This window comes from Kluyvera sp. STS39-E, assembly GCF_040932435.1.
Taxonomy (GTDB): Bacteria; Pseudomonadota; Gammaproteobacteria; order Enterobacterales; family Enterobacteriaceae; genus Kluyvera.
This window is the reverse complement of the sequence record NZ_JBFQGA010000002.1, coordinates 173,015-288,357: the sequence shown is the minus strand read 5'-3', so window position 1 is coordinate 288,357 and position 115,343 is coordinate 173,015. Positions and strand designations below refer to the sequence as shown.

Below are 115,343 nucleotides of genomic sequence, written 5' to 3'. Positions count from 1 at the left end.
AACGGTCAGGAGTTTGGACAGGGTCGTATGACGCTGACTGAAATCGTGGCGAAAGTGGATACCGGTGCTGAAAAACGTGCGGCGGAAGAGCTGAATCAGCGCGATGCTTACGATGTGCTGATTGTCGGCTCTGGCCCGTCGGGCGCTGCTGCGGCAGTCTATTCTGCACGTAAAGGCATCCGCACTGGCCTGATGGGCGAACGCTTCGGCGGTCAGGTGCTGGATACCGTGGATATTGAAAACTACATCTCTGTGCCGAAAACAGAAGGCCAGAAGCTCGCGGGTGCTTTAAAAGCGCACGTCAGTGAATACAACGTGGATGTGATTGATTCTCAGAGCGCAGCAAAACTGGTGCCAGCAGCGGTAGAAGGCGGCCTGCATCAGATTGAAACGGCCTCTGGCGCAGTGTTGAAAGCGCGTAGCGTCATCATCTCCACCGGTGCGAAGTGGCGAAACATGAACGTGCCGGGCGAAGATCAGTATCGCACCAAAGGCGTGACCTACTGCCCACACTGCGACGGCCCGCTGTTTAAAGGCAAACGTGTGGCGGTAATTGGTGGCGGGAACTCTGGTGTGGAAGCGGCGATTGATCTGGCGGGCGTAGTCGAACACGTTACGCTCCTCGAGTTTGCGCCGGAAATGAAAGCGGATCAGGTTCTGCAAGATAAAGTCCGCAGCCTGAAAAATGTCGACATCATCCTTAACGCACAGACCACGGAAGTGCTGGGCGATGGCACAAAAGTCACCGGCCTGCAGTATCGTGACCGCGTGAGTGGCGATGTGCATCATGTGGAATTGGCGGGTATTTTCGTACAGATTGGTCTGCTGCCAAACACCACATGGCTGGAAGGCGCGATCGAGCGTAACCGCATGGGCGAAATCATTATTGATGCGAAATGCGAGACCAACGTGAAGGGCGTGTTCGCGGCTGGCGATTGCACCACCGTGCCTTACAAACAAATTATTATCGCCGCGGGCGAAGGTGCGAAGGCGTCGTTGAGCGCATTCGATTATCTGATTCGCACCAAAACAGCATAAAAAAGAAGACAATACCTGCAATGTCAAAGGCCACCGAAAGGTGGCCTTTTTTTTGGTTTAAGCAAACGTATTTAGCGCACAACGAGTACCGGGATATGGGCGTGGCGGATAACGCTGGACGCATTTGACCCCAGTAGGTGTGTAGTGATTGACGGATTGCGTGAACCAATCACCACCATATCGGCGTTCAACTCTTCAGCCAGTTCGTTAACCGCATCGCGTACGTTACCCATACGGACATGAAGTTTGATACGCGAAGGATCGATACTAAAGTGGCTGTACATGGTTTGCAGGCGGGTTTCTGCTTCCTGCTGTAGGTGTTCTTCGAAGCGACGTAGGTCAGAGGCAAAACGGCTCATCGTGTAGCTGGCTGACGCCGGCAGCACGTGCAGTAAATGGATAATACCCTCCTGCTGGGCCATAAACTCCGCGTGACGAATAGCTTTGTCACTTAATTCCATCTCAAAAACATCAACTGGCATAATGATTGTTTTGTACATAGGCTCCTCCTTGTCTTTGTAGAACAATCAAATCACATAATCGATTTCGAATATGTCATTGAGTTCGCAAATTAGTTTAGTGAGAAGGGAGAAGTTGTAAAGTTTCGTTAGGCGCAAACAAAAAGAGGATGCTGGGCATCCTCTTAATTATTCGCATTGGGGATTAGCGGTTGTATTCACCAGCGGCTTCCGGCTGGTAGAGCAGCTCGAGCACTTCTAAGTGGGTCGATGCGCCGCCCGGTAATTCCCAGTGGATGGTGCTACCGGTACGCAGGCCAAGCAGAGCTGCGCCAACCGGAGCCATTACGGAAAGCTGGCTGCTGCTGTCCGTCATGTTCGCAGGGAAGACCAGCGTACGCACGCGTTCTTCGCCAGTGGTGAGATCGCGGAATTTGACCTGGCTATTCATACTCACAACATCGTGCGGCATGTCCTCTGGGGCACACATCTGGGCACGATCCAGTTCGTCGTTTAGCGCGTTCGCCACCGGTGAATTTGCATAAGCAGGTTGCTCAAGCAGGCGGTCGATACGCTCGGCATCGAACTCATTAATAATGATGGCAGGTCTGGTCATTATTTACTCCATGTCATTTCTATTATCCAAAAGAAAACCCTCACCGCCAGCGGCAAGGGTTCATCTCTCCCCATCATACTGATCCCGGTGTCAGGTTTGAAGTGATGCAGCGCACATTCAGCAATGGCAATCCCTCTGTCGTGTGAATTTTGTGCGAAATTCATCGACTACGCTCGATTTTATCAACACGATGGGATGGGCCCCCGCGTGATGCAGGGGCGTGGATCAGTAACCGATTTTGTCCAGAATAAACTGTTTACCACAGTTACCTGGATGCGGCTGCGGGAGCAGCGATTCAGCGGAAAGTGGGTCGTTAATACGGGCAGATTTGATGGCAATTTGCATTTCCGTCAGATAGGCCGGATTGCCGTTGCAGGTTAGCTTAAAGGCTTTGACGTTCTGTTTTCCGTAGGCGCGAGCCACCGCATCGTCGAAGCTGGCGCGATCCACGGTCTTGCCGTAGTTAGCTGCGAGGAATTGGCCAACTGCACTCTGTTTTACTTCGCCATTCAGACGCACCATGGTGCTGAAATAAGCATCTGGGTCAAAACCAAAGCAGACGCCGTGTTTGGCGTATTCGTAACGCTCAAGGCAGGATCTTCCGCCGCTGCCTGGCATCACCTGATTGAGTTTATTGGCAACTTCCAGCGATAAACCTGTCTCTTCGGCGGCGCATTTTCTGCTCGCTTTCGCTTCCGGCATATTGGGAATGGGCCGCGTTGCACAGCCAAAGCGCATCCAACGGTTATTGTCTACACCGCGAGAGGCGATAGAGCTGGGTAAACTCGGCCAGAGGCCGTGAACCGTAAGATAGTCGGCCCTGTTGGCCGCTTCAATAGGATGCTGGCATTCGAGGGGTTCCTTACGATTTCTATCATGCTGGCTTTGGCAAAAACCGGTTTGCCATGAAAGCGCCAGAACATAGCGGTCGAAGTCACCATATTGTGTAGGGGTGAGAGGGGCGGCATGAAGGCTGCCGGCGCAGAGCAATAGCGCACACCCTGACACAATATTCTTCCTGAGCATATTCCTGACTCCACGTTTTCATTATTTAAGGGCGTAGCTTAATAATAAAATAAGGCGCCATGAGGCGCCTTATTTATTTGAGGGGTGAATGCTTACGATGCAGCGCCAGGGACCAGAATTTCCGTGGCAATAATGACCACAATCAGACCGACAATAACTGGCACTGAGGTACGTTTAACCACCTCAAACGGGGATATTTTTGCCATCCCTGCGACGGCAACCACCACACCGGAAACTGGAGAGATGGTACGACCAAGGTTGGAAGCCTGCAGCATTGGGATCGAAAGATAGGCTGGGTTAATACCTGAGGAGTGAGCCAGTTTAGGGATCATCTCAACGAAGGCATAGAACGGCGCATTCCCGGAGCCTGTGGTCATGGCTGCCAGCATGGTTAGTATGACCAGCACCAGCATCAGAATAATACTGGCGGAACCGAACGAGGTGGCAATCGAGATCAGGCTATTGATAAAACCAATGGTGCTAAGGCCCTGGGCAAATACGCCCGCCGCAACCAGCAGCATGACGACGCCGGCGAAGGCATCAGCCATCCCGCGATAGGCGACTTCCAAACCGGCAAAAACGTTTTGCGTATTAAAGCCACGGCAGAATTCCAGAATTGCCGCCAGCAGCATGCAGATAACCAGAATAGCGATAATATGCAGTTCTGGGCCCCACTTACCGTCAAAAATAAGCACGCCGATGATAGGTGTAAACGGCAGGATGGCGTAGAAGCTTGGCGCGGTGGTGGTAATTTCATTCACATCCAACATTTCTGGAGAAATATTTTCTTTCTTGTCCAGATAGCGTTGCCAGAAGAAATGGGCGATGGCCATGGCAATAATAGCAACGATAGAAATCGGCAGCGTGGTTTTGAATGCAAAATCAATTAACGGCATTTCAGCGGCTTTTGCAGCTAGAACCACGTCACCGGATGTTGGTGACAGAATAATCGCGGCAGGCGAGGCGCAAATTGCAGCCGCGGCACCGCGGCTGATGCCAACGTTAACCATTACCGGGAAGAGCGTTGCCATCAGCAGTACGCCAAGGCCGGTCGCGGAAGAGACGGCCAGTGACATCAGGCAGGCTACGAAGTAGGCGGCAATCATCAAAAGGTACGGCGAGTTAATAAAGCGCAGTGGCTTAGAAGCCAGCTTCACGACCATATCGTTGGCGCCGATATGCGTCATGTAGGCCGCGAAACCGCATAGCATCATAATCATCATGCCGAGATCGCCACCGCGGCTCATCAGCAAGATCTTGATATATTCGATGATATCGGTGGCAGAGTAACCGGTACTGGTTTCACTGCTTGGTAAAATCTTATGTCCCATTAATGCGCTGGCAATCAGCAACAGTAGGCCACCAACGAAAAGGACTCCCGTCGCGGAATATCCTTTGATGATGTAGCGGGCCACGCCCACAATAACCACAACACCAATCAGGAGTTCAAAGAACGTTAACATTATTAACACCTATCGCCCAGTTGTAAAATTGACGCAGACCTGCATCAAAGTAAGGGGTGGAATGTGCCGAAAAAAGCGGCAGAATTAGCTGATGAAAATCAAAAAATAGCCGAATTAAAGCGAATGATATTTCAATTTACACGATGCACTCACAAAGCTGAACATTGGCATCGTTTCGAGTATAGCGCAGTGCTGGAATAATAAACAACCAAGGTAAATAGAATGTTATTTTTTCTATAAGAACTCGCCAAAAACAGCACCGCTCTGGGCGGTGTTTTTTTTACGGTGAAGGCTTCATATTTAGAGGGTTTTTGGGCGAAATCTCATCGGCAGGGCACTCTTGTATGACGATGACTCGATAGCAAGTTAATTATTTATGGAGTGGGCTGAAAATGCTTTTATTTAAATAATAGGCGTCAGTGATTGTTATTTAATGATGAGTTCTTGGTTTATTATAAAATATAACCTTACGATATGTGCGTAAGGAGTATATCGTGATTGCCAAGCTTTCTGATTCAAAGCATTAATGATATAAATAAACCGTTATTTTACGTTAACCGCTTGCCTGACTTGACGGCTCATCTAAGAATATTCTAATTTATAATTGCAGGAGAGGGAAAAGAGAGAACATCGATACCGTTAAGGTGCGATTAAGTTTACTCTTGTTAGACTATTCTTATTAGATGATTAATTGGCAAGAGTATCGTGTTAAAACTAAATAGATTTTCTGCGTTGTTGGTTGCTGCTGCCGGGGTGTCAGGGGCGGTCCAGCCGGCCTATGCCTCTTTTACTCAGACGGTTAAAGAGGGCTACAACACCCTAAGTAGCAACGTCGCGCAAACGTGGGAAGCACCGCAAAACTATGATTTGTACATTCCTGCCATTACTTGGCATGCGCGTTTTGCTTACGATAAAGATAAAACCGATCGCTACAATGAACGCCCATGGGGTGCAGGCTTCGGGGTATCGCGCTGGGACGACAAAGGAAATTGGCACGGCATCTATCTGATGGCTTTTAAGGATTCCTACAATAAATGGGAGCCTATTGGCGGCTATGGTTGGGAAGCAACCTGGAGACCGCTGCCGGATGATAATTTCCACTGGGGACTGGGATACACCGTCGGGGTGACCGCGCGTGATAACTGGAATTACATTCCTGTTCCGGTCTTGCTGCCGATGGCATCAATCGGCTATGGCCCGGTAACGTTCCAGATGACATACATTCCAGGTACCTACAATAACGGTAATGTGTACTTCGCTTGGGCACGTATTCAGTTTTAAAAAGGGTGCTTGTAGCTAGGTTTGCGATAAAGTCAACCTGCGAATAAAAGTTAGCGACATTTATCACTTTTTAACAAACTTAGGCTGGACAAAACGCACCACAATTGTTGTACTGTTAACTGACACAGATTAGTGTCGTTTTTTCATATAAAGGTAATTTTGATGTCTAAGATTAAAGGTAACGTTAAGTGGTTTAATGAGTCCAAAGGATTCGGTTTCATTACTCCGGAAGATGGTAGCAAAGATGTATTCGTACATTTCTCTGCAATCCAGACCAACGGTTTCAAAACTCTGGCTGAAGGTCAGCGTGTAGAGTTCGAAATCACTAACGGTGCCAAAGGCCCTTCTGCTGCTAACGTAACCGCTCTGTAAGCGACAATAGCAGTCAGAATTCAAAACCCGCTTAATCGCGGGTTTTTTTTATTCTTTTTTAGCGACTGGCGCTGAACAACCAGAAGGCGATTGCCGTCATAGCGAATGACCCCAGAAGGTTCACGGCGATGTTCAGCAGTGCCCAGCTGACTTTCCCCTCTTGCAGCAAAAAGACCACTTCAGCCGAAAAGGTAGAGAAGGTTGTCAGTCCACCGCAAAAACCGGTGGTGATAAGCAGTTTCCAGAGCGGATCAATCTGCGGCAGTCGGTTAAACCACGCTAAGCCCGCACCAATGATAAAAGCACCAATTAGGTTTGCCGTAAGCGTGCCCAGCGGCAGAATTTGGTGCATGGGATTGAACCTCATACTCAGCAAGTAGCGAGCCACGCTGCCGGTACCCCCACCGATAAAAACGGCTAATAAAAGTTGCATCATGCGTATTTCCTGCCATTTTTGAGTCATGCCCTGAGTGTAGCGTCAAAGGGCCAACTTAACGATATGCTTCATTATTCATAGTGTTGATATATTAGCAAAAATCTGGAGGGGACGATGCGGGTTGCAGCAGGGCAGTTCGGGGTGACGCCACAGTGGCAAGTAAATGCGCAGACCTGCGTGAGTTTGATGCAATCAGCCGTCGAGCAGGGCGCTTCGCTACTAGTATTGCCAGAAGCGCTACTGGCACGTAGTGATGGCGACCCGGACCTGTCGGTTAAATCGGCGCAGCCGCTGGATGGCGGTTTTATGCAGTTGCTCAAAGCGCAGAGCCGACGCGACACGCTGACTACGATATTGACCATTCATACGCCTTCCAGTGAGGGGCGAGCCAACAATACGCTGGTGGTCCTGCGCGCCGGTGAGGTGATTGCCCACTACCACAAGCTGCATCTGTATGATGCTTTCTCTATTCAAGAGTCTAAGCACGTCGATGCGGGGCGGGAATTGCCGCCGTTGATTGAGGTAGCGGGTTTTCAGATTGGACTGATGACGTGTTATGACCTGCGATTTCCCGATATGGCTTTGGCTCTGGCATTGCAGGGGGCAGAGGTATTGGCGCTTCCGGCCGCTTGGGTTCGTGGCCCGCTGAAAGAACATCACTGGTCTACGTTATTGGCCGCGCGAGCGCTGGATACAACCTGCTATTTGGTGGCGAGCGGAGAGTGCGGGAGTCGTAACATCGGGCAAAGCAGGATTGTTGATCCCCTTGGTGTGACTTTGGGGGGAGCAACTCAACTGCCGCATTTGGTTGTCTGTGATATTCAGCGCGAACATCTTTTAACCGTTCGGCAGCAGTTACCGGTGCTACAGAACCGACGCTTTGCGCTACCGCAATTAACGTGACGTTTTTTTAAACAACGCTTGATTCACCTTGTTACAGATTGCTATTGTGTGCACGCGCCAGATGACCGTTAATAAAGGGCAGTGATGTGGCGCATTTTGCAGCCTGTTTTTGAGAAGAAGGTATCTATGGGTGAGATTAGTATTACCAAACTGCTGGTAGTGGCAGCACTGATTGTTCTGGTGTTTGGTACCAAAAAATTACGGACTTTGGGTGGAGATTTGGGTTCAGCGATCAAAGGCTTTAAGAAAGCGATGAATGACGATGAAACCAGCGCGCAGAAAAGCGTAGACGAAACTCCGGCCGAGAAGCTCTCTCATAAAGAGTAAGCAGGGCAGCGTTTAATGTCAGGTGCGCAATGCGCGCATCTTACACGCCGGAGTCACTTCCGGCAGAAAGGGCTACAGCGTGATCACGTTGTAGCCTTTTTTCATGGCAAATGGATTGCTAATGATGTTTCATTGCAACAATTTGTGTCGCATTAAGCAAAAAAAAGCCGCTGTCATGAAGAGAGCGGCTTTTTTTATTTCTGCACCAATCTTACTTCACTTCCATGCCTTTAGCCTGGAGATCCGCATGGTAGGACGAACGAACGAATGGGCCGCAGGCTGCATGGGTAAAGCCCATTGCCATGGCTTCCTCTTTCATCTCTTCAAATTCGTCCGGGCTAACATAACGTTGAACCGGCAGGTGATGACGACTTGGCTGCAAATACTGCCCCAGTGTCAGCATGGTGACACCGTGGCTACGCAGGTCGCGCATAACTTCAATGATTTCGGCATTGGTTTCACCCAGACCTACCATCAGACCTGATTTAGTCGGGATATCCGGATGTGCTTCTTTAAAACGCTCCAGCAGTTTCAGCGACCAATTGTAGTCAGCGCCCGGACGTACGTTACGGTATACACGCGGCACGTTTTCCAAGTTGTGGTTGAAAACGTCTGGTGGCGTAGCGGTCAGAATTTCGAGCGCGCGATCCATACGACCACGGAAGTCTGGTACCAGCGTTTCAATCTTGATGGTTGGGCTTTTCTCACGAATCGCGCTGATGCAATCCGCAAAATGCTGTGCACCGCCATCGCGCAGATCGTCGCGATCCACCGAGGTAATCACGACATAGCGCAGCGCCATGTCGGCAATGGTCTGGGCAAGTTTCTGTGGTTCGTTCGCATCCGGCGCAATTGGGCGGCCGTGGGCAACGTCACAGAACGGGCAACGGCGGGTACAGATAGCGCCCAAAATCATAAAGGTCGCGGTGCCGTGGTTAAAGCATTCGGCCAAGTTAGGACAGGATGCTTCTTCACAAACCGAGTGCAGACCATTTTTACGCATGGCCGCTTTAATGCCCTGGATACGGGAGGAGTCTGCCGGAAGTTTAATTTTCATCCATTCCGGTTTTCGCAACAGCGCTTCACGCTCCGTAACGACGTTTTTTACCGGGATAAGGGCCATTTTATCGGCGTCACGGTACTTAACACCGCGTTCCATCACAATGGGTTTACTCATAGCATGCGTCTTCCAGTTCCGAGTATCGAGGGAAAGCTTTTCAATTCAAGGTATTGTTGTATTTATCAACTATTTTTGAATTAATTGCAGGCAGTATACCATTGAAACGGGGTATAAAGCAGCCTAACTGACCGTCAAATTGTAAAATAGTTGTTGAATAATGCTTTTTCGCAAGCCGATGGTGCCTCAGAGTGGATGATGCTCAGAATGCCTCATGAATGACGTTGATAATGTTTTGCATTACCGGGTCACGCAGGCTGAGTTTGTTGTAATGCAATGAAAAATCGACCTGTTCTTGTTGTAGCGGGGCAAAGTCCAGCGCGCGCAGTGGCCAGCACTGTTTGAAGATATGGTAAAAGCGAAGCGGCATAATGCCGATCAGATCGCTTGAAGCGATCAGTGACGCGATAGTGAATAGATTGTAACTACTTACGCTGACCTGACGGTCTGGCAGCATATCGCGAATACGCTTGTATAGGTCATTCTGCCCGGCGCCGTCCATCGTCAACAGCGTATGCTCATATTGCATCAGCGCATCGACAGAAGGTTTCTCACCGTTGACCGGGTGGTCATTGCGACAAACCAGCACCAACTTATCGCTAAACAGCGGATGACGTCCCAGAGTGCGAGGATTGTTGTGTTCGTGGTTATCAATAATTAAGTCGGTCTGGAACTGGCTAAGCTGCGCATTGGCATCGGTAACGGCAACATTACGCAGCAGCACCTGCGGGTACGCCTTTTTGACAACCTGATAAATGACCGGCATCACGATGGCGCCTACCGATGCGGCAGTGCCTATCGTTATCACCCGCTGCTTGTCGTAGCTTCCGTTAAGATCTAATGCCCCAAGGATCGATTCAAGTCCTTGGCTAATGTATTCATGAAGGTGGGTGGCATAGGCTGTTGGCGTGACGCCTTGGCCTTTACGAATAAACAGCGGGTCGGGAAACAACACTCTGAGCTTCTGGATCGATTGGCTGATAGCTGATGGCGTGAGGTTAAGGATTTTAGCGGCATTAACGATGCCTTTATGCACGTAAACTGCTTCAAATATGGTCAATAGATTAAGATCTATATTACGCAGGGTACGGAATATCTGCGGCGTATCATTATCGACATTCAGATTTTTTTTATTCTCGGGCTTATCGTTAGAATCCACACTACTCACTCCATATTCATTCATACCATGAATGATAGTTGATGATTTCATTATCATTATTATTCTGGCGGGATGAAATTCGCAAGATGTAAAAAACAATTTTTCTAGATTACTCAATGCATTAGTCGAGCTAATGTATTCACAGTATCTATGTAATAAAGACCTTTTATTTCATGCTAATGAGATCCAAGTACAAATTTAGTGTAGAAGCGTATAGAAAAAGCACAAATTTTTGCGTTATTACAAATTACCGTGATGAACTTGGCGAGATGGCCCAATAAATATTAGGCCAAAATATATAATATATTATTCGGAGAGGTATTGATGAGGGGGATTGTTTAGCAGTGCTAAAAATTGGGATACCAGAATTGTGGATATATTATCTGGTTTTGCATCGGCAGCCCAGTTTGAGACCTGATCCATCTCCATACCCGCATAACCACACGGATTGATGCGCAAAAACGGTGAGAGATCCATAGCGATATTCAACGCTAGGCCGTGAAATGAGCAGCCTTTACGGATACGTAGCCCCAGAGAGCAAATTTTCTTTTCTCCCACGTAGACACCCGGCGCGTCGGCGCGAGGATGGGCCTCGATACCCAATTGTGCCAGCGTATTCACCACGGTTTGTTCTAGCAGGGTGACCAGTTCGCGAACGCCAAGTTTGCGGCGTCTAAGATTGAGCAGGACATACATCACCTGCTGACCTGGACCGTGATAGGTGACCTGTCCGCCTCTGTCGCTTTGGATTACCGGGATATCACCTGCAACCAGCACGTGCTCGGCTTTACCCGCTTGTCCTTGGGTAAAGACCGGGAGATGCTCCACCAGCCAGATTTCATCAAGCGTGGTTTCATCGCGATTATCAGTAAAGTCGTGCATTGCCTGTGAGACAGGCTCGTAGGGTTGCAGACCCAATTGACGGATGAGAAGGGTATTAACGTCCAAAACAGCGTCTCCGCAGGGAGGAAATGATGGGGGCAGAGTATATCACAGCGGGAGGGGAGGAGGCGTTACCCGGCAGTGCCGGGTAACGGCGGTGCAATTACAGCACCATACGAACGATTTCAATATTGCCTAACTCTTCGTACAGCGTCTCAACCTGCTCAATGTGAGTAGCATTGATGGTAATGGACACCGAGTGGTAATTGCCTTTGCTGCTTGGCTTTATCTGCGGAGAGTAGTCACCTGGCGCATGGCGCTGTACCACTTCAACCACCAGGTCAACCAGCTCAGGTTTCGCCAGACCCATTACTTTGTAAGTAAATGGTGTAGGGAATTCAAGCAGTTCGTTCAGTTTGGTTTTCATGTCAGCTCCAGTGTTAAAAAAGAACAACTCCCGCATCTAAGGCGGGAGTTGTTTTGCTATGCATATTATATGGGGATGGAAATCACACTTTCAAGTGGGTGATTTTTAACCAAACCAGTGGTGGAACATTAATTTAATGTAATCAATGATATTGCCGAAGAAGTTACCTTCAGGGATCTCTTGCAGTACCACCAGTGGGCGCTGATCGATAACTTTGCCATCAAGCTGGAAGTTAATGGTACCCACAACTTGGTTTTTCTGCAGAGGCGCGTGCAGTTCGCTATTGTTCAGCACGTAGCTGGCCTTCAGGTCTTTCATGCGGCCGCGTGGGATGGTCAGGTAAACGTCTTTATCCACACCGAGGGATGCACGGTCGGTATCGCCAAACCAAGCTGGCTCAGACGCAAACTCTTTGCCGGCTTTAATTGGGTTAACGGTTTCAAAGAAACGGAAGCCCCAGGTCAGCAGTTTTTTGCTCTCGGTTTCGCGGCCTTTATAGGTGCGACCACCCATCACAGCAGAAACTAGGCGCATCTGGCCTTCGGTTGCGGAGGCAACCAAGTTATAGCCGGCTTTATCGGTATGGCCAGTTTTAATGCCGTCAACGTTCAGGCTGTTGTCCCACAGCAGACCGTTACGGTTCATCTGGCGAATACCGTTAAAGGTGAACTCTTTTTCTTTGTAGATGGTGTACTCATTCGGTACGTCGCGGATTAGCGCCTGACCGATAAGCGCCATATCGCGCGCAGAGCTGTACTGCCCATCAGCATCCAGGCCGTGAACGGTCTGGAAGTGGGTATTTTTCAGGCCCAACTGGGTTACGTAATTGTTCATCAGGCCCACGAAGGAGTCCTGGCTACCGGCTACGTAATCGGCCATCGCAACGCAGGCATCGTTGCCTGACTGCAGGTTAATCCCGCGGATCAGCTGTGATACTGGAACCTGCATCCCTGGTTTTAAGAACATCAGGGAAGAGCCTTTGAACACCGGGTTACCGGTTGCCCAAGCATCGTTACCAATGGTGACCAGATCGGATTCTTTAAATTTACCCGCTCTCATCGCCTGACCAATGACGTAACTGGTCATCATTTTGGTCAGACTCGCCGGATCGCGACGAGAATCTGCGTTCTGTTCTGCCAACACCTTGCCGGAGTTGTAATCAATAAGAATGTAGGATTCCGCGTCAATCTGCGGAACGCCTGGGATCATTGTTTTAATGTTCAGGTCTTCGGCGTGGGCAGCGGAAGTCAGGGCTGCTACTGAAAGCACCGGAATGAGTAATCGTGCGAGGAAAGAGATCTTCATGGTCAGAACAACGACGTCCGTGATGGAGTTAAAAAAGTGCCTTACTATAACAAATGCCCTTCAGACAGGCATCCGACATCGCATATGACTTTGTTAATAACTTTTACATTTGCGAAAATTCGGACGCCTCTTAGCATTCTAGTTGGCGCGTGTAATAAACGATTGCAGCTGTGCTTCGCTCTGCAAACGCTGCTGTATTGTGCCGGCCTCGCTTTTGCTGGCAAACGGACCAAGCTGAATACGCCAGACCGCGCCATTTTGTGTTACACGGCCCGGAACGGAGAACTGTTGACTTAGGCGCTGCTGATACTGCTGGGCGCGCGTTTGGTCGCTGACAGCGCCAACCTGAACGACGTAATCACCGGTCGCGGCAGCAGCGGTTGCGGTGGGTGCGGAAACGGCCGCCGCTGGCGTTGCGCTTACCGGTGCTGCCACCGGCGCGGCAGTTTGGGCTGGAGCCGCTACTGCCGGGGCGGTTTCTTCCAACACGCCGCTATTGAGCGGGGTTGGGGCGCCGAGGAAGCCACCACTTTTCACCGGTGCACCTTCGCCAGCGTTAGCGGAGGCCAGCGTATCATTACTGATAGCGCGTACGTCACCCTGCAGTGCAGCAGCCTGTGGCGCGGAGGATACGCTCCCCATGCCGCCACTTAGGTCAGGACGGTCAGGCAGTGCGTAAGTCTGCTTAGCCACGGTCGTACAAGCCATGCCGGGACCGGAAAGTGAACCATCCTGGGCGACAATAATCGGATCGATACGAACTTTGGTATTGTTCGAGTTATTGAGGCGGTCCGCTGCGGCGCGTGAAAGCGAGATCACGCGATCGTTACCGTATGGGCCGCGATCGTTGATGCGAACCACGATCATCCGGCCGTTAGCCAAGTTCGTGATACGTGCATAGCTAGGAATTGGCAGCGTCGGGTGGGCTGCGGTAAGTTGATTCGGATCGAATGCTTCGCCGCTGGCCGTCAGGTTGCTACCCGGTTCAGCATCATAAATTGCTGCAAATCCGGCTTGGCTGAATCTGGACGGGTCCTGCACGATTTTGTATTTCTTACCGTCGCGTTCATAGTCCTGATTGGCGGTGGCATTCAGGGGTTCAAAGCGCGGATCGGCCCCGCTGATTTCTACTACCGGGCCATTACATACCGCAGGTTGTGGCGCGGAAACGGTTTGTTGCTGAACATCATCACTCGAACAAGCCGCCAGCAGCCCTGCCGCTATGCAGATCCCAAGCCATTGCTTACGCATTGAGCACCTCTTAGACGCTTTTTGACAACATTTTTCTGTGGGTATGTATCGACATGACGATACCAAACCCGGCCATCAGTACAATCAGGGCAGACCCCCCGTAGCTGACCAGCGGTAGCGGAACGCCTACCACCGGCAAGATGCCACTTACCATACCAATATTTACGAAGACATAAACGAACAAAATCAGCATCAAACCACCGGCCATTACTCGGCCAAAGGTGGTTTGCGCCTGGGCGGCAATCCACAGGCCGCGCATAATCAGCAGGACATAGAGCGCCAGCAGAATCAAAATACCGATAAGCCCCAGCTCTTCGGCGAGTACCGCAAAGATAAAGTCGGTGTGGCGTTCAGGTAAAAATTCCAACTGAGACTGGGTCCCGTGAAGCCAACCTTTTCCGCGCAGACCGCCGGAACCGATGGCGATTTTGGACTGAATAATATGGTAACCCGCGCCCAGTGGGTCTGATTCCGGGTCGAGCAGCATCATCACACGTTGGCGCTGATAATCGTGCATCAGGAAGAACCACAAAATCGGGATAAATGCCGCAACCAGCAGGACGGCAACCAAAATCAAGCGCCAGCTCAGACCCGCAAGGAACAGCACGAACAACCCTGAGAGGGCAACAAGAATCGAAGTCCCAAGGTCGGGCTGCGCGGCGACCAGCAGGGTCGGCATGAAAATCAGCACCAGCGCGATAGCGGTGTTTTTCAGCGATGGCGGGCAGACATCGCGGTTGATAAAGCGCGCCACCATCAGCGGAACGGCAATCTTAGCAATCTCAGACGGCTGGAAGCGGACAAAACCGAGATCGAGCCAGCGCTGTGCGCCTTTTGAGATTGCACCAAAGGCGTCAACCGCCACCAAGAGAATAATACAGATGATGTACAGCCACGGCGCCCAGCCTTCGTACACGCGCGGCGGGATTTGTGCCATCACCACCATAATCACCAGCCCCATGGCGATCTGGCCGATTTTGCGCTCCGTCATCCCCATATCCTGGCCGCTGGCGCTCCAGATAACCAGCGCGCTGTAGGTTAGCAGCGCCAACAGGATCAGCAGCATGGTGGGATCGATATGGATTTTATTCCAGAACGATCGTTTGTTCGGATTATCCGTCATAATTATTGGTCCTCCGCAGCGGTGGCCGCTGGGGTTTCTGCTGGCAAGTCGGTGTTGTTGTCGCCCAGCATGATGTGGTCAAGGATCTGACGCATGATGGTACCCACCGCCGGGCCTGCGCCGCCGTTCTCTAAGATAATAGCGACGGCAACCTGTGGGTCGTTGTACGGCGCAAAGGCGGTCATCAGTTTATGGTCACGCAAACGCTCGGCAATACGATGGGCGTTATACGTTTCGTTGGCTTTCAGGCCAAAGACCTGTGCAGTACCGGACTTGGCTGCGATTTTATACGGTGCGCTGGCGAAGTATTTATGCGCCGTACCGTTGCCACGGTTGGCAACGCCGTACATCCCGTCTTTCGCAATTTCCCAGAAGCCAGAGTGAATGTCGCCAATCGGTGGCTCCTGTGGCTGCGCCCAAGGTACTTTTTTCCCTTCTTCCACGGTGCTTGCCAGCAGGTGAGGGGTTTTAATCACGCCATCGTTAATCAGGATCATCAGCGCTTTGCTCATCTGGATTGGCGTTGCCGTCCAGTAACCCTGGCCGATACCGACCGGAATGGTGTCGCCCTGATACCACGGCTTTTTAAAGCGTTTGAGCTTCCAATCACGGGTTGGCATGTTGCCTGAGCGTTCTTCTGAAAGGTCGATGCCGGTGTAGTCACCGTAACCGAACTTAGTCATCCATTCGGATAGACGGTCGATCCCCATGTCGTAGGCGACCTGGTAGAAGAAGGTATCCGCGGATTCTTCCAGCGCTTTGGTGACATTCAGGTGGCCGTGGCCCCATTTTTTCCAGTCACGATAGCGTTTTTCAGAACCCGGAAGCTGCCACCAACCTGGGTCAAACAGGCTGGTATTGCGGTTGATGACACCCGCGCTCATCGCGGAAACGGCAACGTAAGGTTTCACCGTCGATGCCGGTGGGTAGACCCCCTGCGTGGCACGGTTAACCAGCGGCGTGTTCGGGTCGTTTAGCAGGCCGCTATAGTCTTTGCTGGAGATGCCATCAACAAACAGGTTCGGGTCGTAGCTTGGCATGGAGACCAGCGCCAGGATGCTGCCATTACGTGGATCGGTGACCACCACAGCGGCGCGACTTCCTGCCAGCAGCGTTTCCACATATTGCTGTAGTTTAAGATCCAGCGTCAGATAAATATCGTGCCCGGCCTGCGGCGGCACTTCTTTGAGTTGACGGATGACGCGGCCACGGTTGTTGACTTCAACCTCTTCATAACCGGTCTGTCCATGCAGCATATCTTCGTAGTAACGCTCGATGCCGAGCTTACCGATATCGTGGGTGGCGGCATAGTTGGCAAGCTTGCCATCTTTGTCCAGTCTGTCGACGTCTTTATCGTTAATTTTTGATACGTAGCCGATAACGTGGGTCAGGGCAGAGCCGTAGGGATAGAAGCGGCGTTTATAGCCTTTAACTTCAACGCCCGGGAAGCGGTACTGGTTAACGGCAAAGCGCGCCACCTGAACTTCCGTGAGGTTGGTTTTTAGGGCAATCGAGGTGAAGCGATGCGAGCGAGCGCGCTCTTTTTTAAAGGCGGCGATATCGTCGTCAGACAGATCGACGACGTTGCGCAGACCGTCAATGGTCTGCTGCACGCTGTCGACTTTTTCGGGCATGATTTCCAGCTGGTAGATGGTGCGATTAAGCGCCAGCGGGGTGCCGTTGCGATCGTAAATAATGCCGCGGCTAGGCGCGATAGGCACCAATTTAATGCGGTTTTCGTTTGAACGCGTCTGGTAGTCGGTAAAACGGACGATCTGCAAATTGTAAAGGTTGGCAATTAGCACGCCGGTCAGCAGCAAAATTCCCAAAAAAGCGACCACCGCCCGGCGCACAAAGAGCGCGGACTCTGCCGTATAGTCGCGAAAAGAATTCTGTAATTTCATTCGCTGCTTAATCTACCTAGGTCTCATTACTCGCGGTGGTAAGGATGGTTGGTGGTAATACTCCACGCCCGATACAGGCTTTCGGCGACCAGCACGCGCACAAGCGGGTGCGGCAGCGTCAATGTGGAAAGCGACCAACTTTGTTCGGCTGCGGCCTTGCATGCCGGAGAAAGACCTTCAGGACCGCCAATCAGCAAGCTGACGTCACGACCATCCTGCTTCCAGCGTTCCAGCTCTCGAGCAAGTTGCGGCGTATCCCAAGGTTTTCCAGGAATATCCAGCGTGACAATACGGTTTTTTCCTGCGGCGGCGAGCATCATCTCGCCTTCTTTATCCAGAATACGTTTGATATCCGCATTCTTGCCGCGCTTACCAGCAGGAATTTCTACCAGTTCGAACGGCATATCTTTCGGAAAACGACGAAGGTATTCGGTAAAACCGGTTTGTACCCAATCCGGCATTTTGGTGCCGACGGCGACCAACTGCAGCTTCACAACTTAACTCCAGAGCTTTTCCAGTTCATACAGGCGACGGCTCTCTTCCTGCATAACGTGGACGATAACATCACCGAGATCGACGACGATCCAGTCAGCTACGTTTTCGCCTTCAACGCCCATCGGCAGCAGACCGGCAGCGCGAGATTCCTGTACCACATGATCGGCAATAGACATAACGTGGCGGCTGGAAGTACCGGTGCAGATAACCATGCAGTCGGTGATGCTGGATTTACCGTGAACATCGATGGTGACGATATCCTGACCTTTCAAATCATCAATTTTGTCGACAACAAAATCCTGGAGTTCTTTACCCTGCAAGTGTTCCCCCTGGGGTGTGAAGATAAACAATATAAAATAGCCCGACAGTATACCCGAACAAAACTGAATGTCGGGACAAAAAAACACCTAGCGGCGTTCTGGCGGGCTATCATCCCATTCCTTAATGCCGATTGCATCGCCATTTTTGTAAAACAATCTCTGTCTACAAGTGCTGGAGGGGGATGTTTCAGGCAGCGGAGAATAACAGTCTATTTATGTGTGTCAATGGCTTGGCGGATCTCAGGTGCAGAAATCGGTTTTATCCCTCGTTTGGCGACCAAATAGCTCTGCTATTGAGCACTCTCAGCGTGGTGAACTGTTCGCTGATATCAATAACGCTCCACGCACCTTGGTCGATACGAAAATGCCACATGCTGGCGGTTGGCATGCCTAACAGCAGAGCGGTCAGCAGGCTCAGCACGCCCTGATGGCTGACGATAAGTAGGTTCTTATCGTGATAACCGGCAAGCTCATCGACGAAGTTTTTTACGCGCTGGGAAAAGTCAGGGAAGCTCTCACCGTTGGTTGGCGCTGCATGCTGCCAGTCGGCGCACCAAGCATCATAGTTTGCTTTATCTTCAACCTGAAGGTCGCGATGGTGACGCATTTCCCAGTCACCGAAAAACATCTCGTTTAATGGTGAATGCTCGCTAAGGGGGATTTTCCTGTCGCCGAGAAGCAAACGAGCGGTATGCTGAGTCCGTTCGAGTTCGCTGCACAGCACGCGATCAAAGGGCACCTCGCTTAGCATTTCGCCAAGACGATATGCCTGCTGCTGGCCTTTATCCGTGAGTGGGGTGGGGGCGTGGCCGCTATACAGTCCGGCAACGTTAGCTTCGGTTTCGCCATGACGCACAAACCAGAGTTTCATGGTGCTTCCCCCTTGATATTGCGCTATGCGCCGTGGTGGTACAGCCCTTGCTGCATGATGTAGGTTAGAACCGCATCCGGCATCATCTCTGCGCACGATTCATTACGCTGCAAGCGTTCACGAATTAGCGTTGCCGAGACATCGAACCAAGGAGTTTCTGCAAGATAGATTTTGCCTGCAGGTTGATTATGCAAATCTTCAATATTGCTGGTGAGATGGCGGTCTAACCATTGCTGGTGAACTTCCTGCTCCATCGTGAGTGGATAACCCGGGCGACGAGTAACCAGAAGATGGGCATTATCGAGAATTGTCTCGTAGCGATGCCAGCTTGGAAATGTCAGCAGCGAATCCTGGCCGATGATAAAGGCCAGCGGCTTGTCGGCGCCCTGTTCTTGACGCCATTGTTGCAGAGTATCTGCCGTGAAGGAGGGGGTATCGCGGCGAAGTTCACGCTCGTCCAAAACAAACAGCGGCTTATCGGCAATCGCCAGCTCAACCATCAGCTTGCGCTGCTCGCTGGTGGCCTCCGGCTGCGGACGATGCGGCGGCACGTTGTTGGGCATGATGATAACCCGGGAGAGGCCAATTTGATTGGCCAAAATCTCCACCGGCTTCAGGTGACCATAATGGATGGGATCGAACGTCCCGCCGAAAAGCGCCTGTAGTTTTTCCATATCATCCATCGATAAAAACGTCGGCTAGCGCTTTATGACAAAGCAGTAGCGACAAACTTTCCAGTTCAGCCCAGATGGACTGACCGTAATCCTGTTTTAACGTTAACTCGGCGTGGCTCAATAAGGTCACCGCTTGACGTAGTTGCGGGACACTCAGACGATTGACGGCCTCACCGACCATCGCTCGGCGATTCTGCCAGACGCGATGTTTATCAAACAGGGTACGCAGCGGGGTATGCGCACTTTGGCGTTTCAACGTCACCAGCAGCAGCAGCTCGCGTTGTACCGTCCGCAGCAAAATGACCGGCTCACTGCCTTCAAGCCTCAGTTGCTGCAGGATATGCAGCGCACGTTTGCTTTTACCAGCCAGCAGCGCATCGACCCAGTGGAAAGGGGTGAAGTGTGCGGCATCGTTGACTGCCTGCTCAACGCGCGGCAGCGTGAGCTTCCCGTCTGGCCACAGCAGTGATAAACGCTCTAGCGCTTGCGCCAATGCCAGCAGGTTACCTTCATAGCAATAGCAAAGTAGCTGACTGGCGGCGTCATCTAACTGAAGATTGTGCTGTTTGGCTCGATTGGCTAACCAACGTGGTAGCTGGGCGGGCTCTGGCGTTTGACAACTTATCTGCACTGCACGAGCAGCGAGCGAGGTTAGCCATGCAGCGTTCTCCTGAGCTTTGGTCAGCTTGTTACCGCGCACGATAAGCAGGAGATCGTCATGGAGCAGGCTTACCAGCGTAGCCAGCTGTTCGTTGATAGCCGCGTTGGGGCCATTTTCCGGCAGAATTAAAAGCAGCGTTTGCCGGCTGGCAAACAGGCTCATCGCCTGGCAAAGCGAAAATAGCTCATTCCAGTCGGTGCTGGCATCAAGCGTAAAGGTGTGATGCTCGATAAAGCCCGCGCTGACGGCGGCATGCCGAATCGCGTCTTGGCTTTCTTGAAGGAAAAGGGGGTCATTACCGAGCAGGAGATACGCCGCGCGCAGCCCTTCAGAGAGCTGTGCGCGGAGTTGTTCTGGGTACAACCGAATCATCAGTTACCCAGAGTCGTTGATACACGAGAGCCGGTATTCGGCTTAGCGGCCGAGGTTTCTGCACTCTCTTTGACATCAGCGATGTGTACGCTTGGCAGCTTACGAATCAGCTGCTCTGCGGCCTTCTGGTACATTTCTTGGACAATCAGGCTCTGTTCGTTATCTTTTGCCAACGCCTGTTGAGGGTTGTCAAAGAATGAACGATACACTTTGGTCGAGATCGGGAAGATATCTTGACCTGGGATCAGCACCGTTGCATCGGCCGTCAGGACCATTTGGTATTCTGCCGTTTGACCGTTCTGGAATACAGAAGCGGTATCTTGCGCAATACTCACTCTCCCTAGGCGTAGCGAAGGAACATCCTGACGCAACGTGCTCTGATCAAGCACGGTAATGTCATTGCTTCGCAGCTGCTCGCGTACCGCCCGGCTGAATGGACCGTTTGGATCGCTGCTTTGCAGGATCAATGTTTTCATTTCGTCCGGCACCTGCGTGGTACTACGCAGATGCCAGCCGCATCCGGCGGTGGCCAGCACCGCCAAAGATATCAACAATGTTGTCAGAAATCGCACGCTTCCTCCCGCGCTTAGCCAACGACCAGGTTAAGCAGCTTGCCCGGTACGTAGATGACTTTACGTATGGTCACGCCCTCAAGGTATTTTGCAACCAGGTGTTCCTGGCCTGCACGTTCACGTACTTGCTCTTCAGTCGCATCAACCGCAACGGTGATTTTACCGCGAACTTTACCGTTAACCTGAACGACGACCAGCGTAGTGTTTTCCACCATCGCTTTTTCGTCGGCAACAGGCCACGGCGCGTTGTCGATATCGCCTTCACCGCCCAGTTCTTGCCACAGAGTAAAGCAGGCATGTGGGGTGAACGGGTTGAGCATACGCACGACGGACAGCAATGCTTCTTGCATCAGCGCGCGATCCTGCTCGCCTTCCTGAGGTGCTTTCGCCAGCTTATTCATCAGCTCCATCACTGCCGCGATAGCGGTGTTGAACGTCTGACGACGACCGATATCATCGGTGACTTTGGCGATAGTTTTGTGAACGTCGCGACGCAGCGCCTGCTGGTCTTCGCTCAGTGCATCGACATTCAGCGCGGCAACTGGGCCACGTGCGGTGTGTTCGTAGGCCAGTCTCCAAACACGTTTCAGGAAGCGGTTTGCCCCTTCCACGCCGGATTCCTGCCATTCCAGAGTCATGTCTGCTGGGGAGGCGAACATCATAAACAGACGCACGGTATCCGCGCCGTAGCGCTCAACCATTACCTGCGGGTCGATACCGTTGTTTTTCGACTTGGACATTTTGCTCATGCCGGTATACACCAGTTCATGACCTTCAGCGTCCTTCGCCTTCACGATACGACCTTTTTCGTCGCGCTCAACGATGGCATCAACAGGAGAAATCCAGTTACGCTCACCGTTTACACCTACGTAGTAGAAGGCATCTGCCAGCACCATGCCCTGACACAGCAGCTGCTTAGCGGGTTCATCAGAGTTAACGAGGCCTGCGTCGCGCATCAGTTTGTGGAAGAAGCGGAAGTACAGCAGGTGCATGATGGCGTGTTCGATACCGCCAATGTAGATATCAACCGGCAGCCAGTAGTTGGCCGCTTTCGAATCCAGCATACCTTCCTGATACTGCGGGCAGGTGTAGCGCGCATAGTACCAAGACGATTCCATAAAGGTATCGAAGGTGTCCGTTTCACGCAGGGCAGGCATGCCGTTAACGGTGGTTTTTGCCCACTCAGGATCGGCTTTAATCGGGCTTGTGATCCCGTCCATGACCACGTCTTCCGGCAGAATAACCGGCAGTTGATCTTCTGGCGTTGGCAGCACGGTGCCATCTTCCAGGGTGACCATTGGGATTGGCGCACCCCAGTAACGCTGACGGGATACACCCCAGTCGCGCAGACGGTAGTTCACTTTACGTTCGCCCACGCCCATTGCGGCCAGTTTGTCCGCGATGGCGTTGAAGCCGTCTTCGAAGCTCAGACCGTCAAATTCGCCGGAGTTGAACAGGGTGCCTTTTTCGGTCAGCGCTTGTTCGGAGATGTCTGGTTCTGAACCATCGGCGGCCAGAATAACGGGCTTAATGTTCAGGCCGTATTTGGTGGCAAATTCGTAGTCGCGCTGGTCGTGACCCGGAACGGCCATCACCGCACCCGTGCCGTATTCCATCAGCACGAAGTTCGCCGCCCATACCGGAATCGCTTCGCCCGTCAGCGGGTGAATCGCTTTAAAACCGGTATCGATGCCTTTTTTCTCCATGGTGGCCATATCGGCTTCGGCCACTTTGGTGTTGCGGCATTCATCGATGAACGCAGCCAGCTCTGGGTTATTTGCAGCAGCTTGCTGTGCCAGCGGGTGACCCGCAGCAACGGCCAGATAGGTGCAACCCATGAAGGTGTCTGGACGAGTAGTATAAACGGTCAGTTTGTCCGCGTAGTCGCCTACGTTGAAGGAGATTTCCACGCCTTCGGAACGGCCGATCCAGTTGCGCTGCATCGTTTTAACGGTGTCAGGCCAGTGGTCAAGATTATCCAAGTCACGCAGCAGTTCGTCAGCGTAAGCAGTGATCTTAATGAACCACTGCGGGATCTCTTTACGCTCAACTTTGGTGTCGCAGCGCCAGCAGCAGCCGTCGATAACCTGTTCGTTGGCCAACACGGTCTGGTCGTTCGGGCACCAGTTCACCGCAGAGGTTTTCTTATACACCAGGCCTTTTTTATACAGCTCGGTGAAGAATTTCTGTTCCCAACGGTAATATTCCGGGGTGCAGGTCGCCAGCTCACGGCTCCAGTCGTAGCCGAAGCCCAGCATTTTGAGCTGGTTTTTCATGTACGCGATGTTGTCGTACGTCCATGGCGCCGGCGCGGTGTTGTTTTTAACCGCCGCACCTTCAGCCGGCAGGCCGAACGCATCCCAGCCGATTGGCTGCAGAACGTTTTTGCCCAACATGCGCTGGTAGCGAGCAATCACATCGCCGATGGTGTAGTTACGGACGTGGCCCATGTGTAGTCGACCAGAAGGATAGGGAAGCATCGACAGGCAGTAATACTTCTCTTTGCTCTCGTCTTCAGTAACTTCAAATGTGCGCTTCTCGTCCCAGTGTTGCTGGACTCTTGATTCTATCTCTTCCGGGCGGTATTGCTCTTGCATGGCAGCCAGTGATCCTGTTTTCAATGCAGCTACAAACGTAGCCAATAGACGTGGTTTTCCAGATCCGCATAGCATAGCCCAAACAGCCCCGTCAAAACAGCCTTTCGCACGTTATGGCGGCGAAAAGCTGATGCCGTAATTTGTGAACTCTGTGGCACACATGGCAGAGCGAAAAGGAAATAACGGCTACTATTAGAATAGGTTAACCGGCTGGGAGAGGAAACAATGAACAAGGTTGCTCAAATTTACCGTGAACTGGTCGGTACGCTGACCGAACGCCTACGCAACGGAGAACGCGATATTGATGCGCTGGTGGCACAGGCGCGGGCTAAAGTGGCGCAAACCAGCGAGTTAACGCGCACAGAAATCGATGAGCTTATTCGCGCGGTGCGTCGCGATTTAGAAGAGTTCGCCATGAGTTATGGCGAAAGCCAAGAAGATGAATCGGACAGCGTCTTCTTGCGGGTGATTAAAGAGAGTATCTGGCAGGAATTGGCGGATATTACCGATAAAACGCAGCTCGAATGGCGCGAGGTGTTCCAAGACCTTAGCCATCACGGCGTGTACCACAGCGGTGAAGTTGTTGGGTTGGGAAATCTGGTGTGCGAGAAATGTCACTACCATCTGGCAGTGTATACGCCAGACATTCTGCCGCGCTGTCCGAAATGTGGGCATGACCAGTTCCAGCGCCGGCCGTTCGAACCGTAGTCGGCAGCGCCGGATGGCGAGGCGTTGCTTTTTATCAGGTCTACACGTTTTGCGTTTGATGTAGACCGGATAAGCGCTAGCGCCATCCGGCGTAACTTAGGCGTAAAATTCCAGCCGTGCTGCCAGCAGGTCAACAAACCCTTGGCGGTCGATGTCCACCATCACTTCGGCGTTGGGCTTATTCCCTGTCAGGCTGTAATAATCCACCACCGTCATTCCTTGCGTGTATTTCCCCTGCGTTTCTACGCCGACCCAGCGCTCAACGGTCGTGAACAATTCTGGCTTCAGCAGCCACGCGATAGTGCACGGGTCGTGCAGAGGCGCGCCGACGAATCCCCATTTCTCGTCTTTGTGATATTCCATAAAGAAATCGAGCAGTTCGGCAACGATGGTGGAAATTGGGTTGCCAATTGCGCGGAAGCGCTCGATATCGCTGGCGTGAATCTGGGCCTTATGGGTGACGTCCAATCCTGCCATCACCACTGGAATGCCTGACTGGAAGACAATTTCCGCCGCCTCGGGGTCTACGTAGATATTGAACTCGGCGGCAGGCGTCCAGTTGCCGAGCGTCATTGCGCCCCCCATTATCACAATTCGCGAGATTTTCGCGTGCAGTTCCGGGTGGCTATTGAGCAGCAGTGCGACGTTGGTCTGTGGGCCGGTAGAAACGATAGTGACCGATTCACGGCTTTCGCGCAGAGTTTTTGCCATTAGTTCAACGGCGGTGCAGTTTTGCGGGGCAAAGGCGGGCTCCGGTAGCGCCGGGCCATCTAAGCCGCTTTCACCGTGTACGTTATCGGCGATAATGAGCTCACGCATTAGCGGCTTCACTGCGCCGCCTGCTACCGGAATATCCGGGCGCTGGAGCAACGTGAGCATGCGCAGCACGTTGCGTAGGGTTTTCTCCGGCGTTTGGTTGCCGGCGGAAGAGGTGATGGCTTTCACCTCAAGCTCAGGGGAGGCGAGGGCGAGGACGATAGCTATCGCGTCATCATGACCCGGGTCGCAATCAAGAATAATTGGCTGTGCCATAGCGGTTCCTTATCGGCGTTATTTTGTGACAAGGGTAAGGCTTAGAGGTGGAATGGACGAGAATAGATATGTCAAAGCGTGATGAGACGCGCACTCTGCTGAGTGCGCGTAGGATTGATTAGTGCAGAATTTTGGCGAGGAAATCTTTGGCACGATCGGATTTTGGATTGGCGAAGAAGGCCTCTTTTTCGGCATCTTCGACGATCTTACCTTCATCCATAAAGATCACCCGGTTAGCCACTTTACGCGCAAAGCCCATTTCGTGGGTCACCACCATCATCGTCATCCCTTCGTTAGCCAGTTCAACCATCACGTCCAGCACTTCGTTGATCATCTCTGGATCGAGTGCGGACGTCGGTTCATCAAACAGCATGGCCACCGGATCCATACACAGCGCACGAGCGATTGCCACGCGCTGCTGTTGGCCGCCGGAAAGCTGGGCGGGGAATTTATTGGCGTGAGCAGAAAGACCTACGCGCTCGAGCAGCTTTAAGCCCTTGTCGCGGGCGGCCGCTTTATCGCGCTTGAGCACTTTAACCTGCGCCAGCGTCAAATTTTCGATAATCGACAGGTGCGGGAACAGTTCAAAATGTTGGAACACCATGCCAACGTGCGAACGCAGGTTGGCGAGGTTGGTTTTCTTATCGTTGACTTTGGTACCGTTAACCTCGATTTCGCCTTGCTGCACCGGCTCTAGGCCATTGACGGTTTTGATCAGGGTCGACTTCCCGGAGCCGGACGGCCCGCACACCACCACCACTTCGCCTTTTTTCACGCTAGTGGAACAGTCGGTCAGCACCTGAAATTGGCCATACCATTTAGAAACATTTTTCAGGGTAATCATTATACGGTCCTTTTCTTCAAGTAGCTGACCAGCAGCGAGGCACTCAAGCTAATTACAAAATAGACAAAACCGGCAAACAGGATCATTTCTACCTGCGTACCATCACGCTCGCCAATGGTTGAGGCGGTGCGGAAGAAGTCGGCAAGACTCAAAACGTACACCAGCGAGGTATCTTGGAACAAGACAATCCCCTGGGTGAGCAGCAAAGGCACCATGGCCCGGAAAGCCTGCGGCAGAATGATAAGCTTCATCGACTGCCAATGGGTCATCCCCAGCGCTAACGCGGCGCTTGACTGTCCGCGAGAGATGCTTTGAATACCGGCACGAATAATCTCCGAGTAGTAGGCGGCTTCAAACATGGAAAACGCGACCATGGCTGAGATGAGGCGAATATCGTTTTTCGGCGATAGCCCCAGCACGTTTTGTAGGAAACCTGGCACAATCAGATAAAACCACAGCAGCACCATCACCAGCGGTACGGAACGGAAGACGTTTACGTAGGCTTTGGCAAACCAAGCTACGGGCTTAAATGTGGACAGGCGCATCACCGCCAGAATGGTGCCCCAGACGATGCCGATGATAATGGCTGTCACGGTAATTTTGAGCGTGATAACCAGACCTGCCAGCAGGTAGGGCATCGACGGGACAATGGAACTCCAGTCAAATTCGTACATTATTTACCCCCCAGATTGCCGGGCAGGCGGATTTTGCGTTCTACCAATGCCATCACCAACATAATCACCGCGTTAATCAATACATAGGCGAGGGTGATCGCCGTAAAGGATTCCCAAGCGTGCGCCGAGTAATCCAGCAGTTTGCCCGCTTGAGCGGCCATATCCACGAGACCAATGGTTGATGCGATGGCCGAGTTTTTCACTAGGTTCATCATCTCAGAGGTCATTGGTGGCACGATAACGCGATAGGCGTTTGGCAGCAGAACGTAACGATAGGCTTGCGGCAGGGTCAGCCCCATCGCTAGCGCGGCATTTTTCTGCCCGCGAGGCAGCGATTGAATTGCTGCACGCACCTGTTCGCATACGCGAGCGGCGGTGAACAAGCCCAAACAAATCATCGAAGAGAGGAAGAACTGAATGTTGGGATCCAGTTCGGACTTAAACCACATACCGATATCTTCCGGCAGCAGCTCTGGCACCACTAGGTACCAAGTAAAGAACTGCACGATCAGCGGGACGTTACGGAACAGCTCGACGTACAGTGTGCCTAGGGTTGATAAAAAGCGGTTAGGGACGGTACGCAAAATACCGAATAGCGATCCCACCAGAAAAGCGATTATCCAGGCGGTAATGGATAGGGCGACGGTGACCTGAAAGCCGCTCCAGAGCCAGCCGAGATAGGTGGTGTTGCCGAATGGGGCCTGTTGTAAAAAGATACCCCAGTTCCAGTCTATGGACATAAATGTACTCCAGAAAAAAAAAGGGTAGCAGGACTCCTGCTACCCTCGAAGATTGTAGAACAGCGTTTTGCGGTATTCAGGCCAGGTGGGGAACGACCACCTGACTTATAGTCTGTCCGTGCTGAGCGACAATCGAGAGGGCAGATTATTCCGCCCTGTTTTTTTAATTAGTTAAGTGCTTTGTCATTTGGCGTTTTGAACAGCGTTTTCATCTCTTCAGACAGCTCGAAGTTCATGTTCAGGTTTTTCGGTGGAATTGGGTTTTTGAACCATTTATCAAACCACTTGGTCGCTTCACCTGAGGTCTGCGCCTGAGCGATGGTGTCATCCATCAGCTTTTTAAAGTCTGGGTCGTTTTTACGCAGCATACAGCCGTAGGCTTCTTGAGATTGCGGCTTGCCGACGATCTCCCAGTTGTCCGGCTTCTTGGCTTTCGCACGTTCACCCGCCAGCAGAGCATCATCCATCATAAAGGCGACGGCACGACCACTTTCCAGCGTACGGAAGGAGTCCCCGTGGTCTTTAGCGCTGATGATGCGCATATTCATTTTTTGTTCGTCATTGAGCTTGTGCAGCAGAATTTCAGAGGTGGTGCCAGAGGTCACGACTACCGCTTTGTCTTTCAGATCGGCGAAATCTTTAATCGCGCCGCCTTTTTTAGCCAGCAGACGGGTGCCGACGACAAAAATGGTGTCAGAGAACGCGGCTTGTTTCTGGCGCTCAACGTTGTTGGTGGTAGAACCACATTCGAAATCAAAGGTGCCGTTTTGCAGCAGCGGAATGCGGTTCTGTGAAGTGATAGGAATCAGCTTCACTTCCAGTTTCGGGTTGTTGAGCTTTTTCTTGATAGCGTCAACGATGGCGTTGGAGTAGTCCTGTGAGTAACCGACCACTTTTTGCTCGTTGTCATAATAGGAGAACGGTACGGAAGACTCGCGGTGACCGACAACGATCACGCCGTTTTTGGCAATTTTATCCAGAGTCGATTGCTGCTGTGCGGCATCGGCTGCTGGCTTCGCATCTTCCGCATGCGCCAGACCTGCGGTGACACCCATGACCAGCATGGCGGCGGCCAGTTTACGTAATTGCATTTCCAACTCCTTTATCCTCTGCATCGGTAATGATGCATTGATACCCATTGTGAATGTCGTGTTGTTATAGGCTGCACTTTTAAATAGCAGCGTTATGTGTGTTTGTTAGCATTTAGTTTGGCTTAATGTAAAGATTTTGCTGCCATATTGTTTATTTTTGCGAACTGCGCCGCACCGCATTGAGGCAAAAAATACCGTTTGCACGATTATGGTGCTACCGATGTCTTTTGATGGTGCAACTGAGTTGCGCTATTCCGCGTCTTGATAATATTAAGCAAGTGGCGTGCCAGAGTGGGCTTTTGGCGGGAGAGGGCGAGTAGGAAAGATCTCGTAGGCCTGATAAGCAAAGCGCCATCAGGCACGATAAGCATAACTGCCGGATGGCGGCGTACCGCCTTTTCCGGCCTACAGGTAGATGATTAGCGGCGTCGTTGACGCAGGCTCATCACCAGCGCGCCAAAGCCAAACAGCAGAGTTATCAGCCACAAGGACCAGTCACCGGTGCGCGCATACGGCGTTAATCCCGTGGTTGGCGTCACCTTCGCGGTCAGCACTTGGCGGGTAAACTGCGGGATCATTGCCTGAACTTCACCGCGCGGGCCAATCACGGCGGTAATGCCGTTGTTGGTGCTACGCAGCAGCGGACGAGCCAGCTCCAGCGCACGCATACGTGCCATCTGGAAATGCTGCCACGGGCCGATGGATTTGCCAAACCAAGCATCGTTAGAAATGGTCAGCAGGAAGTTGGTATCCGGACGGAAGTTGTCGCGCACCTGTTGGCCGAGAATAATCTCGTAGCAGATAGCGGCGGTCAGCTTCAGATTATGCGCTTGTAGCTGCGGCTGAACGTACGGCCCACGGCTAAAGGACGACATCGGCAGATCGAAGAATGGCGCCAGCGGACGGAGAATCGACTCTAGCGGCACAAACTCGCCAAACGGCACCAGATGGTTTTTGTTATAGCGGTTTGCGGACTCGTAACTGTACGGACTGTCTTTGCCCAGCGTGATTATCGTGTTGTAGGTGTCGTAGCGATTCTGCTTGTTCAGGCGCGCATCGACGATACCGGTAATCAGCGTGCTGTCTTTTGCCCGTAGTAAATCATCCATCATGCTGAGGAAACGCTGTTGATTTATTTCTAGGTCTGGAATCGCTGATTCAGGCCAGATAATCAGCTGCGATTTGCCCATCACCTTTTCGGTCTCGTCGAGGTAGATCCTCAGCGTGTTCAGCAGTTCATTTTCGTTCCACTTCATAGCCTGAGGAATATCACCCTGCACCATCGAAACTTGGGTGGTTTTGTCCGTCTGCAGCGTGTACCACTGGATGTAGCGCAGCGGGAAGGGCAGAGCGAATAGCACTACGCCAACCGCCAGCGGACGCCAGTTGCGGGTGACCAGTGCCAGCGCCAACAGGCCGCTTACCGCCATCAGCAGGAAGTTAATGGCCCCAACGCCCATTACCGGCGCCAGCCCTTTTAACGGGCCGTCAATTTGGCTATAGCCGAACTGCAACCACGGGAAACCGGTCAGCACCCAGCCGCGTAGGAACTCGGTGAGTTGCCAGACGACAGGAGCGGCAATTGCCACGCGCATCCAGTCGGTTTTCGGCCACAGGCGTGACAAAATTCCCGCGAACAGACCGGTATACAGCGACAGGTAAGCCGCAAGGAGGACAACGAGGAAAACGTTAACTGGACCCGGCATACCGCCAAACTGCGCGATGCTGACGTAAACCCAGTTGATGCCGGTGCCGAAAAGCCCAAAGCCCCAGGCATAGCCGATAGCGGCAGCCTGCACCGGACGACGGTTTAGCGTCAGAGCCTGCAGGCCTAACAGCGAGATGATCGCTGCAGGCCAAAAGTCATAGGGAGAAAAAGCCAGCGTTCCGCTGGCTCCGAAAAGTAGCGCCAGCAGCAGACGAATGCGCTGGCGTTCAAGCAATGAGGCAAATGCCATGAAAATTATTCATCCAGTTTCGGTTGTGGGGAATCGTCTGGGATTTTAACGTGAACCTGAATAATACGACGGCTATCCGCCATGGCTACCTTAAACTGGTAACCATCGATGTCGATGGTCTCACCGCGAGCCGGCAGATGGCCAAAGGCCTGCATCACCAGACCGCCGATAGTATCGACTTCTTCATCACTGAAGTGGGTGCTAAACGCGTCGTTGAAGTCTTCAATAGACGCCAGCGCACGTACCGTCCAGGTGTGACGACTGAGCTGACGGAAGTCGATATCGTCCTCTTCGTCATACTCGTCTTCAATTTCCCCAACAATCAGTTCGAGAATATCTTCAATCGTCACCAGACCCGAGACGCCGCCAAACTCATCGATAACGATGGCCATATGGTAGCGCTGGGAGCGGAACTCCTTGAGCATCCGGTCAACCCGTTTGCTTTCCGGCACGACAACCGCGGTGCGTAACACTTTATCCATGCTAAAAGCTTCGGAATCGCTGCGCATAAACGGCAGCAGGTCCTTAGCCATGAGGATCCCTTCAATGTGATCCTTGTCTTCGCTGATAACCGGGAAACGCGAGTGGGCGGACTCAATGATGACATCGAGACATTCGTCCAAGGTCTGGTTGCGTTTCAGGGTGATCATCTGAGAGCGGGGGATCATGATGTCGCGGACGCGCTGGTCGGCGATATCCATTACCCCTTCGAGCATGTCGCGCGTATCTTCATCGATAAGCTCGTTCTGCCCGGAATCACGGATCAGCGCCAAGAGGTCGTCACGGTTTTTTGGTTCACCGTGAAAGAGCTGGCTGAGTAAGAGGGAGAAGAATCCCTTTTTGCTGTTTACTGTGTCACTACTGTGTGAATTGTCGTCGCTCATGGCGTCGTTTGGGTTCTCATATTGGATTAATTGTCGCTCGTCGCGCGTAAATTCAGCGCCGGACGGCATGTAAAAGAATCGGGCCGAAGCCCGACGTTTTATTCTTTCTCGGAAATGTACGGATCCTCATAGCCTAGAGCAAGCATTATCTCTGTCTCGAGGCTTTCCATCTCTTCCGCTTCTTCATCTTCGATATGGTCATAGCCCAGCAAATGCAGGCTGCCGTGGACAACCATATGCGCCCAGTGGGCGTCCAGCGACACGCCCTGCTCTTTGGCTTCCCGCTCAACGACCTGGCGGCAGATAATCAGATCGCCCAGCAGCGGCAGTTCCATTCCCGGTGGCGCTTCGAAAGGGAAGGAGAGGACGTTAGTCGGTTTATCCATCCCACGATAGGTCAGGTTGAGCTCGTGGCTTTCTGCCGTATCGACCAGACGAATCGTCACTTCTGACTCTTCCTGGAACTGTGGAACCACGGCATCAAGCCACTTCTGGAACTGACTTTCTTCTGGCAGACCGGTGTTGTCTTCACAGGCCAACTGGAGATCGAGGATCACCTGACTCATTTCTGCTCCTGCGCCTGAGCTTCGCGTTTACGTTCTGCGGCCTGCTCGGCTTTACGTTTTTGATCGGCTTCTTCCCATGCTTCATAGGCGTTGACGATACGGGCAACCACCGGGTGGCGCACGACGTCTTCGCTGTGGAAGAAGTTAAAGCTAATTTCATCGACTTCAGCCAGCACTTCAATGGCGTGGCGAAGGCCGGACTTGGTGCTACGCGGCAGGTCAATCTGGGTGATGTCGCCGGTGATGACCGCTTTCGAGTTAAATCCAATACGCGTCAGGAACATCTTCATCTGTTCGATAGTGGTGTTCTGGCTTTCATCGAGAATAATAAAGGCATCGTTGAGCGTACGGCCGCGCATGTAGGCCAGCGGCGCGACTTCAATGACATTGCGCTCAATCAGTTTCTCTACCTTCTCAAAACCGAGCATCTCGAACAGCGCGTCATACAAAGGGCGCAGATACGGGTCCACCTTCTGACTCAGATCGCCCGGCAGGAAGCCCAGTTTTTCACCGGCTTCGACCGCAGGGCGGGTCAGCAGGATACGGCGAATTTCCTGACGTTCCAGCGCATCTACCGCAGCAGCCACAGCCAGATACGTTTTACCGGTCCCCGCGGGGCCCACGCCGAAGGTGATATCGTGGTCAAGAATATGGGCGATGTACTGCGCTTGGTTCGGCGTACGTGGCTTGATAACACCGCGCTTGGTTTTGATATTGATGGCTTTGCCGTAATCAGGCACGCTTTCTGCGCTTTGTTCCAGCACACGTGCTTCTTTGATGGCCAAATGGATTTGTTCAGGCTCAATGTCCTGAATCTGGCCGCGCATTGGTGCCGTATCAACATACAGGCTGCGCAAAATATCGGCAGCGGCGGTCACGCAGATAGCGCGTCCCGTCAGTTTGAAATGGTTATCGCGGCGGTTGATTTCGATGCCCAGTCGTCGCTCCAGCTGTTTGATATTGTCATCAAACGGGCCACACAGGCTCAGCAGACGGGCATTGTCGACTGGCTCCAGGGTAATTTCGCGAGTGTCTATGTTCAAACTGTTCCTCTTATGCGTGAGTTGCCGGAAGACAAGCAGTTACCGGCTGATAAAGGAATTATTCACGCCGTTGTAAAAAGGCGCAAGCATTGCAACAAATATGGGGATAGCAGGAGGAAATACAAGGCCCGCCGGAGAAGACGGGCCATGATGATTAAGGCTGATAAATTCCGACGCCAGAATCGCTTTCTTTGCGGGTACGCGCAATAACCGACTCTGGGGATTCGACGGTACGCAGCCCCATCTCTTCTTCGGTTCGTACCAGTTTGCCGCGCAGCGAGTTGGTATAAACGTCAAGAATTTCAACGTCAACGAACTTACCGACTAAATCCGGGGTGCCTTCAAAGTTCACCACGCGGTTATTTTCGGTACGCCCGGTCAGTTCCATGATGCTCTTGCGAGAAGTCCCTTCCACTAGGATGCGCTGGACGGTGCCGAGCATACGACGACTCCAAGCCATCGCCTGCTGGTTGAGACGTTCCTGCAGAATATACAGACGCTGCTTTTTATCCGCTTCCGGCACGTCGTCAATCATATCGGCAGCCGGTGTGCCAGGACGCGCGGAGAAGACAAAGCTGTAGCTCACGTCCATATTGACGTCGGCAATCAGCTTCATCGTCTGCTCGAAATCTTGGTCGGTTTCACCAGGGAAGCCGACGATAAAGTCGGAGCTAATCTGGATATCCGGGCGCGCTTTGAGCAGCTTGCGGATAGTCGATTTGTATTCCAGCGCGGTGTGGGTGCGGCCCATCATCGTCAGAACCCGGTCGGAACCGCTCTGGATTGGCAGGTGCAGGAAGCTCACCAGCTCCGGTGTATCGCGATAAACATCGATAATATCGTCGGTAAACTCAATAGGGTGGCTGGTGGTGAAACGCACGCGGTCAATACCGTCAATAGCGGCGACTAGGCGCAGCAGTTCGGCGAACGAACCCGTGGTACCGTCGTAGTTTTCACCGCGCCAAGCGTTAACGTTTTGCCCCAGCAGGTTGACTTCACGTACGCCCTGAGCTGCCAGTTGCGCGATTTCAAACAAGATATCGTCGCACGGACGGCTAACTTCTTCACCGCGGGTGTACGGGACAACACAGTAAGTGCAGTACTTGTTACAGCCTTCCATGATGGAGACAAAAGCCGTTGGGCCGTCAGCACGGGGTTCCGGTAGGCGATCGAATTTCTCGATTTCCGGGAAGCTCACGTCGACTACCGGGCGGCGGTTATTGCGCACCGCATCAATCATCTCCGGCAGACGGTGCAGAGTCTGTGGGCCAAAAACGATATCCACATAGTGCGCACGCTGGCGGATCAGTTTTCCTTCTTGGGAGGCAACACAGCCGCCAACGCCAATAATGATCTTTGGATTTTTTGCTTTAAGTAATTTCCAGCGACCTAACAGGTGGAAGACTTTTTCCTGGGCTTTCTCACGGATTGAGCAAGTATTCAGCAGCAGCACATCGGCTTCTGCTGCGTTTTCAGTCAGTTGATACCCATGCGTAGCATCCAGCAGATCGGCCATCTTTGATGAATCGTACTCGTTCATCTGACAGCCCCAGGTTTTTATATGGAGTTTTTTTGTCATCGACATGCTCTTGCTTAATTATGAATAGCCAACATTGCAGGGCGCGTATTGTAATGCTTTGGCGAGGTTGTGACCAGAGTGACGGTTATTAGCCTCAAGTCCGAAAAAGTCCGGTAAACTGGAATAATTCAGGCTTAAGGATAATAGATGATGACAATTCTTCATGCGGATGTTGCCGTCGTTGGCGGCGGAATGGTTGGCGGGGCGCTGGCGTTGGGGCTGGCGCAACATGGTTTTACGGTTGTGGTGTTGGAAAAAAACGCGCCACCGGCCTTTGAGTCCTTGGCGCCCCCCGATGTGCGGATCTCGGCAATCAGCGCGTCTTCCGTCTCCTTATTGAAAAGCCTTGGCGTCTGGGACGCCGTGCTCGCGATGCGGGCTCATCCGTGGCGCAGTCTGGAAACCTGGGAGTGGCAGAATGCGCACGTGGTGTTTGATGCCAGCGAACTGAAACTGCCCAACTTGGGCTATATGGTTGAAAATAACGTGCTGCAACTGGCGCTTTGGCAGGCGCTGGAGGCGCATCCGCAGGTGGTACTTCGCCACGGAATCTCTCTAGAAAAAATGCACTCAGCAGGCGAAGGCCAAATTTTACGCTTGGCTGATGCTAGCGAAATTCATGCGAAGCTGGTGGTAGGTGCGGATGGCGCAACGTCACAGGTTCGTCAGCAGGCCGGCATCGGTATTCACGGCTGGCAATATCCGCAGTCTTGTATGCTCATCACCGTCAAGTCCGAAAACGAACCCGGTGACAGCACCTGGCAGCAGTTTTCACCAACCGGCCCGCGAGCTTTTTTACCGCTGTTCGACAACTGGGCCTCACTGGTGTGGTATGACACACCGGCGCGAATTCGCCAATTGCAGTCGCTTTCAATGCCTCAGCTGCAGCGCGAGATTGCCGCCCATTTCCCGGAACGTTTAGGCCAGGTCACGCCAGTGGCGGCCGGGGCATTCCCGTTGACACGCCGCCATGCGCAGCAGTATGTGCAACCGGGGCTGGTGCTGGTCGGCGACGCCGCGCACACCATTCATCCGCTGGCCGGGCAGGGCGTCAATTTAGGCTATCGTGACGTTGATGCGCTGCTGGATGTCTTAGCAAGTGCGCGCAGCGTGGGAGAAAACTGGGCAAGCCTGCCTGTGCTGCAACGCTATCAGGCGCGTCGCCGGATGGATAACTTAGCCATGCAAAGCGGCATGGATCTTTTCTATGCTGGATTCAGTAACGATTTGGCACCATTACGTGTGCTGCGTAACATCGGGCTGATGGCGGCACAGCGTGCCGGTGTGTTGAAACGTCAAGCGTTGAAGTACGCGCTGGGGCTGTAGTTCATCTATTGCCGGGTAACGCCGGTTTCATTGTCGTTTGCCCGATTAGCCTAGCGTTATCGGGCAAACAATACAGTCAGGACAAAAACAAAAAAGCTCGCCGAAGCGAGCTTTTGAAAATGGCTGGGGTACGAGGATTCGAACCTCGGAATGCTGGTATCAGAAACCAGAGCCTTACCGCTTGGCGATACCCCAACGGGTTGCGTTCACTAAAGCAAACGACTTTTGAAATTGGCTGGGGTACGAGGATTCGAACCTCGGAATGCTGGTATCAGAAACCAGAGCCTTACCGCTTGGCGATACCCCAACAATTCTTTTTGAATTTACCGATTAACTCGATAATTTCTAAATTTGGTGGCTACGACGGGATTCGAACCTGTGACCCCATCATTATGAGTGATGTGCTCTAACCAACTGAGCTACGTAGCCGATACTACTGTTTTTTCTTCGATGGCTGGGGTACCTGGATTCGAACCAGGGAATGCCGGTATCAAAAACCGGTGCCTTACCGCTTGGCGATACCCCAATACCGTCGCGGTAATCCGCAAATATCGAAGAAAAAATGGCTGGGGTACCTGGATTCGAACCAGGGAATGCCGGTATCAAAAACCGGTGCCTTACCGCTTGGCGATACCCCATCCGTGCAACGCTGGGTGAATGGTGCGGGAGACGAGACTTGAACTCGTACACCTTGCGGCGCCAGAACCTAAATCTGGTGCGTCTACCAATTTCGCCACTCCCGCAAAAAAAGATGGTGGCTACGACGGGATTCGAACCTGTGACCCCATCATTATGAGTGATGTGCTCTAACCAACTGAGCTACGTAGCCATCTTTTTTTTCGCGCTACCTTATCGGCGTTGCGGGGCGCATTATGCGTATTGAGCCCAATACCGTCAACACCTTTTTCAATGAAATTCACTGGAATGTGACTGTTTGGTTAGGTTGCGAACAGCATGGTGCAATAATCGGCAATTATTGGTTATTTACCGTTATTCAGAGCACAAGTAACACCCTGAATCAAAGCAGGGTTATCGGGTGAGTACGCTGACGATGGAAACCACCGGGCCACCGACTGTACGCTTTAATGCACCAAAAGCCAGCGTTTTCAACAAATGGCCGGCGCCAACGCGTAGGGTGTTCTCTATATAGCTTTTATCTTTCTGGCTGCTGAGCCACTGTGCTTGTTCTAACTGTGTGAGCAGTCCACTGGCTGAAACGCGCGCGGGATCGAAAGTGATAGCGACCGATCCGGCATAGAGACGATGGACGATTTCATTAATTCCATCACGGCCACGCAGTGTTTCAATAAGACGTGAAACGTCCTGCGGATTGCGCTGGATCCAGCTGGAACGAATACGAATGCGATTGGGGGTCTGGTGCAGGTAAGGAGTCATAGCCGCCTCATTTTACTTATGTAGTAATAATGAGAGTAATTTATATTTGCATTACACCCATGTCCAGCGCTCACCGCACGCAGCGCAAAAAAGAATCGCGCGCTGGCCTTTGATACATCGCAAAAGAAGGTCGATTAGCGCTGTCTGACGCTCTACATCTGTGATTTCATTAATATCACCAATAAATATCTGGGTATTAATGATATGCCTGCCGAATCCTTTGGCGATTTACTGACGCTGCGCCGTTTTGTTGAAGTGGCGCATCACATACCTGGGCGTTTACGCCTGCGTTTCTCTAATAAGCTCATCGCCAGCCTCAGCCTCAGCCACGGCAAGCTCAAGCAGCTTGATGCTTACTGTCACCCTGAAGGGTACCTCCGGCGTTATCAGATCAATAGCGACAGCGGCTCCATCGTCCTTGAATACGATGCCGCAGCCATTGCCCCACAGATTTTAAACCAGCTGTTTGGCAATGATGGCGAACAGGCGCAGCGCGCGCTGGAACAACTCGCCGTGATTCTTGACCCCTCTCACTAGATAAAAAGGACAATCCACCATGAGCACTAACGACACTAACGCACAGCAGATGCCGCCGGCAGGCTACTACCCACCATACGGCTACCCATGGTATCCGTACCCGCCGATGCCGCAGGGTATGGCATGGCCGCAGAACGGTCAGATGCCCGCTCAACCGCAGGTTCCGCCACAGCCTCAGATGCAGATGCCACCGCAAATGGCGATGGGTTTCCCGCCGATGGGCTTCCCGCAGGGCGGCGTGCCTCCTCAGTTTGCCCAACCTCATCACCAGCATCATCATCATGCCGCCGCTCAGGGCGTGGACTGGAGCCAGTACGCACAGCACGTAGTTGACGGCGCGATGGGTGAACAGGCAGGGCTGCTGAAAAATATCATCAGTACCGTCGGTATGGACGATAAAGAATTCTGGAAAGGTGCGATGGTCGGTGCTGCCGTCACGCTGCTGCTGACCAATGATTCCGTACGCGGCATGCTGATGCAGACGCTGGCAGGAGCAGGCGACATGCTGAAGGCCGGTTCCAGCAAAGTAAAAGATGGCGTGAAAAACGGCTCTGAAGCGATTAAAGAAACCGCCACCTCTAGCGCGGCTATCTTCCGTGACACTGTGAAGGCCGGAAAAGACGGTTTCCAAGAGTCCGTAGAGCGCCATCGCCAGCCAGCAGCCATGCCGTTTGACGATGAGGAAGTCGCGGATGAACAACAATCGTGACAGAAACAGCCGGGTCAGTCGCGCCGCAGTAGCCGGTGCACTGGTCGGGGGAAGCACTGCCTGTCTGCGTGAATGGCAGCGCTATCAGCAGAGCGAACAAACGCTCAATGAAGCCGCCTGTACGGTGATGAAGGAAACGGCAAAGGCCAGCCTTATCAGCGGCACGGTGATGGCAATTGCGGACGCCAATAAGGGACGTCCGCTCGAATCAGTATTGACCATCATCGGGGTTGGCGCCGCTTCTCTTTATCTTATGGACGCGTTAGCTAAGCGAGGAAAGAATGAATCAGCCTGAGTACCTATACAACCCCTATACCGGCATGTGGCAGCCGAATCCGGCTGCGATGCCGGTTCAAGCGCCTGCGGCAGCCAACGGTCGTAATCATCTGATCACCGGTCTGGTTGCCGGAGCTGCGATCGCCTATTTGCTCAGCAACCACAATGTACAGCAGGGGATCAGCAACACCGCAACCAAAGCGTGGGGCACCGTGCGCGGTGAAATGGAAGAGCTGAAGGAGCGTGTGGCCGATCTGCAGGCCGAAGTCGATTACTACCGCAGCCAGAATAAGGATGATATCGCGTGAGTGGTGTCGGCGAACGTGTGGTTATCGTTCACCAGATCCCCGGACGTGTGCGCCTGCGGATAGCCGTGCTGGCGGATTATCCCGATGCCGCGGGATGGCTGAAACAGCAGATCTTGACCTTCCCCGGCGTCAGCGGTGTACGTATCCGTCCTTCTGCGCGCAGCGTGGTGATTCAGTGGGATCGTGCTCGTACCGTGGTGACGGATATTGTGGCAGCGGTAGAAGCACTGGATTGGCAAACGGCGAACGATATTGAATTTGAAACCGAGTACTGCGGCGGTGACAACCTGCTCAATCTTGCCGGCTTGGCGCTGACGCAGATACTGCCGCCTCGCTGGGCGCGACTGCCTGCGGCGTTGCTGACGGCACCGACCATTGTGGAAGGGGCGCATACGCTGAGCCAAGGTCAGCTCAAGGTTGAAGTGCTGGATGCACTTGCACTGAGTCTGTCGATGCTGCGCGGTGACAGCCGTACCGCCATGTTGACTCAGTCGCTGCTGACGCTTGGCGAATATATGGAGCAGGAAACTAGCCGTCACTCCGACGCCCTGCTGGCCGATCTGATGCAGCCTCGCGAGCATCCTGTGTGGGTTGAACGCGACGGTAACAGCGTTGAGATCAACAGCAGCGAGCTGGTGGCGGGTGACGTCATGCTGCTGGGGCCGGGCGATAATATTCCGGCAGACGGTACGGTGCTGCGCGGCGTGGCGCAGGTAAACCAAGCTTCGATGACCGGAGAAAGCGTGCCGGTGCGCCGTGAGGCGGGATCTTGGGTATATGCAGGTACGCAAATCCAGGATGGGAACGTCGCGATTACCGCCGAGCAGGTGGGGGAATCTTCTTCTACCGCGCATATCCGCCGCTTTATTCGCGATTCGTTAACCCAGCGCAGCGAAACCCAACAGGTGACGCAACAAATGGCCGACCGCCGGGTCGCCATTACCCTTGGCGTGGGCGCAGCGGTATTTGCCATGACTCGTAGCTGGGAGCGACTGGCATCGGTATTCCTCGTCGACTATTCCTGCGCGCTAAAACTCAGTACACCGATTGCCTTTAAGTCAATCATGTATCGGGCAGCGCAAAACGGGCTGCTGCTCAAAGGCGGCAGGGCGATTGAAAAACTGGCCGATGTCGACACCGTGGTGTTTGATAAAACCGGTACGCTCACCCACGACGAGATGCAGGTTACGGATGTCATCAGCTTCAACGACCAATTGGTTCAGGCCAAACGGCTGCTGGCCATTGCCGCTTCGGTGGAAGAGCACAGCAACCATCCGCTGGCGCACGCGGTGGTAGCAGCCGCAGAGCACCATGAACTGCCGCATATCCCACACGGTGAGGTGGAATATGTGATTGCTCATGGTCTGCTTTGCGCGCTGGAAGATCATCAAATGGTGATTGGCAGCCGCCACTTCCTTGATTGTCACTACGATATTGATTTCTCGCCGTACGAAGAGGAGATCGGTGAACTGGAGGCAAAAGGACGGCATCTGCTATTCATCGGTTTTGATGACCAACTGGTGGGGATGATCGGTCTTCAGGATCATCTGCGTGAAGAAGCGTCCGAGGTCATTGCCCAACTGAAAGCGAACGGTATTCGTCAAGTTGTTCTGCTGACCGGTGATCGTGCTGAGAAGGCCTGCCAGCTCGCAGAGCGCGTGGGGATCGACAGATACGTCGCAGAAGCGACGCCGGAAAGCAAAGTGGAAGTGGTGCAGGCGTTGCAGGCGGCGGGGCACAAAGTTCTGTTCGTGGGCGACGGTATTAACGATGCGCCGGTGCTGACTCAGGCGGACGTTGGTTTAGCCATGAACCAGAGCACAGAGCTTGCGCAGCAGGCGGCGGATGCGGTGCTGTTGCAGGATAATCTGCACGGCGTCATGACTGCCCGACTGCTGTCGATGGAAGCGATGAAGCTGGTGAATAGCAACATCAAGCTGACCGAGTGGATCAACAGCGCCATTATGCTGGCGGCAGCGCTGGGCTGGCTGTCTCCGGGTGCCAGTGCGATGCTGCATAATGGCACCACGCTTGGGGTACTGTTGCGATCGCTGGCGGCGAAGAAGGGGCGCGGGGAGTAGGTTTTTCCCTCACCCTAACCCTCTCCCAAAGGGAGAGGGGACCGTTCGGCGCGGTGTTTTTCTCCCTCGCGCCTTTGGAGGGGAGAGAGCTGCTCAGTACTGTGTTTTCTCCCTCGCCCCTCAGGGGAGAGAGCAGGGGTGAGGGGAATCAGTGCACAAGCTCAAACAAAAAGCCCCCCGATGTTACCATCGAGGGGCTTTTCTCTATCTCACCATCGCGCTTATTTATAAGCCGACTGGTGCACACCGACCGCACGACCTGACGGGTCATCCATCGTTTTGAACGCTTCGTCCCACTCAATCGCTTTCGCTGAAGAACAAGCCACGGACGGACCACCCGGCACGCATTCCGCAGCGCTTGGCACTGGGAACAGCTCTTCAAAGATTTCGCGGTACAGATAGCCTTCTTTAGACGTTGGCGTGTTGTACGGGAAACGGAAGTGCGCGGTTTCCAATTGCTGCTCGGTGACCTGTTTGGCCGCCACTTCTTTCAGCGTATCAATCCAGCTGTAGCCCACGCCGTCGGAGAATTGCTCCTTCTGGCGCCACGCTACGCTTGCTGGCAGATAAGACTCGAAGCACTCACGCAGCACGTGTTTTTCCATTTTGCCGTTGCCGCACATTTTGTCCTGCGGGTTAATGCGCATCGCCACGTCGAGGAATTTTTTATCCAAGAACGGCACGCGTGCTTCCACGCCCCATGCGGACATTGCTTTGTTAGCACGGGCACAGTCGTACATGTGCAGCGCCTGCAGCTTACGCACGGTCTCTTCATGCAATTCTTTGGCGTTTGGCGCCTTATGGAAGTACAGGTAGCCGCCAAACACTTCATCAGAACCTTCGCCGGATAGTACCATTTTGATGCCCATAGCTTTGATTTTACGCGACATCAGGTACATCGGCGTTGAAGCGCGGATGGTGGTCACATCATAGGTTTCGATGTGGTAAATCACATCGCGAATCGCATCCAGCCCTTCCTGCACGGTGAAATGAATTTCATGGTGCACGGTGCCAAGGTGGTTAGCGACTTCCTGCGCGGCTTTCAGGTCCGGCGAACCTTCCAGACCGACGGCGAAGGAATGCAGCTGCGGCCACCAAGCTTCTGAGCGTTCCTGATCTTCCACGCGGCGTGCCGCGAATTTTTTGGTAATCGCAGAGATAACGGAAGAGTCCAAACCGCCGGACAGCAGCACGCCGTAAGGCACGTCGGACATCAGATGGCTTTTTACCGAATCTTCCAGCGCCTGACGCAGTTCATTTTTGTCGGTGACGTTGTCTTTCACCGCGTCGTAGTCGAACCAATCGCGCTGGTAGTACTGACGAATTTCGCCGTCTTTGCTCCACAGGTAGCTGCCTGCAGGGAATTCCTGAATGCTGCGACAAACCGGGGTTAGCGCCTTCATTTCAGAGGCGACATAGAAGTTACCGAACTCGTCGTGGCCCATATACAGCGGGATAATACCGATATGATCGCGCCCAATCAGGTAGGCATCTTTTTCGCTGTCGTACAGGACGAAGGCGAACATGCCTTCCAGTTCATCTAGGAAGTCCGGGCCTTTTTCCTGGTACAGCGCGAGGATAACCTCACAGTCAGAACCGGTCTGGAACTGATAGCGGTCAGCATATTCTGCGCGCAGCGCTTGGTGGTTGTAGATTTCACCGTTGACCGCCAAGGCGTGCGTTTTCTTTTCGTTGTATAGCGGTTGAGCGCCGGCGTTGACGTCAACAATCGACAGGCGTTCATGCGCCAGAATGGCTTTGTCGCAGGCGTAGATACCGGACCAGTCCGGGCCACGGTGACGCATCAGGCGGGAGAGCTCAAGCGCCTTTTTACGCAGCTCGCCCGCGTCAGTTTTAATATCCAGTACGCCGAAAATAGAACACATAGACTTCTCCGTTAACCCTGTGGTGTTGTGCGTTTTAATGGTGCGGCATTCGCCGTCGTTGAGATAAAAAATGCCGCAAAGAGGGAGTGGGCGCAAGCGTTTTAGCCGCGTAGAGATAAAAAGTGCAACAGGAGTTATCGAATGTTGAAAAATGGTGATTGTATAGGCGATGTTTTTGACGATTATTCAGTAATCGTCGTTTTTTATTAGATGATGTGATTTTTTTAAGGGGCCAAAACTAAAAAACCACGTCCGAGGACGTGGTTTCGCTTAGATAATGTCGATTTCGGCGACCGAAGGATAAATCCACGAGGGTCTGAATGGCATATTATCGATGTCATCTACGGTGGACACGCCAGAGAGGACCAGAATTGTTTCTAGCCCGGCCTGGAACCCAGCCAGAATATCGGTGCGAAGATTATCGCCGACGATAACCGTTTGCTCTGAGTGTGCCTGCATCTTATTGAGCGCGGCGCGAATAATCCACGGGCTTGGCTTGCCCACGACAAACGGCTTACGGCCAGAGATTTTTTCGATGCCAGCGCAAAGCGCGCCACAAGCCGGATAGTATCCGCGCCCGTGCGTGTCTGGGTTGGTGGCAATAAAACGGGCGCCATTGGCTACGAAGAATGCCGCCTTATGCATCATGTCCCAGTTAAAGGAGCGGGTTTCACCCACAATTACAAAGTCAGGGTTGACGTCGGTGATGGTAAAGCCGGCTTTGTACAGCTCGTGGATCAGCGCACCTTCACCAACCACATACGCTTTTTTACCTTCCTGACGACGCAGGAAATCAGCGGTTGCCATGGCGGAGGTGTAAAACACGCTGTCTGGAACATCGATACCTGCGGTGGCGAAGCGGTTCGCCAAATCCTGACCCGTCTGTGAAGGGTAGTTGGTCAGACAGAGAAACGGCATACCCTTGTCTAGCACGCGCGCGACGAATTCTGCCGCACCTGGCACCGCAACGTTGTCGTGCATCAGCACGCCGTCAATATCACAGATTACATTCTGAATGGTCATGGACTACCTAGCGTTTGTTTCAAAGAGGCGTAATTATACACGTTATCGGCGATATTACGTCTTACGGATGGCCTTCCAGCAGGTGCTGCAATAGCGAACCGTTTAGCATCGCCCGTTTGACCAACGCAAATGCACCAATGGCCGAACGATGGTCTAAAGTGGATCGAACCACCGGCAAATTCTTACGGAATGCCTTCAGCGCCTGGGTATTAATGCAGCCCTCAATAGCGGGGAGCAGCACGCGATCGGCCTCAATAATTTCGCCGGCAATCACCACTTTTTGCGGGTTGAACAGGTTAATGGCGATGGCGATGGTTTTTCCCAAATGACGGCCCACATGCTCAATCACTTCTGTTGCCAGCGGATCGCCTTTATTGGCGGCTTTGCAAATAGTTTTGATATGGCAGTCATCCAACGTTAGACGGCTATGATAGCCCTGTTCTAGCAGGTGACGGACGCGTTGCTCGATAGCCGCGTTGGCGGCGACGGTTTCCAAACAGCCAAAATTACCGCAGTGGCAGCGCTCGCCGAGCGGGTCGACCTGGATATGGCCAATTTCACCGACGTTACCATTACGACCGATAAAGATTCGCCCGTTGGAGATGATCCCCGCCCCCGTGCCACGGTGAACGCGCACTAAAATGGAGTCTTCGCAGTCATGACTTGCACCGAAGTAGTGCTCCGCGAGTGCCAGACTTCGGATGTCATGACCGACAAAGCAGGTCACTTTAAATCTTTTTTCCAGCGCTTCGACCAGACGCCAGTTTTCGACCGGGATATGCGGCATATAGCGGATAACGCCGCTTTCTGGGTCAACGAGGCCCGGCAGGATCACGGAGATGGCAATCAGCTCGCGGATTTTACGCTGGCACGATTCAATAAACGTGGCAATAGTATTGAGCAGTGCATGCTCCAGCGTCTCCTGCGTACGTTCAGGCAGCGGATAATGCTCTTCAGCCACCGCTTTGCTGCTCAAATCGTACAGAGTGAGGGTGGTGTCGTGGCGACCAAGGCGAACACTGATAGCGTGGAAATTGCGGGTTTCAGTGATGATAGATATGGCGCGGCGGCCCCCGGTGGAGGCCTGTTGATCGACTTCTTTGATCAGTCCGCGCTCAATAAGCTGACGCGTGATTTTGGTCACGCTGGCGGGAGCAAGCTGGCTTTGTTCGGCAATCTGAATACGCGAGATTGGCCCATGCTGGTCAATCAGGCGGTAAACGGCCGCACTGTTTAACTGTTTTACGAGGTCAACATTACCAATTTGAGCTTGTCCGCCTGATGTCATACTTTCTCTTACTTAGTAACGACCTCGTTGCCATTAACGATGGTCTTGATGATTTTAAAATCGTGCGTGAACGCGGTTAGGTTCGCCACTTTGCCGGCGGCGATGCTGCCCAGCTGTTTATCGACGCCAATAGCGCGAGCTGGGTAGAGGGTCGCCATGCGCAGCACTTCGTCCAGCGCGATATTCGCGTGATTGACCAGGTTACGTACCCCTTCAATCATGGTCAGGGACGAACCGCTCAAGGTCCCGTTTTCGTCAACACACAGTCCATTGCGGTAGTATATTGTTTTACCGGCAAAAATGAACTGCTCAATATTGGCACCTGCCGGTGCGGTGGCGTCGGTCACCAGGCACAGCTTATCGCCTTTCAAACGCTTGGCGTTACGGATATTGATGTAGTCAACGTGCAGACCGTCGGCGATGATGCCGCAGTAAATTTCGTTCGCATCGAGAATCGCGCCGGTCAGACCTGGCTCACGACCGGACATATACGGCATGGCATTAAACAGGTGCGTCGCGAAGGATATCCCCGCGCGGAAACCAACGCGCGCTTCTTCCGCCGTCGCGTTGGAGTGACCGGCAGAAACCACAATCCCGGCATTGACCAACTGAGTAATGACCTCAGGTGCAACCATTTCAGGGGCGAGGGTGACTTTGGTGATAACGTCCGCGTTATCGCAGAGGAACTGCACTAGCGCAGCGTCAGGTTTACGCACGAAACCTGGGTTGTGCGTCCCTTTTTTCACAGTGTTCAGCCATGGGCCTTCAAGGTGCAGACCCAGCGCCTGATTAGGGTGCTTTGCCAGATACTCACGCATCACGCGAATGCCCTGTTTCATCAGGTCATCGCTGGTGGTGATTAGCGTCGGCAGGAAGTTAGTGCAACCTGATTTCTCGTTGGCTTTCTGCATGATTTCCAGCGTTTCAACGGTGACCGCTTCAGCGGTATCGTTGAACTGGACGCCGCCGCAGCCGTTAAGCTGAACGTCGATAAAGCCAGGGGCGAGTATGGCGCCATTAACGGAACGCTGTTCGACGTTCGCTGGTACATCAGCCAGTGGGCAAATACTTTCAATAAGGCCATTGGCGACGATAATCGCATGGTCATCCAGAATTTCGTGGCCGGTATAAATCCGGCCGTGGGTTAATGCATACATTACGACCCCCGGTATTCAAAAATTTTGTCCCGCAGCGAGCCACGGGACGGTAAGACATTACAGACCTTTGATATTCTCGGCTTCGAGCTCGTTGAAATATTTCAGGGTCTTCACCTTCAACTCCATGGTGGAAGGTTCATCGCAGACGATCAGTGATTTAGGATGCAGCTGCAGACAGGTAATGGTCCACATATGGTTGACGTTACCTTCAACCGCCTGCTGCAGCGCCAGCGCTTTGGTTGCGCCCTGCACCAGAATCATCACTTCTTCAGCATCCAGCAGGGTGCCGACGCCTACGGTCAGTGCATATTTTGGTACCTGCGCCACGTCGCCGTCAAAGAAACGGGAGTTCGCTACGCGCGTTTCGTGCGTCAAGGTTTTGATACGGGTACGGGAAGAAAGAGAGGACGCCGGTTCGTTAAAGGCGATGTGACCATCGTTACCTACGCCGCCCATGAACAGGTGGATTTTGCCGTAAGAACGAATTTTCTCTTCGTAGCGCTTACACTCTGCGTCAACATCCGGCGCATTGCCGTTCAGCAGGTTGATGTTTTCTGCTGGAATATCGATATGATCGAAGAAGTTACGGTGCATAAAGCTGTGATAGCTTTCCGGATGTTCTTTCGCCAAGCCAACATATTCGTCCATGTTGAATGTCACAACGTGCTGGAAACTAACCTGGCCCGCTTTATGCATTTCAACTAACACTTTATAGGTCGCCAGCGGAGTACCGCCGGTTGGCAGGCCTAGCACGAACGGACGGTCGGCAGTGGGTTTAAATGCATTGATACGGTTAACGATGTGGCGAGCAGCCCATTTGCCGACTTGCTCAGCGTTAACGAGAGGAATCAGTCTCATTCTTCACCTCAAAATGTAAAATGTAAGAAATTGGCGGAAGGCATCTCCATGCATGCTCTAAGAGTAACCTGTTTACAGAGACAGGGAGCGATCCGTTTTGATTTTTCGAATGATAAAATAAGTTTTCATAGTTAGCCAGTGAAAGGGAGTGCTGTTGACAATATTTGGTGACAATAGTCACAAAAAACACGTGTTTAATTTGCGATACGAATTAAACTTCCACACACTCATCATCCATTAGTGTTGTAAATGCAGTTTACAAGACATCGCAGTGTCATGCTTTTTGTAAAATAAAAAAATGGCTTAAATGAGCCGTATCGGGGTCTCGTAGGGGGAATAAGATGAATATTTTAGGTTTTTTCCAGCGACTAGGTAGGGCGTTACAGCTCCCTATCGCCGTGCTGCCAGTGGCGGCGCTGTTGCTGCGATTTGGTCAGCCAGATTTACTGAACGTTCCATTTATTGCGCAAGCGGGTGGATCAATCTTCGATAACCTGGCGCTAATCTTCGCCATCGGTGTGGCATCCAGCTGGTCGAAAGACAGCGCGGGTGCGGCAGCACTGGCGGGCGCAGTAGGTTATTTCGTACTGACGAAAGCAATGATCACCATCAACCCAGCGATTAACATGGGTGTCCTGGCGGGTATCATTACCGGTCTGGTGGCTGGCGCGACGTACAACCGTTGGTCTGGCATCAAACTGCCTGACTTCCTGAGCTTCTTCGGCGGTAAACGTTTCGTACCAATCGCAACTGGCTTCTTCTGTTTGGTGCTGGCTGCCATCTTCGGCTACGTGTGGCCGCCGGTGCAGAACGCAATCCATGCAGGTGGTGAATGGATCGTGGGTGCTGGCGCGCTGGGCTCCGGTATCTTTGGCTTCATTAACCGTCTGCTGATCCCAACCGGTCTGCATCAGGTGCTGAACACCATCGCCTGGTTCCAGATTGGTGAGTTCACCAACGCGGCGGGTGCAGTCTTCCACGGTGATATCAACCGCTTCTACGCGGGTGACGGCACTGCGGGCATGTTCATGTCCGGCTTCTTCCCAATCATGATGTTTGGTCTGCCGGGTGCGGCGCTGGCGATGTACTTCGCAGCACCAAAAGCTCGTCGCCCAATGGTTGGCGGGATGCTGCTGTCCGTTGCGGTCACCGCATTCCTGACCGGTGTAACCGAGCCGCTGGAATTCCTGTTCATGTTCCTGGCGCCGGTACTGTACCTCCTGCACGCGATTCTGACCGGTGTGAGCCTGTTCATCGCGACGCTGCTGGGTATCCACGCAGGCTTCTCCTTCTCCGCAGGTGCAATTGACTACGTGTTGATGTACAGCCTGCCGGCAGCAAGTAAGAACGTCTGGATGCTGGTGGTGATGGGTCTGGTGTTCTTCGTTATTTACTTCGTGCTGTTCAGCGTGGTTATCCGCATGTTTAACCTGAAAACACCGGGCCGCGAAGATAAAGACGACAGCGTCGTCACTGAAGAAGCAAACAGCAACACCGAAGAAGGTTTGAACCAGCTGGCGACCAACTACATCGCCGCAGTAGGTGGTACTGACAACCTGAAAGCGATTGATGCCTGTATCACTCGTCTGCGTCTGACCGTTGCTGACTCTGCGAAGGTCAACGATGCGGTGTGCAAACGTCTGGGCGCGTCTGGCGTGGTGAAACTGAACAAGCAAACCATCCAGGTTATCGTGGGTGCAAAAGCTGAATCTATCGGCGATGCGATGAAGAAAGTGGTTGCGCGTGGCCCGGTTGCCGCAGCGGCCGCCGACAACGCTCCAGCCGCATCTACCGCCGCGGTAAAACCGCAGGCCGTGGCTAACGCGACGACCGTTGAAACACTGGTTTCTCCGATTACCGGCGACATCGTGGCGCTGGAGCAGGTTCCTGATGAAGCGTTCGCCAGCAAAGCAGTGGGCGACGGCATCGCGGTAAAACCAACGGATAAAACCGTGGTTTCTCCGGCAGCGGGGACCATCGTGAAAATCTTCAACACCAACCACGCGTTCTGTTTGGAAACTGACAAAGGCGCGGAGATCGTTGTCCATATGGGTATCGATACCGTGGTGCTGGAAGGTAAAGGCTTCAAGCGTCTGGTTGAAGAGGGTGCAGAAGTGGTTGCCGGTCAGCCAATCCTGGAAATGGATCTGGACTTCCTGAACGCCAACGCACGCTCAATGATTAGCCCAGTTGTTTGTAGCAATAGCGATGATTTCGGCGGCTTGGTTATCAAGGCTGAAGGTCATGTGGTTGCCGGTCAAACGCCACTGTATGAGATTAAAAGCAAGTAATCGCTCCTGAGTAAACGTGACTACATGCTTTGAGCGGCGGGGGGATATTCCTCCGCCGCTTTTTTTTGCAGCAATCTGCCCCAATCTTTTCGTTTGAGACGTTTTTTGCGTAACTAAAGGTTGTCAGTCCGTCCGGCTTATAAGATCATATGCCGTTATACGTTGTTTACGCTTTGAGGAATCTACGATGAGTGAGGCTGAAGCCCGCCCGACTAACTTTATTCGTCAGATCATTGACGAAGATCTGGCTACCGGTAAGCACAACACGGTGCATACTCGTTTTCCGCCAGAGCCAAATGGCTATCTGCACATTGGCCATGCGAAATCTATCTGCCTGAACTTCGGCATTGCGCAAGACTATCAGGGCCAGTGCAACCTGCGTTTCGATGACACCAACCCGGTAAAAGAAGACATCGAATACGTTGAGTCCATCAAAAATGACGTCGAGTGGTTAGGTTTTCACTGGTCAGGCAACGTTCGCTACTCCTCTGATTACTTCGATCAGCTGCATGCCTATGCGGTAGAACTGATCAATAAAGGTCTGGCGTATGTCGATGAACTGACGCCAGAGCAAATCCGCGAATACCGCGGGTCGCTGACTGCGCCGGGTAAAAATAGCCCGTTCCGCGATCGCAGCGTCGAAGAGAACCTAGCGCTGTTCGAAAAAATGCGTGCCGGTGGTTTCGAAGAAGGTAAAGCCTGTCTGCGTGCCAAAATCGACATGGCCTCTTCTTTCGTCGTGATGCGCGATCCCGTGCTGTACCGTATTAAATTTGCCGATCACCACCAGACCGGCACCAAGTGGTGCATCTATCCGATGTACGACTTCACCCACTGCATCAGCGATGCGCTGGAAGGGATTACGCATTCACTGTGTACTCTGGAGTTCCAGGACAACCGTCGCCTGTACGACTGGGTGCTGGACAACATCACGATTCCCGTTCACCCGCGTCAGTACGAATTCTCGCGCCTGAATCTGGAATACACCGTGATGTCCAAGCGCAAGCTGAATCAGCTGGTGACCGAGAAGCACGTTGAAGGTTGGGACGATCCGCGTATGCCGACTATCTCCGGTTTGCGCCGTCGTGGCTACACGGCAGCGGCTATCCGTGAATTCTGCAAACGTATTGGCGTGACCAAACAGGACAACACCATTGAGATGGCTTCTCTGGAATCCTGTATCCGTGAAGATTTGAACGAGAACGCGCCGCGTGCGATGGCAGTTATCGATCCGGTTAAGCTGGTCATCGAAAACTATCCGCAGGGCGAGGGCGAAATGGTCTCCATGCCTAACCATCCGAACAAACCGGAAATGGGTAGCCGTGAAGTTCCATTCAGTGCAGAACTGTGGATCGATCGCGCGGATTTCCGTGAAGAAGCGAACAAGCAGTACAAGCGCTTGGTGATGGGTAAAGAAGTGCGTCTGCGTAACGCCTACGTGGTGAAAGCAGAGCGCGTGGAGAAAGATGCCGAAGGCAATATTACCACTATCTTCTGTACCTACGATGCTGACACCCTGAGCAAAGATCCGGCCGATGGCCGTAAAGTTAAGGGCGTTATTCATTGGGTTAGCGCCGCACACGCGCTGCCAATTGAAATCCGTCTGTACGATCGTCTGTTCAGCGTACCAAACCCAGGTGCCGAAGAAGACTTCCTGGCAGTGATGAATCCTCAGTCGCTGATTATCACCCAAGGCTACGGTGAGCCGTCTCTGCAGGCCGCTGAAGCGAGCAAAGCCTACCAGTTCGAGCGTGAGGGTTACTTCTGTCTCGACAGTCGTTACAGCACAGCAGACAAGCTGGTATTTAACCGCACCGTCGGTTTACGTGATACCTGGGTTGGCTAACAGCAGCCCCTTGTTGTGTAAAGACGCCGCTTTTGCGGCGTTTTTTTTATCTCACCGCCATTCGTTTAAGTTTTGTAGTTTCGCGTAGCGAATTAATACAATTATTTTACCTCTGATATTTCCGTATGCCGCCCGGTAACTTCTCTCAAAATTCCGCTGTAAACGGTCTCATTAACATTTAGACCAGACCACACAAGGGTTGGAGCGCTGAGATGCTAACAACGCACCTCGTTACACCTTGAAACCAAATATGTGCGCTTTGTCATAATCCTGCACTCTTGTTGCGGAAAAGGATTGATAATTCGCGTCGCGAAAAATAGTCTATCGGTGTAGTGAAATATCATTTTCCAGAAGTTCATTTTTTTTAAAGTTTTATTTTTTGCCTTCGCTTTGCGGCGGCATTTTAAAAGTCAAAGAGGATATAACTATGCGTACGTTTAGTGGCAAACGTAGTACGCTGGCGCTGGCTATCGCCGGTGTGACAGCACTGTCAGGCTTTACAATGGCGCCGGATGCAAAAGCAGAAGGGTTCATTGACGACTCATCATTAACCGGCGGCATCTATTACTGGCAACGTGAACGTGACCGTAAAGATGTGACCGATCACGACAAGTATAAAACCAACCTGTCTCACTCCACCTGGAACGCCAACCTCGACTTCCAGTCTGGCTATGCTGCCGATATGTTCGGTATCGATATCGCTGCGTTCACCGCAATTGAAATGAACGAAAGCGCCGAAAGCGGCCACCCAAACGAAATCGCGTTCTCTTCTAAAAACAAGGGTTACAGCGAAGACTACAGCGGTGATAAGAGCGGTATCAGCCTGTATAAAGCAGCCGCGAAATTCAAACTCGGTCCAACTTGGGCTCGCGCAGGTTACATCCAGCCTACCGGTCAAACCCTGCTGGCACCACACTGGAGCTTCATGCCTGGTACCTATCAGGGTGCTGAAGCGGGTGCCAACTTTGATTACGGCGATAATGGTGCTCTGAGCTTCTCCTACATGTGGACCAACGAGTACAAAGCGCCTTGGCACCTGGAGATGGATAACTTCTATCAGAACGATAAGAAGACCAAAGTCGACTACCTGCACTCTATCGGTGCTAAATACGATTTCAAAAATGACCTGGTGCTGGAAGCGGCATTTGGTCAGGCAGAAGGTTATGTTGATCAGTACTTCGCCAAAGCGAGCTACAAATTCGATATTCCTGGCGGCCCATTGACGACCAGCTATCAGTTCTACGGTACTCGTGACAAAGTCACCGACCGCGGCGTAAACGATATTTATGATGGCACCGCGTGGCTGCAAGCACTGACCTTTGGTTACAAGCTTAACGAGGTGTTCGATTTCCGTCTGGAAGGGACTTGGGTTAAAGCTGAAGGCCAGCAGGGTTACTTCCTGCAGCGTATGACGCCAACCTATGCTTCCTCTAACGGTCGTCTGGATATCTGGTGGGATAACCGCTCTGACTTCAACGCCAACGGCGAAAAAGCGGTGTTCTTCGGCGGCATGTATGACCTGAAAAACTGGAATCTCCCTGGTTGGGCAGTGGGCGCGTCTTACGTCTATGCATGGGATGCTAAACCAGCGACCTGGCAGATGAATCCAGACGCGTTCTACAACAAAAACAACACCATCAAAGAATCTGCATATAGCCTTGATGCCATGTACACCGTACAGGAAGGCCGCGCGAAGGGTACGCTCTTCAAACTGCACTTCACTCAGTACGACAACCACTCCGATATCCCAAGCTGGGGCGGCGGTTACGGCAACATCTTCCAGGACGAACGTGACGTGAAATTCATCGTCATCGCACCGTTCACTATTTTCTGATGCATGAGGCGGTAGCGGGAAACCACTACCGCCACTAAGAGGCTCATTGCATGAAAAAATTGATTATTGTCGCCCTGATGGCCGCTGGCCTTAGCGCCTGTGTGCAGTCTCCTGCGCCGCAAGAAGATAGCAAACTGAAAGATGCCTATAGCGCCTGTATCAATACGGCGGAAGGCAGCCCGGAGAAAATCGAGGCCTGCCAGAGCGTATTAAACGTGCTGAAGCAAGAGAAGAAGCACGAGCAGTTCGCGAATCAGGAAAGCGTGCGTGTGTTGGACTACCAGCAGTGCATTCAGGCTAGAAAAATGGGTAATGACCAAGCTGTCGCAAGCAAATGCGATAAAATCTGGCAAGAGATCCGCAGCAACAATACGTCGAACAAGTAACGTTGTCTGCTGAACGAAAAAAACCGCTGCTTGCAGCGGTTTTTTTATGTGGGTAGCTGAAGAAAGGTAAAAAAAAACCAGCACACGGTGGCTGGCTTTTTGACGAGCGGCGAGTCGTTATTTTGCGACGTCGTCGTGAGCGTGTTCATCTTCACGGCAGTCGCCTTCAGCACAGTGACCGTACAGATACAGGCTGTGGTTGGTTAGGCGAATACCATGTTTAGTGGCGATTTCACGCTGGCGAGCTTCAATAGAATCATCGCTGAACTCGATAACTTTACCGCAGTCGAGGCAGATCAGGTGATCGTGGTGATGCTGTTGGGTTAATTCGAAAACGGATTTACCGCCTTCAAAATTATGGCGGGTCACGATGCCAGCATCATCGAACTGGTTAAGTACGCGGTAAACCGTGGCTAAACCGATTTCTTCACCCATGTCGATCAGGCGTTTGTATAAGTCTTCCGCGCTGACATGGTGGTTATGAGGTTCCTGAAGAACTTCCAGAATCTTTAACCGTGGAAGTGTGACTTTCAGGCCAGCCTTCTTTAATGCGGTATTATTGTCAGTCATGCGGAATCTGTCCTGTTGCTTTACGATTAACTTCCATCAGTGAAAGTTTCACAGAGAATGCACCCGAATTAATGCGTCTCATTATAGAATGGCCCTATCAAAATGAAAACAGCAAGGCCCGGGTAAGCTGAGCTTTCAAAAACGAGGCATCATCGACAAACTGGGCGATGAACCTGCGCCAAATCTGATGATATTGTACAGGTATGCGATAAAAAGTTAAAAAAATGTAGCTATTATTTTAATTGCTTTTACCTATTAATGAGGTGCAATTCAATAATTACACCTCATTATCGCAATTAGGCGTTTTTGATCTCATCCAAGTGCAGTTCTTCGGCAACCTGCTTAACCCATTTCTCAACGCGTTCTGCGGTCAACTCTGGTTGGCGATCTTCGTCAATGGCTAGGCCCACGAAGTGATCGTCATCGGCAAGGCCCTTAGACGCTTCAAAATGATAGCCGGCGGTTGGCCAGTGGCCGACGATGGTTGCGCCATGAGGTTCAATAATGTCACGGATGGTACCCAGGGCATCACAGAAATATTCTGCATAGTCTTCCTGGTCGCCACAGCCGAACAACGCAACCAGCTTGCCGTTGAAATCAACTTCTTCCAGCGTTGGGAAGAAATCATCCCAGTCGCACTGTGCTTCACCGTAGTACCACGTTGGAATGCCCAGCAGCAGGATATCGAACGCTTCCAGATCCTCTTTGCTGCTCTTGGCGATGTCATGAACATCAGCGACATCTTTACCAAGCTGTTTTTGAATCATTTTTGCGATATTTTCGGTGTTTCCGGTATCGCTACCGAAGAAGATGCCAACGATTGCCATGAGTAAAATAACCTCTTGAAACTTAATGATATGGTGGTGGCTTAATGCCCACAGATAAGGGCAATCATAGCAGAACAGGTCTAAGTGCGGAAACAGCAATCGTGCCGTACTGCACACTCTGCTACATGAAAGCGTGTTTTGGGGGGATTTTTCAGACTTTCCCCTGTCCGTGCAGCAGCGCGAGCTGATTCATCAACATCTCTTCGATGAGTTCGCTACGGCTCATATCACGGGCAGTCGCCAGCTCGTTGAGCGCATCAACGGCTTCATGATTCAGCTTCAGTTCAACACGCTTGAGCCCACGAACCTTGTCGCGTTTTAGCTGGTTGCGCTTATTGATGCGGAGCTGCTCGTCACGCGAAAGCGGATTGGTTTTTGGTCTTCCCGGGCGACGCTCATTTGCGAACAAATCTAGTGTCGTACGGTCCGTTTGTTCTTTTGCCATGATTCTGAGTGACTTCGGGGAAAACAAGCTACCGGGCAGTACCCGGCGCAGACAGCGCGCAATCATACATCAGTGGAACCCGCACGCCAACGACCGCGGCCATTCTGGCGCGCAGTCGGTGCATTTTTAATCACTCTGCAAGGTAGCGGCGGATAGCGCGTAGCACCGCGTCCGGTTTTTCGGCGTGAACCCAATGGCCCGCGCCGGCAATAACGTGCGCCTTGGCTTGTGGGAACTGGGCTAAAAGATCGTCGCGATAGGCTTCGGTAACGTACGGCGAATTGCCGCCGGGAATAAAGAGGGCAGGATGATCCCACGCGGGAATCGTCTCCCAGCCGACAATGTGCGGATATTGTTCCCACAGTACCGGTACGTTAAAGCGCCATGCGCCGTCGACAAATGATTTCAGCAGAAACTGAATCACGCCTTCTTCCTTCAGATAATCACGCATCACCGTGGCGGCCTGCTGGCGAGTTGCCACGCCTGCAGATGTCACGGCGTTAATGGCAGCAAAAATCTCATCGTGACGACGAACCTGATAGTTCACAGGAGCAATATCAATCGCCACTAGACGGTCGATGCGTTCTGGAGCCAACGCGGTAAATGCCATCACCGCTTTGCCGCCCATTGAGTGACCGATGAGCGTGGCTTTTTCGATGTTATTGGCGTCGAGAGTATCGAGCAGATCCTGAGCCATCGCCGGGTAGTTCATTTGGTCTGAACGAGGCGACAGCCCGTGGTTACGCATATCAACTTGGATAATATCGTGATCCACGACGAGGTCGCGCGCCAAGATGCCAAGATTATCTAGGCTGCCAAACAGACCGTGGACCAGAACGATGGGGGAATTATTGTGCAGGTTTTGTGCAGATTGCGCTCGGACATTCAATTTCATAGCAAAGTTCTTTTTTTCGCGTTGTCGGGTTAGGGTATCATGTTGGACATTCTAACGCTCAGGGGCAAGTAAGGAACTCATCCGAATTTTGCCGTGTTCCTGTTTTGGCGCTACCCGCTGTTGGGTTTTGACTTTATAATCCCAACGAATTGTATTCAGAAAAATTATCGCACCGGATTAAGATGAAAACGATCGAAGTTGATGACGAGCTCTATCGCTATATTGCGGCTCACACTCTGCACATTGGCGAGAGCGCGTCCGACATTTTACGGCGTATGCTGAAATTCAGCGCCGCTTCACAGCCCGCTGTTGCCGCGGCACCGGTCGTCAAAGCAGAACCTACTCCTGCGCCGGCTGCTACCCCCGCGGCTGAAGTTAAAACGGTTAAAACGACCAAAGACAAAGTCCGTGCCATGCGCGAGCTGCTGCTCTCTGACGAATATGCCGAGCAGAAAAAAGCAGTTAACCGCTTTATGCTGATTCTCACCACGCTGTACTCACTGGACGGTAAAGCCTTCGCTGAAGCCACCGAGTCGCTGCATGGTCGTACCCGCGTCTATTTTGCTGCCGATGAGCAGACGCTGCTGAAAAACGGTAACCAGACGAAGCCTAAACAGGTTCCGGAAACGCCATACTGGGTCATTACCAACACGAATACAGGCCGTAAATGCAGCATGGTCGAACACATCATGCAGTCAATGCAGTTCCCGGTGGAGCTGATTGAAAAGGTTTGCGGTACCATTTCATACTGAAAATCCAACCCTTGCATAAGAAGGACCAGGCAATGGCAAACCATACCCGTGCGGGTCAGCCTGCACAGCAAAGTGATTTGATCAATGTTGCTCAACTGACGTCTCAGTACTACGTGCTGCAGCCGGATGTGGGCAATGCGGAACATGCGGTGAAATTCGGTACATCCGGTCACCGTGGGAGCGCAGGTCGTCACAGCTTCAACGAAAAGCATATTTTGGCCATTGCTCAGGCAATCGCTGAAGAGCGCGCGAAAAATGGAATTACGGGCCCATGCTACGTCGGAAAAGATACTCACGCGCTCTCAGAGCCTGCGTTTATCTCCGTTCTCGAAGTGTTGGCAGCCAATGGGGTTGATGTCATTGTACAGGAAGACAATGGCTTTACGCCGACGCCGGCGGTTTCTAACGCTATCCTGGTACACAACAAAAAAGGCGGCCCGCTGGCCGATGGGATTGTGATTACGCCATCCCACAACCCGCCGGATGATGGCGGTATCAAGTACAACCCACCAAACGGTGGCCCGGCTGATACCAACGTCACCAAAGTGGTTGAAGATCGCGCGAACGCACTGTTGGCCGCCGATCTTAACGGCGTGAAGCGCATCTCTTACGCGGCGGCGCTGGCTTCAGGTCATGTTATCGAACAGGATCTGGTTCAGCCGTTTATTGAAGGGCTTGCGGATATCGTCGATATGGCAGCTATCCAGAAAGCGGGTCTGACGCTGGGTGTAGATCCGCTGGGCGGCTCCGGTATTGAATACTGGAAGCGTATCGCTAAGCACTACAACCTGAATCTGACTATTGTTAACGATCACGTTGACCAGACCTTCCGCTTCATGCACCTCGATAAAGACGGCGCGATCCGTATGGACTGCTCCTCCGAGTGCGCAATGGCGGGCCTGCTGGCGCTGCGTGATAAATTTGACCTCGCGTTTGCCAATGACCCTGACTACGACCGCCACGGTATCGTGACGCCAGCTGGCCTGATGAACCCGAACCATTATCTGGCGGTGGCCATCAACTATCTGTTCCAGCATCGTCCACAGTGGGGCAAAGATGTCGCGGTCGGTAAGACGTTGGTTTCTTCTGCAATGATTGACCGCGTGGTCAACGACCTGGGTCGTAAGCTGGTGGAAGTGCCGGTTGGCTTTAAATGGTTCGTTGATGGCCTGTTCGATGGCAGCTTTGGCTTTGGTGGCGAAGAGAGCGCTGGGGCTTCATTCCTGCGTTTCGACGGCACTCCATGGTCAACGGATAAAGACGGCATCATTATGTGTCTGCTGGCGGCAGAGATTACCGCAGTAACCGGTAAGAACCCGCAGGAGCACTACAATGACCTGGCGGCACGCTTTGGTGCGCCGAGCTATAACCGTCTGCAGGCAAGCGCGACTTCTGCACAGAAAGCGGCCTTGTCCAAACTGTCTCCTGAAATGGTCAGTGCCAGCACGCTGGCAGGCGATCCTATCACTGCACGTCTGACGGCGGCACCGGGTAACGGCGCGTCGATTGGCGGTCTGAAAGTGATGACTGAAAACGGCTGGTTTGCGGCGCGTCCTTCCGGTACTGAAGATGCCTACAAAATTTACTGTGAAAGCTTCCTTGGCGCTGAACATCGTCAGCAAATCGAGAAAGAAGCGGTAGAGATTGTCAGTGAAGTGCTGAAAAACGCCTGATTGAAAAAGCCGTAAGGCTTACTCGCGTTTGATGGTATCAGGATCCGCAGTCCCGTCAGGGATTGCGGATTTTTTTATGAACACGCTCAGTCGTGAGAATAAGCCCGTTTAAGAACAACAGGTACAGAGATGAGATTTAATCCGTTTTGCTATGGGCTGTTGGCGGTCTTAGTGCTGGTCAGCTATTTCTACTTCCACTCATTCTGGGCATGGTTGCTGTTAGTCAATGTCGCCACGCTCTTGGTGTACGGCATCGATAAATTTGCAGCGCGTAAAAGCTGGCAGCGGGTGCCGGAAATGACGCTCCTTGCGTTTGGCTTAGTTGGCGGATGGCTTGGCGCTATAGCGGCGCAGCAACTGTTTCGTCATAAAACGCAGAAACAACCTTTTCGCACCTGGTTCATGCTGAGCGTGGTGTTAAATGTGGCGGCGTTGGCAGGGTGGGGATATTGGCTGGCATCGTCGGTCTGAATGAGCCGACAGAAGTAACAAGAAGCGGGTTGCCGTTGCCAGCAACCCGCAGGGCGATTAACTGTGTTTATCTTTCAATTCAAAACGTGGTGATACGAGGCCGTACAGCGTCCAGCCGAGGAAGGTCACGATTGAACCGTACAGCATAGCTTCCTGACCGGAAGAGAACAGGGCGTAGAAGCTGTACATGGCACCAATAAAGGCCACGATATTTGCCATACGCGCTTTGCCCGCCGGGACATTCGCCATACGTTGGATAATCACCAGCGCCGCCATCGACAGGATGTACGGAATAATGTTGGTGACAACCGCCAGGTTAACCAGCACGTTAAACTGGTTGTTCAGCGATGGGCTGATGGTCATTAATGACAGGCCAGACTGAATAACCACAATCACCAGCATCCCTTTCACCGGTGCGTCCGCGTGGCTCACCTGAGAGAACACTTTCGGGAAGTAGCCTTCATCCGCCGAGGATTTGAATACCTGGGCGATGGTGAACTGCCAACCGAGCAGTGAACCACAGCAGGACATAATCATCAGCGCCATGATCACTTTCCCGACTTCCGGCGTGAACATCTGCGCGAAGGCCAGACCGAACGGTGCAGTGGAATTCGCCAAATCCATATTTGGCACAATCCCGGCGATAACGTTGGTGGAGACGATGTAAATCACCGCAGCACCCAGCGTCCCGCCGAGTACGGCGATTGGCACGTTACGTTCCGGATTTTCAACCACTTCGGCGTTAGCACAGGCGGATTCCAGACCGAGGAACGCCCACAGCGTCATTGCAATTGACGAGCCTACCGCGGTAAAGAACGGCACGTGATGCGGGTTCCAGGACTCGGCGTACATGGTTGGGCTAAACCAGAACCAACCGATGATGCACAGCCCGACGACCGGAATGATCACCCCCCATACCGTAATGCTACTGATCTGTCCGGTGATGCGTGCACCGCCAAAGTTAGCGATGGTACAGATCCACAGTACACCGATGGTGGCGAGCCCGATTTGTACCGGACTCAGGGCGGCACCGAAAAGCTCGGTGCCGTAACCGACGGCGGAAATGGCAATCGCAACGTTGGCAATCAGCAAGGAAACCCCGTAGGTATAGTTGGCCATGAAGTTGCCCGACTTACCAAAGGCATACTCGGCATAGCCGCCCATGCCACCGGATTTCTTACTGAACATCCCGCATTTAGCGAAGGCCCAAGCCAGCGCCATCGAACCGACGGCGGTGACAAGCCAGGAGATAATCGAAATGGTGCCGACTTCAGCAAGTTTGGTAGGCAGCATGATAATACCGGAGCCCATCATGTTCACCATCGTCAGGATGGTGAGCTGAACAACACCCATTTTGTTGTTGGCTTTGCTCATAATTTCTCCCCTTTCAGCAGCGCAGGTTGCGGTAGCTGAGTCTGAATCACGTAGCACCAAACCTGTTTGCGACCCTCATTTTCTTGGATATAAACCCCCTGCAACTCTGGCGCGAAGCCTGGCAGCAGGTTGATCCCTTCTTCCAATGCGGTGAAGTAGCGCAGCACGGAATCGCCCCAAATTTCACCAGGGACAACACACAGCACACCTGGAGGATATGGCAGAGCACCTTCGGCGGCGATTCGACCTTCCGCCGCAGACAGAGGAACCAGCTCAACTTCGCCGCGCAGATAGGCGTAGTTAGCATCCTGCGGGTTCATGCTGACGCGTGGGAAGTGTGACTTACGGAACATCTCTTTTTGCAGCTGTTTCACGTTGTGACGGGCATACAGATTGTGCATTTCCTGGCACAGCTGACGCAGCGTGTAGTCGGCATAACGATCTTTATGCTGGCTGTACAGTGAAGGCAGAACATCTTTCAGCGGTGCATCGGCTTCCAGTAGCGCTTCGAAGCGAACCAGCAGCGCAACCAGCTGTTGCAGCTTGGCCATATCTTCTGCCGGGGTCATCAGGAACAGAATCGAGTTCAAGTCGCATTTTTCTGGCACCACGCCGTGCTCGCGCAGGAAGTTTGCCAGAATGGTTGCCGGTACGCCGAAGGTGTCGTATTCGCCGTTACTATCAATACCCGGTGTGGTCAGCAGCAGTTTGCATGGATCGACAAAGTACTGATGTTCCGCATAACCTTCAAAGCCGTGCCAGCGTTCGCCGGGAACAAAGTGGAAGAAGCGCAGGTCGTTTGCAATTTCTTTGGTTGGGAAGGACTGCCAAGGTTTGCCATCAATCAGTTCAGGCACGAACGGACGAATGTGGCGGCAGTTATCGAGGATCAGCTTACGCGCTTCGATAACGTTAGAGACGCAGTCCATCCACATGTTGCGGCCAGCTTGCCCTTCATGCATTTTGGCGTTGATATCCAGCGCAGCAAACAGAGGATAGAACGGGCTGGTGGAGGCGTGCATCATAAAGGCGTTGTTAAGACGCTTATGCGGAACGTAGCGCTGCTGGCCTTTAATATGGCTGTCTTTTTTGTGAATTTGCGAGGTCTGAGAGAAACCAGCTTGCTGTTTATGCACGGACTGAGTGACCAAAATACCCGGGTCATTTTCGTTCAGTTCAAGCAGCAGCGGTGAACAGTCAGCCATCATCGGAATAAACTGTTCGTAGCCGACCCATGCGGAGTCAAACAGGATGTAGTCGCACAGGTGACCAATTTTATCGACCACCTGACGGGCGTTATAAATGGTGCCGTCATAGGTGCCGAGCTGAATGACCGCCAGACGGAATGGACGTTCGTTACGAGTGCGGTTTGGCGCCACTTCTGCCACCAGTTCACGCAGATAACTCTCTTCAAAGCAGTGCGCATCAATACCACCGATGAAGCCGTACGGGTTACGTGCAGTTTCCAGATATACCGGCGTTGCCCCAGCCTGCAGCAGCGCGCCGTGGTGGTTGGATTTGTGGTTGTTACGGTCAAACAGCACCAGATCCCCTGGAGTCAGCAGTGCGTTAAGCACCACTTTGTTCGAAGAGGACGTCCCGTTTAGTACGAAATAGGTTTTGTCAGCATTAAAGACTTTCGCTGCATGCTGCTGGGCAATACACGGTGCGCCTTCGTGAATAAGCAAATCGCCCATCGCGACGTCGGCATTACATAAGTCAGAACGGAAAAGCGTTTCGCCAAAATATTCAACGAACTGATTACCGGCAGGGTGACGGCGGAAGAATTCACCGCCCTGATGCCCTGGGCAGTCAAATGCGCTGTTGCCCTGAGCAACGTAGTCGACCAGCGCGCTGAAGAACGGCGGGCGCAGCTGCACTTCATACTTGTGTGCGGCAGCTTCAAGCTGACGGCCGTAGAAATCATTGCGAGTTTCGTCATGCTCAAATACCCCTTGAATACGTGAGAGATATTCAGCAGGAACGATTTGGTCTTTATTAATAGCAATGAAGACGGGCAGGTTATAACCCGTTGCATCTATTTCATCGAGTTTTCCGCATTCCACGTCTTCAATAGATAATACGGCGGCGGCAACATCAATAAAATGCGTGTCACAGGTATTGATAATATTACGCTGGGTAGTGAAACAGTCCGGGCAAGTACGGCTGACGGCAATTTTTAATTCAGACATTTTTCGACTCTTTATTTTAGATAATAGCAGTCCTTCAATTTCTCAAAAAAGAAATTGATATCGCCGGAAAAAAAGCAATACGATCCCGCTGACGATAAAATCAGGGCGTCACTTTTTTTAGAATGTCACAAACCCAACCGGTCCGGTGGCCGGAAACTAGAGGTTTGTCGTAGCGAGCGCTGGCAGCAGGCGAGGGCCTGTCTTAGCAAGGAATTTACCGTGATGCTTCAAGTTACATGGGCGTTGGTTTGCCGCGCGATTCGGCCAGACGGCCTCATCCTGCAACTCAAATGATCTAAAGTAAAACTGCGGGGCGCCCGAAGTCGGCAGACTTATCGGGCGTTAAAGAAGTGAAAGTCGAAACTATTACGGTGGGCAAACATCATAATATGAGTTGTCCGCCTTATGTGGGGCATCATTCGGTTATTATTTTCCATTTCGTATACCTCCGATGAAAATCTTAAAGCGGAGTCATTCTATCTCTGAATAGGCTGAAAACTGTGATATCGATCACCAACGAGAGAACATTTATAAAATAATCCATTATTAGTAGGGGAGAATGCGGGATGAAATGCTGAATTGTGTATTTTATGTAAATGAAGTGTTTTTAATTTTATTTAAATAAAGCGTTATAAGCCCATATTCATATTTTAGGACGCGTCATCCTTAATGCCATTAATAATAAAGTGGTTAATTCCATTATTATGAATAAATATTCACAACATAAAACGGTAACCAACCCCGGTTTCCGTTAATAAATGCTGCGGGCGCGCGGGATCTATTTCTAGCTTCTGGCGAAGGTGTCCCATATAAATGCGCAAATAGTGACTATGCTCTACCGCGTTGGGGCCCCATACCTGATTTAACAACTGGCGCTGGGTGAGGACTTTGCCCACATTATTGAGCAGCACCGCCAGCAGGCGAAACTCAATAGGGGTTAGGTGAATCTCCTCGCTGCCGCGCACAATACGACGGGCGGCAAGATCGACGCGGATATCGGAGAAGGAGACTACTGGTTCATTCGGCTGTGCTCCTGCATGGCGGCGCAGCGCGACGCGCAGACGCGCTTGCAGTTCGCCGATACCAAACGGTTTACTGAGATAGTCGTCAGCCCCGGCGTCCAGCGCGGCAATCTTATCACTTTCTTCGCTACGGGCAGACAGCACAATAATCGGCACCGGACTCCACTGACGGATATCGCGAATGAAATCGAGGCCGTCACCGTCGGGTAGCCCAAGGTCGAGGATAATCAGATCCGGTTTGCGCGTCGCAGCCTCTAGCAGGCCACGCTGTAGGGTTGGCGCATCATAAACGCGCAGCTCTTCGGCCTCCAGCGCGGTGCGCAGAAAGCGGCGGATAGCCTGTTCATCTTCAACAATCAGAACGCTGGTCACAAATCTTCCGGAGCCTCTTCCAGTTCGGGCGGTGTCTCTCGTGGAAGTGTAACACGAAAACAGGCGCCGCCTTCCGGGCGGTTGCGAGCGGAAAGGGTGCCGCCGTGAATATCCACAATCGCCTGGCAGATAGCCAGCCCCAGCCCTACGCCGGGTATCGCTGACTCTTTATGACCACGAGAGAACTTGGCAAAAATCTGCTGCTCCTGTCCGCTTGGGATCCCGGGGCCGGTGTCCCATACGTCCAGTAATAGGGCGTCATTTTTGGTGGTTGCCGTGATGCCAATCTGTGCCTCACTTCCCGCATATTTCACCGCGTTTTCCAGCAGGTTTATCAGCACCCGTTCAAACAGCGGGCCATCCAGATGCACCAGCATCAGTGGGTCGGGCATGTTAAGCGCTATCTGCCTGCCGTTTAACCCCGGCTCCAGCATCCGCAGCGCGCTGCCAACCACTTCTTCTAGCGTCAGCCACTCTTTATTCAGGTTAAATCCACCGGACTGAATGCGCGCCATATCCAGCAAGTTATTCACCAGCCGGGTGGTATTCAGCACGTGCTGGCGAATTTCGTTGGCCTGCGGTGCGTACGGAGAACCGCTGCTGGCGAGGTCGAGCGTGAGGATTTCTGCTTGACCAAACAGCACCGTCAGCGGCGTGCGCAGGTCATGAGAGAGCGCGGCCAGCAGGGAGTTACGCAGGCTTTCTCGCTCGCTGATAAGCCGTGACTGTTCTTCACTGGCCGTCAATGCCAGTCGTTCCAGTGCGCTGGCAACCAGCAGGGTAAAGGTCTCCAGCAGTCGTTGCTGCTCCGGGATCATCAGTTGGCGCAGATTCTGCGGTTCGACCACGATAAGCCCGTGCGTGCTGTCGGCGCTGCGTAACGGCAATATCAGATACGGGACGCCGGGCAGCGTATCGGTACCGGCACCGGCGGGTAGCCCCTTATCAAAACTCCAGTGGGCGATAGCCTCATCCCACGGCGTCATACCCTCTTGATGCGTAAGCGCCGTTAGCTTACCGTGCTCATCCGGCATCAGCACCTGGCTGCGGGCGTGGAAGGTGGAGCGAATATACTGCTCGCAGGTGCGGGCGATATCGAGAGCGTTGCGGCCCACTGCCAGCGTTTTCGACATTTCGTACAGATGACGAGTGCGCTGCTCACGATAGCGGGCGACCCGCGCTTGGTAGCGCACGCCGGCGGTCAGATTGCCAATCACCAGCCCGACGGTCAGCATCACGCCAAAGGTCAGCAGATACTGCACGTCGGACACCGCTAACGTGCCGCGCGGTGCGACAAACACGAGGTCAAAGCTGACCACGTTTATCACCGTTGCCAGCACCGACGGCCAGCGACCGTAGAACAGGGCGACGATAACCACGCCCAGCAGATAGAGCATCACTAGATTGGCGGCTTCGAACGCTACCAACCACTGTGCGGCGATAAAGGTAATCGCTGCACACAGCCCCAGTGCGACTAAGCAGCCGCGGATCTGCACCCGCCATTTATCAATAAACGGCCGTCGGTCGTGCGCGCTGTCTGGCAACGGCTGTGGGGTTTCATCAACGCCAACCACCAGCAGATCCAGCTCCGGGGCATGGCGGGAGATGCGTTCACCGAAACGTTCACCGCGCCACCAGCGGCGTTTTTTTTGCCGCCCGATGACAATCTTGCCGAGGTTATGCTCACGGGCGTAACGGATAACTGCCGTTTCTTCTGTCGGTTCGGAGAGCGTGGCGGTCTCTGCTCCCAGTTCCTGTGCCAAGCGCAGAGCGTTGAGGATGGCGCGCCGCTGTGGTTCCGGCAGGCGGTGCAGCGTGGGAGTTTCAACATACACCGCGTGCCAACTGCTGCCTAGGCGAGAAGCCAGACGGGCGGCGGTTCGGACTAACTTTTCGCTGCCGCTATGATGCCCGATACACAATAAAATCGCGTCGTGGGTATGCCAGACTTTTTCTTGCCCCTGTGTATCGCGCCAAGCACGCATTTGATCGTCAACACGCTCCGCCGTTCGGCGCAGCGCCAGTTCGCGCAGGGCGATCAGGTTGCCTTTGCGGAAGAAATTTTCAATGGCGCGCTCGGCCTGGCCGGCAAGGTAAACCTTGCCTTCATTGAGGCGCTGGCGAAGATCGTCCGGGGGAAGATCGACCAGCACGACCTCATCGGCAGCATCAAAAAATGGATCGGGTACGGTTTCACGTACCTGGATACCGGTGACGCCGCTGACCACGTCGTTCAGGCTCTCCAGATGCTGAACGTTTACGGTGGTGAAAACATCGATCCCGGCTTCCAGCAGTTCGTCGATATCCTGCCAGCGCTTCGGATGGCGGGAGCCGGGCGCATTGCTGTGTGCCAGCTCATCCATTAATACTAAAGCCGGACGGCGGGCGAGGGCGGCGTCGAGATCGAACTCCAGCACGTAGCGCCCGCGGTAGGCGGTACGTTTGAGTGGCAGCGTGCTCAAGCCTTTGAGCATCGCCGCCGTTTCTTTACGTCCATGGGTTTCCACCACGCCCGCCAGCACGTCCAGTCCTTGGGAACGAAGACGCTGCGCTTCAGCCAGCATCGCCCATGTTTTTCCCACACCGGCGCAGGCGCCGAAGAAAATCTTCAGTTTTCCCCGGTGCGCTTCGGCGGTCTGTTCCAGCAGGCGATCCGGGTTTGGACGCAGCGGTTCGTCGGTCATCATCAGTTATCCTTGTGGGCATCCAGCGCCATATTTAACTGCGTAATATTTACCACAGGTTGACCGAGAAAACCGAGCAGCGGCGAGTTTGTCGCGGCTTCAACCCGTTCTCTAAGCCACGCGGCGGAGACGTTACGGGCTTTGGCGATGCGTGGTACCTGCCACAACGCGGCGGCTGGCGTTAGGTTAGGATCCAGCCCGCTGGCGGATGCGGTGACCAGCTCAACCGGCACGCTAGGGCTGGCATCGGGGTTGGCGGCGCGCAGCGCGGCAATGCGGTCGCTGAACAGTTTGTCCAACGCCGGGTTGCTGGCTGCGAGGTTGCTACCGCCAGAAGCCATCGGGTTGTTGGGCATTTCTGCGGTCGCCGAAGGGCGTCCTTGGAAATAACCGGGGTCGCTGTAGCTCTGGCCAATAAGCGTTGAACCGCGTAGCTCATGGTTTTCGAAGATAAGCGAACCGTTGGCCTGTGTCGGGAACAGCCACTGTCCCAGCTCGGTAGTCACTAGCGGGTAAAGTCCACCGGTGACAAGCGTCAGGAACAGAAAAATCACGATAGCGGGACGTAATGCAGACATGGTTATTTCCTCAAACCAAACCCAGAAGGGTTAACAGCACATCAATTATTTTAATACCGATAAACGGCACGACCAGGCCACCTGCGCCATAAATCCACAGGTTACGGCGCAGCATCGCCGAGGCCGACAGCGGGCGATAGCTCACGCCCTTCAATGCCAGCGGCAGTAGAAAAACGATGATCAGCGCATTGAAGATCACGGCGCTCAGGATCGCCGAGTTTGGCGAGTGCAGATGCATAATGTTCAGCACCCCCAACTGCGGCCAGCTGGCGGCAAACGCCGCGGGAATAATGGCGAAATACTTCGCCACGTCGTTGGCGATACTAAAGGTGGTCAGTGAACCACGGGTCATTAGCATCTGTTTGCCAATATGCACCACTTCAATCAACTTGGTCGGGTTCGAGTCCAGATCGACCATGTTGCCCGCTTCCTTCGCCGCCTGGGTACCGGAGTTCATGGCGACCGCGACGTCGGCCTGCGCTAGCGCCGGGGCGTCGTTGGTACCGTCGCCGGTCATCGCTACCATGCGTCCTTCAGACTGGTACTGGCGGATCAGCGCCAGCTTGGCTTCAGGCGTGGCTTCGGCCAAGAAGTCATCAACGCCCGCTTCGGCGGCGATGGCCGCAGCGGTTAAGCGGTTATCGCCGGTGATCATCACCGTCTTAATGCCCATTTTACGCAGCTGGGCAAAACGCTCTTTAATGCCGCCTTTGACGATATCTTTTAAGGCAATCACGCCGAGCACGCGCGCCCCTTCCGCTACCACCAGCGGCGTAGACCCTTGGCTGGCGATGCTTTCCACTTTCTGCTCGACATCGAACGGGAAGCTGCCGCCGTTGCTTTCGATATGACGGCGAATGGCATCCACCGAGCCTTTGCGGATCATCCGGTTATCGATATTGATCCCACTCATTCGGCTTTGGGCGGTAAAGGGTACGAAGGTCGCGTGCAGCGCCTGTACATCACGTTCGCGCAGATTAAAGCGCTGTTTTGCCAGCACTACGATGCTGCGGCCTTCCGGCGTTTCATCCGCCAGCGACGAGAGCTGCGCGGCATCGGCCAGCGTTTTTTCATCCACGCCCTGAGCGGGCAGGAACTGCGAGGCCTGACGGTTGCCGAGCGTGATGGTGCCGGTTTTGTCCAGCAGCAGGACGTCAACATCACCCGCTGCCTCCACTGCACGACCGCTGGTGGCGATAACGTTGGCGCCCAGCATGCGGCTCATCCCCGCCACGCCGATGGCTGACAGCAGGCCGCCGATAGTGGTTGGAATAAGGCACACCAGCAGGGCGACTAGGACGGTGACGCTGATGGGTGTACCGCTCCAGGCTGAAAACGGCCAGATGGTGGCGGTTGCCAGTAGGAACACAATGGTCAGGGCAACCAACAGGATGGTCAGGGCGATTTCGTTTGGCGTTTTACGACGCTGCGCGCCTTCGACCATGGCGATCATCCGGTCGAGGAAGGTTTCGCCAGGGTTCACGCTACAGCGCACCACCAGCCAGTCGGAGAGAATACGTGTCCCGCCGGTCACCGACGCGAAGTCGCCGCCGGACTCACGGATAACCGGCGCGGATTCACCGGTAATTGCGCTCTCATCGACCGATGCACCGCCTTCAATTACTTCACCGTCGCAGGGGATAATGTCGCCGGCTTCGACCAACACCACATCGCCTTTACGCAGATCGTCGGCCGGGACGTGGTCCATCTGTGCGCCGTAGCGCGCTTCACGCAGCTTGCGGGCAAATGCGGTTTTTTGCACCCCACGCAGGCTGTTCGCCTGCGCTTTGCTACGGCCTTCGGCCATCGCTTCAGCAAAGTTGGCGAACAGCACGGTAAACCACAGCCACAGGGCTATTGCGCTACTAAACCCAACGTTACCAGGCAGAACACCCATCGCCATGGCGATAGCCAAAAGGGTAGTCAACACGCTTCCCAGCCAGACGATAAACATGACCGGGTTACGCCACTGGAGAGTGGGGTTGAGTTTCTTCACGGCATCGAAAAGCGCCTGACGAACCAGAGATGGCTCAAACAGGGCCAGTTGTTTGCGACTCATAACCAATAGCTCCACATCACTCAAAACAGGGAAAGATGTTCCGCCACCGGGCCAATGGCCAGGGCGGGAATAAAGGTCAGGGCGCCAACCAATAGCACGGTGCCAATCAGCAGGCCGATAAACAGCGCATCATGCGTCGCCAGCGTGCCGGGCGTGGCCGGTTGAATTTTCTTCGCCACCAGTGAGCCGGCAATCGCCAGTACCGGTACGATGACCCCGAAGCGGCCCACGAACATGCACACCGCTAAAAGGATGTTCCAGAACGGCGTGTTGGCGCTCAGTCCACCAAAGGCGCTACCGTTGTTGTTTGCCGCCGACGACACGGCGTAGAGCACCTCGCTAAAACCATGCGAGCCAGGGTTTGCCATCGCACTGCGGCCGGCGTCGGTCATCATTGCCAGCGCCGTACCGAGTAGCACCAAAGTGGGCGTCACCAGAATAGCTAGCGCGGTCATCTTCATTTCTGGCACATCAATCTTCTTGCCGAGGTATTCCGGGGTACGACCAATCATCAGCCCGGCGATAAACACTGCCAGCAGGACGAACAGCAGCATTCCGTACAGACCGGAACCCACGCCGCCGAACACCACTTCGCCAATCTGCATCAGCCACATCGGGATCATGCCGCCCAATGCGGTAAAGGAGTCATGCATGGCGTTCACCGCTCCGCAGGACGCGGCGGTGGTGACCACCGCATAGAGGCTGCTGGCAAGAATGCCGAAGCGGCTCTCTTTACCTTCCATATTGATACTGCTGCTGGCGCCGAGCTGGAGCAGATGAGGATTGCCTTGGGTCTCTGCCCACATCACTACCGCTACGCAGACCACGAAAATCAGCGTCATGGCCCACAGAATGGCGCGGCCCTGACGGTTGTCGCCAACGGCTTCGCCAAAGGCGAAACACAGCGCGGCGGGGATCAGGAAGATCGCCAACATTTGTACGAAGCTGGTCAGCGCGGTTGGATTTTCAAACGGGTGCGATGAGTTGGCGTTAAAGAATCCGCCGCCGTTGGTCCCCAGCATCTTAATGGCTTCCTGCGAGGCCACCGGCCCCATCGGTAAGACCTGATGCGCCCCTTCCAGCGAGATAAACGGCTGGTAGGGCAGAACGTTTTGCAGGGTGCCTTGCTGAATAAAGAACAGCGCCAGCAGCAGAGAAATCGGCAGCAGCAGCCACAGCGTAATGCGGGTGATATCGACCCAGGCGTTGCCCAGCGTATTGACGTTATGACGTGCAAAGGCGCGGACCAGTGCAAACAGCACGGCGATCCCGGTCGCGGCGGAGAGGAAGTTTTGTACCGTCAGGCCAGCCATCTGGCTTAAGTAACTCAGCGTGGTTTCGCCGCTGTAGGCTTGCCAGTTGGTGTTACTGACAAAGCTTACGGCGGTATTCAGCGCCAAATGCCACGACAACCCCGGCAACTGCTGCGGATTGAGCGGCAGATAACCTTGCAGCATCAGCAGGGCAAACAGCGCCAGCAGTCCGCACAGGTTGAGCAGTAAAATGGCGATGGCGTAACGCTTCCAGCTCATCTCCTGGCCGGATATCCCCAGCACGCGCCACAGCACGTTTTCGCAACGCGCCATGCGAGGCAGTGGGATGTTTGCAATCATCCCCGCCAGCATTTTGCCGAGCGGACGCGCCAGCGCAAACAGCACCAGCAAGAAGCTGGCGACCAGTAAAAATCCTTGAGCAACCATCACAGGGCCTCCGCCTTTAAAAGGGCATAAACCAGATACGCCAGTAACAGGAACACCAGCACCACGCCAGCAATTACGCCTGTAGCCACAATCCACCTCCGGACTCTTGAGTTATTGCGCTAAGCGTAGGATTTCCACTGCAAAGATTTCGCAAAAATCGAATGGCGGGGTGTAAAAAAAGTATAAAAATGGCCAAAGGCACAATTTAACTAATGGTTAGTATTAATTTAACAATCATGTAACTCAATTACGCTATGAATGTAAATAAAGGCCAAACGAGCTTAAAAAAGTGGTCGGATGAGTAGTAAAATTACACAAATAGCGGTACTCTTTTAGTCAGATTACTCAAGTCAATTTTCCGGCGTACATTGCCGGCCAACTTAGGGGAGAGAATATGGACCTGTATAAAAAATATCCGGCACACATTGTATTGTTGCGTCGTACTTTCGCCGTGGTGGCGGGGATTGTCGCGCTACCGGTGATGTTGCTGTGGAAAGACCGCGCCCGTTTTTATAGCTATCTGCACCGCGTCTGGTCTAAAACCAGCGATAAGCCGGTATGGATGGAGCAAGCTGAAGAAGCCGCCTGCGACTTCTATTAATCATCAGCTGTAAATAAGTAACCAAAACCGCCCTCGTCAAAAGGGGCGGTTTTTTTGTGCATGTAGGCCTGATAAGCACAGTGCCATCAGGCTGCATGGCTCCGTTTGCCGGATGGCGGCGCAAAATGTTGTAATATGAATATATTGTTAAATATATTCAGGATCTTTATGTCCACCCACCTGGTTTGGTTCCGCGCGGATTTGCGCCTGCATGACAATCTTGCCCTGGCTGCCGCCTGTCGCGATAGCCACGCTCGGGTGCTAGCGCTTTACATTGCGACTCCGCAGCAGTGGGCCGCACACCATATGGCGCCACGACAGGCGGCCTATATCGCCGCCCAACTGCATGCGCTGCGCCAGGCGCTGGCCGAAAAAAATATCCCGCTGATTTTTTTGCAGGTGGATGATTTTGCCGCCAGCGTTGAGGCGTTAAAAGAGGTGTGTCAGCAGCACGACGTCACGCAACTGTTTTACAACTACCAGTACGAATTCAACGAACGCCAGCGCGATGCGGCGGTAGAGCGCGCGCTAACGCAGACGGTTTGTCAGGGTTTTGATGACAGTGTCATCCTGCCGCCGGGTTCGGTTATGACCGGCAATCACGAAATGTACAAAGTCTTTACGCCGTATAAAAATGCCTGGCTGCGCCGTTTACGTGAACATCTGCCGGAATGCGTTCGCGCCCCTGCACCGAGAAATGCCCCAACGGTTGAAAATGAATCGGCAATAACGTTGGACTATCCGCAGCAGCCATTTGATAGCGCACTGTTTCCCGTGGATGAGAACGCGGCTATCCACCAACTGCGTCAGTTCTGTCAGCAATTGGCGGGGGAATACGAATCTCAGCGTGATTTTCCGGCGATTGAAGGCACCAGCCGTCTTTCAGCCTGCCTTGCCATAGGAGTGCTTTCCCCACGTCAGTGTTTGCACCGTCTATTAGCCGAGCAACCCGCGGCGCTTGACGGTGGTGCGGGGAGCGTCTGGCTAAATGAGCTTATCTGGCGCGAATTTTATCGTCATCTGATGACCTTTTATCCTCGTCTATGCAAACACCGGCCGTTTATCGATTGGACGGATAAGGTTTGCTGGCGAGATGCCCCGGATGATTTGGCCGCGTGGCAGGCGGGGAAAACCGGCTATCCGATTGTCGATGCTGCTATGCGCCAGCTGAATGAAAGCGGCTGGATGCACAATCGTCTGCGGATGATCGTGGCCAGCTTTTTGGTGAAAGACCTGCTTATCGATTGGCGGGAAGGGGAGCGCTATTTTATGTCGCAGCTGGTGGACGGCTGTCTGGCGGCCAATAACGGCGGCTGGCAATGGGCGGCATCAACCGGCACCGACGCGGCGCCTTATTTCCGTATTTTTAATCCGACAACCCAAGGTGAACGCTTTGATAAAAGCGGTGAGTTTATCCGCCGCTGGCTGCCGGAACTGGCATTGGTGCCAGATAAATCCATTCATCAGCCATGGACATGGGCCGATAAGCAGGGATATGCATTGGATTATCCGCGACCGATTGTCGATCATGCGCAGGCGAGGGGGGAAACGCTCGCCGCCTATGAAGCCGCGAAAAAGGGATAGTATTGCACCTCGAGCGGGCTACGGTGGTAAGCGTAGCCCGCTCGAATATCAGGGTGCCGGAAGGTTTAAGCCTCTGCCGCGAGTCGACGACTGCGGACTTTCATCGAATGGTAGAGCCAGATAATCAACACTGCCGCCACGCACGCGACGGAGCCCCAGGTGATTTGGCTAAATACCTCAATGTAGGCGTTGATCGAGTAGTCCACCGCACCGGCAGCATCGAAGGAGGCCTGGGACGTTTGGTCGGCGATAAGGCCCGCGACGTAGTTTGCTACCGCACCGGAGAGCAGCATATAGATGCCGGTCAACACGCCGGTGACGCCCGGGATCTGAATACGAGTGATTTGCGACATGGCGACCGGGTCAATAAACAGCTCGGCAAAGCCCATCACCGACAGCCCCAACAGCATCAGCGGCATTGAAGAGTGACCGTAGGTTGCAGACCAACGGGCGCTTAGCGTGAGGATGCAGAAGCCGGCGCTCATCAGCCCAAGACCGAGAGCATATTTGCCCCAGATCCGTAAATCACGGTTGCGGGTGACCTGCTCTTTGATAAGCCACGCCAGCACGATGCCGCATGCCATCACCGCAAAGGCATTCACCGACTGGAACATCGCGGTTGGGATTTCATAACCCAGCACGTTGCGGTTTACAAAACGGTCAATGTACAGGCTGATGGAGCTGCCGCCCTGCTGGGCGAATGCCCAGAACAGCAGGCTGAAGAAAGTCAGCACCATAATCAGCCGCAGATCTTTGCGTTGCTCTGCTGTTTCGGCACGACGATAAATCTTTGCCAGCACCAGCAGACCGATAATCGAGGCGACGATCAGCGCATACACCGACCACTCCTGCCAGAACAGCACCGTGATAAACAGCGGTGCGACGACCAGCAGTACCAGCAGCCAGCCCCAGTTTGGCAACAGGAAGCTTTTCGCACACAGCACCTCTTTGTTCACTCCACGGGTGTGAGCAAAGTGGCGGCGACCACTCATAAAGATAACGAGGCCCGCGAGCATACCGACGGCGGCAAGCGTGAAGCCCATCGCCCAACTGTATTGCTCTTGAGCAAAGCCGCAGGCAATTGGAGCTATGATCGAACCGACATTACCCGCCGCATACATTAGCGAGAAACCGCCATCGCGACGCGGGTCGGTGGGTTCGTACAGCTCCCCCAAAAGGCAACTGACGTTTGATTTGAACAGGCCGTAACCGCAGACGATAATCGCCAGCGACAGATACAGGAACATCGGCGCGATTTCACTGGCACCAAGCACCACATGGCCAATAACCATCAGCAATGCACCGAGCATCACCGCGACACGGTTGCCAAGGACTTTATCTGCCAGATAACCACCGAGAATCGGCGTGACATAGACCAAGGAGCAGTAGGCGCTAAACAGTTCGTAAGCGTGGGTATCGTTATATTTCAGCTGATTGGTGAGATATAGGATCAGCAGCGCGCGCATGCCGTAGAAGCTAAAATATTCCCAGATTTGCAGAGCGACGACGTAGTAAATCGCCTTCGGCTGTGATTGCGGTTTATTCATTACACATCTGACCTCTAAACCCCGCGCAGCCAGACTGCGTAAGGTTTTGTTTCTATACTGTAATCATACGATGAAAATCGTATTATCTTTGTAATATGCGGTAAGGTTGCATAAATATACATTAAGTGCGTCACATAAAAACAGACAAATCGTGTTGTTTAAGCACTTATTGCGCGTAATTACGCGGTGTCGTGGAGGTAGCGAGGAATTGCGTATCGACGTAACGGCCGCAGGACGCTATTTTATTCTGCAGTAAAGCATCAATGGCAAAAGGAGCGATGATGAAAAATACTGAGCTAGAACAACTGATTAATGAAAAACTCAACAGCGCCGCCTTTAGCGATTACGCCCCAAACGGCCTGCAGGTCGAAGGGCGTGAGACGGTGCAAAAAATTGTCACTGGTGTCACCGCCAGCCAAGCGCTGATTGATGAGGCCGTTCGCCAGCAGGCGGATGCGGTGATTGTCCACCACGGCTACTTCTGGAAAGGTGAATCGCCGGTGATCCGTGGCATGAAGCGCAATCGCCTGAAGGCGCTACTGGAAAACGATATCAACCTATACGGCTGGCACCTGCCGCTGGATGCGCATCCCGAGCTTGGGAACAACGCCCAACTGGCGCAGTTGCTGGGTATTAATGTGCAAGGCGAGGTTGAAGCGCTGGTGCCGTGGGGTGAGCTGTCGATGCCGGTTTCAGGACTTGAACTGGCATCATGGATTGAAGCGCGCCTTGGACGTAAACCGCTGTGGAGCGGTGATACGGGACCAGATAAAGTTCAGCGTGTAGCGTGGTGTACCGGCGGTGGACAGGGCTTTATCGACAGCGCGGCGCGCTTTGGTGTGGATGCGTTTATCACTGGGGAAGTTTCTGAGCAGACCATTCACTCGGCCCGTGAACAGGGGCTACATTTTTATTCTGCGGGTCACCACGCCACCGAGCGCGGCGGCATTCGTGCATTAAGTGAATGGCTCAACGAAACGACCGACCTGGATGTCACTTTTGTTGATATCCCCAACCCGGCCTGAAAATGAGGGAATAAAGTGCAGCGAGCGCGTTGTTATCTATTAGGTGAAACGGCTGTCGTGTTGGAGCTGGAGCCGCCGGTGATGCTCACGACCCAAAAGCGGGTCTGGCGTTTGGCGCAGCGGGTAGCGCAAATGCCGGGTGTGGTGGATGCCATTCCGGGCATGAATAACATTACGGTGACGCTGAGCGATCCGCAGACGCAGGCGCTGGATGCCATCGAGCGCCTGCAGCGCTGGTGGGAAGAGAGCGAGGCGCTGGAGCCAGAGTCACGATTTATCGACATTCCGGTGATCTACGGCGGCGAAAACGGGCCGGATTTGCCGGAGGTGGCAAGCCTAAGCGGCCTGACGCCAAAACAGGTAGTTGAGCTGCATGCCTCGGTCGATTACGTGGTGTGGTTTCTCGGCTTCCAGCCCGGATTCCCTTACTTAGGCGGGCTGCCTGCCAAGCTTACGATGCCGCGTCGAGCGGAGCCTCGATTACAGGTGCCCGCCGGTTCGGTCGGGATTGGTGGCGCGCAGACCGGGATATACCCGCTGGCGACACCCGGCGGCTGGCAGCTGATTGGCCGCACGTCTCTGCCGCTGTTTGCGCCGAATCGTGACGATCCTATTTTGCTGCGTCCCGGCGATACGGTGCGATTTGTGCCGCAAAAGGAGGGCATATGCTAAAGGTGATTCGAGCCGGCATGTATACCACGGTGCAAGATTGTGGACGTGAGGGTTTGCGACAGTTCGGCGTCAGTCGCTGCGGCGCGATGGATAAGCCTGCGCTGATGACGGCGAACCTGCTGGTGGGCAATGATGCTAACACCGCGGCGCTGGAAATTACGTTGGGTATGGCCACGTTTGGTTTTGCCCGCGACGGCTGGTTTGCGCTAACGGGGGCGGGCTGTGAAGCGACGCTCGACGGCGAGGCGGTGTGGTCCGGCTGGCGTCATTGGGCGAAAGCCGGACAGACGCTGAAATTAAAACGTCCACAGCACGGTATTCGTAGTTATCTCGCGCTCGCTGGTGGCATCGACGTTCCGGCGGTGATGGGATCGCGCAGTACCGATCTCAACGTCGGCATTGGTGGCCTTGAAGGGCGACGTCTGCAGGATGGCGATGTTCTGCCTTTAGGCAACCCGCAGCGAATGTTTACAGCGCCGCGTGGGGTGAAGCCGCTGATGCCGGGTAACCATATCCGCGCACTGCCGGGGCCGGAGTATCACGAGTTTGATGAGGCGTCGCAGGAGAACTTCTGGCGTTCACCGTGGCACTTAAGCCCGCAGAGTAACCGCATGGGTTATCGTCTGAAAGGGCAGCCGCTGACGCGTCCTGCCGCACGTGAACTGCTCTCTCATGGGCTGGTTCCCGGCGTGGTGCAGGTGCCGCACAATGGTCAACCTATTGTGTTGATGAACGATGCCCAGACCACCGGCGGTTATCCGCGCATTGCCTGTATTATTGAGGCGGACATGTTCCAACTGGCGCAGATCCCGCTTGGTCAGCCCATTCACTTTGTTCGCTGTAGCCTAGAAGAGGCGCTGAAAGCGCGACAGGATCAGCTGCGTTATCTGGAACAGTTAACCTGGCGGCTTAGCGATGATGATTGATCTTAACTCCGATGTTGGAGAAGGCTGTGCCAGCGACGCCGAGCTGCTGACGCTGGTGACGTCGGCCAATATTGCCTGCGGTTACCATGCTGGAGACGCGCAGACGATGCTGGCCTGCGTGCGGCAGGCGCTCAAAAACGGTGTTGCCGTTGGTGCGCATCCCAGCTTCCCCGACCGGGTAAATTTTGGCCGCACGGCCATGCAGCTACCGCCGTCAACGGTTTATGCCCAGACGCTGTATCAGGTTGGGGCGCTGGCGGCGATCGTCCGCTCCGAAGGGGGAACGCTGCGCCACGTCAAACCCCACGGGATGCTGTATAACCAGGCGGCTAAAGATGCCTCGCTTGCGGATGCCATTGCGCAAGCGGTATTTGCCGTCGATCCCGCATTGATTCTGGTTGGGCTAGCCGGTAGCGAACTGATCCGGGCCGGAGAGCGCAGAGGACTGGCGACGCGTCAGGAAGTTTTTGCCGACCGGGGCTATTTGGCCGACGGACAGCTGGTGCCACGAAGCCTGCCCGGCGCATTGATTGATGATGAGGAGCTGGCGTTAGCGCAAACCCTTGAAATGGTGCAAAACGGCCGGGTGCAGAGTGTGGAGGGTCAGTGGACGCCGGTTATGGCACAGACCATTTGTCTGCACGGCGATGGTGAACATGCGCTGGCGTTTGCACGGCGGTTGCGGAGCGCTTTTGATGCGCTCAAAATAACCGTCAGCGCATAAGCGTTTTGATTGAGTAAAAGGATATTTCCATGCCTGAAGGCCCAGAGATCCGCCGGGCGGCGGATAGCCTGGAAGCGGCGATTAAAGATAAACCGTTAACCGATGTTTGGTTCGCTTTTCCCACGTTGCAACCCTACGCTTCTCTTCTTGTCGGACAACACATCAGCCACGTCGAAACGCGTGGGAAAGCCTTGCTGACCCATTTCTCCGGCGGCCTGACGCTGTATAGCCACAACCAGCTATACGGCGTGTGGCGGGTGGTGAATACCGGTGAAGCACCGGATACCAACAGAGTGCTACGCGTTAAGCTCCAAGCGGCGGACAAAACGATTCTGTTGTATAGCGCATCTGATATCGAAATGTTGACGCCGGAGCAGGTAGAGACTCACCCGTTTTTACTGAGGGTAGGGCCGGACGTGCTGGATATGACGCTGACGCCGCAGAGCGTCAAATCGCGTCTGCTGTCGGCGAAGTTTCGCAACCGGCAGTTCTCCGGGCTGTTTTTAGACCAAGCGTTTTTGGCCGGGCTCGGTAACTATTTACGCGTTGAGATCCTCTGGCAGGTTGGGCTTACCGGTAATCATAAAGCGTCAACGCTGAGTGAAACGCAGCTTGATGCGCTGGCACAGGCGCTACTGGATATTCCTCGACTCTCCTATAACACGCGCGGGCAGGCGGATGATAATAAGCATCACGGCGCACTGTTTCGCTTTAAGGTGTTTCACCGTGACGGCGAGAAATGCGAGCGCTGCGGGGGAATTATTGAGAAAACGATGCTCTCTTCACGGCCGTTTTATTGGTGCCCGGGATGCCAGCACTGAATCTGGTGTTTTATGGAATAAAAAAAGCGCCCGTAGGCGCTTTTTGACTTTCAGGCTCTCGATTATTTTTTGAGGTCTGATTTGAAGTCGCGTTGTTCGTAGCCGGTATAAAGCTGACGTGGACGCGCAATCTTCATGCCGTCGGTGTGCATTTCGTTCCAGTGCGCAATCCAGCCAATGGTACGCGCCATCGCGAAGATAACGGTGAACATGGTAGACGGAATGCCCATCGCTTTTAAGATGATACCGGAGTAGAAGTCGACGTTCGGGTACAGTTTCTTCTCGATGAAGTACGGGTCGTTCAACGCGATGTGTTCAAGCTCCATCGCCACTTCCAGCAGATCATCTTTCGAGCCCAGTTCACGCAGCACTTCGTGGCAGGTTTCACGCATTACGGTCGCGCGCGGATCGTAGTTTTTGTACACGCGGTGGCCGAAGCCCATCAGACGGAAAGAGTCGTTCTTGTCTTTCGCACGACGGACAAACTCAGGAATGTGCTTAACGGAGCTGATCTCTTCGAGCATCTTAAGTGCAGCTTCGTTGGCGCCACCGTGTGCTGGCCCCCACAGAGAAGCAATACCGGCGGCGATACAGGCGAACGGGTTAGCGCCGGAAGAGCCGGCGGTACGCACGGTAGACGTGGAAGCATTCTGTTCGTGGTCAGCGTGCAGGATCAAGATACGATCCATTGCGCGTTCCAGCACCGGGTTCACCACGTACTCTTCGCACGGCGTAGCGAACATCATACGCAGGAAGTTACCGGCGTAAGAGAGGTCGTTGCGCGGGTAAACAAACGGCTGACCGATGGAATATTTGTAACACATGGCTGCCATCGTTGGCATTTTTGACAGCAGACGGAAGGCCGCGATTTCACGGTGGCGTGGGTTATTTACGTCCAGCGAGTCGTGGTAGAACGCTGCCAGCGCGCCGGTGATCCCGCACATCACCGCCATAGGGTGAGAGTCGCGACGGAATGCGTGGAACAGACGGGTGATCTGTTCGTGGATCATGGTGTGGCGAGTGACGGTAGTGGTGAACTCATCAAATTCAGCTTGGGACGGTTTCTCACCGTACAGCAGGATGTAGCACACTTCGAGGTAGTTAGACTCGGTGGCTAACTGATCGATAGGGAAGCCGCGATGCAGCAAGATCCCTTCATCACCATCAATAAAAGTGATTTTAGATTCGCAAGATGCGGTAGAGGTAAAACCAGGGTCAAAAGTAAAAATGCCTTTTGAACCAAGACTACGGATATCAATAACATCCTGACCGAGCGTACCTTTTAGCACATCAAGTTCAATAGCAGCATCACCAGTGATGGTGATTTTTGCCTTAGTATCAGCCATTTACGGTCTCCTTAGCGCCTTTTTGCTTAAGACTGCTGGATGCCGGATTTGCAATTCAAAAAATATTTCGACGTTGCCAGTTTGTTATTTGGCTCACGGCTCTGTTGTAGAGATAAAGCAAGGGTACAGAGCAAGGGCGCTTGACGGTGCACGTCTAATCTACAGTGAAACAGCAGCAAATCAGGGTCTTAGCAATCCGATTATTCAAACCTGTACAACACTAATAACTGTCCTGATAGGTTAGGTCAACTCCGTCTCACTGTTACATAACTTATTATCAGGTGAAAGAGTGACCCCATAACTTTTGAGCATTATATGCTTTTACAGGTGATGGTTGTAACAATAATGTTTAATATTTGTCAAATCACGTGGTTAATTTTTAAAAAATTGTTTTAATCGTGAGCATGATCACTGTTCTGCATAAAACCGGACAAACTATATGTAGGTTAATTGTAATGATTTTGTGAACGGCCTATACTGCCGCCAGGTCTCCGGAATACCCTGCAATCCCGAGCCACCCAGCGTTGTAACGCGCCGTTTTTGCATCTGGAAGCAGATTTATACATGACGGCAAGTTATAGAAAAGACGCTGCTTGACCCGCCTGCGGACCGGAGGAAGGAAATAATAAGAACAGCATGTGGGCGTTATTCATGATAAGAAATGTGAAAAAACAAAGACCTGTCAATCTGGATTTGACAACAATCCGGTTCCCTATAACAGCGATAGCGTCCATTCTCCATCGCGTTTCCGGCGTTATCACTTTTGTGGCTGTCGGTATTCTGCTGTGGCTGCTGGGCACGAGTCTTTCTTCTCCAGAAGGCTTCCAGACCGCTTCATCCATCATGGGCAGCTTCTTTGCCAAATTCATTATGTGGGGCATCCTCACTGCGTTGGCCTACCACGCGGTGGTCGGTATTCGTCACGTGTTAATGGATTTCGGTTATATCGAAGAGACGCTCGAAGCCGGTAAACGCTCCGCGAAAATTTCTTTTGTTATTACTGTCGTGCTTTCAATTCTTGCAGGAGTCCTCGTATGGTAAGCAACGCCTCAGCACTAGGACGCAACGGCGTACATGACTTCATCCTAGTTCGTGCGACCGCCATCGTCCTGACTCTGTACATCATCTACATGGCCGGCTTTTTTGCGATAAATGGTGACGTCACGTGGGAAGTCTGGAGTGGTTTCTTTGCCTCTGCGTTCACCAAAGTGTTCACCTTGTTGGCCCTGTTCTCCATCTTGATTCATGCCTGGATTGGCATGTGGCAGGTGTTAACCGACTACGTTAAACCGCTGGCCCTGCGTCTGACGCTGCAACTGCTCATTGTTGTTGCCCTGCTGGTTTACGTTATTTATGGATTTGTTGTGGTGTGGGGTGTGTGATGAAACTGCCAGTCAGAGAATTTGATGCTGTAGTGATTGGTGCCGGTGGCGCAGGTATGCGCGCGGCGCTGCAAATTTCCCAAAGCGGCCAGACCTGTGCGCTGCTGTCTAAAGTGTTCCCGACCCGTTCCCATACCGTATCTGCGCAGGGTGGCATCACCGTGGCGCTCGGTAATACCCATGAAGATAACTGGGAATGGCACATGTACGACACCGTTAAAGGGTCGGACTACATCGGTGACCAAGATGCTATCGAATATATGTGTAAAACCGGCCCGGAAGCGATTCTGGAGCTGGACCATATGGGCCTGCCGTTCTCGCGTCTCGATGACGGCACCATCTATCAACGTCCGTTTGGCGGCCAGTCGAAAAACTTCGGCGGCGAGCAGGCGGCACGTACTGCGGCGGCCGCTGACCGCACCGGTCACGCCTTGCTGCATACGCTGTATCAGCAGAACCTGAAAAACCACACCACCATTTTCTCCGAGTGGTACGCGCTGGATCTGGTGAAAAACGCCGATGGCGCGGTGGTCGGTTGTACCGCACTGTGCATCGAAACCGGTGAGGTGGTTTACTTCAAAGCCCGCGCAACGGTCCTAGCGACCGGCGGTGCAGGCCGTATTTATCAGTCTACGACTAACGCGCATATCAACACCGGTGACGGCGTAGGTATGGCTATCCGCGCCGGTGTGCCGGTGCAGGATATGGAAATGTGGCAGTTCCACCCAACCGGTATCGCCGGTGCGGGCGTACTGGTTACAGAAGGCTGTCGTGGTGAAGGTGGCTACCTGCTGAACAAACACGGCGAGCGCTTCATGGAGCGTTATGCCCCGAATGCGAAAGACCTTGCGGGTCGTGACGTGGTGGCGCGTTCCATCATGATCGAAATCCGTGAAGGCCGTGGCTGTGACGGTCCATGGGGCCCACACGCCAAGCTGAAACTCGACCACCTGGGTAAAGAAGTGCTGGAATCCCGTCTGCCGGGCATCCTTGAGCTTTCCCGTACCTTCGCGCACGTTGACCCGGTGAAAGAGCCGATTCCGGTCATTCCAACCTGCCACTACATGATGGGCGGTATTCCGACCAAAGTGAGCGGCCAGGCGCTGACCGTGAACGAGCAGGGCGAAGACGTGGTGATCCCTGGCCTGTTCGCTGTGGGCGAAATCGCCTGCGTATCGGTACACGGCGCGAACCGTCTGGGCGGCAACTCGCTGCTGGATCTGGTGGTGTTTGGCCGTGCGGTGGGTCTGCATCTGCAAGAGTCTATTGCTGAGCAGGGTGAACTGCGTGATGCAACCGAAGAAGAGATCGATGCTTCTCTGGAACGTCTGAACCGTTGGAACGGTAACCGTGATGGCGAAGACCCGGTCGAAATCCGTAAAGCGCTGCAAGAATGTATGCAGCACAACTTCTCGGTATTCCGTGAAGGTGACGCGATGGCGAAAGGGCTTGAGCAGCTGAAAGCTATCCGTGAGCGTTTGAAAAATGCCCGTCTGGATGACACCTCTAGTGAGTTCAACACCCAGCGCGTTGAGTGCTTGGAGCTGGATAACCTGATGGAAACCGCTTATGCAACGGCTGTTTCTGCGAACTTCCGTACCGAAAGCCGTGGCGCGCATAGCCGCTTCGACTATCCGGATCGTGATGATGCGAACTGGCTTTGTCATTCCCTGTATCTGCCAGAGTCGGAATCCATGACGCGTCGTAGCGTTAACATGGAACCGAAACTGCGTCCGGCATTCCCGCCGAAGATTCGTACTTATTAATGCGGAGACAGGAAAATGAAACTCGAGTTTTCAGTTTATCGTTATAACCCGGACGTAGACGATGCTCCGCGCATGCAGGATTACACCCTGGAAGCGGAAGAAGGTCGCGACATGATGCTGCTCGATGCGCTGATGCAGCTGAAAGAAAAAGATCCATCGTTATCGTTCCGCCGCTCGTGCCGTGAAGGGGTTTGTGGCTCCGACGGCCTGAACATGAACGGCAAAAATGGTCTGGCATGTATCACGCCGATCTCCGCGCTGAATCAGCCGGGCAAGAAAATTGTTATCCGTCCACTCCCGGGTCTGCCAGTGATTCGCGATTTGGTGGTAGACATGGGGCAATTCTATGCACAATATGAGAAGATTAAGCCTTACTTGTTGAATAATGGGCAAAATCCTCCGGCTCGTGAGCATCTGCAGATGCCAGAGCAGCGCGAGAAACTCGATGGCTTGTACGAGTGTATTCTGTGCGCATGTTGTTCAACGTCTTGCCCGTCGTTCTGGTGGAACCCGGACAAGTTTGTTGGCCCAGCAGGTTTGCTGGCTGCGTATCGCTTCCTGATCGACAGTCGCGATACCGAAACCGACAGCCGTCTGGAAGGGTTGAGCGATGCTTTCAGCGTATTCCGCTGCCACAGCATTATGAACTGCGTCAGTGTATGTCCTAAGGGGCTGAACCCGACGCGCGCCATCGGCCATATTAAGTCGATGCTGCTGCAACGTAGTGCGTAAGTAGTCAGCGTTGCCGGATGGCGACGTAAACGTCTTATCCGGCCTACCGGGCACAATCCCGTAGGCCTGATAAGCGCAGCGCCATCAGGCAATACTAGCAATGCAGGAAACCTCTAAAAACTGCCTTTTTTATGTTTGACAGTTTTTAAAGGTTCCTTAGCGGACGCAGATGATACGACAGTCCGCAACAGGTGAACCCCGGCACGCACAGCGGTGTGCGTGGTAGTATCCACGGCGAAGTAAGCATAAAAATGCTTAAGGGATCACGATGCAGAACAGCGCTTTGAAAGCCTGGTTGGACTCTTCTTACCTCTCTGGCTCAAACCAGAGCTGGATAGAACAGCTCTATGAAGACTTCTTAACCGATCCTGACTCGGTAGACGCTAACTGGCGTTCGACGTTCCAGCAGTTACCTGGCACCGGAGTCAAACCGGATCAACTCCATTCAACCACGCGTGATTATTTCCGTCGTTTGGCGAAGGATGCCTCACGTTACTCTTCTTCTATTTCCGACCCTGACACGAATGCGAAGCAGGTTAAAGTCCTGCAGCTTATCAACGCATATCGCTTCCGTGGTCACCAGCACGCGATCCTCGATCCGCTGGGGCTGTGGCAGCAGGATAAAGTGGCTGATTTAGATCCCGCTTTCCACGATCTGACCGAGGCCGATTTCCAAGAGAGCTTTAACGTAGGTTCTTTTGCTATCGGCAAAGAGACGATGAAGCTTGGGGATCTGATTGACGCGCTCAAACAGACCTACTGCGGCCACATCGGCGCAGAGTACATGCACATTACCAATACCGAAGAAAAACGCTGGATCCAACAGCGTTTCGAAGCGGGGCATGCCACTTTCAGCGCCGAAGAGAAAACGCGTTTCTTGAGCGAATTGACCGCAGCTGAAGGTCTGGAGCGTTACCTGGGTGCGAAATTCCCAGGTGCAAAACGCTTCTCGCTGGAAGGCGGTGACGCGCTGGTACCAATGCTCAAAGAGATGATCCGCCATGCGGGCAAGAGCGGCACCCGTGAAGTGGTGCTGGGTATGGCGCACCGCGGTCGTTTGAACGTGCTGATCAACGTACTGGGCAAACAGTCCCAGGAGTTGTTCGACGAGTTCTCAGGCAAGCATAAAGAACACCTCGGCACCGGCGACGTGAAGTACCACATGGGCTTCTCTTCCGATATCGAAACCGAAGGTGGCCTTGTGCACCTGGCGCTGGCGTTCAACCCGTCGCACCTCGAAATCGTAAGCCCGGTGGTTATCGGTTCCGTTCGTGCGCGTCTGGATCGTCTGGACGAACCAAGTATCAACCAGGTTCTGCCAATTACCATTCACGGTGATGCGGCAGTAACCGGGCAGGGCGTTGTTCAGGAAACCCTGAACATGTCCAAAGCGCGGGGTTATGAAGTGGGCGGTACCGTGCGTATCGTTATCAACAACCAGGTGGGCTTCACCACCTCGAACCCACTGGATGCGCGCTCCACGCCGTACTGTACCGATATCGGCAAGATGGTGATGGCACCGATTTTCCACGTTAACGCGGATGACCCGGAAGCCGTTGCTTTCGTGACCCGCCTGGCGCTGGACTTCCGTAATACCTTTAAACGCGATGTGTTCATCGACCTGGTGTGCTACCGCCGTCACGGCCATAACGAAGCCGACGAGCCAAGTGCAACCCAGCCGCTGATGTACCAGAAAATCAAAAAGCATCCGACTCCGCGCAAAATCTACGCTGACAAGCTGGAAGCGGACAAAGTTGCAACGCTGGAAGATGCCACCGAGATGGTTAACCTGTATCGCGACGCGCTGGACGCGGGCGAATGCGTGGTGAAAGAGTGGCGTCCAATGAATATGCACTCCTTTACTTGGTCGCCATATCTCAACCACGAGTGGGATGAAAGTTATCCGAACAAGGTTGACATGAAACGCCTGCAGGAGTTGGCTAACCGTATCAGCACCGTACCTGATGCCATCGAAATGCAGTCTCGCGTAGCGAAAATCTACGGCGACCGTCAGTCAATGGCCGCGGGTGACAAGCTGTTTGATTGGGGCGGCGCGGAAAACCTGGCCTACGCCACGCTGGTTGATGAGGGCGTGCCGGTTCGCCTATCGGGCGAAGATGCCGGTCGCGGCACCTTCTTCCACCGCCATGCGGTTATCCATAATCAGTCTAACGGCTCAACCTATACGCCGCTGCAGCACGTGCATAACGGGCAGGGCGACTTTAAGGTTTGGGACTCCGTGCTGTCTGAAGAAGCGGTGCTGGCGTTTGAATATGGTTACGCAACGGCTGAACCGCGTACGCTGACCATCTGGGAAGCCCAGTTCGGCGACTTCGCCAACGGTGCGCAGGTGGTGATTGACCAGTTCATCTCCTCCGGCGAGCAGAAATGGGGCCGTATGTGTGGTCTGGTGATGCTGCTGCCGCACGGTTACGAAGGTCAGGGCCCGGAACACTCTTCTGCACGTCTGGAACGTTATCTGCAGCTTTGCGCTCAGCAGAACATGCAGGTTTGCGTGCCATCGACGCCGGCACAGGTGTATCACATGCTGCGTCGTCAGGCGCTGCGCGGGATGCGTCGTCCGCTGGTGGTGATGTCACCGAAATCGCTGCTGCGTCATCCGCTGGCGGTTTCTACTCTCGACGAACTGGCGAACGGCACCTTTATGCCAGCCATCGGTGAGATTGACGAACTGAATCCGCAGGACGTGAAACGCGTCGTGCTGTGCTCCGGTAAGGTGTACTACGACCTGCTGGAACAGCGTCGCAAAAACGACCAAAAAGATGTGGCTATCGTGCGTATCGAACAGCTGTATCCGTTCCCGCACCAGGCCGTACAAGAAGCATTGAAATCTTTTGCTCACGTACATGATTTCGTTTGGTGTCAGGAAGAACCTCTTAACCAAGGGGCTTGGTACTGCAGCCAGCATCATTTCCGTGATGTAATTCCATTTGGGGCCGCTCTGCGTTATGCAGGTCGCCCAGCCTCCGCCTCGCCGGCGGTAGGGTATATGTCCGTTCACCAGAAGCAGCAACAAGATCTGGTCAATGACGCGCTGAACGTCGATTAATTAAGGATACAAAATGAGTAGCGTAGATATTCTGGTTCCCGACCTGCCTGAATCCGTAGCAGATGCTACCGTGGCAACCTGGCATAAAAAACCCGGCGATGCGGTAGTTCGTGATGAAGTGCTGGTAGAAATCGAAACTGACAAAGTGGTACTGGAAGTACCGGCGTCGGCGGATGGCATTCTGGATGCCGTTCTGGAAGATGAAGGCACTACCGTGACCTCTCGTCAGATCCTGGGACGCCTGCGGGAAGGCAACAGCGCGGGTAAAGAAACCAGCGCCAAGTCTGAAGCGAAAGAGTCCACTCCGGCGCAGCGCCAGCAGGCGTCGCTGGAAGAACAAAATAATGAAGCGCTCAGCCCGGCGATCCGTCGCCTGCTGGCTGAGCACAGCCTCGATGCCAATGCCATTAAAGGCACTGGCGTGGGTGGCCGTCTGACCCGCGAAGACGTTGAAAAACATCTGGCGAAAGCACCAGCAAAAGCTGAAGCCAAAGCCCCTGCGGCAGCAACAGCTGCGGCACCGGCTCCTCTGGCTGGCCGTTCAGAGAAACGCGTTCCGATGACCCGTCTGCGCAAACGCGTGGCCGAGCGTCTGCTGGAAGCGAAAAACTCTACCGCGATGTTGACCACGTTCAACGAAGTCAACATGAAGCCAATTATGGACCTGCGTAAGCAGTACGGTGATGCGTTTGAAAAACGTCACGGTATCCGTCTGGGCTTCATGTCCTTCTACGTGAAAGCCGTGGTTGAAGCGTTGAAACGCTACCCGGAAGTGAACGCTTCTATCGACGGCGATGATGTTGTTTATCACAACTACTTCGACGTGAGCATGGCGGTTTCTACGCCACGCGGCTTGGTGACCCCGGTTCTGCGTGACGTTGATGCCCTCGGCATGGCTGACATCGAGAAAAACATCAAGGTTCTGGCACTGAAAGGCCGTGACGGCAAGCTGACCGTAGAAGACCTGACCGGCGGTAACTTCACCATTACCAACGGCGGTGTGTTCGGTTCCCTGATGTCTACTCCGATTATCAACCCGCCTCAGAGCGCGATTCTGGGCATGCATGCCATTAAAGATCGCCCGATGGCGGTTGATGGCAAAGTTGAAATTCTGCCAATGATGTACCTGGCGCTGTCCTATGACCACCGTCTGATTGATGGGCGCGAGTCGGTAGGCTTCCTGGTAGCCATTAAAGAATTGCTGGAAGATCCAACCCGTCTGCTGCTGGACGTGTAGTTAATAAGAGTATCACCTGCCCGTAGGCCGGATAAGGCGTTTGCGCCGCCATCCGGCGTAATGCCTGATGGCGACACTGTCGTGTCTTATCAGGCCTACGGTTTAAGATAATGATTACCTGAAGGATGGATAGAACACATGAACTTACATGAATACCAGGCAAAACAACTCTTTGCCCGCTATGGCTTACCGGCTCCGGTGGGTTATGCCTGTACTACTCCGCGCGAAGCAGAAGAAGCCGCTTCAAAAATCGGCGCTGGCCCGTGGGTAGTAAAATGTCAGGTTCACGCTGGTGGCCGCGGTAAAGCGGGCGGTGTGAAGGTTGTTAATTCCAAAGAAGAGATCCGTGCGTTCGCAGAGCATTGGCTGGGCAAACGTCTGGTGACCTATCAGACGGATGCACACGGTCAGCCTGTAAACCAGATTTTGGTTGAAGCGGCAACGGATATCGGTAAAGAACTGTACCTGGGCGCGGTTGTTGACCGTAGCTCCCGTCGTGTGGTGTTCATGGCGTCTACTGAAGGCGGCGTGGAAATCGAGAAAGTGGCGGAAGAAACCCCACACCTGATCCATAAAGTTGCGCTTGATCCGCTGGCGGGCCCAATGCCTTACCAGGGTCGCGAACTGGCGTTCAAACTGGGTCTGGAAGGTAAACAGGTTCAGCAGTTCACCAAGATCTTCATGGGTCTGGCGACTATCTTCCTTGAGCGCGATCTGGCGCTTATTGAAATCAACCCGCTGGTTGTGACCAAGCAGGGCGATCTGATCTGCCTCGATGGCAAGCTGGGCGCTGACGGCAACGCGCTGTTCCGTCAGGCTGACCTGCGCGAAATGCGCGACCAGTCGCAGGAAGATCCACGTGAAGCGCAAGCAGCACAGTGGGAACTGAACTACGTAGCACTTGATGGCAACATCGGCTGCATGGTTAACGGTGCGGGCCTAGCAATGGGCACCATGGACATCGTTAAGCTGCACGGTGGCGAACCGGCTAACTTCCTTGACGTTGGCGGCGGCGCAACCAAAGAACGTGTTACCGAAGCGTTCAAAATCATTCTGTCTGATGACAATGTGAAAGCGGTTCTGGTGAACATCTTCGGTGGTATCGTACGTTGCGACCTGATCGCTGACGGTATCATCGGCGCGGTAGAAGAAGTGGGCGTTAATGTTCCAGTTGTCGTACGTCTGGAAGGTAACAACGCTGAACTCGGCGCGAAGAAATTGGCTGACAGCGGCCTGAATATTATTGCAGCGAAAAGTCTGACGGACGCAGCACAGCAGGTTGTTGCCGCAGTGGAGGGAAAATAATGTCTATTTTAATCGATAAAAACACCAAGGTTATCTGTCAGGGCTTTACCGGTAGCCAGGGTTCTTTCCACTCCGAACAGGCAATTGCTTACGGTACGCAGATGGTTGGCGGCGTAACCCCAGGTAAAGGCGGCACCACGCACCTCGGCCTGCCGGTGTTCAACACCGTGCGCGAAGCAGTAGAAGCGACTGGCGCCACCGCGACCGTTATCTACGTTCCGGCACCGTTCTGCAAAGACTCCATTCTGGAAGCTATCGACGCAGGCATTAAGCTTATCATCACCATCACCGAAGGCATCCCAACGCTGGATATGCTGACCGTGAAGGTAAAACTGGATGAAGCTGGCGTGCGCATGATTGGCCCGAACTGCCCAGGCGTTATCACCCCAGGTGAATGCAAAATCGGCATCATGCCGGGTCATATTCACCAGCCGGGTAAAGTGGGCATCGTTTCCCGTTCCGGTACGCTGACCTATGAAGCGGTTAAGCAGACCACCGACTACGGCTTCGGCCAGTCCACCTGTGTGGGCATCGGCGGTGACCCGATCCCGGGTTCTAACTTCATCGATATCCTGAAGATGTTCCAGGAAGATCCGCAGACTGAAGCGATCGTGATGATCGGTGAGATCGGCGGTAGCGCTGAAGAAGAAGCGGCAGCCTATATTAAAGATCACGTAACCAAGCCAGTGGTGGGTTACATCGCAGGTGTGACTGCGCCAAAAGGCAAACGTATGGGCCACGCTGGCGCCATCATTGCCGGTGGTAAAGGCACTGCGGACGAGAAATTCGCAGCGCTGGAAGCTGCAGGCGTGAAAACCGTACGCAGCTTGGCTGACATCGGCGAAGCGCTGAACACAATCCTCAAATAATCCTCTCTGCTCCCTCATAAATTCCCGATGCATACGGGAAGCAGGGAGCTTTATATGTCTAGTTTTCGACATGGTTGGCCGCCCTTGGGCGGCCTTTTTTAATGGCGCCGTTTGGCTACCAGGGTAAATCTATAGCCGACGCTTATCAGCGTATTACGGCGATGGATGCACATTGGCGACTGGAGTCCGGCGTAGAATAGAGAAAAAACGAACAGCTAGAAAATAATGAAATATGTGCTAGCAAGAAAATAACCGTGAAGTAATCGACACAATCTTGTTTTAAATTTTCCTTTTTTCTTCCTCATTCCAAAGTTAAATTACATTACCTATAATTTCCATATCAGCCATTTTAGTAACTATAAGGCGCATTGCGTAAACATTAATTTAACAATCAAATTACACAATTCATCCCCTGATACATCAAATCAACATTAAGCGTAAATGTTGATTTATATCAATATCTAAAGCTTGGCAATATTGGCGAAAAAGCGTTTAATTGTCCCGGATCAAACTGGCTGAAAACTACCCTCTCCGCTATATATTGATCAACGTCGTAAAACGTAAAGACAGTTCAGTAAAAACCTGTTTATTGTATGGTTATTACGGCGTAATATATTCGAGGGATCAATTTGAGTTTTTTATTAACGTATTTGTAACCTTTGCTGACAATGATTTCCTCTGAGAAGAGAAAGCAACGAAGCGGGAAACAAATAAATTTGTATTGGGGCATGTGTTTGAATCCCGCTAGCGGGTTCAATCTCGGAGTCTTCATGCGATGAGCAAGGAGTCATGATGTTAGATATAGTCGAACTGTCGCGCTTACAGTTTGCCTTGACCGCGATGTACCACTTCCTGTTTGTACCGCTGACGCTGGGTATGGCGTTCCTGCTGGCAATCATGGAAACGGTCTACGTCCTTTCCGGCAAACAGATTTATAAAGATATGACCAAGTTCTGGGGCAAGTTGTTTGGTATCAACTTTGCTCTGGGTGTGGCGACCGGTTTGACCATGGAGTTCCAGTTCGGGACTAACTGGTCTTACTATTCCCACTATGTAGGCGATATCTTCGGTGCGCCGCTGGCCATCGAAGGTCTAATGGCCTTCTTCCTCGAATCTACCTTTGTAGGTCTGTTCTTCTTCGGTTGGGATCGTCTGGGCAAAGTCCAGCACATGGCTGTCACTTGGCTGGTGGCGCTTGGCTCCAACCTCTCCGCACTGTGGATTCTGGTCGCGAACGGTTGGATGCAGAACCCGATTGCCTCCGATTTCAACTTCGAAACCATGCGTATGGAAATGGTCAGCTTCTCTGAGCTGGTCCTTAACCCGGTCGCACAGGTGAAATTCGTCCACACCGTCGCCTCCGGCTACGTGTGCGGCGCGATGTTCGTACTTGGCATCAGCTCCTACTATATGCTGCGCGGTCGTGACTTCGCTTTTGCGAAGCGCTCCTTCGCCATTGCTGCAAGCTTCGGCATGGCGGCTATCCTGTCTGTTATCGTTCTGGGTGATGAATCCGGTTACGAAATGGGCGACGTGCAGAAAACCAAACTGGCCGCCATTGAAGCCGAATGGGAAACTCAGCCAGCGCCTGCCGCCTTTACCCTGTTTGGTATTCCCGATCAGGACGCACAGGAAAACCGTTTCTCTATTCAAATTCCTTACGCGCTTGGCATCATCGCGACCCGCTCTGTTGATAAGCAGGTGACCGGTCTGAAAGATCTGATGGTGCAGCACGAAGAGCGTATCCGTAACGGTATGAAAGCCTACTCGCTGCTCGAACAGCTGCGTGGTGGTTCGGCTGACCAGTCCGTTCGTGATGAGTTCAACCACGTCAAAAAAGACCTGGGCTACGGTCTGTTGCTCAAGCGCTATACCGACAACGTTGCTGACGCAACGGAAGCGCAGATTAGCCAAGCAACGAAAGACTCTATCCCACGCGTTGCGCCGCTGTACTTCGCTTTCCGTATCATGGTGGCGTGCGGCATCCTGATGCTGGCAATTATTGCGGTTTCCTTCTGGACCGTGATTCGTAACCAGATCGGTGAGAAAAAATGGCTGCTGCGTACCGCGTTGTACGCGATTCCGCTGCCGTGGATTGCTATTGAGTCAGGTTGGTTTGTTGCCGAGTACGGCCGTCAGCCGTGGGCAATTGGTGAGGTTCTGCCGACGGCAGTGGCCAACTCCAGTCTGACCGCTGGCGATCTGATCTTCTCGATGCTGCTGATTTGTGGTCTGTACACTCTGTTCCTCGTCGCAGAACTGTACCTGATGTTCAAATTTGCCCGCCGTGGACCAAGCAGCTTGAAAACCGGTCGTTACCACTATGAGCAGTCTACCGCGACTACTCAGCCGGCACGCTAAGACAGGAGTCGTCAAATGATCGATTATGAAGTACTACGTTTTATCTGGTGGCTGCTAATTGGTGTCTTGCTGATTGGTTTTGCCGTCGCCGACGGTTTCGACATGGGGGTGGGCATGCTCACCCGCTTCCTCGGTCGTAATGACACCGAGCGTCGAATCATGATTAACTCCATCGCTCCGCACTGGGACGGTAACCAGGTGTGGCTCATCACCGCCGGTGGCGCGCTGTTTGCCGCATGGCCGATGGTCTACGCAGCTGCCTTCTCCGGCTTCTACGTGGCGATGATCCTTGTGCTGGCATCCTTGTTCTTCCGTCCGGTTGGCTTTGACTACCGCTCGAAGATCGAAGACACCCGCTGGCGCAATATGTGGGACTGGGGCATCTTCATCGGTAGCTTCGTGCCACCGCTGGTGATTGGCGTCGCGTTCGGTAACCTGCTGCAGGGCGTACCGTTCCACGTCGATGAATATATGCGCCTGTACTACACCGGTAACTTCTTCCAACTGCTGAATCCGTTTGGTCTGTTGGCCGGTATTGTGAGTGCCGCGATGATCCTGACCCAGGGCGCAACCTATTTGCAGATGCGTACCGTGGGCGAACTGCACCTGCGTACACGTAACGTCTCTATGGTGGCGGCGCTGGTGACGATGGTGTGCTTCGCACTGGCAGGCGTTTGGGTCTACTACGGTATTGATGGCTACGTGGTGAAATCGGTTCTGGATCATACCGGTCCGTCTAACCCGTTGACCAAAGAAGTGGCGCGTGAAGCGGGTGCATGGATGGTGAACTTCAACAACATGCCAGCGCTGTGGGCGATTCCTGCTCTGGGCGTAGTGCTGCCGTTGCTGACCATTGTTACCACCAAAGCTGATAAAGGAGCATGGGCGTTCCTGTTCTCCTCGCTGACGCTGGCGTGCATCATCCTGACCGCGGGCATCGCTATGTTCCCATTCATTATGCCTTCTAGCACAATGATGAACGCGAGCCTGACCATGTGGGATGCAACGTCTAGCCAGTTAACGCTGAACCTGATGACCTATGTCGCGATTGTCTTCGTACCGATTATTCTGGCCTACACCACGTGGTGTTACTGGAAAATGTTCGGTCGCATCACTAAAGAAGATATCGAACGCAACACCCATTCTCTGTACTAAGTAAGGAGCTGAATATGTGGTATTTCGCATGGATTTTGGGAACGCTTCTTGCTTGTGCATTCGGCGTTATCACCGCCCTGGCGCTGGAGCACGTTGAAGCGTCCAAAGCGGGTGAAGAAAAGCACTAATGAAAAATGTTATCGCGACGTTATACGCGATAATGGACAAGCGCCCCTTGCGGGCGCTTTCCCTTGTTATGGCCCTGGCGCTTGCGGGCTGCATCTTCTGGGATCCGACGCGATTTGCGGCGAAGACCAGCGAGCTTGAAATCTGGCATGGTTTCTTGTTGATGTGGTCGGTGTGTGCTGGCGTGATTCACGGGGTGGGGTTCCGCCCGCGGTCGATTCACTGGCAAGGGATTTTTTGTCCTCTTATCGCCGATTTAGTGTTATTCGCAGGCTTAATTTTCTTCTTCTACCACTGAAAATTCTTGCCTAGTAAAGATGGGCTTGCCTAAGCCCATAAATATTTACGCTCCGTTTACTTCTCCCCATTCCAAACCATCATTCCCGCGCGTATAGTAGCGAAGTTCAAAAACCCAAAAAATTTTTTGCATTACTGGGACGTAAAGTGAATACAACGCTGTTTCGATGGCCGGTTAGGGTCTACTACGAAGATACCGACGCCGGGGGGGTGGTTTACCACGCCAGCTATGTGGCTTTCTATGAAAGAGCACGTACAGAGATGCTGCGTCACCATCACTTCAGCCAACAGGTTTTGCTGGCTGAACGCGTGGCCTTTGTCGTGCGCAAAATGACGCTGGAGTATTTTGCAGCTGCCAGACTCGACGATATGCTCGAAGTCCAAACAGAAATTACATCAATGCGTGGTACCTCAATGGTCTTTACGCAGAGAATAGTCAACGCTGAGAATAAGCTTCTGAACGAAGCAGAAGTTCTGATTGTCTGTGTTGATCCACTCATCATGAAGCCTCGTGCGCTTCCCAAGTCTATTGTCGCGGAGTTTAAGCAGTGACTGACATGAACATCCTTGATTTGTTCCTGAAGGCTAGCCTTCTGGTTAAACTTATCATGCTGATTTTGATTGGTTTTTCAATCGCATCCTGGGCCATCATTATCCAGAGAACGCGCATCCTTAATGCGGCTACCCGCGAGGCTGAAGCGTTTGAAGACAAATTCTGGTCCGGTATCGAGCTGTCTCGCCTGTATCAGGAGAGCCAAGGTCGTCGTGATAATCTGGCGGGTTCTGAGCAGATCTTCTACAGCGGATTTAAAGAATTTGCTCGTCTGCATCGCGCGAACAACCATGCGCCAGAGGCGGTGGTGGAAGGGGCCTCGCGTGCGATGCGCATTTCCATGAACCGTGAGTTGGAAACGCTGGAAACGCATATCCCATTCCTTGGCACCGTCGGTTCTATCAGCCCGTATATCGGTCTGTTCGGTACCGTATGGGGGATCATGCACGCCTTTATCGCACTGGGTGCGGTTAAGCAGGCGACGCTGCAAATGGTTGCGCCAGGTATCGCAGAAGCACTGATCGCCACCGCGATTGGTCTGTTCGCCGCAATTCCTGCGGTAATGGCGTACAACCGCCTGAATCAGCGCGTGAACAAACTGGAGCTGAACTACGACAACTTTATGGAAGAGTTCACCGCCATTCTGCACCGTCAAGCGTTTACCACCAGCGAAAGCAACAAGGGGTAAACCATGGCCAGAGCACGTGGACGCGGAAAGCGCGAGCTGAAATCCGAAATTAACATCGTTCCGCTGCTGGATGTGTTGCTGGTGCTGTTGCTGATCTTCATGGCGACGGCGCCGATCATTACGCAGAGCGTGGAAGTGGATCTTCCTGATGCCACCGAGTCACAGGCTGTCAGCAGTAATGATGAGCCCCCGGTGATCGTTGAAGTGTCCGGCGTTGGGCAATACAGCGTGAACGTTGGTCCGGAGAAGATGCCGCAGTTGCCACCTGAACAGGTTGTTGCAGAAGCGCAGCGCCGGTTGCAGGCGAATCCGAAGACGGTCTTCTTAATTGGGGGCGCGAAAGACGTGCCTTATGATGAAATAATTAAAGCGCTTAACCTGTTACACAGCGCCGGGGTGAAATCGGTCGGGTTAATGACTCAGCCAATTTAATCGCCGACATGCCGCACAGAAGCGGGCGTAGGTTGGCAACAATCTACGCTGCTGTCTGTAGGGTAATGGGTGAACAGTTTTTGGGAACCGAGAGTGTCAAAGGCAACCGAACAAAACGACAAGCTTAAACGAGCGATAATTATTTCAGCAGTGCTGCACGTCATTCTGTTTGCGGCGCTGATCTGGAGTTCGTTCGACGAGCATATAGACGCTTCAGCCGGCGGCGGTGGTGGTTCGTCCATCGACGCGGTCATGGTCGATCCCGGTGCGGTCGTCGATAACTATAATCGTACTCAGCAGCAGCAGGCCAGTTCAAAGCGCGCGCAAGAGCAGCGTGAAAAACAGGCACAGCAGCAGGCTGAAGAGCTGCGTGAAAAGCAGGCTGCCGAGCAGGAACGTTTGAAAGCGTTGGAAAAAGAGCGTTTGCAGGCTCAGGATGCGGCGAAGCAGGCGCAGGAGCAGCAAAAACAAGCTGAAGAAGCGGCGGCGAAAGCCGCGGCAGATGCCAAAGTGAAAGCGGACGCGCAGGCTAAAGAGGCGGCGGAAGCCGCGAAGAAAGCTGCAGCAGACGCCAAAGCAAAAGCAGATGCACAGGCTAAAGTCGCAGCAGACGCGGCGAAGAAAGCGGCCGCGGATGCACAGAAAAAAGCTGAAGCAGAAGCGGCGAAAGCCGCAGCAGACGCCAAAAAAGTTGCCGAAGCTGCCGCTGCAAAAGCTGCTGCGGACGCCGAGAAAAAAGCGACAGCTGAGGCTGCGAAAAAGGCCGCAGCGGAAAAAGCCGCGGCTGATAAAGCTGCCGCTGCCGCAGAGAAAGCTGAAGCCGCTAAGGCAGCTGCTGCCGAAAAAGCCGCAGCCGAAAAAGCGGCCGCTGCTGAAAAGGCTGCTGCAGACAAGAAAGCCGCCGCTGATAAAGCTGCTGCCGATAAGAAAGCTGCAGCTGCTGCGGCGAAGAAAGCGGCTGCTGCGGAAAAAGCTGCGGCTGCTTCCGGTGTTGATGACCTGCTGGGCGATCTCAGTTCAGGTAAGAATGCACCGAAAAGTGGCGGTGGTGCGAAAGGTAGTGGTCAGCCAGCGAAAGATAGTGGTACAAGCGGTGCAAATGGCGGTGCGTCAGGTGCAGACGTCAGCGCTTATGCCACGCAAATTCGTAATGCTATCCAAAGCCGTCTCTACGGCGCAGATATGTTTGCGGGCAAAACCTGTGTACTGCACATCAAGCTTGCGTCAGATGGTTTGCTGTTGGATGTGACAGAGGAGGGGGGAGACCCTGCTTTGTGTCAGGCCGCACTGACCGCCGCGAAAACGGCCAAACTTCCTAAACCGCCAAGCCAGGCTGTTTATGAAAAAATTAAAGATGCCAAACTGGATTTCAAACTGTAATGAATTCCCCGAATATTCGGGGAAAACAGTCTAAGGCCGTGGCAGCATTGTGGTAGTTTTGTATATTTTAGTTTGTTAACATTCTGCTAAATTATCGTGGGCTTTCCGCCTGGATAAGGGAGAAATGATGAAGCAGGCATTACGAGTCGCATTTGGTTTTCTAATGCTGTGGGCAGTGGTGCTGCACGCAGAAGTTCGTATCGAGATCACCCAAGGGGTGGACTCAGCGCGTCCGATTGGTGTAGTTCCGTTCCAGTGGGCTGGGCCGGGTGCTGCGCCTGAAGATATTGGCGGCATTGTTGGCGCCGACCTGCGTAACAGCGGGAAATTTAACCCATTAGACCGCTCTCGTCTGCCACAGCAGCCGGGTACCGCTCAGGAAGTTCAGCCAGCAGCTTGGTCTGCACTGGGCATTGACACGGTGGTTGTTGGCCAGGTAACCCCTAATGCCGATGGCAGCTATAATGTGTCTTATCAGCTGGTTGATACCGGCGCAGCACCGGGTACCGTGCTGGCGCAGAACACTTATAAAGTGAACAAGCAGTGGCTGCGTTATGCCGGCCATACTGCCAGTGACGAAGTGTTTGAGAAGCTGACCAGCATTAAAGGTGCGTTCCGTACGCGTATTGCCTACGTGGTGCAGACCAACGGCGGTCAGTTCCCGTATGAGTTGCGTGTATCGGATTACGACGGCTACAACCAGTTCGTGGTTCACCGTTCTCCGCAGCCGCTGATGTCTCCGGCGTGGTCTCCAGACGGTTCTAAACTGGCTTATGTGACCTTCGAAAGCGGTCGTTCTGCATTGGTTATCCAGACTCTGGCTAACGGTGCGGTGCGTCAGGTGGCTTCGTTCCCACGTCACAACGGTGCACCGGCGTTTTCTCCGGATGGCAGCAAACTGGCGTTTGCCCTGTCTAAAACCGGTAGCCTGAACCTGTATGTAATGGATATTGGTTCCGGCCAGATCCGTCAGGTCACCGATGGTCGTAGCAACAACACCGAACCAACTTGGTTCCCGGACAGCCAGAATCTGGCCTTTACCTCTGACCAGGCCGGTCGTCCGCAGGTGTATAAAGTGAATGTCAACGGCGGTGCTCCGCAGCGTATTACCTGGGAAGGTTCGCAGAACCAGGACTCTGATGTGAGCAGCGACGGTAAGTTTATGGTAATGGTTAGCTCAAATAATGGGCAGCAACACATTGCTAAGCAGGATCTGGTAGCGGGTGGCGTACAAGTATTGTCGTCAACGTTCCTGGACGAAACGCCAAGTCTGGCACCTAACGGCACTATGGTAATCTACAGCTCTTCTCAGGGGATGGGATCCGTGCTGAATCTGGTTTCTACAGATGGGCGTTTCAAAGCGCGTCTTCCGGCAACTGATGGACAGGTCAAATTCCCTGCCTGGTCGCCGTATCTGTAATAATAATTAATGAATTGATTACTAAAGGAATCATAGAAATGCAACTGAACAAAGTGCTGAAAGGGCTGATGATCGCTCTGCCTGTTATGGCAATCGCGGCATGTTCTTCTAACAAGAACGCTAGCAATGACCAGAGCGGCGAAGGCATGCTGGGTGCCGGCACTGGTATGGATGCGAACGGTAACGGCAACATGTCTTCTGAAGAGCAAGCTCGTCTTCAGATGCAGCAGCTGCAGCAGAACAACATCGTTTACTTCGATCTGGACAAGTACGATATCCGTTCTGACTTCGCTGCAATGCTGGATGCACACGCTAACTTCCTGCGTAGCAACCCGTCTTACAAAGTCACCGTAGAAGGTCACGCGGACGAACGTGGTACTCCTGAGTACAACATCTCTCTGGGTGAGCGTCGTGCTAACGCCGTTAAAATGTACCTGCAGGGTAAAGGCGTTTCTGCTGACCAGATCTCCATCGTTTCTTACGGTAAAGAAAAACCTGCAGTACTGGGTCACGACGAAGCGGCTTACTCCAAAAACCGTCGTGCCGTACTGGTTTACTAAGAGAATTGCATGAGCAGTAACTTCAGACATCACCTGTTGAGTCTGTCGTTACTGGTTGGCATAGCGGCCCCTTGGGCCGCTTTTGCTCAGGCGCCAATCAGTAGTGTCGGCTCAGGCTCGGTCGAAGACCGTGTCACTCAACTCGAGCGTATTTCTAATGCTCACAGTCAGCTTTTGACCCAACTCCAGCAGCAACTCTCCGATAATCAGACCGATATTGATGCCCTGCGTGGTCAGATCCAGGAAAGTCAGTATCAGCTGAATCAGGTTGTTGATCGTCAAAAACAGATCTTGCTGCAAATTGACAGCCTTAGCGGCAGTAGCAGCGGTGCGCAGACGCAGCAAGCTTCGGGTGACCAAAGCAATGCGGCGGCAGCAGCAGCGCCTGCAGGCGGCGATACGGCATCTTCAGGCGTGCCTGCGCAGACGGGCGATGCGAATACCGACTACAACGCAGCGATTGCGTTGGTGAAGGATAACGCTCGCCAGGATGACGCGATTGCAGCATTCCAAAACTTCGTCAAAAAGTACCCTGAATCAACTTATCAGCCAAATGCAAATTATTGGCTGGGGCAGTTGAATTACAACAAGGGTAAAAAAGATGATGCGGCGTTTTATTTTGCATCGGTAGTGAAAAACTATCCGAAGTCGCCAAAGGCGGCGGACGCGATGTTTAAGGTCGGGGTTATCATGCAGGACAAAGGGGATACCGCAAAAGCGAAAGCGGTTTACCAGCAGGTTGTCAGCAAGTACCCAGGTACCGACGGTGCGAAACAGGCGCAAAAACGTCTTAGCGGATTGTAATGCGTAAAGTAAGACCAGAAATCGTGTTATTTCTGGTCTTGCCGCATGAAACATAAGCAGTTAAGCGATCTTTGTCGAAATTTTTGTTGCGCTGAATTCTGAATTCAGTAATATATGCCGCCGTTGCCAAGGGATATCAAACAGCCTGAAAGCGGCGAAAATAGTGGGGCGTTAGCTCAGTTGGTAGAGCAGTTGACTTTTAATCAATTGGTCGCAGGTTCGAATCCTGCACGCCCCACCATCTACTTCGGTAGAGCGTGGTGTAAACCACGAAAAGCAGTATCCAGCGCAGTATCGGGTGATTAGCTCAGCTGGGAGAGCACCTCCCTTACAAGGAGGGGGTCGGCGGTTCGATCCCGTCATCACCCACCACTCGGGGCGTTAGCTCAGTTGGTAGAGCAGTTGACTTTTAATCAATTGGTCGCAGGTTCGAATCCTGCACGCCCCACCATCTTAATGGTGGTTCCGAGTAAAAATCTTTCAGGCAGCACCCTTATGGGGCGTTAGCTCAGTTGGTAGAGCAGTTGACTTTTAATCAATTGGTCGCAGGTTCGAATCCTGCACGCCCCACCATCCTGAAAGAGTAAAGTTGTAAAACCCCATATTTGGGGGCGTTAGCTCAGTTGGTAGAGCAGTTGACTTTTAATCAATTGGTCGCAGGTTCGAATCCTGCACGCCCCACCAGTGTAGAAAGGCGCCCTAAAGGCGCCTTTTTGCTATCCGCGATTTAGAAACTCAATTCACTAAACATATCTTTAAGCGTCCCTGTAACTCATCACGGGCGAGTCCAACGAACGCTCAAAATTCATCACGACTTTTCTGACGTAATCCGCTATCTTGTTTAGCATATAAAACATAAAAGCGCGGTTGTGGCAGACCATAGCCTGAATACCGCTTATTTCGTTAAGCCAGTAAAACGAGAAGCATGATGAGCGTGATGTTTGATCCAGAAGCAGCGATTTACCCATTTCCGCCGAAGCCAATGCCGTTAACTCACGATGAGAAACAATTTTATCGTGAAAAAATCAAACGCTTACTCAAAGAGCGTAATGCGGTTATGGTCGCGCACTATTATACCGACCCTGAGATCCAGCAACTGGCGGAAGAGACCGGTGGCTGTATCTCTGACTCGTTGGAGATGGCGCGTTTTGGCGCAAAACATGCGGCCTCAACGCTGCTTGTTGCGGGTGTGCGTTTTATGGGCGAGACGGCAAAAATCCTGAGCCCGGAAAAAACGATTCTAATGCCAACGCTGAATGCGGAATGTTCGCTGGATCTCGGCTGTCCAATCGACGCGTTTAACGCTTTCTGCGATGCGCATCCGGATCGCACCGTGGTGGTTTACGCCAACACCTCTGCAGCAGTAAAAGCGCGCGCTGATTGGGTGGTAACTTCGAGCATCGCCGTCGAGCTAATTGAACATCTTGATAGTTTGGGTGAGAAAATCATCTGGGCGCCGGATCGTCACTTGGGCCGCTATGTGCAAAAACAAACCGGTGCCGATGTCCTGTGTTGGCAAGGCGCGTGTATCGTTCATGACGAGTTTAAAACCCAGGCGTTGAGCCGGATGAAGTCGCTCTATCCGCAGGCGGCGGTGCTGGTACATCCAGAATCACCGCAGGCTATTGTTGATATGGCCGATGCGGTAGGTTCTACCAGCCAGCTGATTAACGCGGCGAAAACCCTGCCACATCAGCAGCTGATTGTGGCTACCGATCGCGGCATCTTCTACAAAATGCAGCAGGCAGTTCCTGAAAAAGAACTCTTTGAAGCGCCAACCGCTGGGGAAGGGGCAACCTGTCGCACCTGTGCACATTGTCCGTGGATGGCGATGAATGGCCTTAAGGCCATTGCCGAAAGCCTCGAGAACGGTGGCGCGGCGCATGAAATCCATGTCGATGAGCAACTTCGCCAGGGCGCGTTAATACCGTTGAACCGTATGCTTGATTTTGCGGCTACACTTCGAGGGTAACCGTCTAACATGCTGGAGTTGAAATGGATTTTTTAAGTACGCAAAACATTCTGGTGCACATCCCAATAGGCGCAGGTGGGTATGACTTGTCATGGATTGAAGCGATAGGCACCATCGCGGGTCTGCTGTGTATCTGGCTGGCAAGCCTTGAGAAGATCGTTAACTATCTTTTCGGGCTGATTAACGTCACGCTGTTTGCCATTATCTTTTTCCAGATCCAGCTCTACGCTAGCCTGCTACTGCAGGTTTTCTTCTTCGCTGCCAACATTTATGGCTGGTACGCGTGGTCACGGCAAACCGGTCATCATGAAGCGGAACTGCAGATCCGTTGGCTCCCGCTGCCGAAAGCGTTAGCCTGGCTGGCAGCCTGCGTTATTGCGATTGGCCTGATGTCTGTTTATATCGACCCGGTATTTGCCGTGCTGACTCGTGTGGCGGTGGACGTAATGCAGGGATTGGGGATGAACGTGACGATGCCCGCCTTGCAGCCGGACGCATTCCCATTCTGGGACTCCTGCATGATGGTGTTGTCGATTGCGGCGATGATCCTGATGACGCGAAAATACGTTGAGAATTGGCTGCTGTGGGTGGTCATCAATGTGATTAGCGTGGCTATTTTCACTTTGCAGGGTGTCTATGCCATGGCGCTGGAATACCTGATCCTGACCTTTATCGCCCTGAACGGCAGCCGTATGTGGATGAATAGCGCGCGTGAGCGCGGCTCTCGCGCGCTATCTCATTAATGATGGTGATGATGCCCATGCTCGGAATGTGCCTCGTTAAGGTGGCATTCCGGGCCGCTACAGGGTTGGTATTCCATCTGTACCGTTGCATGGTCAATCTGGTACTGCTGTTCAAGAAAATGGTGGATCCTTCCCAGCAAGGCGTCATGATCGTGCGGTGGCACCACCTGCACGTGCAGCGTCATCAACGGTTTCTCGCCAACTAACCATACATGCACATGATGGACATCGCGCACTTCCGGTAGCGTACGGCGCATATTGCGTTTTAATGCAGCGACATCCATGGACTTCGGCGCGCCTTCAAGCAGCTCATTGAGACTCTCTTTTAGCAGCCCCCACGCGCTTCGCAGAACCAGACAAGAAACCAGCACCGACAAAATCGGGTCAATAGGCGTCCAGCCGGTAGTCATGATAACGACCGCCGCGATAATCGCCCCTACCGAGCCGAGCAGATCGCCCATCACATGCAGCGCAGCTGCACGCACGTTCAGGTTTTTTTCCTCACTGCCACGATGCAAGATCCAGAATGCCAAAATATTCGCCAGCAGCCCGGCGACGGCAATCACCATCATGGTCGCTCCTGCTACCGGCTGTGGGGTATAGAAACGCTTCACCGCTTCCCAGACAATCAAAATGATGATGAACAGCAGGGCAATAGCGTTAACGAAGGCGGCAAGGGTGGTAAGACGTAACCAGCCAAAAGTGTGCCGTCCACTTGGAGGACGCCGGGCAAAATGCACTGCCAGCAGGGCGAATAGTAGGGCGGCAGAGTCCGTTAACATGTGCCCGGCATCGGCGAGCAGCGCGAGCGAACCGGATACAACCCCGCCGATGGCTTCAATGACCATGAAACCAGCCGTAACGCCGAAAGCCAGCAGCAAGCGGCGGCCATTACCATCATCAGGTACGGAATGCGCGTGTGGATCCTGCTTGTGCTTCATGAGCCTTATCCTTCGTTTTTTTGAACGTGACTATCTGACATCATTGCAGATCTTTGCTTTTTACGCACAGAAATAGATGCACCGCATTGCCGGGCAAAATAACGTCGACTTGGCTTTGTTAGGTTGATATATATTGTTTTTAGCGTTGTTTGTAGTTCTATATTTTAATTTTTGGTGGGTTTACGGTTATTTATTGATATTAAATTCTATTTTGTGGGGTTTTTCCAGTAATAACCCGGCTAAAGTGTAAAAGTCAGTTTACACTTTTTGGCTGACGATATAGATTTAAGGGATTGCACTCAATTGTATAAGTATGGCAACACTGGAACAGTCATGAATTATCAGAACGACGATTTACGTATTAAAGAGATCAACGAGTTATTACCTCCTGTAGCACTCCTTGAAAAATTCCCCGCCACTGAAAACGCTGCAAATACCGTTTCTCAAGCGCGCAAGGCTGTTCATCAGATCCTGAAAGGGGAAGATGATCGCCTGCTGGTCGTGATTGGCCCATGTTCTATTCACGATCCGATAGCGGCTAAAGAATACGCACAGCGTTTGCTGAAGATCCGTGAGGAACTGAACGGCGAGCTGGAAATTGTCATGCGTGTCTATTTTGAAAAACCACGCACGACCGTTGGCTGGAAAGGGCTTATCAACGATCCTCACATGGATAACAGCTTCCAGATTAACGACGGCCTGCGTATTGCGCGTAAGCTGCTGCTGGATATCAACGATACCGGCCTGCCGGCGGCGGGTGAGTTCCTTGATATGATAGCCCCGCAGTATCTGGCCGACCTGATGAGCTGGGGCGCCATTGGTGCGCGTACCACTGAATCACAGGTTCATCGCGAGCTGGCTTCCGGTCTTTCCTGCCCGGTGGGCTTCAAGAACGGTACCGACGGCACGATTAAAGTGGCTATCGATGCCATTAACGCCGCTGGTGCGCCGCACTGTTTCCTGTCGGTGACCAAATGGGGTCATTCGGCGATTGTGAACACCAGCGGCAACGGTGACTGCCATATCATTCTGCGCGGCGGCAAAGAGCCAAACTACAGCGCCTCCCATGTGGCGGCGGTGAAAGAAGGTCTAGCAAAAGCGGGCCTACCGGCGCAAATCATGATCGACTTCAGCCACGCTAACTCCAGCAAGCAGTATAAAAAGCAGATGGAAGTTGGGGCGGACGTATGCCAGCAGGTAGCCAACGGCGAGAAAGCGATTATGGGTGTGATGATTGAAAGTCATCTGGTGGAAGGTAACCAAAACCCAGATAGCGGCGAACCGCTGGTTTACGGTAAGAGCATCACCGATGCCTGCATTAACTGGGATGATACCGATACTATCCTGCGCCAGCTGGCGAATGCGGTGAAAGCGCGTCGCGGTTAATCCGCCGAGTTTTTCATTCCCCTCAGAAATAAAAAAAAGCGTGGAAATATCCACGCTTTTTCTTTTCTTACCCAGTGCGAAATTACTTCGCTTTACCCTGGTTTGCTACCGCTGCGGCTTTAGCTGCGATTTCGTCAGCATTGCCCAGATAGTAATGTTTGATAGGTTTGAAGTTCTCATCGAACTCATATACCAGCGGTACGCCGGTAGGGATGTTCAGTTCGAGGATTTCATCTTCGCCCATGTTGTCGAGGAATTTCACCAGCGCACGCAGGGAGTTACCGTGAGCGGCAACGATAACGCGCTCACCGCTTTTCAGGCGTGGCAGAATGGTTTCGTTCCAGTAAGGCACAACACGTTCGATGGTCAGCGCCAGGCTTTCGGTGGTTGGCAGCTCTTTATCGGTCAGTTTCGCGTAGCGCGGGTCGTGGCCTGGGAAACGCTCGTCGTCTTTAGTCAGCTCTGGCGGGGTAACCGCAAAGCCGCGACGCCATTGTTTAACCTGCTCATCACCGTATTTTTCAGCGGTTTCCGCTTTGTTCAGACCCTGCAGCGCACCGTAGTGACGCTCGTTCAGTTTCCAGGACTTCTCAACCGGCAGCCAGGCCTGATCCAGTTCATCCAGCACGTTCCACAATGTGTGGATGGCACGTTTCAGCACAGAGGTATAAGCAAAATCAAAGCTGAAGCCTTCAGCCTTCAGCAGTTTACCCGCCGCTTTTGCTTCGCTAACGCCTTTCTCAGACAGATCAACATCGTACCAACCGGTGAAACGGTTTTCGTTGTTCCACTGACTTTCACCGTGACGAACCAGTACCAGCTTAGTTACAGCCATACTCTCACTCCTCAAGCTTTATTGAATGATAACAATTCTCATTATATTGCCGTGATTGCCTCAGCAGCAACGCTTATGCATAACCATAGCGAAAATAGTCTCTCAGTGTAAGGCGCATGTGAACTCAGCGTTATTATTTTGTCTGCGTGTGGCGTTAATTTCAGCGATATGGATAAAAGAACGGCAGGCTTGCCCGATAGATGGTAGAGAAAAGCCGGCCGGGTAAGCGTTAGCGCCACCCGGCAAATGCACTGTTACAGAGCGGTAAACTGATATTCCGTCAGACTCACGTACTCCTCACCCGGACGCAGGACGCAGTCCGGCTGTGGCCATTCCGGATGATTGGGGCTATCCGGCAGGAATTCACTCTCCAGCGCCAGCCCTTGCCATGCGGTATACGGCTCGGCGGTACGAGACAAGGTGCCGTCTAGAAAGTTACCCGAGTAAAACTGAATCGCCGGAGCCGAGGTGTAGACCGCCATCTGCAGCTTTTTATCCTGCGACCAAACATTGGCGACGACTTTGCTGGCATCGCCTTGCGCCTGCAACAGGAAAGCATGGTCGTAGCCTTTGACCTTTTGCTGGTCGCTGTCGCTTAAAAAATCCTGCGCGATGGTTTTCGGCTGGCGGAAATCGAAGCTGGTGCTCGCGACATCCTTCAGACCTTCATGCGGAATACCGCTGGAGTCCACCGGCAGATAGGTATCTGCCATCAGCTGCAGCGTATGGTTACGCACGTCGGTCTGCGCGCCATCCAGATTGAAGTAGACGTGGTTAGTCAGGTTCACCGGACAGGCTTTATCGACCGTCGCCCGGTACTCAATCGAAATGCGGTTATCGTCGGTCAGACGATAGGTCGCCGTCGCCAGAAGCGTACCGGGGAAGCCCTGATCGCCATCTTTAGAGGTGAGGGTAAACACCACTTCGTTTGGGGTTTGCGAGGCAATAGCCCAACGGCGTTTATCAAACCCTTCCGGGCCGCCGTGTAGTTGGTGTTCGCCTTGGCTTGGGGCAACGTTGAACGTTGTTCCATCCACCGTGAAACGGCTGTGCGCAATACGGTTAGCGTAGCGACCAATAGATGCCCCAAGGAAGGCAGCCTGTTTACTGTATTGTTCAGGCGAAGCGCAGCCCAGCAGCGCTTCACGTACGCTCCCGTCTTGCAGCGGGATACGCGCGGACAGCAGCGTCGCGCCCCAGTCCATTAAGGTCACCACAACGTGGTTGGCGTTGCGTAATGTAATCAGTTGATACGGCTGACCGTCGGCGGCCAGCGTTGATGATTGACTTAGCACTGGCCGGCTCCTTGTGATGGTTTGCACACGTAGAACGTCTCTTTGATACCGGTTTTAGCTTCATACTGCTCGGCAACCGCCTGCTGCACCGCCGGAACCAGTGCTTCTGGGATCAGTGCGACAATACAGCCGCCAAAACCGCCGCCGGTCATGCGCACGCCGCCTTTCTCACCGATGGTTGCTTTCACGATCTCAACGAGGGTATCAATTTGCGGCACGGTAATTTCGAAATCATCGCGCATAGAGGCGTGAGATTCTGCCATCAGTTGGCCCATACGCAGCAGGTCGCCTTTCTCCAGTGCGGATGCCGCTTCCACGGTACGCGCGTTTTCAGTCAGCACGTGGCGCACGCGTTTGGCAACGATAGGGTCCAGTTCGTGGGCAACGGCATTGAACTGCTCAATGGAGACATCACGCAGCGCGGGCTGCTGGAAGAAACGTGCACCGGTTTCGCACTGCTCGCGGCGAGTGTTGTACTCGCTGCCGACCAAGGTGCGTTTAAAGTTACTGTTGATAATCACCACCGCGACGCCTTCCGGCATGGAGACGGCTTTGGTGCCTAATGAACGGCAGTCGATCAACAGCGCATGGTCTTTCTTACCCAGCGCTGAAATCAGCTGATCCATAATGCCGCAGTTACAGCCGACGAACTGGTTTTCCGCTTCCTGGCCGTTTAACGCAATCTGTGCGCCATCCAGCGGCAGTTGATACAGCTGCTGGAACACGGTACCAACGGCGACTTCCAGCGATGCAGAGGAGCTTAATCCAGCGCCCTGCGGCACGTTGCCACTGACAACAAGATCTGCGCCACCAAACGCGCTATTACGTTTTTGCAGGTGCTTCACCACGCCACGCACGTAGTTTGACCACTGCTGGGTGTCATGCGCGACGATAGGGGCGTCGAGGGAAAATTCGTCAATCTGATTGTCGTAATCGGCGGCAATGACGCGAACCAAGCGGTCAGTACGCGGTGAACAGCTGATCACGGTTTGGTAGTCGATAGCACAAGGCAGCACAAAACCATCGTTATAGTCGGTGTGCTCGCCAATCAGGTTTACGCGGCCCGGAGCCTGAATCACATGGGTAGCAGGGTAGCCAAACTTTTCGGCAAACAGGGTTTGTGTTTTATCTTTCAGACTCATTGTTATTCTCCGGATTCGCGAAAATGGATGTCGCTGACCGCGCGCAGGCGCTCGGCCGCTTGTTCTGCCGTCAGGTCACGCTGGGTCTCTGCCAGCATTTCGTACCCAACCATGAACTTACGCACGGTGGCGGAACGCAGCAGCGGCGGATAGAAGTGCGCATGCAGCTGCCAGTGTTGGTTGTCTTCACCGTTGAACGGCGCGCCGTGCCAGCCCATTGAGTAGGGGAATGAGCACTGGAACAGGTTGTCGTAACGGCTGGTTAATTTCTTCAGTGCCAGCGCCAAATCATCGCGCTGGGCGTCGGTCAAGTCGGTAATACGCAGCACGTGGGCTTTCGGCAGCAGCAGCGTTTCAAACGGCCAAGCCGCCCAGTAAGGCACTACGGCTAGCCAATGCTCGGTTTCTACGACGGTACGGCTGCCATCGGCAAGCTCACGCGTCACATAGTCCATCAGCATCGGTGTTTTATGCTCGCCGTAATACTCGCGCATCAGGCGGTCTTCGCGGTCAATCTCGTTAGGCAAGAAGCTGTTTGCCCAGACCTGGCCGTGCGGATGCGGGTTCGAGCAACCCATCGCAGCGCCTTTGTTTTCAAAGACCTGCACCCACGGGTATTTTTGGCCGAGCTCGGCGGTTTGCTCCTGCCAGGTTTTCACCACGGATTGCAGGGCATCGAGGCTTAGCTCCGGCAACGTTTTGCTGTGGTCTGGCGAGAAGCAAATAACCCGGCTGGTGCCGCGCGCACTTTGGCAGCGCATGAGCGGATCGTTGCTTTCCGGCGCGTCCGGCGTGTCGGTCATCAGCGCGGCAAAATCGTTGGTAAAGACATAAGTGCTGGTGTAGTCGGGATTTTTATCACCCGTCACCCGAGTATTACCCGGGCATAAGAAGCAATCCGGATCGTGCGCGGGCAGCGTTTGTTTTGCTGGTGTCTCTTGTGCCCCTTGCCATGGGCGCTTTGCACGATGCGGTGAAACAAGGATCCACTGGCCGGTTAATGGGTTAAAACGGCGATGTGGATGGTCGACGGGGTTAAATTGTGTCATCACAAAATCCTTAGTCTGGATAGCCCTGAGGGTGACGGGACTGCCAGTTCCAGGTGTCCTGCGCCATCTCATCAAGATTACGAGTTACGTGCCAATTCAGCTCTTTATCGGCCTTGGTGGCATCGGCCCAATAGGCCGGGAGATCGCCATCGCGACGTGGCGCGAAGTGGTGGTTAATCGGCTTACCGCAGGCTTTGCTGAACGCGTTGACCACATCAAGCACGCTGCTGCCCACGCCTGCGCCGAGGTTGTAAATATGAACCCCTGCTTTATTCGCCAGCTTTTCCATCGCCGCAACGTGTCCATCGGCCAGGTCCATCACGTGGATGTAGTCGCGTACGCCGGTGCCATCTGGAGTAGGGTAGTCGTTGCCAAAAATTGCCAGCGATTCACGGCGGCCAACGGCGACCTGGGCGATATAAGGCATCAGGTTATTTGGGATGCCCTGCGGATCTTCGCCCATATCACCGGACTGATGTGCGCCAACCGGGTTGAAGTAACGCAGCAGGGCGATGCTCCACTCTGGCTGTGCTTTTTGCAGGTCGGTAAGAATTTGCTCCACCATCAGTTTGCTTTTGCCGTATGGGCTTTGCGGGGTACCGGTTGGGAAGCTTTCAACGTAAGGGATTTTTGGCTGGTCGCCATAGACGGTTGCCGAAGAGCTGAAAATGAAGTTTTTGACGTTGGCGGCGCGCATGGCGGCAATCAGACGCAAAGTACCGTTGACGTTGTTGTCATAATATTCCAGCGGTTTTTGGACGGACTCACCTACCGCTTTCAAGCCGGCGAAGTGGATCACCGCCTCAATGGCGTGATCGCGCAGAATCTCGGTCATCAGCGCTTCGTTACGGATATCGCCTTCAACAAACGTCGCCTGCTTACCCGCCAGACGACCAATAACCGGCAGTACGCTGCGTTTACTGTTGCACAGGTTGTCGAGGATGATGACGTCGTGACCTTGTTGCAGCAACTGTACGCATGTGTGGCTTCCTATGTAACCGCTACCACCTGTAACCAGTACTTTCATTTTGAGCTCCGTTAAGCTTATGGCATGGAATAACCTTAGCATAACAGAGAAGCCAAAAGTGTGACATGGGCTAAATTAGTGGTATCGTTTACACAAGAGGAAATGACGGACGATACGAGCGAAAAACTATTCTAAATCATGCGAGTATTGTTTTGATGTGCAGGAAATCTGAAAAATCCTGATGGCGCTGTGCTTATCAGGCCTACCAACGACGTCATCGGATGTAGGCCGGATAAGGCGCGTGCGCCGCCATCCGGCACTGACTCAGTGGTTAGATGCTTCGCGGGCCAATCTCATAGCGATAGCCTTCGCCGTCCGCCACGAACTCTAGGCGATGAGTAATGCACTCCGGCGCATCTTCCGCATGGTGTGAAACAAACAGCAGCTGCGTTTTCCCTTCACTAATCAGCACGTCGATAAAGCGGCGTACGACCTGGCGATTAAGCGGGTCCAGCCCCTGTAGCGGTTCATCAAGAATCAGCAGCGTCGGATGTTTCACCAACGCGCGGACGATCAGCGCCAGACGCTGTTGCCCCCACGACAGTCCGTGGAACGGAGCATTGGCAGTACGGGTATCCATCCCAAGGATATGCAGCCATTCATCGACCAGTTTACGCTGTTTATCGGACACCGCCTGATAAATGCCAATAGAGTCGAAGTAGCCGGAAAGGATAACGTTGCGCACGGTGGTGCTCACCCGGTAATCCAGATGCAGGCTGCTACTCACGTAGCCGATATGCTTTTTGATATCCCAGATGGTTTCACCGCTGCCGCGACGGCGGCCAAAGAGCGTCAGATCGTTACTATAGCCCTGCGGATGGTCGCCGGTGACAAGGCTTAGCAGCGTGGATTTCCCCGCACCGTTCGGGCCGACAATCTGCCAGTGTTCACCAGGGGCTACCGTCCAGCTCAGGTGATTGATAATCGGACGATCGTTATACGAAATCACGCCATCATTGAGGACGATACGAGGTTCGTTCTCGGGAAGAGAAAGCCGCGCCGATGGGGCGTCAGGTTCCGGTAAGGCCATACCCGAGAGCCTTTCGCTATGGGCGAGCTGGGCGATTAGCGTCTGTGCCAGTAGAGCTTTTTTCTCACCGATCTCCGTCAGCGTACAGTCCGCCAACACCCCAGCAAACGGCACAAAGTCAGGGATATCATCGAAGCGGTTGAGTACGAGTACCAGCGTATAGCCCGCTTCATGTAGGGTAGCCAGATGTTCCGCCAGCTGTTGCCGCGATGCAACATCAAGGCCATCAAACGGTTCATCAAGGATAAGCAGATCGGGCTGCGCCATCAGCGCTTGGCAAAGTAAGGTTTTGCGGGTTTCGCCGGTGGAAAGGTATTTAAATCGCCGATCCAGCAGATGGCCGATGCCAAATTGTGCAGCAAGCGTCGCGCACAGCGCTGGGTCTTTCACTTCGTCTTGAATAATTTGTGCTGTGGTTCTCCCCGTATCATCTTCGCCGGGGCTGAGCAGGTCGGTATTGTTGCGCTGCCATTCATCGCTAACCAGCTTTTGTAGCTGTTCGAAGGAGAGGCGAGTGATACGCGAGAATTGGCATTCGCGGCTGCCGGAAAGTAAGGAAAGCTCGCCGGAGAGCGCTCGTGCGAGTGCGGATTTGCCGCTACCGTTGCTGCCGACAAAGGCCCAGCTTTCGCCAGCACGCAGCGTTAATTGCTCAATTTTTAATGTTTTTGTGTCGCTTAGACGAAACGTGCCTTGCGAAATTTGCAATGATGACATGATGTATCCCATTTTTTGCAGCGATATGCATCAGGGATACGTCCTCAGGCGCGCAATGTCAATGCCATCAGCACAACGTGGCAACAATGATGCGATCGGCGTTAAAGAATGCTATGACATCAGCGCCTTCTTCCAGCGTTTCGGCATCAAGCAGCGGCAGGGTCGCGCAAAGAGTTTGCCCATCCGGCAGCGCCATCAGCACTTCGCACTGTTCGTCACCGCGCTGAATATGGCTAATGCGGCAGGCAAGCTGGTTGTCGGCTTCGGCGGCGATTGCCGGATCGCGCGTCACGTTGACCCACGGCGCTTTCAGCAGAACCAGTACCTCTTTACCTTCATCGAGCCCCAGGCGCTCGCCGCTCTGGGCGGTGATGGCCACTTTCAGACGCGTGCTGCCGTCAGCCAGAAGAATATCCACATGCTGCTGTACCTGCTGGTGGTCGCGTTGCGTGACGGTACCAAACCATTGGTTACGGGCGCTGGTTTGCAGTGAGAAGCGAGAGATGGCGGCCAACAGGCTGTCCAGCGGCAGCGCATCGTCGTCACTCAACACATCGAAAGCCTTTTGCTGAATTTGCGCCAGCAGATCGTAGAGCTGAATAAGCCGCTGACCGTAGCGGGTGAGCACCGCGCCGCCGCCGCCTTTACCGCCGGTGGCGCGATCGACCAGCGACTGCTCGCTGAGCTGATTCATTTCGTTGATGGCGTCCCAGGCGCTCTTATAGCTGATGCCCGCATTTTTAGCTCCCTGGCTGATAGAACCCGTTTGTGCTATTTGTTTGAGGAGAGAAATGCGGCGCGGATCGGCGAACAGACGCTGTTGCAGCTTGAGAGTAAGAAGGATTTCGGCCTGCATAAGAGTATCCTGGCAAGAAAAAGGGTATTTTGACCCAAATGGACGCATACGCAAAGCGCACCGCACAAAAGGGAGTGTATTTCTGCGTTATCCGGTTACAATAGCCGCATCACAATGTCTGGAGTAAGCCATGTTAGAGCTGTTGAAAAGTCTGGTATTTGCCGTAATCATGGTGCCCGTAGTGATGGCTGTCATCCTAGGGTTGATTTACGGTCTGGGGGAAGTGTTCAACATTTTCTCCGGCGTCGGTCACAAAGATCGCAGCCAGCAAAATCACTGATTCCCCCTAAAACGCCCGCATTAGTCGGGCGTTTTACTATTAAGCATTTCACACTTCTGCCGATAACCTCCTGTAATTAACGTATTCAATCTTGTATCTGTAATGCATTAATGCCTGAAAACCCCTATACTCTGCGCTGTATTTTTATATATACAACGGTACTCACAGGAGTTTCAAATGACAGGTTCATGGTTACGTTTGTTTGCAGGGGCAACATTGACGCTTTCCGTTGCGGGTCACGCGCTGGCGGATGAAGCAAAAATTACCGTTTTTGCTGCCGCATCGCTGACTAACGCGATGCAGGATATTGCGAAAGAGTATAAAAAAGAGAAGAACGTTGACGTGGTGTCCTCTTTTGCTTCGTCTTCTACGCTGGCACGCCAGATTGAAGCGGGCGCACCGGCCGATCTGTTTATCTCTGCTGACCAGAAATGGATGGACTACGCGGTTGATAAGAAAGCTATCGATACCGCGACCCGTGCCACTTTGCTGGGTAACAGCCTCGTCGTCGTTGCGCCGAAAGCCAGCGAGCAGGGCGATATCACCATTGATGCGAAAACCAACTGGACCAGTCTGCTGAAAGGCGGCCGCCTCGCGGTTGGCGATCCGGACCACGTGCCGGCCGGCATTTATGCGAAAGAAGCGCTGCAAAAGCTGGGCGCATGGGAAACGCTGTCACCGAAACTGGCACCTGCAGAGGATGTCCGTGGTGCACTGGCGCTGGTTGAGCGCAACGAAGCACCGTTGGGTATTGTTTACGGCTCTGACGCAGTGGCCAGCAAAGGTGTTAAAGTCGTCGGCACCTTCCCGGAAGATTCTCACAAGAAGGTGGAGTATCCGATTGCCATTACCGATGGCCACAAAAATGCAACCGTCTCGGCGTTTTATGACTACCTGAAAGGGCCGCAGGCGTCTGAAATATTTAAACGTTACGGATTCACAACTCGCTAATGATATTGTCCGATCCCGAATGGCAGGCGGTTCTGCTGAGCCTAAAAGTGTCATCCCTGGCCGTGGTATTCAGCCTGCCGTTTGGGATCTTC

The 115,343-nt window shown here is 53.2% G+C and carries 110 protein-coding genes and 12 tRNA genes (2 of these 122 running past the window's edge); 56 read left to right on the top strand and 66 right to left on the bottom strand.

Annotation, left to right across the window (positions count from 1 at the left end; all coding sequences use genetic code 11):
• Positions 1–1,038, top strand: the 3' portion of a protein-coding gene (gene ahpF / locus AB4K05_RS04960; RefSeq protein ID WP_368478887.1) for an alkyl hydroperoxide reductase subunit F. 528 nt of this gene lie to the left of the window's left edge; only the last 1,038 of its 1,566 coding nucleotides appear in the window; the start codon falls outside the window, past its left edge; the stop codon is at positions 1,036–1,038.
• A 71-nt stretch (positions 1,039–1,109) separates the two neighbouring features.
• Here ahpF and uspG read toward each other — a convergent pair whose 3' ends face one another.
• The 4 genes from uspG to dcuC form a co-directional block, all read right to left on the bottom strand.
• Positions 1,110–1,538, bottom strand: coding sequence for a universal stress protein UspG (gene uspG, locus AB4K05_RS04955; RefSeq protein WP_368478886.1), 429 nt, complete (start codon positions 1,536–1,538; stop codon positions 1,110–1,112).
• 163 nt (positions 1,539–1,701) lie between these two features.
• Positions 1,702–2,112, bottom strand: a complete 411-nt coding sequence (gene rnk, locus AB4K05_RS04950) for a nucleoside diphosphate kinase regulator (RefSeq protein WP_368478885.1) — start codon at positions 2,110–2,112, stop codon at positions 1,702–1,704.
• 225 nt (positions 2,113–2,337) lie between these two features.
• The gene (gene rna / locus AB4K05_RS04945) at positions 2,338–3,138 is read right to left on the bottom strand and encodes a ribonuclease I (protein ID WP_368478884.1); all 801 of its coding nucleotides are present in this window, start codon (positions 3,136–3,138) and stop codon (positions 2,338–2,340) included.
• Between the two features lie 92 nt (positions 3,139–3,230).
• The gene (dcuC, locus tag AB4K05_RS04940; RefSeq protein ID WP_368478883.1) at positions 3,231–4,601 is read right to left on the bottom strand and encodes an anaerobic C4-dicarboxylate transporter DcuC; all 1,371 of its coding nucleotides are present in this window, start codon (positions 4,599–4,601) and stop codon (positions 3,231–3,233) included.
• A gap of 732 nt (positions 4,602–5,333) precedes the next feature.
• Between dcuC and pagP the strand changes: the two genes are divergently transcribed.
• Together pagP and cspE are read left to right on the top strand one after the other, a co-directional pair.
• Positions 5,334–5,882 (top strand): lipid IV(A) palmitoyltransferase PagP, encoded by a 549-nt coding sequence (pagP, locus tag AB4K05_RS04935; RefSeq protein WP_368479165.1) that lies wholly within the window; start codon positions 5,334–5,336, stop codon positions 5,880–5,882.
• Positions 5,883–6,044: 162 nt separating this feature from the next.
• Complete coding sequence (gene cspE, locus AB4K05_RS04930; protein WP_000034826.1) at positions 6,045–6,254, top strand: transcription antiterminator/RNA stability regulator CspE; 210 nt, start codon at positions 6,045–6,047, stop codon at positions 6,252–6,254.
• A 58-nt stretch (positions 6,255–6,312) separates the two neighbouring features.
• On the opposite strand, the gene crcB is transcribed toward cspE, so the two are convergent.
• Positions 6,313–6,690 (bottom strand): fluoride efflux transporter CrcB, encoded by a 378-nt coding sequence (gene crcB / locus AB4K05_RS04925; RefSeq protein WP_368478882.1) that lies wholly within the window; start codon positions 6,688–6,690, stop codon positions 6,313–6,315.
• A 114-nt stretch (positions 6,691–6,804) separates the two neighbouring features.
• Between crcB and AB4K05_RS04920 the strand changes: the two genes are divergently transcribed.
• Entirely contained in the window at positions 6,805–7,593 is a 789-nt protein-coding gene (locus tag AB4K05_RS04920; protein WP_368478881.1) for a deaminated glutathione amidase, read from the top strand.
• Positions 7,594–7,719: 126 nt separating this feature from the next.
• Entirely contained in the window at positions 7,720–7,920 is a 201-nt protein-coding gene (tatE, locus tag AB4K05_RS04915; RefSeq protein ID WP_368478880.1) for a twin-arginine translocase subunit TatE, read from the top strand.
• 211 nt (positions 7,921–8,131) lie between these two features.
• Here the strand turns inward: tatE and lipA are convergent, their stop codons facing one another.
• The 15 genes from lipA to leuS form a co-directional block, all read right to left on the bottom strand.
• Positions 8,132–9,097: a lipoyl synthase gene (lipA, locus tag AB4K05_RS04910; RefSeq protein WP_368478879.1), complete on the bottom strand. Its 966-nt coding sequence runs from the start codon at positions 9,095–9,097 to the stop codon at positions 8,132–8,134.
• A gap of 202 nt (positions 9,098–9,299) precedes the next feature.
• Entirely contained in the window at positions 9,300–10,256 is a 957-nt protein-coding gene (locus AB4K05_RS04905; protein WP_368478878.1) for a YbeF family transcriptional regulator, read from the bottom strand.
• A 306-nt stretch (positions 10,257–10,562) separates the two neighbouring features.
• Positions 10,563–11,204, bottom strand: coding sequence for a lipoyl(octanoyl) transferase LipB (gene lipB / locus AB4K05_RS04900; protein WP_368478877.1), 642 nt, complete (start codon positions 11,202–11,204; stop codon positions 10,563–10,565).
• Between the two features lie 97 nt (positions 11,205–11,301).
• A complete protein-coding gene (gene ybeD, locus AB4K05_RS04895; RefSeq protein ID WP_035894333.1) occupies positions 11,302–11,565 on the bottom strand; it encodes a DUF493 family protein YbeD in 264 nt (87 codons plus the stop codon).
• A gap of 105 nt (positions 11,566–11,670) precedes the next feature.
• Positions 11,671–12,870 (bottom strand): D-alanyl-D-alanine carboxypeptidase DacA, encoded by a 1,200-nt coding sequence (dacA, locus tag AB4K05_RS04890; protein WP_368478876.1) that lies wholly within the window; start codon positions 12,868–12,870, stop codon positions 11,671–11,673.
• A gap of 138 nt (positions 12,871–13,008) precedes the next feature.
• Positions 13,009–14,121, bottom strand: a complete 1,113-nt coding sequence (gene rlpA / locus AB4K05_RS04885) for an endolytic peptidoglycan transglycosylase RlpA (RefSeq protein ID WP_368478875.1) — start codon at positions 14,119–14,121, stop codon at positions 13,009–13,011.
• A gap of 10 nt (positions 14,122–14,131) precedes the next feature.
• A complete protein-coding gene (gene mrdB / locus AB4K05_RS04880; protein ID WP_368478874.1) occupies positions 14,132–15,244 on the bottom strand; it encodes a peptidoglycan glycosyltransferase MrdB in 1,113 nt (370 codons plus the stop codon).
• 2 nt (positions 15,245–15,246) lie between these two features.
• Positions 15,247–17,148 (bottom strand): peptidoglycan DD-transpeptidase MrdA, encoded by a 1,902-nt coding sequence (gene mrdA, locus AB4K05_RS04875; protein ID WP_368478873.1) that lies wholly within the window; start codon positions 17,146–17,148, stop codon positions 15,247–15,249.
• 26 nt (positions 17,149–17,174) lie between these two features.
• Positions 17,175–17,642, bottom strand: coding sequence for a 23S rRNA (pseudouridine(1915)-N(3))-methyltransferase RlmH (gene rlmH / locus AB4K05_RS04870; protein WP_061283467.1), 468 nt, complete (start codon positions 17,640–17,642; stop codon positions 17,175–17,177).
• A 3-nt stretch (positions 17,643–17,645) separates the two neighbouring features.
• Positions 17,646–17,963, bottom strand: coding sequence for a ribosome silencing factor (gene rsfS, locus AB4K05_RS04865; RefSeq protein ID WP_061283466.1), 318 nt, complete (start codon positions 17,961–17,963; stop codon positions 17,646–17,648).
• 259 nt (positions 17,964–18,222) lie between these two features.
• Positions 18,223–18,834, bottom strand: a complete 612-nt coding sequence (locus AB4K05_RS04860; protein ID WP_368478872.1) for an adenosylcobalamin/alpha-ribazole phosphatase — start codon at positions 18,832–18,834, stop codon at positions 18,223–18,225.
• A 23-nt stretch (positions 18,835–18,857) separates the two neighbouring features.
• Positions 18,858–19,517, bottom strand: a complete 660-nt coding sequence (gene nadD, locus AB4K05_RS04855) for a nicotinate-nucleotide adenylyltransferase (RefSeq protein ID WP_368478871.1) — start codon at positions 19,515–19,517, stop codon at positions 18,858–18,860.
• Positions 19,510–20,541 (bottom strand): DNA polymerase III subunit delta, encoded by a 1,032-nt coding sequence (gene holA, locus AB4K05_RS04850; protein WP_368478870.1) that lies wholly within the window; start codon positions 20,539–20,541, stop codon positions 19,510–19,512. Before holA ends, nadD begins: the two co-directional genes overlap by 8 nt.
• Positions 20,541–21,113: an LPS assembly lipoprotein LptE gene (gene lptE, locus AB4K05_RS04845; RefSeq protein WP_368478869.1), complete on the bottom strand. Its 573-nt coding sequence runs from the start codon at positions 21,111–21,113 to the stop codon at positions 20,541–20,543. Before lptE ends, holA begins: the two co-directional genes overlap by 1 nt.
• Positions 21,114–21,127: 14 nt before the next feature.
• The gene (gene leuS, locus AB4K05_RS04840) at positions 21,128–23,710 is read right to left on the bottom strand and encodes a leucine--tRNA ligase (protein ID WP_368478868.1); all 2,583 of its coding nucleotides are present in this window, start codon (positions 23,708–23,710) and stop codon (positions 21,128–21,130) included.
• Positions 23,711–23,935: 225 nt separating this feature from the next.
• Between leuS and AB4K05_RS04835 the strand changes: the two genes are divergently transcribed.
• The gene (locus AB4K05_RS04835) at positions 23,936–24,418 is read left to right on the top strand and encodes a zinc ribbon-containing protein (protein WP_368478867.1); all 483 of its coding nucleotides are present in this window, start codon (positions 23,936–23,938) and stop codon (positions 24,416–24,418) included.
• Positions 24,419–24,514: 96 nt separating this feature from the next.
• Here AB4K05_RS04835 and rihA read toward each other — a convergent pair whose 3' ends face one another.
• The 10 genes from rihA to miaB form a co-directional block, all read right to left on the bottom strand.
• Positions 24,515–25,450 (bottom strand): pyrimidine-specific ribonucleoside hydrolase RihA, encoded by a 936-nt coding sequence (gene rihA, locus AB4K05_RS04830; RefSeq protein WP_368478866.1) that lies wholly within the window; start codon positions 25,448–25,450, stop codon positions 24,515–24,517.
• Positions 25,451–25,568: 118 nt separating this feature from the next.
• A complete protein-coding gene (locus AB4K05_RS04825; RefSeq protein ID WP_368478865.1) occupies positions 25,569–26,294 on the bottom strand; it encodes an amino acid ABC transporter ATP-binding protein in 726 nt (241 codons plus the stop codon).
• Positions 26,294–26,968, bottom strand: coding sequence for a glutamate/aspartate ABC transporter permease GltK (gltK, locus tag AB4K05_RS04820; RefSeq protein ID WP_368478864.1), 675 nt, complete (start codon positions 26,966–26,968; stop codon positions 26,294–26,296). The genes AB4K05_RS04825 and gltK overlap by 1 nt, the downstream gene beginning before the upstream one ends.
• Entirely contained in the window at positions 26,968–27,708 is a 741-nt protein-coding gene (gltJ, locus tag AB4K05_RS04815) for a glutamate/aspartate ABC transporter permease GltJ (protein WP_368478863.1), read from the bottom strand. Before gltJ ends, gltK begins: the two co-directional genes overlap by 1 nt.
• A 167-nt stretch (positions 27,709–27,875) precedes the next feature.
• The gene (locus tag AB4K05_RS04810; protein ID WP_368478862.1) at positions 27,876–28,799 is read right to left on the bottom strand and encodes an amino acid ABC transporter substrate-binding protein; all 924 of its coding nucleotides are present in this window, start codon (positions 28,797–28,799) and stop codon (positions 27,876–27,878) included.
• Between the two features lie 419 nt (positions 28,800–29,218).
• A complete protein-coding gene (lnt, locus tag AB4K05_RS04805) occupies positions 29,219–30,757 on the bottom strand; it encodes an apolipoprotein N-acyltransferase (protein WP_368478861.1) in 1,539 nt (512 codons plus the stop codon).
• Positions 30,758–30,762: 5 nt separating this feature from the next.
• Positions 30,763–31,641, bottom strand: coding sequence for a CNNM family magnesium/cobalt transport protein CorC (gene corC / locus AB4K05_RS04800; protein WP_166515079.1), 879 nt, complete (start codon positions 31,639–31,641; stop codon positions 30,763–30,765).
• 98 nt (positions 31,642–31,739) lie between these two features.
• Positions 31,740–32,207 (bottom strand): rRNA maturation RNase YbeY, encoded by a 468-nt coding sequence (gene ybeY, locus AB4K05_RS04795; RefSeq protein WP_368478860.1) that lies wholly within the window; start codon positions 32,205–32,207, stop codon positions 31,740–31,742.
• Positions 32,204–33,250 carry a PhoH family protein gene (locus AB4K05_RS04790; protein WP_368478859.1) on the bottom strand — a complete coding sequence of 349 codons (1,047 nt, stop codon included), beginning with the start codon at positions 33,248–33,250 and terminating at the stop codon, positions 32,204–32,206. Before AB4K05_RS04790 ends, ybeY begins: the two co-directional genes overlap by 4 nt.
• A gap of 154 nt (positions 33,251–33,404) precedes the next feature.
• On the bottom strand, positions 33,405–34,829 hold the full coding sequence (gene miaB / locus AB4K05_RS04785; RefSeq protein ID WP_368478858.1) for a tRNA (N6-isopentenyl adenosine(37)-C2)-methylthiotransferase MiaB: 1,425 nt from the start codon (positions 34,827–34,829) through the stop codon (positions 33,405–33,407).
• A gap of 150 nt (positions 34,830–34,979) precedes the next feature.
• Here miaB and ubiF point away from each other — a divergent pair, with 150 nt between their 5' ends.
• Entirely contained in the window at positions 34,980–36,155 is a 1,176-nt protein-coding gene (gene ubiF / locus AB4K05_RS04780; protein WP_368479164.1) for a 3-demethoxyubiquinol 3-hydroxylase, read from the top strand.
• A gap of 120 nt (positions 36,156–36,275) precedes the next feature.
• Here ubiF and AB4K05_RS04775 read toward each other — a convergent pair.
• The 8 genes from AB4K05_RS04775 to AB4K05_RS04740 all read right to left on the bottom strand — a co-directional run bounded on the left by AB4K05_RS04775 (position 36,276) and on the right by AB4K05_RS04740 (position 37,550).
• Positions 36,276–36,350 (bottom strand) — tRNA-Gln (locus AB4K05_RS04775).
• Between the two features lie 37 nt (positions 36,351–36,387).
• Positions 36,388–36,462 (bottom strand) — tRNA-Gln (locus AB4K05_RS04770).
• Positions 36,463–36,507: 45 nt separating this feature from the next.
• Positions 36,508–36,584, bottom strand: a tRNA-Met gene (locus AB4K05_RS04765).
• A 22-nt stretch (positions 36,585–36,606) separates the two neighbouring features.
• A tRNA-Gln gene (locus AB4K05_RS04760) sits at positions 36,607–36,681 on the bottom strand.
• 37 nt (positions 36,682–36,718) lie between these two features.
• A tRNA-Gln gene (locus tag AB4K05_RS04755) sits at positions 36,719–36,793 on the bottom strand.
• 20 nt (positions 36,794–36,813) lie between these two features.
• Positions 36,814–36,898: transfer RNA gene (locus tag AB4K05_RS04750), tRNA-Leu, on the bottom strand.
• 9 nt (positions 36,899–36,907) lie between these two features.
• Positions 36,908–36,984, bottom strand: a tRNA-Met gene (locus tag AB4K05_RS04745).
• Between the two features lie 200 nt (positions 36,985–37,184).
• On the bottom strand, positions 37,185–37,550 hold the full coding sequence (locus AB4K05_RS04740; protein WP_368478857.1) for a hypothetical protein: 366 nt from the start codon (positions 37,548–37,550) through the stop codon (positions 37,185–37,187).
• A 204-nt stretch (positions 37,551–37,754) separates the two neighbouring features.
• Between AB4K05_RS04740 and AB4K05_RS04735 the strand changes: the two genes are divergently transcribed.
• The 5 genes from AB4K05_RS04735 to AB4K05_RS04715 are packed head-to-tail and all read left to right on the top strand — an operon-like array spanning position 37,755 to position 41,461.
• The gene (locus AB4K05_RS04735; protein ID WP_368478856.1) at positions 37,755–38,087 is read left to right on the top strand and encodes an HMA2 domain-containing protein; all 333 of its coding nucleotides are present in this window, start codon (positions 37,755–37,757) and stop codon (positions 38,085–38,087) included.
• A gap of 19 nt (positions 38,088–38,106) precedes the next feature.
• On the top strand, positions 38,107–38,796 hold the full coding sequence (locus AB4K05_RS04730) for a hypothetical protein (protein WP_368478855.1): 690 nt from the start codon (positions 38,107–38,109) through the stop codon (positions 38,794–38,796).
• Positions 38,780–39,091: a hypothetical protein gene (locus AB4K05_RS04725; protein WP_368478854.1), complete on the top strand. Its 312-nt coding sequence runs from the start codon at positions 38,780–38,782 to the stop codon at positions 39,089–39,091. The genes AB4K05_RS04730 and AB4K05_RS04725 overlap by 17 nt, the downstream gene beginning before the upstream one ends.
• Positions 39,078–39,380 (top strand): YtxH domain-containing protein, encoded by a 303-nt coding sequence (locus tag AB4K05_RS04720; protein ID WP_368478853.1) that lies wholly within the window; start codon positions 39,078–39,080, stop codon positions 39,378–39,380. Before AB4K05_RS04725 ends, AB4K05_RS04720 begins: the two co-directional genes overlap by 14 nt.
• Positions 39,377–41,461 (top strand): heavy metal translocating P-type ATPase, encoded by a 2,085-nt coding sequence (locus AB4K05_RS04715; protein ID WP_368478852.1) that lies wholly within the window; start codon positions 39,377–39,379, stop codon positions 41,459–41,461. Before AB4K05_RS04720 ends, AB4K05_RS04715 begins: the two co-directional genes overlap by 4 nt.
• Before the next feature lie 221 nt (positions 41,462–41,682).
• Here AB4K05_RS04715 and asnB read toward each other — a convergent pair whose 3' ends face one another.
• The 5 genes from asnB to nagB all read right to left on the bottom strand — a co-directional run bounded on the left by asnB (position 41,683) and on the right by nagB (position 47,673).
• Positions 41,683–43,347: an asparagine synthase B gene (gene asnB, locus AB4K05_RS04710; RefSeq protein WP_368478851.1), complete on the bottom strand. Its 1,665-nt coding sequence runs from the start codon at positions 43,345–43,347 to the stop codon at positions 41,683–41,685.
• Between the two features lie 270 nt (positions 43,348–43,617).
• Complete coding sequence (locus AB4K05_RS04705) at positions 43,618–44,370, bottom strand: HAD-IIA family hydrolase (RefSeq protein ID WP_368478850.1); 753 nt, start codon at positions 44,368–44,370, stop codon at positions 43,618–43,620.
• A gap of 61 nt (positions 44,371–44,431) precedes the next feature.
• Positions 44,432–45,658 carry an N-acetylglucosamine repressor gene (locus AB4K05_RS04700; protein ID WP_368478849.1) on the bottom strand — a complete coding sequence of 409 codons (1,227 nt, stop codon included), beginning with the start codon at positions 45,656–45,658 and terminating at the stop codon, positions 44,432–44,434.
• Between the two features lie 8 nt (positions 45,659–45,666).
• Positions 45,667–46,815, bottom strand: coding sequence for an N-acetylglucosamine-6-phosphate deacetylase (nagA, locus tag AB4K05_RS04695; protein WP_368478848.1), 1,149 nt, complete (start codon positions 46,813–46,815; stop codon positions 45,667–45,669).
• Between the two features lie 57 nt (positions 46,816–46,872).
• Positions 46,873–47,673, bottom strand: a complete 801-nt coding sequence (gene nagB, locus AB4K05_RS04690) for a glucosamine-6-phosphate deaminase (RefSeq protein WP_368478847.1) — start codon at positions 47,671–47,673, stop codon at positions 46,873–46,875.
• A gap of 341 nt (positions 47,674–48,014) precedes the next feature.
• Between nagB and nagE the strand changes: the two genes are divergently transcribed.
• From nagE to chiQ, 4 genes are all read left to right on the top strand, one after another.
• On the top strand, positions 48,015–49,964 hold the full coding sequence (gene nagE, locus AB4K05_RS04685) for a PTS N-acetyl glucosamine transporter subunit IIABC (protein WP_368478846.1): 1,950 nt from the start codon (positions 48,015–48,017) through the stop codon (positions 49,962–49,964).
• 187 nt (positions 49,965–50,151) lie between these two features.
• Positions 50,152–51,810 carry a glutamine--tRNA ligase gene (gene glnS, locus AB4K05_RS04680; protein WP_368478845.1) on the top strand — a complete coding sequence of 553 codons (1,659 nt, stop codon included), beginning with the start codon at positions 50,152–50,154 and terminating at the stop codon, positions 51,808–51,810.
• Between the two features lie 427 nt (positions 51,811–52,237).
• Positions 52,238–53,644 (top strand): chitoporin, encoded by a 1,407-nt coding sequence (gene chiP / locus AB4K05_RS04675; RefSeq protein WP_368478844.1) that lies wholly within the window; start codon positions 52,238–52,240, stop codon positions 53,642–53,644.
• 50 nt (positions 53,645–53,694) lie between these two features.
• Complete coding sequence (chiQ, locus tag AB4K05_RS04670; RefSeq protein ID WP_368478843.1) at positions 53,695–54,030, top strand: ChiQ/YbfN family lipoprotein; 336 nt, start codon at positions 53,695–53,697, stop codon at positions 54,028–54,030.
• 117 nt (positions 54,031–54,147) lie between these two features.
• Here the strand turns inward: chiQ and fur are convergent, their stop codons facing one another.
• The 4 genes from fur to ybfF all read right to left on the bottom strand — a co-directional run bounded on the left by fur (position 54,148) and on the right by ybfF (position 56,767).
• Complete coding sequence (gene fur / locus AB4K05_RS04665; protein ID WP_368478842.1) at positions 54,148–54,600, bottom strand: ferric iron uptake transcriptional regulator; 453 nt, start codon at positions 54,598–54,600, stop codon at positions 54,148–54,150.
• Between the two features lie 296 nt (positions 54,601–54,896).
• Positions 54,897–55,427 carry a flavodoxin FldA gene (gene fldA, locus AB4K05_RS04660; protein WP_368478841.1) on the bottom strand — a complete coding sequence of 177 codons (531 nt, stop codon included), beginning with the start codon at positions 55,425–55,427 and terminating at the stop codon, positions 54,897–54,899.
• A 151-nt stretch (positions 55,428–55,578) separates the two neighbouring features.
• Positions 55,579–55,872, bottom strand: coding sequence for a LexA regulated protein (ybfE, locus tag AB4K05_RS04655; RefSeq protein ID WP_368478840.1), 294 nt, complete (start codon positions 55,870–55,872; stop codon positions 55,579–55,581).
• 130 nt (positions 55,873–56,002) lie between these two features.
• Complete coding sequence (ybfF, locus tag AB4K05_RS04650) at positions 56,003–56,767, bottom strand: esterase (RefSeq protein WP_368478839.1); 765 nt, start codon at positions 56,765–56,767, stop codon at positions 56,003–56,005.
• A 182-nt stretch (positions 56,768–56,949) separates the two neighbouring features.
• On the opposite strand from ybfF, the gene seqA reads away from it, so the two are divergent.
• The 3 genes from seqA (at position 56,950) to AB4K05_RS04635 (ending at position 59,663) form a co-directional block, all read left to right on the top strand.
• Complete coding sequence (seqA, locus tag AB4K05_RS04645; RefSeq protein WP_368478838.1) at positions 56,950–57,519, top strand: replication initiation negative regulator SeqA; 570 nt, start codon at positions 56,950–56,952, stop codon at positions 57,517–57,519.
• A 32-nt stretch (positions 57,520–57,551) separates the two neighbouring features.
• The gene (gene pgm, locus AB4K05_RS04640) at positions 57,552–59,192 is read left to right on the top strand and encodes a phosphoglucomutase (alpha-D-glucose-1,6-bisphosphate-dependent) (protein ID WP_368478837.1); all 1,641 of its coding nucleotides are present in this window, start codon (positions 57,552–57,554) and stop codon (positions 59,190–59,192) included.
• 129 nt (positions 59,193–59,321) lie between these two features.
• Positions 59,322–59,663 carry a DUF1294 domain-containing protein gene (locus AB4K05_RS04635; protein WP_368478836.1) on the top strand — a complete coding sequence of 114 codons (342 nt, stop codon included), beginning with the start codon at positions 59,322–59,324 and terminating at the stop codon, positions 59,661–59,663.
• A gap of 57 nt (positions 59,664–59,720) precedes the next feature.
• Here the strand turns inward: AB4K05_RS04635 and potE are convergent, their stop codons facing one another.
• The 9 genes from potE to kdpF all read right to left on the bottom strand — a co-directional run bounded on the left by potE (position 59,721) and on the right by kdpF (position 71,733).
• Positions 59,721–61,037: a putrescine-ornithine antiporter gene (gene potE, locus AB4K05_RS04630; RefSeq protein WP_368478835.1), complete on the bottom strand. Its 1,317-nt coding sequence runs from the start codon at positions 61,035–61,037 to the stop codon at positions 59,721–59,723.
• Positions 61,034–63,229 carry an ornithine decarboxylase SpeF gene (speF, locus tag AB4K05_RS04625; protein ID WP_368478834.1) on the bottom strand — a complete coding sequence of 732 codons (2,196 nt, stop codon included), beginning with the start codon at positions 63,227–63,229 and terminating at the stop codon, positions 61,034–61,036. The genes potE and speF overlap by 4 nt, the downstream gene beginning before the upstream one ends.
• A gap of 332 nt (positions 63,230–63,561) precedes the next feature.
• Entirely contained in the window at positions 63,562–63,666 is a 105-nt protein-coding gene (speFL, locus tag AB4K05_RS04620) for a leader peptide SpeFL (protein ID WP_006819052.1), read from the bottom strand.
• Positions 63,667–63,945: 279 nt separating this feature from the next.
• Positions 63,946–64,623: a two-component system response regulator KdpE gene (kdpE, locus tag AB4K05_RS04615; protein WP_368478833.1), complete on the bottom strand. Its 678-nt coding sequence runs from the start codon at positions 64,621–64,623 to the stop codon at positions 63,946–63,948.
• Positions 64,620–67,307, bottom strand: a complete 2,688-nt coding sequence (gene kdpD, locus AB4K05_RS04610; RefSeq protein ID WP_368479163.1) for a two-component system sensor histidine kinase KdpD — start codon at positions 67,305–67,307, stop codon at positions 64,620–64,622. Before kdpD ends, kdpE begins: the two co-directional genes overlap by 4 nt.
• 2 nt (positions 67,308–67,309) lie before the next feature.
• Positions 67,310–67,885: a potassium-transporting ATPase subunit KdpC gene (gene kdpC, locus AB4K05_RS04605; protein WP_368478832.1), complete on the bottom strand. Its 576-nt coding sequence runs from the start codon at positions 67,883–67,885 to the stop codon at positions 67,310–67,312.
• 10 nt (positions 67,886–67,895) lie between these two features.
• Positions 67,896–69,944, bottom strand: a complete 2,049-nt coding sequence (kdpB, locus tag AB4K05_RS04600; protein ID WP_368478831.1) for a potassium-transporting ATPase subunit KdpB — start codon at positions 69,942–69,944, stop codon at positions 67,896–67,898.
• 20 nt (positions 69,945–69,964) lie between these two features.
• A complete protein-coding gene (gene kdpA, locus AB4K05_RS04595; RefSeq protein WP_368479162.1) occupies positions 69,965–71,644 on the bottom strand; it encodes a potassium-transporting ATPase subunit KdpA in 1,680 nt (559 codons plus the stop codon).
• Positions 71,644–71,733, bottom strand: a complete 90-nt coding sequence (kdpF, locus tag AB4K05_RS04590; protein ID WP_368478830.1) for a K(+)-transporting ATPase subunit F — start codon at positions 71,731–71,733, stop codon at positions 71,644–71,646. Before kdpF ends, kdpA begins: the two co-directional genes overlap by 1 nt.
• Before the next feature lie 305 nt (positions 71,734–72,038).
• On the opposite strand from kdpF, the gene AB4K05_RS04585 reads away from it, so the two are divergent.
• Both AB4K05_RS04585 and phrB read left to right on the top strand, forming a co-directional pair.
• Positions 72,039–72,245 (top strand): YbfA family protein, encoded by a 207-nt coding sequence (locus tag AB4K05_RS04585; protein WP_368478829.1) that lies wholly within the window; start codon positions 72,039–72,041, stop codon positions 72,243–72,245.
• Positions 72,246–72,413: 168 nt separating this feature from the next.
• Positions 72,414–73,829: a deoxyribodipyrimidine photo-lyase gene (gene phrB / locus AB4K05_RS04580; RefSeq protein WP_368478828.1), complete on the top strand. Its 1,416-nt coding sequence runs from the start codon at positions 72,414–72,416 to the stop codon at positions 73,827–73,829.
• 65 nt (positions 73,830–73,894) lie between these two features.
• On the opposite strand, the gene dtpD is transcribed toward phrB, so the two are convergent.
• Positions 73,895–75,376 carry a dipeptide permease DtpD gene (gene dtpD, locus AB4K05_RS04575; protein ID WP_368478827.1) on the bottom strand — a complete coding sequence of 494 codons (1,482 nt, stop codon included), beginning with the start codon at positions 75,374–75,376 and terminating at the stop codon, positions 73,895–73,897.
• Between the two features lie 281 nt (positions 75,377–75,657).
• Between dtpD and AB4K05_RS04570 the strand changes: the two genes are divergently transcribed.
• Genes AB4K05_RS04570 through nei form a run of 5 tightly spaced genes read left to right on the top strand, consistent with a single transcriptional unit; the run spans position 75,658 to position 79,544 of the window.
• On the top strand, positions 75,658–76,401 hold the full coding sequence (locus AB4K05_RS04570; RefSeq protein ID WP_368479161.1) for a type 2 GTP cyclohydrolase I: 744 nt from the start codon (positions 75,658–75,660) through the stop codon (positions 76,399–76,401).
• Between the two features lie 15 nt (positions 76,402–76,416).
• The gene (pxpB, locus tag AB4K05_RS04565; RefSeq protein WP_368478826.1) at positions 76,417–77,073 is read left to right on the top strand and encodes a 5-oxoprolinase subunit PxpB; all 657 of its coding nucleotides are present in this window, start codon (positions 76,417–76,419) and stop codon (positions 77,071–77,073) included.
• Entirely contained in the window at positions 77,067–77,999 is a 933-nt protein-coding gene (gene pxpC, locus AB4K05_RS04560) for a 5-oxoprolinase subunit PxpC (protein ID WP_368478825.1), read from the top strand. Before pxpB ends, pxpC begins: the two co-directional genes overlap by 7 nt.
• Complete coding sequence (pxpA, locus tag AB4K05_RS04555; RefSeq protein ID WP_368478824.1) at positions 77,989–78,723, top strand: 5-oxoprolinase subunit PxpA; 735 nt, start codon at positions 77,989–77,991, stop codon at positions 78,721–78,723. The genes pxpC and pxpA overlap by 11 nt, the downstream gene beginning before the upstream one ends.
• A gap of 29 nt (positions 78,724–78,752) precedes the next feature.
• The gene (gene nei, locus AB4K05_RS04550) at positions 78,753–79,544 is read left to right on the top strand and encodes an endonuclease VIII (RefSeq protein WP_368478823.1); all 792 of its coding nucleotides are present in this window, start codon (positions 78,753–78,755) and stop codon (positions 79,542–79,544) included.
• A 62-nt stretch (positions 79,545–79,606) separates the two neighbouring features.
• Here the strand turns inward: nei and AB4K05_RS04545 are convergent, their stop codons facing one another.
• Positions 79,607–80,890 carry a citrate synthase gene (locus AB4K05_RS04545; protein ID WP_368478822.1) on the bottom strand — a complete coding sequence of 428 codons (1,284 nt, stop codon included), beginning with the start codon at positions 80,888–80,890 and terminating at the stop codon, positions 79,607–79,609.
• Between the two features lie 636 nt (positions 80,891–81,526).
• Between AB4K05_RS04545 and sdhC the strand changes: the two genes are divergently transcribed.
• The 26 genes from sdhC (at position 81,527) to pnuC (ending at position 103,742) form a co-directional block, all read left to right on the top strand.
• On the top strand, positions 81,527–81,931 hold the full coding sequence (gene sdhC, locus AB4K05_RS04540; RefSeq protein WP_368478821.1) for a succinate dehydrogenase cytochrome b556 subunit: 405 nt from the start codon (positions 81,527–81,529) through the stop codon (positions 81,929–81,931).
• A complete protein-coding gene (gene sdhD / locus AB4K05_RS04535) occupies positions 81,925–82,272 on the top strand; it encodes a succinate dehydrogenase membrane anchor subunit (RefSeq protein WP_368478820.1) in 348 nt (115 codons plus the stop codon). Before sdhC ends, sdhD begins: the two co-directional genes overlap by 7 nt.
• A complete protein-coding gene (gene sdhA / locus AB4K05_RS04530; protein WP_368478819.1) occupies positions 82,272–84,038 on the top strand; it encodes a succinate dehydrogenase flavoprotein subunit in 1,767 nt (588 codons plus the stop codon). The genes sdhD and sdhA overlap by 1 nt, the downstream gene beginning before the upstream one ends.
• 15 nt (positions 84,039–84,053) lie before the next feature.
• Positions 84,054–84,770, top strand: a complete 717-nt coding sequence (gene sdhB / locus AB4K05_RS04525) for a succinate dehydrogenase iron-sulfur subunit SdhB (RefSeq protein WP_234503560.1) — start codon at positions 84,054–84,056, stop codon at positions 84,768–84,770.
• A gap of 268 nt (positions 84,771–85,038) precedes the next feature.
• Positions 85,039–87,840 carry a 2-oxoglutarate dehydrogenase E1 component gene (sucA, locus tag AB4K05_RS04520; RefSeq protein WP_368478818.1) on the top strand — a complete coding sequence of 934 codons (2,802 nt, stop codon included), beginning with the start codon at positions 85,039–85,041 and terminating at the stop codon, positions 87,838–87,840.
• Positions 87,841–87,853: 13 nt separating this feature from the next.
• On the top strand, positions 87,854–89,077 hold the full coding sequence (gene odhB, locus AB4K05_RS04515) for a 2-oxoglutarate dehydrogenase complex dihydrolipoyllysine-residue succinyltransferase (RefSeq protein WP_368478817.1): 1,224 nt from the start codon (positions 87,854–87,856) through the stop codon (positions 89,075–89,077).
• Between the two features lie 138 nt (positions 89,078–89,215).
• Positions 89,216–90,382, top strand: coding sequence for an ADP-forming succinate--CoA ligase subunit beta (gene sucC, locus AB4K05_RS04510; protein ID WP_368478816.1), 1,167 nt, complete (start codon positions 89,216–89,218; stop codon positions 90,380–90,382).
• Complete coding sequence (sucD, locus tag AB4K05_RS04505) at positions 90,382–91,251, top strand: succinate--CoA ligase subunit alpha (RefSeq protein WP_368478815.1); 870 nt, start codon at positions 90,382–90,384, stop codon at positions 91,249–91,251. The genes sucC and sucD overlap by 1 nt, the downstream gene beginning before the upstream one ends.
• A gap of 792 nt (positions 91,252–92,043) precedes the next feature.
• Positions 92,044–93,612 carry a cytochrome ubiquinol oxidase subunit I gene (gene cydA, locus AB4K05_RS04500; RefSeq protein WP_368479160.1) on the top strand — a complete coding sequence of 523 codons (1,569 nt, stop codon included), beginning with the start codon at positions 92,044–92,046 and terminating at the stop codon, positions 93,610–93,612.
• A gap of 15 nt (positions 93,613–93,627) precedes the next feature.
• Positions 93,628–94,767, top strand: coding sequence for a cytochrome d ubiquinol oxidase subunit II (cydB, locus tag AB4K05_RS04495; protein WP_368478814.1), 1,140 nt, complete (start codon positions 93,628–93,630; stop codon positions 94,765–94,767).
• Positions 94,768–94,781: 14 nt separating this feature from the next.
• Complete coding sequence (cydX, locus tag AB4K05_RS04490; protein WP_006177208.1) at positions 94,782–94,895, top strand: cytochrome bd-I oxidase subunit CydX; 114 nt, start codon at positions 94,782–94,784, stop codon at positions 94,893–94,895.
• On the top strand, positions 94,895–95,191 hold the full coding sequence (gene ybgE, locus AB4K05_RS04485) for a cyd operon protein YbgE (RefSeq protein WP_368478813.1): 297 nt from the start codon (positions 94,895–94,897) through the stop codon (positions 95,189–95,191). The genes cydX and ybgE overlap by 1 nt, the downstream gene beginning before the upstream one ends.
• Positions 95,192–95,337: 146 nt before the next feature.
• Positions 95,338–95,742: a tol-pal system-associated acyl-CoA thioesterase gene (gene ybgC, locus AB4K05_RS04480; protein ID WP_368478812.1), complete on the top strand. Its 405-nt coding sequence runs from the start codon at positions 95,338–95,340 to the stop codon at positions 95,740–95,742.
• Positions 95,739–96,431 (top strand): Tol-Pal system protein TolQ, encoded by a 693-nt coding sequence (gene tolQ / locus AB4K05_RS04475; protein WP_368478811.1) that lies wholly within the window; start codon positions 95,739–95,741, stop codon positions 96,429–96,431. The genes ybgC and tolQ overlap by 4 nt, the downstream gene beginning before the upstream one ends.
• A 3-nt stretch (positions 96,432–96,434) precedes the next feature.
• Positions 96,435–96,863, top strand: coding sequence for a colicin uptake protein TolR (gene tolR, locus AB4K05_RS04470; RefSeq protein ID WP_368478810.1), 429 nt, complete (start codon positions 96,435–96,437; stop codon positions 96,861–96,863).
• Between the two features lie 93 nt (positions 96,864–96,956).
• Entirely contained in the window at positions 96,957–98,243 is a 1,287-nt protein-coding gene (gene tolA, locus AB4K05_RS04465) for a cell envelope integrity protein TolA (RefSeq protein ID WP_368478809.1), read from the top strand.
• A gap of 127 nt (positions 98,244–98,370) precedes the next feature.
• On the top strand, positions 98,371–99,663 hold the full coding sequence (gene tolB / locus AB4K05_RS04460) for a Tol-Pal system beta propeller repeat protein TolB (RefSeq protein WP_368479159.1): 1,293 nt from the start codon (positions 98,371–98,373) through the stop codon (positions 99,661–99,663).
• A gap of 38 nt (positions 99,664–99,701) precedes the next feature.
• Positions 99,702–100,223, top strand: coding sequence for a peptidoglycan-associated lipoprotein Pal (gene pal, locus AB4K05_RS04455; protein ID WP_061283404.1), 522 nt, complete (start codon positions 99,702–99,704; stop codon positions 100,221–100,223).
• A 9-nt stretch (positions 100,224–100,232) separates the two neighbouring features.
• A complete protein-coding gene (cpoB, locus tag AB4K05_RS04450; protein WP_368478808.1) occupies positions 100,233–101,027 on the top strand; it encodes a cell division protein CpoB in 795 nt (264 codons plus the stop codon).
• Between the two features lie 165 nt (positions 101,028–101,192).
• Positions 101,193–101,268, top strand: a tRNA-Lys gene (locus AB4K05_RS04445).
• A gap of 55 nt (positions 101,269–101,323) precedes the next feature.
• Positions 101,324–101,399, top strand: a tRNA-Val gene (locus tag AB4K05_RS04440).
• Between the two features lie 3 nt (positions 101,400–101,402).
• Positions 101,403–101,478, top strand: a tRNA-Lys gene (locus tag AB4K05_RS04435).
• Positions 101,479–101,524: 46 nt separating this feature from the next.
• Positions 101,525–101,600: transfer RNA gene (locus AB4K05_RS04430), tRNA-Lys, on the top strand.
• Between the two features lie 35 nt (positions 101,601–101,635).
• Positions 101,636–101,711: transfer RNA gene (locus tag AB4K05_RS04425), tRNA-Lys, on the top strand.
• A gap of 244 nt (positions 101,712–101,955) precedes the next feature.
• Positions 101,956–102,999, top strand: coding sequence for a quinolinate synthase NadA (gene nadA / locus AB4K05_RS04420; protein ID WP_368479158.1), 1,044 nt, complete (start codon positions 101,956–101,958; stop codon positions 102,997–102,999).
• Positions 103,000–103,022: 23 nt separating this feature from the next.
• Positions 103,023–103,742 (top strand): nicotinamide riboside transporter PnuC, encoded by a 720-nt coding sequence (pnuC, locus tag AB4K05_RS04415; RefSeq protein WP_368478807.1) that lies wholly within the window; start codon positions 103,023–103,025, stop codon positions 103,740–103,742.
• Here the strand turns inward: pnuC and zitB are convergent.
• A complete protein-coding gene (gene zitB / locus AB4K05_RS04410) occupies positions 103,739–104,683 on the bottom strand; it encodes a CDF family zinc transporter ZitB (RefSeq protein ID WP_368478806.1) in 945 nt (314 codons plus the stop codon). The genes pnuC and zitB overlap by 4 nt on opposite strands.
• Before the next feature lie 333 nt (positions 104,684–105,016).
• Here zitB and aroG point away from each other — a divergent pair, with 333 nt between their 5' ends.
• Positions 105,017–106,069 (top strand): 3-deoxy-7-phosphoheptulonate synthase AroG, encoded by a 1,053-nt coding sequence (gene aroG, locus AB4K05_RS04405; protein WP_368478805.1) that lies wholly within the window; start codon positions 105,017–105,019, stop codon positions 106,067–106,069.
• Between the two features lie 82 nt (positions 106,070–106,151).
• Here the strand turns inward: aroG and gpmA are convergent, their stop codons facing one another.
• The 7 genes from gpmA to modE form a co-directional block, all read right to left on the bottom strand.
• Positions 106,152–106,904, bottom strand: coding sequence for a 2,3-diphosphoglycerate-dependent phosphoglycerate mutase (gpmA, locus tag AB4K05_RS04400; protein ID WP_368478804.1), 753 nt, complete (start codon positions 106,902–106,904; stop codon positions 106,152–106,154).
• Between the two features lie 254 nt (positions 106,905–107,158).
• A complete protein-coding gene (gene galM, locus AB4K05_RS04395) occupies positions 107,159–108,199 on the bottom strand; it encodes a galactose-1-epimerase (protein WP_368478803.1) in 1,041 nt (346 codons plus the stop codon).
• On the bottom strand, positions 108,193–109,341 hold the full coding sequence (galK, locus tag AB4K05_RS04390; protein WP_368478802.1) for a galactokinase: 1,149 nt from the start codon (positions 109,339–109,341) through the stop codon (positions 108,193–108,195). Before galK ends, galM begins: the two co-directional genes overlap by 7 nt.
• 2 nt (positions 109,342–109,343) lie before the next feature.
• Positions 109,344–110,390 (bottom strand): galactose-1-phosphate uridylyltransferase, encoded by a 1,047-nt coding sequence (gene galT / locus AB4K05_RS04385; protein ID WP_368478801.1) that lies wholly within the window; start codon positions 110,388–110,390, stop codon positions 109,344–109,346.
• 10 nt (positions 110,391–110,400) lie between these two features.
• On the bottom strand, positions 110,401–111,417 hold the full coding sequence (galE, locus tag AB4K05_RS04380) for a UDP-glucose 4-epimerase GalE (protein ID WP_368478800.1): 1,017 nt from the start codon (positions 111,415–111,417) through the stop codon (positions 110,401–110,403).
• A 271-nt stretch (positions 111,418–111,688) separates the two neighbouring features.
• Positions 111,689–113,164, bottom strand: coding sequence for a molybdate ABC transporter ATP-binding protein ModF (modF, locus tag AB4K05_RS04375; protein ID WP_368478799.1), 1,476 nt, complete (start codon positions 113,162–113,164; stop codon positions 111,689–111,691).
• A 67-nt stretch (positions 113,165–113,231) separates the two neighbouring features.
• The gene (gene modE / locus AB4K05_RS04370; RefSeq protein ID WP_368478798.1) at positions 113,232–114,020 is read right to left on the bottom strand and encodes a molybdenum-dependent transcriptional regulator; all 789 of its coding nucleotides are present in this window, start codon (positions 114,018–114,020) and stop codon (positions 113,232–113,234) included.
• 130 nt (positions 114,021–114,150) lie between these two features.
• Between modE and AB4K05_RS04365 the strand changes: the two genes are divergently transcribed.
• The 3 genes from AB4K05_RS04365 to modB form a co-directional block, all read left to right on the top strand.
• Positions 114,151–114,300 carry an AcrZ family multidrug efflux pump-associated protein gene (locus AB4K05_RS04365; protein ID WP_368478797.1) on the top strand — a complete coding sequence of 50 codons (150 nt, stop codon included), beginning with the start codon at positions 114,151–114,153 and terminating at the stop codon, positions 114,298–114,300.
• A gap of 177 nt (positions 114,301–114,477) precedes the next feature.
• Positions 114,478–115,251, top strand: a complete 774-nt coding sequence (gene modA, locus AB4K05_RS04360; protein ID WP_368478796.1) for a molybdate ABC transporter substrate-binding protein — start codon at positions 114,478–114,480, stop codon at positions 115,249–115,251.
• Positions 115,251–115,343, top strand: partial view of a molybdate ABC transporter permease subunit gene (gene modB / locus AB4K05_RS04355; RefSeq protein ID WP_368478795.1) — the start only. It continues 597 nt past the right edge of the window; 93 of the gene's 690 nt are visible here — the first part of the coding sequence; it begins with the start codon at positions 115,251–115,253; its stop codon lies beyond the right edge, outside the window. Before modA ends, modB begins: the two co-directional genes overlap by 1 nt.

Excerpts from the sequence above, each read along its gene's own strand:
- uspG (WP_368478886.1), bottom strand. The coding sequence starts at position 1,538 with ATGTACAAAACAATCATTATGCCAGTTGATGTTTTTGAGATGGAATTA.
- rnk (WP_368478885.1), bottom strand. The coding sequence starts at position 2,112 with ATGACCAGACCTGCCATCATTATTAATGAGTTCGATGCCGAGCGTATC.
- rna (WP_368478884.1), bottom strand. The coding sequence starts at position 3,138 with ATGCTCAGGAAGAATATTGTGTCAGGGTGTGCGCTATTGCTCTGCGCC.
- dcuC (WP_368478883.1), bottom strand. The coding sequence starts at position 4,601 with ATGTTAACGTTCTTTGAACTCCTGATTGGTGTTGTGGTTATTGTGGGC.
- cspE (WP_000034826.1), top strand. The coding sequence starts at position 6,045 with ATGTCTAAGATTAAAGGTAACGTTAAGTGGTTTAATGAGTCCAAAGGA.
- crcB (WP_368478882.1), bottom strand. The coding sequence starts at position 6,690 with ATGATGCAACTTTTATTAGCCGTTTTTATCGGTGGGGGTACCGGCAGC.
- AB4K05_RS04920 (WP_368478881.1), top strand. The coding sequence starts at position 6,805 with ATGCGGGTTGCAGCAGGGCAGTTCGGGGTGACGCCACAGTGGCAAGTA.
- tatE (WP_368478880.1), top strand. The coding sequence starts at position 7,720 with ATGGGTGAGATTAGTATTACCAAACTGCTGGTAGTGGCAGCACTGATT.
- lipA (WP_368478879.1), bottom strand. The coding sequence starts at position 9,097 with ATGAGTAAACCCATTGTGATGGAACGCGGTGTTAAGTACCGTGACGCC.
- ybeD (WP_035894333.1), bottom strand. The coding sequence starts at position 11,565 with ATGAAAACCAAACTGAACGAACTGCTTGAATTCCCTACACCATTTACT.
- dacA (WP_368478876.1), bottom strand. The coding sequence starts at position 12,870 with ATGAAGATCTCTTTCCTCGCACGATTACTCATTCCGGTGCTTTCAGTA.
- rlpA (WP_368478875.1), bottom strand. The coding sequence starts at position 14,121 with ATGCGTAAGCAATGGCTTGGGATCTGCATAGCGGCAGGGCTGCTGGCG.
- mrdB (WP_368478874.1), bottom strand. The coding sequence starts at position 15,244 with ATGACGGATAATCCGAACAAACGATCGTTCTGGAATAAAATCCATATC.
- mrdA (WP_368478873.1), bottom strand. The coding sequence starts at position 17,148 with ATGAAATTACAGAATTCTTTTCGCGACTATACGGCAGAGTCCGCGCTC.
- AB4K05_RS04860 (WP_368478872.1), bottom strand. The coding sequence starts at position 18,834 with ATGAAACTCTGGTTTGTGCGTCATGGCGAAACCGAAGCTAACGTTGCC.
- nadD (WP_368478871.1), bottom strand. The coding sequence starts at position 19,517 with ATGGATGATATGGAAAAACTACAGGCGCTTTTCGGCGGGACGTTCGAT.
- holA (WP_368478870.1), bottom strand. The coding sequence starts at position 20,541 with ATGATTCGGTTGTACCCAGAACAACTCCGCGCACAGCTCTCTGAAGGG.
- leuS (WP_368478868.1), bottom strand. The coding sequence starts at position 23,710 with ATGCAAGAGCAATACCGCCCGGAAGAGATAGAATCAAGAGTCCAGCAA.
- AB4K05_RS04835 (WP_368478867.1), top strand. The coding sequence starts at position 23,936 with ATGAACAAGGTTGCTCAAATTTACCGTGAACTGGTCGGTACGCTGACC.
- rihA (WP_368478866.1), bottom strand. The coding sequence starts at position 25,450 with ATGGCACAGCCAATTATTCTTGATTGCGACCCGGGTCATGATGACGCG.
- AB4K05_RS04825 (WP_368478865.1), bottom strand. The coding sequence starts at position 26,294 with ATGATTACCCTGAAAAATGTTTCTAAATGGTATGGCCAATTTCAGGTG.
- gltK (WP_368478864.1), bottom strand. The coding sequence starts at position 26,968 with ATGTACGAATTTGACTGGAGTTCCATTGTCCCGTCGATGCCCTACCTG.
- gltJ (WP_368478863.1), bottom strand. The coding sequence starts at position 27,708 with ATGTCCATAGACTGGAACTGGGGTATCTTTTTACAACAGGCCCCATTC.
- AB4K05_RS04810 (WP_368478862.1), bottom strand. The coding sequence starts at position 28,799 with ATGCAATTACGTAAACTGGCCGCCGCCATGCTGGTCATGGGTGTCACC.
- lnt (WP_368478861.1), bottom strand. The coding sequence starts at position 30,757 with ATGGCATTTGCCTCATTGCTTGAACGCCAGCGCATTCGTCTGCTGCTG.
- corC (WP_166515079.1), bottom strand. The coding sequence starts at position 31,641 with ATGAGCGACGACAATTCACACAGTAGTGACACAGTAAACAGCAAAAAG.
- ybeY (WP_368478860.1), bottom strand. The coding sequence starts at position 32,207 with ATGAGTCAGGTGATCCTCGATCTCCAGTTGGCCTGTGAAGACAACACC.
- miaB (WP_368478858.1), bottom strand. The coding sequence starts at position 34,829 with ATGACAAAAAAACTCCATATAAAAACCTGGGGCTGTCAGATGAACGAG.
- ubiF (WP_368479164.1), top strand. The coding sequence starts at position 34,980 with ATGACAATTCTTCATGCGGATGTTGCCGTCGTTGGCGGCGGAATGGTT.
- AB4K05_RS04740 (WP_368478857.1), bottom strand. The coding sequence starts at position 37,550 with ATGACTCCTTACCTGCACCAGACCCCCAATCGCATTCGTATTCGTTCC.
- AB4K05_RS04735 (WP_368478856.1), top strand. The coding sequence starts at position 37,755 with ATGCCTGCCGAATCCTTTGGCGATTTACTGACGCTGCGCCGTTTTGTT.
- AB4K05_RS04730 (WP_368478855.1), top strand. The coding sequence starts at position 38,107 with ATGAGCACTAACGACACTAACGCACAGCAGATGCCGCCGGCAGGCTAC.
- AB4K05_RS04725 (WP_368478854.1), top strand. The coding sequence starts at position 38,780 with ATGAACAACAATCGTGACAGAAACAGCCGGGTCAGTCGCGCCGCAGTA.
- AB4K05_RS04720 (WP_368478853.1), top strand. The coding sequence starts at position 39,078 with ATGAATCAGCCTGAGTACCTATACAACCCCTATACCGGCATGTGGCAG.
- asnB (WP_368478851.1), bottom strand. The coding sequence starts at position 43,347 with ATGTGTTCTATTTTCGGCGTACTGGATATTAAAACTGACGCGGGCGAG.
- AB4K05_RS04705 (WP_368478850.1), bottom strand. The coding sequence starts at position 44,370 with ATGACCATTCAGAATGTAATCTGTGATATTGACGGCGTGCTGATGCAC.
- AB4K05_RS04700 (WP_368478849.1), bottom strand. The coding sequence starts at position 45,658 with ATGACATCAGGCGGACAAGCTCAAATTGGTAATGTTGACCTCGTAAAA.
- nagA (WP_368478848.1), bottom strand. The coding sequence starts at position 46,815 with ATGTATGCATTAACCCACGGCCGGATTTATACCGGCCACGAAATTCTG.
- nagB (WP_368478847.1), bottom strand. The coding sequence starts at position 47,673 with ATGAGACTGATTCCTCTCGTTAACGCTGAGCAAGTCGGCAAATGGGCT.
- nagE (WP_368478846.1), top strand. The coding sequence starts at position 48,015 with ATGAATATTTTAGGTTTTTTCCAGCGACTAGGTAGGGCGTTACAGCTC.
- glnS (WP_368478845.1), top strand. The coding sequence starts at position 50,152 with ATGAGTGAGGCTGAAGCCCGCCCGACTAACTTTATTCGTCAGATCATT.
- chiP (WP_368478844.1), top strand. The coding sequence starts at position 52,238 with ATGCGTACGTTTAGTGGCAAACGTAGTACGCTGGCGCTGGCTATCGCC.
- chiQ (WP_368478843.1), top strand. The coding sequence starts at position 53,695 with ATGAAAAAATTGATTATTGTCGCCCTGATGGCCGCTGGCCTTAGCGCC.
- fur (WP_368478842.1), bottom strand. The coding sequence starts at position 54,600 with ATGACTGACAATAATACCGCATTAAAGAAGGCTGGCCTGAAAGTCACA.
- fldA (WP_368478841.1), bottom strand. The coding sequence starts at position 55,427 with ATGGCAATCGTTGGCATCTTCTTCGGTAGCGATACCGGAAACACCGAA.
- ybfE (WP_368478840.1), bottom strand. The coding sequence starts at position 55,872 with ATGGCAAAAGAACAAACGGACCGTACGACACTAGATTTGTTCGCAAAT.
- ybfF (WP_368478839.1), bottom strand. The coding sequence starts at position 56,767 with ATGAAATTGAATGTCCGAGCGCAATCTGCACAAAACCTGCACAATAAT.
- seqA (WP_368478838.1), top strand. The coding sequence starts at position 56,950 with ATGAAAACGATCGAAGTTGATGACGAGCTCTATCGCTATATTGCGGCT.
- pgm (WP_368478837.1), top strand. The coding sequence starts at position 57,552 with ATGGCAAACCATACCCGTGCGGGTCAGCCTGCACAGCAAAGTGATTTG.
- AB4K05_RS04635 (WP_368478836.1), top strand. The coding sequence starts at position 59,322 with ATGAGATTTAATCCGTTTTGCTATGGGCTGTTGGCGGTCTTAGTGCTG.
- potE (WP_368478835.1), bottom strand. The coding sequence starts at position 61,037 with ATGAGCAAAGCCAACAACAAAATGGGTGTTGTTCAGCTCACCATCCTG.
- speF (WP_368478834.1), bottom strand. The coding sequence starts at position 63,229 with ATGTCTGAATTAAAAATTGCCGTCAGCCGTACTTGCCCGGACTGTTTC.
- speFL (WP_006819052.1), bottom strand. The coding sequence starts at position 63,666 with ATGGAAAATAATAACCGAATGATGCCCCACATAAGGCGGACAACTCAT.
- kdpD (WP_368479163.1), bottom strand. The coding sequence starts at position 67,307 with ATGACCGACGAACCGCTGCGTCCAAACCCGGATCGCCTGCTGGAACAG.
- kdpC (WP_368478832.1), bottom strand. The coding sequence starts at position 67,885 with ATGTCTGCATTACGTCCCGCTATCGTGATTTTTCTGTTCCTGACGCTT.
- kdpB (WP_368478831.1), bottom strand. The coding sequence starts at position 69,944 with ATGAGTCGCAAACAACTGGCCCTGTTTGAGCCATCTCTGGTTCGTCAG.
- kdpA (WP_368479162.1), bottom strand. The coding sequence starts at position 71,644 with ATGGTTGCTCAAGGATTTTTACTGGTCGCCAGCTTCTTGCTGGTGCTG.
- AB4K05_RS04585 (WP_368478829.1), top strand. The coding sequence starts at position 72,039 with ATGGACCTGTATAAAAAATATCCGGCACACATTGTATTGTTGCGTCGT.
- phrB (WP_368478828.1), top strand. The coding sequence starts at position 72,414 with ATGTCCACCCACCTGGTTTGGTTCCGCGCGGATTTGCGCCTGCATGAC.
- dtpD (WP_368478827.1), bottom strand. The coding sequence starts at position 75,376 with ATGAATAAACCGCAATCACAGCCGAAGGCGATTTACTACGTCGTCGCT.
- AB4K05_RS04570 (WP_368479161.1), top strand. The coding sequence starts at position 75,658 with ATGAAAAATACTGAGCTAGAACAACTGATTAATGAAAAACTCAACAGC.
- pxpC (WP_368478825.1), top strand. The coding sequence starts at position 77,067 with ATGCTAAAGGTGATTCGAGCCGGCATGTATACCACGGTGCAAGATTGT.
- pxpA (WP_368478824.1), top strand. The coding sequence starts at position 77,989 with ATGATGATTGATCTTAACTCCGATGTTGGAGAAGGCTGTGCCAGCGAC.
- nei (WP_368478823.1), top strand. The coding sequence starts at position 78,753 with ATGCCTGAAGGCCCAGAGATCCGCCGGGCGGCGGATAGCCTGGAAGCG.
- AB4K05_RS04545 (WP_368478822.1), bottom strand. The coding sequence starts at position 80,890 with ATGGCTGATACTAAGGCAAAAATCACCATCACTGGTGATGCTGCTATT.
- sdhC (WP_368478821.1), top strand. The coding sequence starts at position 81,527 with ATGTGGGCGTTATTCATGATAAGAAATGTGAAAAAACAAAGACCTGTC.
- sdhD (WP_368478820.1), top strand. The coding sequence starts at position 81,925 with ATGGTAAGCAACGCCTCAGCACTAGGACGCAACGGCGTACATGACTTC.
- sdhA (WP_368478819.1), top strand. The coding sequence starts at position 82,272 with ATGAAACTGCCAGTCAGAGAATTTGATGCTGTAGTGATTGGTGCCGGT.
- sdhB (WP_234503560.1), top strand. The coding sequence starts at position 84,054 with ATGAAACTCGAGTTTTCAGTTTATCGTTATAACCCGGACGTAGACGAT.
- sucA (WP_368478818.1), top strand. The coding sequence starts at position 85,039 with ATGCAGAACAGCGCTTTGAAAGCCTGGTTGGACTCTTCTTACCTCTCT.
- odhB (WP_368478817.1), top strand. The coding sequence starts at position 87,854 with ATGAGTAGCGTAGATATTCTGGTTCCCGACCTGCCTGAATCCGTAGCA.
- sucC (WP_368478816.1), top strand. The coding sequence starts at position 89,216 with ATGAACTTACATGAATACCAGGCAAAACAACTCTTTGCCCGCTATGGC.
- sucD (WP_368478815.1), top strand. The coding sequence starts at position 90,382 with ATGTCTATTTTAATCGATAAAAACACCAAGGTTATCTGTCAGGGCTTT.
- cydA (WP_368479160.1), top strand. The coding sequence starts at position 92,044 with ATGTTAGATATAGTCGAACTGTCGCGCTTACAGTTTGCCTTGACCGCG.
- cydB (WP_368478814.1), top strand. The coding sequence starts at position 93,628 with ATGATCGATTATGAAGTACTACGTTTTATCTGGTGGCTGCTAATTGGT.
- cydX (WP_006177208.1), top strand. The coding sequence starts at position 94,782 with ATGTGGTATTTCGCATGGATTTTGGGAACGCTTCTTGCTTGTGCATTC.
- ybgE (WP_368478813.1), top strand. The coding sequence starts at position 94,895 with ATGAAAAATGTTATCGCGACGTTATACGCGATAATGGACAAGCGCCCC.
- tolR (WP_368478810.1), top strand. The coding sequence starts at position 96,435 with ATGGCCAGAGCACGTGGACGCGGAAAGCGCGAGCTGAAATCCGAAATT.
- tolB (WP_368479159.1), top strand. The coding sequence starts at position 98,371 with ATGAAGCAGGCATTACGAGTCGCATTTGGTTTTCTAATGCTGTGGGCA.
- pal (WP_061283404.1), top strand. The coding sequence starts at position 99,702 with ATGCAACTGAACAAAGTGCTGAAAGGGCTGATGATCGCTCTGCCTGTT.
- cpoB (WP_368478808.1), top strand. The coding sequence starts at position 100,233 with ATGAGCAGTAACTTCAGACATCACCTGTTGAGTCTGTCGTTACTGGTT.
- nadA (WP_368479158.1), top strand. The coding sequence starts at position 101,956 with ATGAGCGTGATGTTTGATCCAGAAGCAGCGATTTACCCATTTCCGCCG.
- pnuC (WP_368478807.1), top strand. The coding sequence starts at position 103,023 with ATGGATTTTTTAAGTACGCAAAACATTCTGGTGCACATCCCAATAGGC.
- zitB (WP_368478806.1), bottom strand. The coding sequence starts at position 104,683 with ATGAAGCACAAGCAGGATCCACACGCGCATTCCGTACCTGATGATGGT.
- aroG (WP_368478805.1), top strand. The coding sequence starts at position 105,017 with ATGAATTATCAGAACGACGATTTACGTATTAAAGAGATCAACGAGTTA.
- gpmA (WP_368478804.1), bottom strand. The coding sequence starts at position 106,904 with ATGGCTGTAACTAAGCTGGTACTGGTTCGTCACGGTGAAAGTCAGTGG.
- galK (WP_368478802.1), bottom strand. The coding sequence starts at position 109,341 with ATGAGTCTGAAAGATAAAACACAAACCCTGTTTGCCGAAAAGTTTGGC.
- galT (WP_368478801.1), bottom strand. The coding sequence starts at position 110,390 with ATGACACAATTTAACCCCGTCGACCATCCACATCGCCGTTTTAACCCA.
- galE (WP_368478800.1), bottom strand. The coding sequence starts at position 111,417 with ATGAAAGTACTGGTTACAGGTGGTAGCGGTTACATAGGAAGCCACACA.
- modF (WP_368478799.1), bottom strand. The coding sequence starts at position 113,164 with ATGTCATCATTGCAAATTTCGCAAGGCACGTTTCGTCTAAGCGACACA.
- modE (WP_368478798.1), bottom strand. The coding sequence starts at position 114,020 with ATGCAGGCCGAAATCCTTCTTACTCTCAAGCTGCAACAGCGTCTGTTC.
- AB4K05_RS04365 (WP_368478797.1), top strand. The coding sequence starts at position 114,151 with ATGTTAGAGCTGTTGAAAAGTCTGGTATTTGCCGTAATCATGGTGCCC.
- modA (WP_368478796.1), top strand. The coding sequence starts at position 114,478 with ATGACAGGTTCATGGTTACGTTTGTTTGCAGGGGCAACATTGACGCTT.